This window comes from Brevundimonas sp. Br13, from assembly GCF_055391505.1.
The window spans coordinates 1,294,495-1,409,837 of the sequence record NZ_AP044008.1; the positions used below are offsets into that span (position 1 = coordinate 1,294,495).

Genomic DNA, 115,343 nt, shown 5'->3' on the forward strand with positions numbered 1-115,343 from the left:
GAAAAGGATTGGTGCTCCTAGCGCGCGTCGCCCTGCCATGGCGTTCTCGTCCGCAGCACCGCTGATCACGCCGAAGGCGGCTGACCGGTACGATTGGGGGGTCTGCGTGAACGCCGCCAAATCGACATGCCGCTCCTCGCCGGCCGCGGAGAGGACATCCGCAAACCTGTAGTTGCGGATCAGTGCGTCCGCCGCATAGCCGAGCTTGCGGAGCTCGCTCTCGATCGTCTGCAAGGCGCTCACGACTGGGCCCTCCTGATCGAGCGAACCGCTTCGTCGGTCGGATCGGCGCTCCGGATCGGGACGGCAGGAAACAGCGGCAGCTGAGACACTGGATCGGGGAGGCCGAAGCCTTGGGACAAGACCTCTAAATGCCGGTTTAGGCGCAGTAGGACCGCATCCTCCTCGGTAACAACGACGGTGCGCAACGGCAAAATCTCACAGCGCCGAAAGTCATAGATCGCCAGCGTCGTCCCCCATAGCGCCGGGAAGGAGGCCCCGTCGAACAGCTCGCGAGCTCCCATCAATAGCTCACGGTGCGCTTGGAGCTCGACATGGAAGCGCGTACGCAGGACAACGGCAAGGCGAAGCAAGAGGACGGTCTGCCAAGAAAACTTGGCCTCGCTGCCGCGCTTCTGGGCTGGCACGTCGGGTTGAATCAGGGCGCGCCGGACGGTCCACTCGCGTAGTTGATCCGCCGTGAGCCCAGTGAGTTGAAGGACTTCTCTCGGCCTAACCAGACGCACGGCATCTCCCCAGAATGGGGCCTACGCCCATTCTCGAGAACGGGTATCACACCCGACCTCTTCGATCCAGCTTTCATCGCTTGGTGACCGAGAAGGAAAAAGCGGGTGCGCCTCCAAGTTGAACGGTCTTCCTGGTATCCGCGAAGAGTTCAGCGCCGCGTGACGCTGCTAGCATTGAGCCAGCGGGCCAAAAGCGGGTCTATTCAACGTCAGCTATGAGTCAACTTCCACCCCCATCCCCGCTTGAACCCCGCCCCGCCTGCCTCTAAGCCTTGGGGAAACAGGAGGATCACCATGCTGGCTCTCGGCATCATCTTCGGCTTCATCGCCGTCATGGCCCTGATGAACCTGGTCGAGTTCGGTCGGCTTGACTGAAGTCCCGGCGGCTTCGGGCGCTTCTGCGGCGCGGGGCGTCGCCCTGGTCACGGGCGGGGCGCGGCGGATCGGGCGGGCCATATGTCTGACCCTGGCCAGGGCCGGGTTCGATGTGGCGATCCATCATCACGCCTCGGGCGAGGCGGCGCGGGATTTGGCCGAGGCGATCGGCGGCCTGGGGCGGCGCGCCTGTCTGTTGCAGGCCGATCTGACGGACGAGGCGCGGGTGCGGGCCCTGGTGCCGGCGGCGGCCGAGGCCCTGGGACCGGTCACGGTGCTGGTCAACAACGCCTCGGTGTTCGAGGACGACCGGATCGGCGGCCTGACGCGCGACAGCTGGGACAAGCATCTGGAGACCAATCTGCGGGCGCCGATCGTTCTGGCCGAGGCCTTCGCCGCCCAGACGGTGGAAGGGGCGATCGTCAATCTGCTGGACCAGAAGGTGCTGAAGCCCGACCCGCGCTTCTTCTCCTACAGCCTGTCGCGAAACGGCCTGTGGTGGGCGACCCAGACCCTGGCCCAGGCCCTGGCGCCGGGCATTCGGGTCAACGGCGTGGGGCCGGGGCCGACCCTGCCGTCCATCCACCAGACGCCCGAAGAATTCGCCGCCGAGGCGCGCGCCACCCTGTTGCAGACGCCCGGCAGCCCGGAAGCGGTGGCCGAGGCCGTGCTGTGGCTCATTGACGCGCGAATGGTGACGGGCCAGATGATCGCCGTCGATGGGGGCCAGCATCTGGCCTGGCGCACCCCGGACATCCAGGAGTAGCCGCGTGGTCCAGTCGTCTTCGGTGTCGCCGTTTCCGGCGGACGAGCCGCTGCGCTGCGAGGGGCTGAGCGTCTTCGTGCGCGGGCTGGAGGTTCAGGCGGGGATCGGGGTCTATGACCACGAACAGGGGCGGCTGCAGACCCTGGTCATCGACGTGACCCTGGAGCTGGAGCCCCGGCCGATCGAGCGGCTGGCTGACACCATCAACTATGAGACCGTCGCCGAGGCCGCTCGCGCCATCGCCGCCGAGGGCCATGTGGGACTGGTGGAGACCTTCGCCGATCGGCTGGCGCGGGCCTGTCTGGAGGATCGGCGGGTGATGCGGGCCAGGGTGCGGATCGAAAAGCCCGGCGCCCTGTCGGCCGTGATCGCGCCCGGATGCGAGATCGTGCTGGCGCGATAGGTTGCGTCCGCCCGCCTGGGCGGCCATTGTCCTTAACAGTCCAGCCGTCTCGGCGGCGCGAGAGAAGCGTATCCTGTCCATGGCCGAACCCGGCGATCCGCAAGGCTCAGAGTCCGCACAGCCCCAGGCCGCGTCCGACGATCAGGATCACGACGCCCTGGTCGGCTTCGTCTCGGCGGCTTCGCTGGCGGGGCGGCGCCGAGAGCCGGAGGCGACGCCCGCTGCGCCGGTCGCCGCGCCGACCAGGGCCGAGCCCGTGACGCCGGCCCCTGAGCGCGAAGCCGATCTGTTCGATCCGCCCGAGCCCCAGCCCGTTCCGGCGCCCGCCCCCGCCCAGCCGGGACCGTTTGACCGGTCCGTGCGGCCCGGCCCGGTGGACGCCCTGCGCGACAGCCTGGGGCGCCGAAAGGAACAGCCGCCCGCGCCGATGAGCCTTTACGCCGTCTATGTGCTGATCCTGTTGGCCGTGCCGACCCTGGGGGTTTCGGCGCTTCTGGCCCTGGTGGCCGTGACCGGGCGCGAAGGCCCGCAGGAGCGTCTGGCCGCCAGCCACTTCCTGTATCAGAGGCGCACCCTGTGGATCGCCGCCGTCGCGGTGGTGCTGGGCGGCCTGCTGGTGATCGTCAATATCGGGGTCTTCGTCCTGTTCCTGTCGGCCCTGTGGATCTTGGCGCGCGGCGTCTTCGGCGTGATGCGTCTGAAGGCCGGGCGGCCGATCGACAATCCGCGCAGCTGGCTGTTCTGAAAGGACGACCATGACGACCGAACCCAATTTCACCCCCGGCCAGGAGCCGGAAGGCAAGGTCGGCGCCCTGATCGCCTGGGCCCTGTTCATCCTGTCCATCCCCAGCGCCAATGTGCTGGTCCTGGTCGGGCTGGTGGTGGCCTATGTGACGCGCGGCACGGCGGCGGGCGTGGCCCGGCAACATATCGACGCCCAAATCCGCCTGTTCTGGTCGGTCTTCTGGTGGACCATCGCCGCCTGGGTCGGCATCTTCGTCAGCGCCCTGGCCTCGGTGGTGCTGATCGGCATTCCCTTCCTGCTGCTGTTCCTGCTGATCTGGTTCCTGCTCAGTGTCTGGTTCACGGTGAAGAGCGTGCTGGGCCTGATCAATCTGTTGCAGGACAAGCCGATCTGAGGCGTCGGCGCCGATGGAACGTCCCGTCTCCCAGGCTGTTGAAGCGTAAAGGGAGTTGAGCATGGGACCGTTCACCGACGCCAGGGACGACAACCGCTTTGAACAGATGTTCGACGGCGAGGGCGGCGAGGGACGGGTCTGGGCCGACTACGCCGTGCGCGGCGGGGCGCGGATGATCCTGCACGTCGAGGCGGACCAGAGCCTGCGCGGCTCGGGCGCCGCCGGGCGCTTCATGCAGGCGATGGCCGAACATGCACGCGAACACGGGCTGAAACTGTTCCCGCAATGCAGCTACGCCGTGGCCTGGCACAAGCGACACCCGGACTATGACGACGTCCTGGCCTGAGGGCCGGACCCCCTGGGGTCAGCCCAGGCGGCCCACGATCGTGCGTATGGTCTCGGCCCGGGTCGGCAGGTCGGCGGCCAGGCGCGTGGCGATCTCGCGAACGCCGACCGGATAGGCGTCGCCGCCCGAGGCGATGTCCTTGGCCTTTTGCGCGGCCTGGCTCAGCAGTTTCTCGAACTGGTCGATCTCTTCCAGGGCCAGGGCGTGCGCCTCCATCTGAAGGCGTTTGACCCGCTCAGCCGTCGTCTCGGGCGCTCGCATCAGGTCATAGACGGCCGCCTCGGTCCCGACGATGCGGAGTTCGGGCTTGGAATCGGCGCTGGTCTTCTTGGTCATGGAATCGGTCCTCAGCAGAGCTGATGACTGAAGATGATCAAGACCGGGCCCTGCGTCGAGCGGGGCTGTAGCGGTTGTGACGGTTCTGTGGCCGTCCTGCATCGGTCGGCGGATAGAGCGGGGCTTAGAGCTCCGGCGCGCGAGCCGGGACCATGGCCGGGGCTGCGACCGGGGCCAGGACGCCGCCGGCGACCGCGCGCAGGGGCGAACGGGGCGTGTGCAGCACGGCCGGATTGACGCTGACGCCGTCCTGGGCCGGGGTGACCAGGAAGCCCTTCCGGGCCAGGGCGTCGCCCGAACGGACGCGCGAGGTCCAGACCGCGATCGGGGCGGCCAGCAGCAGGGGCAGGACGATGGGAGCGAACCAGGTGGCCAGGTCGGGACGGACGCACAGGGGCGCGATGAAGCCCACGCCGGCGACCATCTGCCAGCGCATGGCGCGGAAGGCGTCGGACCAGGCCAGGCCGTCGGCCTCACGCTGCTGGGTGGTCCAGCCGGTGTCGTGGCCGGACAGGATCTGGATGAAGGCCTTGGTGTTGGCCACCATCAGGATGGGGGCCAGGATGGCCGACAGGGCGATCTCGGCCGCCATGCCCTTGGCGATGGCGCGGCGTCCGCCGAAGGCGCGCCGCTCGGCCGGGCGGCTGAGCACCAGGGCGGCGCCCATGAACTTGGGCCCGATCAGCAGGACGCCGGACAGGAAGGAGGCCAGCATGAAGGGGGTGAACTGCGGGTTCAGGACGTAGAAGAAGCTGGTCCAGTCGACCGGATAGAACATCTGGATGAACAGGCCGACCATCAGGGACGCCATCCACAGGGGCGAGGACAGATAGGCCATGCAGCCCATGGCCAGCTGCAGTCGGCTCATCGGCGACAGGCCCTTGGCGCCGATCAGGCCCAGGTGCTGCAGATTGCCCTGGAACCAGCGGTGATCGCGGCGGATGAAGTCGGTGATCGACGGCGGGGTCTCTTCCCACGACCCTTCCAGGGCGGCGCTGACGTGGACGGCCCAGCCGGCGCGCCGCATCAGGGCGGCCTCGACCACGTCGTGGCTCATGACATGGCCGCCGAAGGGCTTGCGACCCTTCAGGTGCGGCAGACCGCAGCAGGCGGCGAAGGCGCGCGTGCGGATGATGGCGTTGTGGCCCCAGTAGCTGGATTCCGAACCGGTCCAGTAGGCCAGGCCGGCAGCGGCGACGCGGCCGTACAGGCGCACCGAATACTGCGACACCCGGGCGAAGATGGTGCGGGCCTTGATGATGACGGGGGCGGTCTGGATCAGGCCGACGCCGGGGTTGCGCTCCATGGCGTCGACCATGCGCAGCAGGGTCTCGCCGGCCATGGTGCTGTCGGCGTCCAGAACGATCATGGTCTCATAGGCGCCGCCGAAACGACGGACCCATTCGGCCAGATTGCCGGCCTTGCGCTCGGTGTTCTCGGTGCGGCGACGATAGAAGGTCTTGCAGCCGGCGGTCTGGCGGAAGGCCTGGAAGACCGAACGCTCATCGGCGGCGGCCTCTTCCTTGGTCGAGTCGCTCAGCACGAAGATGTCGAAGGCCGAGGCGGCGCCCAGGCGGGTCAGCGAGGCGTCGATCATCGCCAGGCGGGCGAAGGAGGCGCGGGCGTCCTCATTGTACAGCGGCATCAGCAGGGCCGTGCGGGTGCGGGGCAGGGCCGGATGGGGGGCGAAGGCCAGGTCGGCCTGATCCTTGCCGCGCAGCATGACGAACAGGCCCATCAGGCCGCTGACGAACCAGCAGGAGATGGCGGTGATCAGCACCATGAAGATGCCGAAGGCCAGGATCTCGGTCCCGTCCCAGCCCTTGCGGGCGTAGAGATAGAAGGGAGCGATGGCGGACAGGCCGGTCAGGACCAGGGTGCCGGCCAGCAGCATCAGCCGGCGCAGGCCGACCGTGCGCGGGGAGGTGGCGGGAACGGCCTCGGCGACGGCCTCGGGCGCGCTCAGGGACTGAACCGGCATGGCCAGCGGCGCCTCGTCGGGCAGCCAGGACCAGGCCGGGCCCTGCGGCGCCGGGTTCAGGGTCTCGATTTCAGCCTGTTCGACAGGCCGGATCGCCAGCTTGTTCATGCCGCTCTGGACGCCCCCGTGTTGACCATCCGCGCTTCCGAAGGCAGGAAGGCGGTGCGCGCTGCATCGCAGCACGACCCCTATAGTCGATCACATTCGCGCGATTTTCAATCACGCAATGTTGATAGGGGCGAAAAATTCGGGGTTTTTTTACTCCCCCGCCGCCGCGACCTGGGCGACGGACCCGCCAGACGGGGATTTTCCCGCTTCCTGCAACAACTTGCGATCCAGCAGCCAGGCGGCGACGCCGACCCAGCCGACCAGCACCAGGGCATAGGCCCGCTCCCACCAGCCGACGTTGGCGTCGTTGACCGTGCCGGGAAAGATCATGTGTTTTGTAACAACGGTCAGACACGCCATGATGACAAAGATGGCGGTCAGGAAGATTTTGAGCCGGGGCAGATCCCGGCGCGACGCAAGACCCCAGAGCAGCAGCACCGGCGCCAGCTGAATGCCCAGGGCCAGGTTGATGATCATGTGGCGCGGGTCCGGCCAGGGGTAGAGGGTCGAGGCCGACATGCCCGCCCCGGCCAGGACGAAGACCGCCGCGATCACGGCGCCCGCGATCCGCTTCTCCGTCAGGGCGTAGACGGCCAGGCCGAAGCCGATCCCCGCCACGCCCGCCATTATGCCGGCGATGAAGACGCCGCCGTTGAAGATGATCGGGGCCTGGGCCGTCGAACCGCCCAGCTCGCTCAGATACTGGGTGGCGTTGTCGAAGCCGGGATAGGCGGCGATGGCGGCCGCCACCACCGTCAGGGCCAGGAGCGGCGCGGCGATCCCGACGGCCAGCAGGCGACGACGGCGGTGATAACGGGCGGCGGGACGTCGCAAGGCCTCCAGATCCAGCGGCCAGGGCCGTCCGCCGGCGGGCTTCAGACCCCACAGAGGACGGATGGCGGGGATGCGCTTTACGACCTCATAGACGGCGAAACTGCCCAGGAAGGTGATCAGGAGCAGGGACAGGGCCTCCAGCCCTGCCGGCAGATGGGCAGGACGAATGATCCAGACCGCCGCCACCAGGATGGTCTGGTGCGCCAGATAGAGGGGGAAGGTGGCCTCGGTCAGATAGGTCAGAACCGGCCCGCCGCGTGACCGCAGATGCCGGCTGCCGAAACCCAGGATGGCGACGATCGTCGCCCACTGGTCCAGGCCGTAGACCATGGCCTTGGGCACGCCCCAGAAGGCCCGGCCGCCGGGGTGCCAGACCTGGGCCATCATGATCGGCAGGGCGAGCGCCGCCAGGCTAAGGGCGACCCAGCGATACCGCTCCATGTCGCGCCAGATGCTCTCTCGCCCCACGATGCTGAAGCCGAAGATGAAGGCCGCCAGGGAAAGGGCGTGATTGTACCAGTCCCAGTGCAGGACATTGGTCACCCCGAACCAGGGGAACAGCAGGATGCGGATGGCGATCAGATAGAGGATCGGCAGGATCAGGAGGCGCGGCCCGACCAGAGACTTCTCCAGCCACGCGCCGATCCGGTCGATCAGGCCCGGCCGTCGCCACAGCAGTATGGTGACGACGCTGTAGGCGGCGATATAGACGATGAACCACAGATGGTTGACCGGCACGCCGTCGGCCAGGCCGCTGAAGCTGAACTCGCGCACCATCCAGGCGGCGTAGCCGGCAAGGCCATTGGGCCAGCCGGCCTTGTCCATGGCCTCGATCCAGGACTGGATCGGCACCAGGACCACGGCCCCGAACAGCAGGGGCGGAACCAGGCGTTCGAACCGCGCCCGGGCCACCTGGCGCGGCGTGCGCCGGAAGGTCATGAACCGCAGGGCCGCGCCCGACACCAGAAACAGCAGGGTCAGCCGCCACGGATTGGTGATCAATATGGCTTCGCGCATCCACTCGAAGGTGTGGACGCTGTGCACGTGCCAGCCGTAGACCCCGTAGACTAGGCCCACGTGATAGACGATCAGCAGGCCGAACGCCCCCACCCGGATCCAGTCCAGATCATAACGGCGCGCGGACGAGGGGGCGGAGGGGGGCACGGCCGCGTCTATGATCCGGCGCGGGGCGTCAGGCAATACGGCGGATGGTCTCGGATCTCCTCAGACCACGGCCTCGGTCAGACCCAAGGCCTTCAACGTCTCGCTGATCGAGGCTTCCTGCTCCGCCTGATACAGGGCCATCTCATCCAGCACGGCCCGGCCCAGGGCCCGTTCGAAATCGGCCTTGGCCGGATCGACGGCATAGGCTTCGCGCACCTCGGCGCCCAGGTTGGACTGGAAGATTCCGGCCGCGCTGACGGGCAGGAAATCCTCATAGGTGATCGGCTCCGCGACGACGTGACCCAGGGCGATCAGGGCCTCCAGATCGGTCGTCTCGGCGCGCCCGGCCAGGCCCTGCGGCGTCGCGCGATAGCGGAACCAGGCCAGGCCGTTCCGGCGCAGGGCCGACCAGTCGTCGGGCAGGGCCGAAAAGTCCTTGCTGGCCAGGGCCGCGTCGTACAGGGCGCGTCCCGTCGGGGTCAGGGCGCAGCCGCGCTGCTCGATCTCGCCGAAGCGGGCGGTGTGCACCCCCTGGACGGCCCCGTCCGCGCCGGGGAAGGCGATGGCCTCCTGCAGGGCCTTGAAACTGGTCTGGCGCAGAAGGATCGGGCAGGCGCGGGCGGGCGGCCCCTCGATCGTCTCCTTGGGCGTGATGCCCCGTTCGGGCATGGCGGCCTGGGCCGCGTCTATGTCCAGGGTGCGCGGCGTCAGATGGTTGATGTGCGGCCCCTTGAAGCTGACCACGTCCGCGATCAGCCGGTGGGCCGCGACCAGCCGCTCATAGACGGAGGCGCTGACCGTCGCCTCGGCGTGCCAGCGGAAGGTCTCCAGCAGTTCGGACACGAAACGGTCGGCCTGGTCCTCGTCCAGGCCGCCGGCGGTCTCGGCCGCCTCGATCAGCGCCCGCGCGCCCGGGGTGAAGATGTCGCGCCGGGCCAGGGCCGCGGCCGCCTCCTGACGCAGGTCCTGATCCTCGATCAGCTCCAGCCGCAGCAGGGAGCAGAAGACCCGGAAGGGATTGCGCGCCAGGGCCGCCGGATCGACCGGGCGGAAGGCGGTCGAATGGACCGGCACCCCCGCGGGGGCCAGATTGTAATAGCTGACCGGCGCCATGCCCATGACGGCGAAGGCGCGGGCGATAGTGGCCAGTTCGTCCGCCGTGCCGACGCGGATGGCGCCGTGCCGTTCCTCAGACAGCCGCGCCAGTTCGCCGGCTGCGGCCAGCCGGTCCGCCCCCGCCGGATCGGCCTTCAAGGCCTCGGCGTTGACCTCGGCCACCAGGGTCAGCAGCTCCCCGTACTGAGGCACCTCCGCTCGGTACATGGCCGACAACGCGGCCGAGAAACGGCTGCGGATCTCATCGGGATGGACGAAGGCGGACATGGCGGCTCTCCCTTGGGCGTTTTCGGCTTCCCTACGCCTGTCCGCCGCCGACGCCTAGCCGGAGGCGGACAGGACATTTCGCCCGACCGTCATCCAAGGACGTCGGTCAGGCCCTCACGCCGATCCCGATCGGACAGACCACGCCGGTGCCGCCGATGCCGCAATAGCCGGCCGGATTCTTGGCCAGATAGCCCTGGTGATAACCCTCGGCGTAATAGTATTCGCCGGCAGGCTGAATCTCGGTGGTGATGGCGCCGCGCCCGGCCGCGGTCAGGGCCGCCTGATAGGCGTCACGCGACGCCTCGGCCTCGCGCTGCTGATCGTCGTTCAGAGTGTAGATGGCGGACCGATAGGTGGTGCCGACGTCATTCCCCTGGCGCATGCCCTGGGTCGGGTCGTGGTTTTCCCAGAAAGCCTTAAGCAGGTCGCCGTAGGTTATGACCGACGGGTCAAACACCACCTTGACCACCTCGGCATGCCCGGTCCGGCCGGTGCAGGTCTCCTCATAGGTCGGATTGGGCGTGATTCCGCCCGAATAGCCGGCCGACGTCACCCAGACGCCCGGCAGGGACCAGAAGACCCGCTCCACGCCCCAGAAACAGCCCATGCCGAAGATCGCCGTTTCAAAACCCTCGGGATAGGGCCCCTTCAGCGGATGGCCGCTGACGAAATGGGTTTCGTCCGTCGCCAGGGGCTCGGCGCGTCCGGGCAGGGCGGTCTCGGCGGTGGGCAGTTCGGCGGTCTTGGTCAGCAGCATGGGGTTCCCCAATAAGGAAAATGTCGTCCGCCCCCATATGGGGACGTCACAGGCGCTTGCCGAGGGGGCCATGGTGTTCTATCAGGCCCGCCTCCCGCCGGATCGACCTCCGGCGGCGCGCACGAGCTGGTGTGAAACGGACAGGTGGCGGAGTGGTCGATCGCGCACGCTTGGAAAGCGTGTGTAGGTGAAAGCCTACCGAGGGTTCGAATCCCTCTCTGTCCGCCAGCGCCTGGTGTTACGGGCTCTCTTCGGCTCGCTTTCGCCTCCTAACGCCCTGGTTCCGGCGCAGAAGGGAGAGGCGCCTGCAGCCGAACTGAAAGTCCGGGGTTCAGCGGGACCAGATCCAGCGTTCCGCCGATCCGGTCCGCGCGGCGGTTCATGTTGGGCAGGCCCTTGCCGCCTTCACGCAGCGACTGGGGCAGTCCGATGCCGTTGTCCGAGACCGAGATAACGACGGCGTCGCGTTCCATCTTCAAGCGAATATCGACTCTGGACGCCTTGGCGTGTTTCACGGCGTTGGTGATCGCCTCCTGAAGAATGCGGTAGATATTGATCCGGGCCTCCGGGCCGAAACCCTCGACGGGCGCGCCCGGCTCGGCCGACCAAGTCAGCTCAATCCCCGCCAGACGCAGGCGGGGCGCCATGCGTTCGTGGAAGATGGCGATGGCCACCTCCAGCGAGTCATCCACGCCGTCCATCGAATCGATGATCAGCCGCAGATCGTCGATGGCGATCCGCACGCCCTCGCGCAGGGTTTCGACATCGGGCGCGCCGCCTCTCAACTGGGCCAGCAGCGAGACCAGATGGCCGCCGACTCCGTCGTGCATGTCGCGCACCAGGCGCTGGCGCTCCTCGTTGATGGCGATCATCCGCTCCTGCTCTCTGAGGCGCAGATAGGTGGAGCGGATCTCGGCCTCCTTGAGCTGCACCTGTTCCGCCAGGCTGTCGCGCGCCATGGCGGCGCCGCGATACAGATCTATGCCCCTGATGATGATCTCCCAGGCGATGGCGCCGATCAGGACGAAGGGGAAATAGAGCCCCGCCATGGTCCATCGGGGCAGGCCGAAAAGGGCGATGATCAGATCATGTATCGTCGCCGTCAGGGCGACGGACAGGAAGGCGAAGGTGCGCGCCGCCACGGCCCGCCGGGCTTTGGCCAGACAGGTCATCCGCCAGATGAAATAAAGGCCGCACAGCACGATGCCGCCCGTTTCGGTGATCTGCGGGACCCAGACGACCTTGGCTGCCCAGCCGCACCAGAGGCCGATGATGCAGGCCAGGCACCAGCCGTAGACGAAGACCAGATGGCGCGCCGGGGCCTGGGTCCAGCGGTTCAGGAAGAAGGCGGCGTTCGCCATGGCCGTCGCCGAGATCGAATAGGCCGCCACGTCCCTCAGGGCGCGGTCGATGTCGGCGTCGTACCAGATGAAGGTCCAGCCCCGGACGGCCAGCGAGATCATGAAGGCGGCCAGGCTGAAGAAGACGCCGCTGTAACCGCTGAGCGGCAGCAGGAACACGGCGGTCAGGGCCAGGGTCGAGGAGGCGATCACCGTGATGAAGGGCAGGACGGTTTTCGTCAGTCTTTCCTGCTGCTGAAGGCGCCGCAGGACGTTTTCCGGCCCGACATAGATCCGGCCGAAATTCGGATGGCAACCGTTGGCGACGGCGACGATGTCGAGCCGGTTCTTGCCCGGTTGGATCAGTTCGGGCGTCAGCCCCAGGGTCAGGGGCTCGTTGCCTTCCCGGGTCGGCTGGGATGAAAAGCGTCCGCGCGGCGTGGCGACCATTCGACCGTTCAGCCAGACGGCGTAATTGTCGCGGATCCCGCTGACATGGACGCCGTAGACCACGTCGGGATCGGGAAGGCTGACGTCCGCGCTCAGCTGATAGGCCGAGAAGCGCGCGCCACGGACGCAGGGAGAGGCGTCGCTCTCGCGCGTGTTGAAGGGCAGGCGTTTCAGCGTGCGGCCCGACCGTTCGATCGGTTCCGGCTCCAGGCCGGGGACCGGCGCCACATAGGCCTTTGAGATTTGAAGGGCGGCGAGTTGGGCCGGCGGCAGGGCCGGCCGGTTGGCCGCGAAGACGAAGGCCCAGAAGAGCGCCTGGATGATGACCGTGAGAATCAGACCGCCGGCGACAGGACGGCGTTCGAGATCCAGGTTGAGCAGGGGCGTGGTCAAAGCTGGATGAGGCCCGTCTGGACCGCCTCGAACACCGCTTCGGACCGCGAATTGACCGCCAGCTTGCGATAGATGGCCTTCACATGGGCGCCCACCGTATGGTGGGAGATCGACAGGGCCGAGGCGACCTCGCGATAGCTCAGCCCGCGCGCCAGCAAATTCAGCAGCTCGACCTCGCGCGGGGTGACGGCGGCGGCGCTCTCGCACGGTTCGGGCTGGGCCGGTTGCGGCGCGCGGCGCATGCGCCGCAGCAGATAGGCCGCCACCGAGGCCGATATGGGGGACCCGCCGTTCAGCGTCTCCAGAATGTCGGCGCACAGGGTCTCGTCGGCGCTGTCCTTCAACAGATAGCCGTCCGCGCCGGCGCCGACCGCCTCGACCACGCTGGTCTCGTCGCCGAAAACGGTCAGCACCAGCAAGCGCGGCGGGGACGGCAGGGCCGCCGCCGTGCGAATGACCTCCAGACCGGAGCCGTCGGGCAGTCCCAGGTCGACGATGATCAGGTCGGCGCCCTTGGCGGCGAGCGCCAGTCCGGCCGAGACGCCGCCGGCCTCGCCCATCAGCTGCAGCTCGGGATGGGCGTCGATCAGGCGGGCCAGGTGGCGACGGACGAAGGGGTCGTCCTCGATGACGGCGATGCGGTGGGGCACGGCCCTCTCCTGATAAACGACCGCAAAGCTTAGCGGGAAGGCGCCGGACCGCATCCCATGATCATGGGAGGCGGCTCGCCCGCCCATGGTATTTCAAGCGCCTCCCCCAACGGTCAAGCTTTCTGTCGAACCCGCCTCCGACCGGCTCCGGTCTCGACGGCGGGCCCATTTGGAAGGACCACGAACTTGAAACTCTGTCTTCTCGCCGCCGCCCTGCTGGCCGCCGCCGCCCCGACCGTCTCGCTCGCCCAGGACGCCAGCCTCACCGCCAACTTCGGCGAGATTTCGCTCAGCTCCGGCTTCACCCCCGACCCCTACCGCGTCAGCGTCCAGGCGGGCGGATCGGTCGACGGAGCGCGTCTGCCGGGCGCCTGCACCGGCATGATCAGCCAGGCCCCCGACTTTGAGCTGACCTATCAGGCGGGCTCCCTGCCGCTGGTGTTCCGCACGGTCTCGTCGGAAGACACGACCCTGATCATCAACGGCCCGGACGGACGCTGGCACTGCGACGACGACTCGTACGGCGACGGCGACGCCATGGTGCGCTTCAACCGGCCGCAGAGCGGAACCTACGACGTCTGGGTCGGCACCTTCGGCGGCGGCACGACCAGCGCCACCCTGCAGATCACCGAAACCCCCTGAAGAAAGAGGCGCGGCCCCGGATCGATCCGGGGCCGCGCCGAACGTTCAGTCCCATGGCTTTTCGATCCATTCTCATCGGCTTCGGCCTGGTCTTCGCAGCCGGTCAGGTCTCGGCCCAGGCCTTTCAGCACAGGCCCGACTTCCAGATTGTCGAGCTCGAATCCGGCTTCCTGCCGGATCCCGAGGTCGTGCAACTCCGCGCCGGCGGCGCCCGGTCGGCCGCGTCCCTGGCGCCCGGATGCGTCGGCATGGTGGCCCGTCGCGCCAATATCGAGCTTCGCTACGAAGCCGGCGCCTCCCCGCTCGTCCTGACCAGCGACAGCCCTGCAGACACCAGCCTGGTCGTCCAGGGACCGGACGGGCGCTGGCGTTGCGACGACGACAGCCTCGACGGCCGCAACGCGCGCATCGTCATTTCCAGCCCCCAGTCCGGGACATACCGCATCTGGCTGGGCGCCTTCGGTCAGCCTCGCCCGATCGGCGAGGTCCGGATTTCGGAAATGCTGGGCGGCGGCCGGTACGGCCCCGAGGCGAGCGACGACGGCCGGGACGCTCCCGATCACGCCGCACCGGCCGCCTATGGCTCGCGCCGGCTTCGCGCGGGCTTTACGCCTGATCCCTTCCGTCGCGCCGTGACCGCTGGAGGGACGGTCGACGCCTCGCGTGTCGAAAACGGCTGTTCCGGCTTTACGGCGATCGCGCCCAGTTTCGAACTGACCTACGACGCGGCCGGCATGCCGCTGGCGATTCGCGCGAACGCCGACCGCGACGTCACCCTGATGGTCAATACGCCGGACGGCGAGTGGCTGTGCGACGACGACGGCGGCGAAGGCACCAACGCAGAGATCCGCCTGAACGCGCCGCGCAGCGGCGTCTACGACATCTGGGTCGGCGTCTTCGGCGGCGGCACGGCGCCGGCTGTCCTGCAAATCACTGAAACCCCGTGAAGCCGGACATGAGCCAAGATCCCCTCGTCGTGACGACCCACGCCTCCTGGCTGCAACGGCTGGGCGGCGCCCTGGCGGGCATGGCGGTCGGCGTCATCCTGGTGCTGGGAGGCCTGACGCTTCTGTTCGGCAACGAAGGCCGCGCGGTGCGTGCGGCCCAGACGCTGGACGAGGGCGGACGTCTGGCGACCTCGGCCTCACCCGACAGGATCGACCCGGCCCAGGAGGGGCGGCCCGTTCACGTCGTCGGCCTGGCCCAGGCCGCCGGACCGCTGAGCGACGAGAGCACAGGTCTCAGAATCTCCGGCCTCAGGCTGGTCCGGAAGGTCGAACTCTATCAGTGGGTTGAGACGGTTCGCACCGAGACGCGCACGCGGTTGGGCGGCGGCGAGGAGACGGTCGCCACCTATGACTACCAGCTGGAATGGTCGTCGCTTCCGGTGGATTCCGACGGGTTCAAGCAGCCGCAGGGACACGTCAATCCCGAACCGATCCTGAAGGATCAGGACTTTTCGACGCCGCAGATCAGGCTGGGGCGGCGGCGCCTCGGGCCAGAGGCGGCCGCGGGGCTGCCGGCGACGGAAACCGTCGTCCTTCTGGCCGGCGACGCCCAGGAGGCGGAACGCCGCCTGGGCCGCAAGGTCGTCGTCAGCGGCGACGCCCTCTATGTGGGCGCAGATCCGGCCCTGCCCGCCGCGGGCGACGCCCGCATCCGCTATGCGGCGGCTCCCTGGGGGCCGATCAGCGTCATCGCCGGCCAGCAGGGCGCCGATCTGGTTCCCTACGCCACGCGCCACGGCCGCCTTTACGAGGTGCGGGCCGGACGGCTCGACGCCGAGACGATGCTGCAGGACGCCAAGGCGGCCAACCAGGTCCTGACCTGGCTTGTGCGGCTCGGCGGCGCGGTCGCGATCATCCTGGGCCTCGCCCTGATCCTCAATCCGGCCAAGGTGGCGGCCGACGTGTTCCCGCCGGCGGGCGCGATCGTCGGGTTCGGCGTCGTCGCCCTCGCCTTCATCTTCGGCGCAATCCTCTCGGCCCTGACGATCGCGACGGCCTGGCTGGTCGTTCGTCCCCTGCTGTCCGTCGTCGTCCTCACCCTCGGCGCGCTCGTCGCCCTGGGGATATGGAGGTTAAAGGCCGCACGCGGAACGCGCTCTGAACCTCGCGTTGTTGGTACTCAGTAAACGAGCGGTATTGGCCCGTAGCTGCTTGAAATGCCCTCGAGCTAGTGCGGCAGCTCTAACCCTCGCTAGCGCAGCCGACGAAGGCAGCTGTCCTAGAAGTAGGCCGGCAACCTTATAGGCTGTTCGCAGTAAGGGGTAATCGACGCAACATTTGCGGTAAATTTTGTGAGTGTTCGCCGCACGCCTTTTTCATCAGGCCGCGAGCTGACGGGATTTGCAGGGCTGCAATGCAATGGACACGCCTCTCGCGGCTAGCGGCGTGCCGACGAGATCCTTCAGTCGGGCGAACGCCGTGGGACTGGTGCAGAGGATGCGCCGTTCATCGGGCTCCCATCTGGCGTGATCCAGGTAGCTTATCGCCGCGCCTTCCCCCGCGATCTGGACGACCGCCTTGCGGATGTCGGTCTCGGCGAACGGGATGAGCCTCGCCGGCGTCCCGGCGCCGCCATCTGGTCGTCGGCTTTCGGCGGCGCGAAATCTTTTAATGGGCTCATAAAGGTATTGTCGGTCACCGGTGACCGGTTTTCGTGTCGCTGATGTCCGGTTTTCCGGCGTTTGAGCGGTCGCTTGTGGCCGCTTTTCGCGGGTTTGATCGGTCGCGGATGACCGGTTTTGCGGCACCTCGGCCGCTTCGCCCGGGATGGTTGCGCGGCAGATGTTGGTGCGGCCCCGCCCCCTCCGGACCTCGACCTCGAGATAGTCGGCGGTCTGCAGTTCCTCGAGCAGGCGTCGCAGCTGTCGGGGGCTGACGCCCAGACTACTGGCCATGCTCTCCTGGCCGCGCCAGGCGCCGCCTTCGCAAGGGTTCAGGTCGTGGAGGATGAAGCCGGCGACGGCCTTGGCCTGAAGGCTGATCTTGGGATCGCTGGCGATCCGCTGATGCCAGGCAAGTTTTTCGGCGACGAAGTTCTCGGGATCGAGGCGGCGGCTCATGGGCGAACCTCCGACGTTGCGGCCGGGTAGGGGAGGGGGTAGAATCCCTGCGGCCTTGAGTGTTGTGCCAAGCCCATTCGAACCCCGCCGAGCGCTGCAACGCTGGCGGGGTTTTTCGTGTCCGAGAGGCGTCCCGAGGGGTTAGCCAAACGGGAAAAATCCCTAGGGATTTCAATATGCCCCTTACACCCCGTTAGACGTGTTAAGGTGTTGTATTCACGAGAAGAAACGACTTCCTCTCTGTCCGCCACGGCTTTCCCTCCGTAACCCCCCCCCTGCGAGCGAGTTGCTTCGGCCCGGCGATGGTCTGGACCTGCGCCGCTGAACCGAATAGCGCATGACAATGCGGAGAAGGCTACGGCTGGCCGCGCAGAACGCGTCGGAATTTTATCCCCTAAAAGACGAAACGCCGCGCCCGTCTTTTGTCCGAAATGTGTTGACGACGGTGCTCGCTCCGGTCGATTGAGTGTTTGAATTGCGCCGTGGGGTTGCAAGCTTAAGCGTTCGGCCGTCGGCCGAAGAGGGGGAAAGAGTGGCTTTCAGTTTCAAAATCGGCCTGATGGCTGCGACGGCGGGCGTGTCGGTCCTGGCGGGCGCGGCGGCGGCGCAGACGACGCCGACCCCGCCGGCCGGCGGCTTCTATATGGCCAATGGGACGCGCACGACCAACTATCAGACGGCCCTGGCCTCGTGGCGGTCGGACGCCCAGTTTTCGGTCGACTATTCCAAGCGTTTCCTGGGGCTGGAACATGCCTACGCCATGGGTTTGACCGGGCGGGGTCAGACGATCGGGGTCAATGACGCCGGCGTCTATATGGACCACCCCCTGTTCGGATCGGCGGGCAAGGTGACGGGGCTGCGAACCCAGGTCGTCGAGGGCTACGGCAATGACGGGCGGATCAATCCGCGTCGTCGATGGGAGGGCCACGGCACCCATGTGGCGGGCACCATCGCCGGCGACCGGGTCGCGGGTCAGCCCATGTTCGGCAACGCCTACGGCGCCAAGCTCTACGCCGCCACCACCAACTTCGCGGCCGGCGACTTCCTGTGGTTCAAGGACGTCTATATCGACGGCGACATCGTCGCGACCTCGAACCAGAACATCGTCGATCTGGCCAATACGGGGCAGGTGCGCATCATCAACAACAGCTGGGGCAGCGGCACGTCCCTGCCGTACAATGCGTCGCTGTCGACCGTTCTGGCGTCGATGAATCGGAACTACGGCGACTACTACAAGCCGGTTCTGGATAATGACGTGCTGGTGGTCTTCTCGGCCGGCAACGGCTATGGCGTCCACGCCAGCATCGACGCCGTGGCGCCCCTGTCGGATCCGCGCCTGCGCTCCAACTGGCTGTCGGTCGCCAACTATTCCAGCTTTGCCGCCGCCGACCCGTCGACCAGCTTCTGCGGTCAGACGGCGACCTGGTGCGTCGCCGGACCGGGTTCGGCCGTCGTCTCGTCCGTGCCCGCCTATACGATGGACCGGGCCGGCATCCTGGCCCTATATCCCCGGGCGAACTATACGGGACTCTATGCTGCGACCACCGTCTCGGCCCTGCAATCTGCGGCCGTGAACCAGTTTCTGGTCGTGCTGAACAACTATCTCGACGCGCGAGAAGCCGGCGGGCCCGGTTATGACGAGGACGCGCAACGGCGCGAAGTGGCTCGGCAAGCGGCGGCCATCACCCTGGTTGCGGGAGCCCGCCTGGGCGATCCCGACAGCTTCACCTCCACCCTGGCGGGCTTGCTGGTCTCGACCAACAACATGGCGATCCTGACCCCGGCCTTCTCCGGCGCCGTGCTCGAATACGCCAACGCCGAACTGCAGCGGGTGCTGAACCAGTACATCCGCTACACCGGCGCCGGCTATGCGGCCTATACCGGCACGTCGATGGCGGCGCCGAACGTGTCGGGCTTCGCCGCCCTCCTGATGGAGAACTTCCCCGAATATTCCACGGCCCTGATTTCGGACATTCTGGTGTCCAGCTCGCGGGATCTGGACACGCCGGGCGTCGATCTGAAGTCCGGCTGGGGCGCGCCCCAGATGAACGTCGCCTTGGGCGGCCCGACCGCTTTGCGGGCGACCCGCGACGTCACCGTGGCGGTCGGCACCGTCGATGTCTGGAGCAACAACATCGGCGACGCCCGCGACCGCTATTCGGCCGAGGTGCGGGCCAACTTCGGCAATGACGTCGGCGGTCTGGTCAAGAAGGGCGGGGGACAGCTGATCCTGACCGGCGCCAATGACTACAGCGGCCTGACCCGCGTCGAGGGCGGTCTTCTGACCGTCAACGGCAGCCTGCTGCGCTCGAACGCCACCGTCGGCGGCGTGGGCATGATCGGCGGCGTCGGTCGTCTGCTGAACCTGACGGCGGAAAGCGGCGGCGTGGTCGCGCCGGGCGACGGGGCCAATCCGTTCGGAACCCTGACCGTCGCCGGCGACGTCAACTTCAAGCCGGGCTCCTTCCTGTGGATCCGCTCCAGCGTCAACGGCGGCGCCTATTCGCGGCTGAACGTCGGCGGGGCGACGCGCCTCGAGGGCGGTCAGGTCGTGCTGAAGGCCGACAGCGGCGAATGGAACCTGCGCTCGCGGATGAACATCATTCAGTCGACGGGCGCAGTCACCGGCGCCTTCACCGGGGCGCAGAGCGATCTGGCCTTCCTGACGCCGGTCCTGACCTATTCGACCAACGGGGTCACGCTGACGGTGCGCCGCAACGACGTGACGGTGGCGTCCCTAGGCGCCAACTCGAACCAGAAGTCGGCGGGCGCAGCCCTGGACGTGATGATCAACGGATCGGCGACCAGCGGAAGCCGCGACCTGTCGCTGGAGAACGCCCTGCTGGACGCCAGCGTGCCCGCGGTTCAGGCCGCCCTGCCCAGCCTGACTGGCGAGGTTCACGCCTCTCTGGCCGGCCTGGCGGTGTCCGACACGCGCGCGATCCGCGAGGCCATGTCGGACCGCGGCCGGGGTCAGGCCGGCGGTCAGACCTATGCGGGCAACGGGGTTTCGGTCTGGGGCAGCGGCGTCTTCGGCGACGGCCGCGGCTCGCGTCATGACGGCCTGGCGGCCTTCCGCAGCGAATCGTCCGGCTATCTGGTCGGGGCCGAAAAGGCGCTGTCGGACGATGTTCACATCGGCTTGGCCTTGGGCGAAAGCCGTTCGGAACTGCGGTCGGCGCGGCTGAACTCGACGGGTCGTGTCAACAGCGAACAGATCGGCGTCTACGGCGGCGGCGCCCTGGGCGACTTCCAGGTCCGTGTCGGCGGATCCTGGGCCAAGGCCGACGTCCGCACCGACCGCACCGCTCAGTTGAACCAGTTCAGCAACGCCTTGGCCGGCGACTATGACGGCGACGTCTGGCAGGTCTATGGCGAACTCGCCTGGAGCCGGGCGGTCGGGGCGACGATGTTCGAACCCTACGGCGCCTTCAGCCATGTCCAATACGACGCCGACGTGGTCGAGGTCGGCGGAGACGCCGCCCTGTCGGGCCAAGTCGAACAGACGGCGGATCTGGTCACGGCCGGCTTCCGCACCCGCACCGTCCTGGCCGGCGGTCAGGGCCGTCCGCGTCTGTCGGCGGTGACCCACCTGGCCTATACCCACGATCTGAACGGCGACGGGCCAGTGTTCGACGCCGCCTTCGCCGATGGACCCGGCTTCGTGATCAGCGGCGCCAATCCGGGGGACGACGTCATCTCCGGCGGCCTGGCCTTCACCGTCCAGGCGACCGAACGGACCGCGCTGGAGATGGGCTACACCGGCCTCTACAAGGACGAGTACCGCGACAACCGCATCTTCGGCCGGTTCAGCGTCAAGTTCTGATTCCCGCCTGAACGCTGACTTTCGCGCCCCTGACGGCTCCGTCAGGGGCGCGATCGTTTCAGGCTCAGTCGAAAGACTTCAGTGGGGACCGGCGGACAGGGCGTCGTCGTCCAGGAAGAAGGGCCGGTCGCGATTGGCCAGGCGATGTTCGATCCAGGCGCCGGGCTGACCGATCCTTTGCTCGACCGCCTGAACCGCGCCCCGCATGAAGGCTTCGGGCGAGACGGCTTCGGACTGCGGCGCGATCGGCGTCTCTGGATCGCCGTGCAGGACGGCGGCGGCGTAGATGTCGAGCTGAAGTCCCTGGCGCGCGCCGTCGCGATAGGGAAAGAGACAGAGGGTGTAGCGGGTCTCGACCGGCCCGACCTGACGCGGGCTGACTTCGGCGCGCCAGGCGGCGCCGTTGCAGACGACCGTGCGGACCGGCCGCAGCCAGCCCGCCGCGGCGCGCGTCGTCGGACCCTCCAGCCCGAAACCCGTCGGCGCGGCCGGGTCCGCCAGGGTAAAACGACCGGGCGTGCGGGGCGGGCCGCCGGAGGCTTGGCGGCGGGTGACGACCAGGAAGCCCTGACGGCGAAGATGGCGCTCCAAGGCTTGGGCGACGCTGCGGCCGTCGTGGCGGGTCTGGAAGTCGATGACGGCGTAGGCCTGATCGACGGTCCAACGCCCCGTCGTCTGCGCAGCCGCAGTCCCAGCCTGTCCCAGGGCCGCCAGCGCCAGGATGGTCGACAGTATCGAGCGCATCGCCATGATCCATCTTGGCTCCGGCTGGGCGGCCGTTGTCAATGCGGCTCCAACAGGGCCGCCGCCGCCGCTGTCTTGACCGTCAGGCCGGGCGCTTCGGCGAAGACGAGGTCGGCGACGCCGAAATATTCGGCCTGATTAGTCGCGCACCAGTCGGTGGTGACGATGTGCACGGGGCCGTCCGTCGGCGCGGCGCCGGCGGCGTAGAGGAAATCGCCGTTGCGCGCGCTGAGCGGCATCGGCCGGTCCTGGTTGGCGCGGGCGAGGAAGGCGTCGAACTGATCACGCGGGACGACGGCGGTCATCAACCGGCCGTCGAAACGCACGACGGCGTCGAAAACGTAGCGGCTGACCGGCCCCGCAGGCAGGCCGGCGCCCAGGGTGGTGTGGCCGATGAAGCCCGCATCGACGCCTGCGGCCTGGGCAAGGCCTGCCGCGACCCGCCGTCCAGTGTCGCCCAGGGACAGGGCGCGGGGGCTGACGCCCAGTATGGCCCGCTCCTCCGCCGTCATCTGGGCGGCCAGGGTCGCCGCGATCCGTTCGGCCAGGGGCTGATCGGCTGCGGCGTCCAGTGCGACCGGGTGAGAGGCGGCCGTGACCGAGCCGTCGGCGCGGAATTCGCCAACCGTATAGGCGCTTGTCCACGAGCCGGTGTGGGCATAGGCGCTGCGGCCCTGTTGATGCTGGAACAGCAGATGGTTGTGGCCGCCGATCATCAGGCTGCCGTCGGGCAGCAGGGGCAGGATGTCGCGATCGGCCGCGACACCCGCATGGCTCAGGATCAGAACCCGATCGGCGCCCGACAATGCGGCTCCAAGTTGGGCCCTTGCCCAGACCGCAGGAGATGGAATGTCCAACTGGTCGCGAGAGACCTTGGGATAGGTGTTCAGGGCGTCGGTCCCTATGCCCACGACGCGCAAGGATCGGGCGCCGAAGGGCAGGGTGGTCGAAGAGGGGGCGTAGCCTTCGCCCGTGCGTCGGTCGCCGATGGTGGTGACGACCTGGACGCCTAGGGTCCGCAGCCGCGCCACGACCTCAGCCAGGTCCGGGGTCAGGTCGTTGTCGTGATTGCCCAGGTTGAACACCGTGGGCGCCAGGCGCGGCAGGGCCTCGACGAACGCCCAGTCGATCACACCGCCGGACCGCACGGCCACGGCGTTGCCGTGTTCGAACAGGTCGCCGTTGACGGCGATCACATGGGGAATCGGATGGGTCCGCACCTCCCTTTCAAAGGCGGCCAGCAGTTGGGCGGTGCGTTCATAGGCCGAATGCATGTCCGAAACCGCCAGCACCCGGCCGATCGTCTTGGTCTGATCCTTCGCTCTCAGGCCGATCAGGCCCGGCGCCAGCGTCGTCGCCCCGGCCAGTTGCAGAAGACGGCGGCGGGAAGGCCTGACGAGAGACATTCGCAATCCAGGATATGGGGAAGGGGCGCGCAGCGGAGGGACGCACCCTTACATCGTCGCACTTCAACCTTGTTCGAACAAGACTGGGGGGCCGCGCGGCGCCCCGCCTGAGGCCGATTGTCACACCACTGTGTCCGCGTCTTCAAAGCTTCAACAAAGCGGCCCGTCTGACGCTGGCGATTCCCTTTTCGAAGCTTTACGGCGTCGCGCGATCGTTCCTCCCCACGACGCCAAGGATAGTTCAGCCATGCTTCGTCCCGCCCTTCTGGCCGCCACCGTCAGCAGCATCGCCCTGCTGAGCGCCGGCTCGGCCCTCGCTCAGGTTCAGACCCAGGCCCAGACCGAGGCCCAGACGCAAACCGCCGCCGAACCGGCCGGCGTCGATGACATCGTCGTCACCGCCCAGCGTCGCAGCGAGAACATCCGCGACGTCCCCTTCGCCGTTTCCGCCCTGACGCCCCAGACCTTGCAGGACATCTCGGCCGGCGGCGCCGACGTTCTGGCTCTGTCGGGCCGGGTGCCCAGCCTTCAGGTCGAAAGCTCGAACGGCCGCTATGCGCCGCGCTTCTACATCCGCGGCCTGGGCAATGTGGACTTCGACTTCACCGCCTCCCAGCCGGTTTCGGTGGTTCTGGACGACGTGGTTCTGGAAAGCGTCTATCTGAAGGGCTTCCCCCTGTTCGACGTGCAGCAGCTGGAAGTGCTGCGCGGACCGCAGGGCACCCTGTTCGGCCGCAACACCCCGGCGGGCGTGATCAAGATCGACAGCGTCAAGCCGTCGGACGAGTTCACCGGTTTCGGCTCCCTGACCTATGGCAACCTGGGTTCGACCCGGGCCGAGGCCGCCGTCACCCTGCCGGCGTCCGAGACGCTCCAGGTGCGCGGGGCCTTCCTGTGGAACCACCGCGACGACTGGGTGAACAACGCCTACAACCCGTCCTTCGCCAATCCGGACAAGGACGACCTGGGCAATTTCGACGACATCGCCGGCCGCGTCCATGTCGCCTGGACCCCGACCGCGCGTCTGTCGACCCTGTTGACCCTTCAGGCTCGCGACTATGAAGGCACGGGCACGATGAACCGCGCCAATGCCCTGACCAAGGGCTCCAACAAGCTGAACGACAACTTCGATCGGGACACCGTCTATTACGACGGCGGCCGCAACAACTTCCAGAAGCAGAAGACCACGTCCCAGTCGCTGCGCGTGGCCTATGACTTCGGCCCCGCCACCCTGACCGGCATCGTCGGCTCCTACCAGGGCTGGTCGCAGGGCGACGGCGACATCGACGGCGGCGTGGCCAGCGCCCCCGCGACGGCCTCCTACAAGACGCCGTTCAACTCCGAGACCGGCACCCTGTCCAGCGACCTGCTGCAGAACACCTACGAGCTGCGCCTGGCCTCGAACGGCGATGCGCGCCTGGGCTGGCAGATCGGCGCCTTCTATTGGGATGAGCGGATCAATCTGGTCTCGGGCACCTTCAACGGCGTGGGCAATCCCCAGCCGACGCGCGTGACCGACATCGTGCAGAAGTCGGACTCCTGGTCCGTGTTCGGTCAGGGCAGCTACAGGCTGACGGAGGCCCTGAAGGTCACGGCGGGTCTGCGCTATACCGATGACAACCGCGACTATTTCGGTCGGATCGTCCTGGGAACCGGCGCCGGCGGGACGGGCGCCGTCTCGGTCGGCGACGAGCAGGTCAGCTGGGACGTCAGCGCCCTGTATGAGGTCAACGACAGCCTCAACCTGTTCGCCCGCGTGGCCAAGGGCTATCGCGGTCCGTCGATCCAGGGCCGCAACCTCCCGGTCCTGACCACGGCCGATTCCGAAACCGTCATGTCCTATGAGACCGGCTTCAAGGCCCGTCTGTTCGACGGCCGCGGCCGTTTGAACGGCACGGCCTACGCCTATGAGGTCAGCGACATGCAGTTCACCGCCATCGGCGGCGCTGACAACACCAACCGCCTGATCAACGCCGACAAGGGCGAGGGTTACGGCCTGGAGCTGGACGGCGACCTGTATCTGGGCGCGGGCTTCAGCCTGGCGGCCGGCGCCGCCTGGAACCACACGGAGATCAAGGACGGCGACCTGCTGGTGGCCATCTGCGGCTCCAACTGCACCGTCACCGACCCGATCGTCACCGTGGGCACGACCCGCCGCGCCAAGGTCGACGGCAACCCCTTCCCGCAGGCGCCGGAATACACCGCCAATCTGACGCTGAACTACGTCCTGCCCCTGGGCGACGACACCGAGTTCTTCGTCTCGACCGACTGGACGATGCAGAAGGATTTCAACCTGTTCCTCTATGAATCGGTCGAGTTCATGCAGGATACCCACTTCGAGGGCGGGCTGCGGGCCGGCTGGCGCGACCTGGGCCGCGGCCTGGAAGCGGCGGCCTATGTCCGCAACCTGACCGACGAAGAGAACGTCATCGGCGCGATCGACTTCAACAACCTGACCGCCTTCGTCAACGAGCCGCGCACCTACGGCGTGCAGCTGACCAAGCGGTTCTGAGGCTCCAGCTTAAAGCGAGAGCATGATTCACGCTTCTGTCGGAACCGCGAAGCGGTTCCGCCCGAAACGATCATGCTCTAGGGCCGGCGAGGCCTTCGCTTCGCAGGCCCTGTCAGTTCGGCCGGGCAAGGCGCGCGCGCCAGGCGGGATAGTCCCGCTCCAGCAGCGTCTTCGCCCAGTCGCCATAGTAGTTGTAGCCGGCGCGGCGCTCCCGCTCGATGTCCGCCAGGGCCGGGCGCGGGACGCCGTCGCGGCCGGTGAACAGCGGGCGATTGTCCTCGAGCCCGTAGAATCGGGCCCACAGCGGGCCTTCGCCCGGCGCCGGCACGACCCGTCGGTCCGCCTGTCCCTCAGCGTCGGTGAAGGACTCGATGCGGATGTCATAGAGGGCCGTGGCGCGGAACCAGGCCACGGCGCCTTCGACCGCGGCGATCACGTCAGGGCCGGGCTGGTCGATCCCCATCAGGAAGCGCACCAGGCCCACGCTTTCCTGCCCCGACAGAGACGCCGGCTCGAACCGGCGGGCGCCGACGGGCGCCAGGGTGACGGGATCGTGCTGGGCGGACCAGACGGTCAGTCGGCCGTCCTGTCGCACCTGGGATTTCAATAGGGCGTCCACGCCGCGCCGCACGGCCTGGGCCGCCCGCTCGCGCCGCGCGCCGTCGACGAAGCCGTAAGGCGGTTTGGCCTGGGCGACCTCGTCCAGCAGGCGCAGCACCCGCACCATGGCGTCGTCATTATAGGTGACCGCGTCGTGATAGCCGCCCCGCAGCGGAGCGTACTGGGGCCATCCGCCGTTCGGATATTGGGCGGCCAGCAGATAGTCGAGACCGCTGTCGAAGGCGGCGCGCGGCGTCGAATCGCCGGCCTCGATGACCCGCGCTAGAAAGGCGAGGGGCAGGGTGGTGGCGTTGTTGTCGATCGTGTTGGTCAGGGCCGGATCCGCATCCGGCGCGGGCGGTGCGAACAGATCCGTGTTCTTGGGCCAGCCGCCTTGGGGCGACTGATGCGCGATGACCTGAAGCGCCAGGCGACGCGCCTCGTCCGAGCCGTACCAGCCCGCCGGACGGCTGACGGCGGACGTCCCCCAGACCATGGATGAGGCCGCTGCAACCCGTTGGGACCCGGGCGGCGGGGTCTGGGCGCAGGCGACGCCCGCGATCGCCGTCAGGCTTAGGATCAGGGTGGCTCTCAGCATGGCGCTGTCCTGGATCGAAGGGCAAAAAAAGCGGGACGCCGCCGGGGCGACGTCCCTTCAGGGGGCAGGGAGCGTCGGTCCGCCTCAGAAGATGAAGCGGGCGCCGACGAAATACTGGCGACCTGTGCTGCCGTAGCTGTTGACCAGCGGATCGGCCTGATAGGCCCAGCGCTCGTCCGGCTGATCCGTCAGATTCAGGGCCTCGGCGGTGATCGTGACGTTGTCGGTCAGTTTGTAGGTGAAGGCGGCGTCCACATTCAGCGTCTCATTGGAGCCGATGAAGTCGTTGATCAGGGGCGAGTCGCACTGGCCCGGATCGCAGCCGCCCGAGGCCAGCGGATAGGTGGTTTGGTAAGCGGCCCGATAGGCGGCCGAAACGCGGGCGCTCCACCGCGGCACCTCATAGAAGACGGTCGCGTTGAAGGATTCCGGCGAGGCACCCAGGAAGGGGGCCGTTCCGGTCAGGTTCCGCGCGGGATCGAGGATGTATTCCAGCTCGGATTCGATGTTGGTGTAGTTGGCCTGAACCCCGAAACCGTCGAACGGCGCCGGCAGGAAGGTGAAGTTCTGCTGATAGGCGACCTCGAAGCCGGACAGGGTCCCGCCCGGCGCGTCATTGTATTGACGCAGGACGAACGGCAGATCGGCGTCGATATAGGCGCGGCGGCTGTCGGAGGCCAGGTCGGTCAGGTCGTCATAGGCGGCCCGAAGATTGGCGATCTGCTCGCTGCTGAAAACCTCGCTCAGCCTGCCCTCACGCAGCACGACCTGCGGGAAGCTTTCGATTTCCTTGTGGAAATAGGCCACGGACAACAAGGCGTCCTTGGCGAAATACCATTCGACATTGAAGTCGAGGTTGGTGGCTCGGAACGGTTTCAGCTTGGTGTTGCCCAGGCTGATCTGGGCGTTTGAGCCATCGAACTCGGCCGCCGCCCCAGCGACGCCCACAGGCACCGTGAAGGAGGTGACGCCGGGCTGCAAGGCCATCATCTGCGGGCGCGCCATCACCTTGGCCGCCGCGAAGCGCAGGATCAGGCTGTCGCTGACCTCCCACGCCAGGTTCAGCGAGGGGAGGGTGTCGTTATAGTCGTTGTCGTTGCTGATGGGGCGGCCGCTGGGCGAACGTCCGCGTGAGTCGACGCTGGTCTCGGCTCTCCGCAGACCGGCGTTGCCGCGCAGGGTTCCGGCGAACAGAGGCAGGTTGAAATCCATCTGGCCGTAGTAGGACAGGCTCTCTTCATCGACCCAGAAGGTGTTGACCCCGCCGTTGCGAAGGTCCGACAGACGCCAGTCGCCCCATTCGTTGATGCAGTCGCAGTCGAAGCCGAAGCGGTTTTGGAAGGCTTGAAGATTGGGGGCGAAGAAGGACGTCGGCATGCCGTCAGGCACGTTCAGACCGTCTCCCCAGCTGACCGTCTGGCCCATGTCAGCCACTGTCGTGGCCTGAGCCAGGCCGCTGCGGACCCCCTCCAGCAGGCTGGGGTTCATGGTGTCGCTGACCAGCCGCTCGAACCGCGTATAGTAGAAGTCGAACTTGCGCTTGCCGATGCCGAAACGCAGGGTGACGTAGTCGTTGTAATCCCAGCGGAAGTCGGCCTTGGCCGTCTGATAGCCGTTTTCGGTGACGGTGCGGAAGGCGCGCAGGGCGGAATAGCCCTTCACGAAGTCCCAGTTGTTGGGATCGGCGACGTCGAAGCCGAAGTCGATGAAGGGCATGTCGCCGCCGGCGCGGTCGTCGTAGACGAAGTAGTCGTTTCCTGCGACGCCCTGGCCGGAGTCCAGCCGGATGAAGTCAGCGAGCAGACCCATGTTTTCATTGGTCGACTCGGAATCGCCGACCAACAGGGACATGCTGAACCGGTCGCTGAACTCATGCTCGATATTGATCGAGTTCTGGCGGAACTTGGTCGTATAGGAGCCCTGATCGACGGCCGAGCGCATGTCGACGTTGCCGAGCACCAGATAGTTGGCGTTGGCCCCGGTCTCGCTGAGGCCGGCGTCGATCAGGCGTACCGAGGGGCGGCCGATGAAGGCGCCGCGCATGGCCAGATACTGCGGATGCGCGACATAGCCGACCGAGCCGGGCTGGTTATAGTAGTCGTAGACGTCGAGGTTGTTCGGATTGAAGCTGCCGACGCCGGCTGCCAGAGTCTGGTTCGTGGCGCCCGGCGCCGTGGTGAAGATCGGCGTATTGCCATAGAGGGACTGCCCGCAGTCGATGGCGTCGCGAAACTCGGTCGCGGTCTGGGCGGTGCAGTTGGCGTACACGCTGCGGCGGTTATTGTAGCTGTTGTTGGAGTTGCTGGCGGTCGTCGCGGTCTGATAGCTGAAGGCCGTAGCTGTGCGGTTGCCGTTCGTGTTGTTGCGGTTCAGGCCGACCGGACCGATCTGATAGTTGGTCGAGGTCTGGGTCATCTCCGAATAGAGATTGTCGAAGTTGATCGTGGTCCGCTCCGTCGGCCGCCATTGGCCGGACAGGGTGACCCCTAGGCGATCCTGATCCACCTCCCGGTGATTCAGGGTGGCCAGGGCCGGGATGCGAACCAGAGAGCCGCGGTTCCCCGTTCCGTTGATCAGGGCATAGGCGGCCGGGTTCGAGCCGATCAGATAGTTGCGCGCCTCGGGATTGGTGACGCGCGGCAGGGCCGAGTTGGGCGTGCCGATCGGCAGGGCGAAGCCTTGAGGGTCCCCTGCGGCGTTGGCGCCGGCGTTATTGAACGTCGCGCCGCGATAGGCGTAGTCCATCGAGCCGACCTGGCGGGCGTAGCTGTCGATGACCTGTTTACGCTCATTGTAGGCGACCGAGCCCAAGAGGCCGAACTCGCCGATCTTGCTGGTCCAGCGGTCAGACGCCAACAGGGCCACGCGCGGGCTGTGGTTGCCGCCGTTCTCGTAATAGGCGTCCTGAAGGGTCAGGGCGAGACGGCGTTCGGTGAAGTCGAACGGGCGGCCCGAGATCAGATCGACGGTCGCGCCCAGGGAGCCTTCGTCCGTCTGGGCGTCTGCGGACTTCTGGACCTTCAGGGAGTTGAACAGCTCGGAGGCGAAGGTGTTGAACTGGAAGCCGCGGTCGCGCCGCAGGGCTCCGTCGGCGCTGCTGGCGCCGGAAGTGGACAGGGTCTCCAGCCCGTTCAGCCGAACCCGGGTGAAGTCGCCGCCAAGGCCGCGGACAGAGATCGAATTGCCCTCGCCGTTTTCGCGGTCGATCGAGACGCCGGGAATCCGCTGAAGCGACTCCGCCAGGTTGGCGTCGGGGAAGTCGGCGATGTCTTCGGCGTTGATGACGTCGACGATGGTGTTCGACCGACGCTTTTCGCTCAGGGCGCTGGCGAGAGAGGCGCGGATCCCGGTGACGACGATCTCATCGACGGTCGTAGCCTCCTGATCATCGGCCTGTTGAGCCTGGGCCCAAGTGGGCGCCGCCAGCAGCAGGGCGCCGATCAGAAGCGCCGCCGGGGACGCCGCCGCGCGCAGTTGTCCTGTGGTTTGGTTGTGCATCCGTTCCCTCCGTTGCTGTCGCGCTCCGACCTCTGGCGGGCCGGATGCCGACATCCTCTGTCCCCCTCTTGATGAGGGGATCGTCTTGGTCCCCCCGCCGTTGCGAGACAGGACAATGTCACCGGTGTCATATGGCGAAAATGTGGCGAGCGCCAGGGCAAAAATCAGCGTTTGATTGGAATGGGCCGAAAAGGACGGGGCGATCCCCGCCCATCGACGCCGCCCGGGCGGCTTAGGCGCCGAGCGCGCGGAAGAGGAAATTCCTGAACCGCGCTTCACCCTCTCCGGCGGCGTAGAGGCCCGGACGCAATATCATGAAGCCGCCCCTAACATTCTGATTATAGCCGGAAACTTCCATGCCTCTATCGAACCGCCGCCAGGTCACGCCGTCGCCGGAGGTGTCGAAATGGAGGTTCTGATAGGCGTTGGTCAGGCGGATGAACATGCGCCGTCCGTGGGGATTGGCCGGGCGGCCGCGTTCGATTCCGTATTGGTGGGTGACATAGCGCTGAGCGTCGAACCCCAGACCGGCGTAAAGGGCGCGATCATAGAACAGAATCAGCCCCGCCACAGCGCCGGGATCGATCTCGATTTCACATTCAAGTTCATAAGCTTGCTCGCCTTGAACGAAGGTCAGGGGCGAGCAGTCCGCCGGCGCCCTGCCTTTAGCGCGCATATGAAGCACGCCGCTGTCTCGCCGCAGACGGTCCTTTTCGTTCGGCTGCGGATCATAGAAGCTCCACTGAAGGCCGAACTTGTCGGTTGAGAAATCGTCCGACAGGGCCATGCCGTGCGGCACGGCCTGGCCGCCGCGCGGCTTGGCGATCGGCTGCGACAGATCGCCGCCCCTGGCGCGGAACCAGCCGTCGTCGGTCCATTCGATCGGATCCAGCAGGGTCTGGCGGCCCAGGCTCCAATAGGCGTTCTCATAGCCGTGGTAGACCATCCACCAGTCGCCGGCCGGACCTTCGACCAGGGTGGCGTGACCGCGCGACCACCATTTTTCAGCGCCGGAGCGGGTGCGGACGATCGGATTGTGCGGGCAGTCTTCCCACGGGCCATGGATGGACCGGGAACGGGCGGCGATGACCATATGCCCCGTCGGCGGACCCGCCGTGCCGCCGATGGCGGTGATCATGTAAAAATAATCGCCGCGCTTCAGAAGTTTGGGGCCTTCCTGGGCGAAGCCTTCGACGATCCAGTCCTCGGGATAGCGCCAGGCGTCATAGACGCCCTCCTCGACCGGACCATCGACCGCCAGGCCGTCGTCGGTCAGCCGGACTCGGTCCCCGCCGTTCAGGAACAGATAGCGTTTGCCGTCTTCGCCGACGATGTGGCCGGGGTCGATATGGGCCGGCAGCTTCAGGTCGATCGGCGCGCTCCAGGGCCCTTCGATTCGATCGGCCCAGATCACGTAGTTCGACCGATACTCCGGGAAACGGGCGGGGATGTAGCAGTAGAATCGCCCCTCGTGTTTGATCAGCTCGGGCGCCCAGACCGAGCCGATATTGGTGGTGAGGGCCGCAGTGACGGGGCACCAGTTCACCAGGTCGCGCGAATGCCAGATATGGATGCCCGGCACGGATTCGAACGACGAAAAGGTCATGTAATAGTCGTCGCCGTCCTTCAGGATCGAAGGGTCGGGGTGGTCGCCGGACAGGATCGGGTTCAGGAACGTCCCGTCGCCCAAATCCGCCATCCGCTGGTTTTCGATCCCGCGACGCCATTTCATGTTCGCCCATTCGCGGCCGAGCGGCGCGGCCTCTTCCAGCGTCTGGGCCAGGACGCTCCGGACCGGCAGGGCGGAGGCGGCGACCCCGCCCAGAAGGCCGGTCAGTGCGGTGCGACGGTCGATGAACCTCATGGGCGTTTCCCTTGTCCCAGTTTTGCGGACAGCTTGTCAGGTTTGCTACCGGTGTCAATTTGCGACCGGAGCCCGACGCCTTGACACGATGCAGGAACCGGGCAGGCAGGGGTCGGTTACCTCCTGGTCCCATTGGATGGAGGTTCGACATGAACAAGGAACAAGAGGCCGAGGCGGCCCTGCCGCCGGGCGTGGCGCGCGGGCGGTCGCTGAACACCCCGTCCGAGGCGCTGCAGCAACGGGCCGGCGGCGTCGGTCCGGGCGGCCAGATCGGCCCTGATCCCAATACGCTGGCGGTTCAAAAGACGCCGCACGACCAGCGCCCCGAAGGCGACCTGCCCCAGGGACCGATCAGCGGCGACCCGCGCACGCCCGTCCCGACCACCGCCAAGGACGAGGCTGTGGACGATCTGAACGAGGGCTGAGCAGGCCCGCCTACATCGGCGGCTGGGTTCGCAGGAAGGCTGTGGCGCCGACGCCGAAGTAGAGCAGGCCGAAGATCAGGGCCAGGACGAGGAGCAGGATGGCGACGCCGCGCTTGCTCTTCAGGATCGGGGGTTTGGGGGCGCGTCTGGGCATGGGCTGAAAACCGCCTTCGGCGCCGTCCGTTCCGGCCTCGGCCCTCGATCTTCAGCCGTTTTCATACCCGCGCCACCAGGCGGCGAACTTCTCAAGCCCCTCTTTCAGAGGCACCCTTGGCCGATAGCCGATCAGGGCGTTCAGCTTGGAGATGTCCGCATAGGTGGCGGTGACATCGCCCGGCTGCATGGGCCGCATGATCTTTCTGGCCTCCGCGCCGATCGCCTCTTCCAGGGTCGAGATCATCTCCATCAGGCCCACGGGCCGGCTGTCGCCGATGTTGTACACCTCATGACCGCCCGGCGCGGGCGGATGATCCAAGACCCCGACGATCCCGTCCACGATGTCGTCGATATAGGTGAAGTCGCGGGCCATGCGGCCCTCGCCGTAAACTTCGATCGGTTCGCCGCGCGCGATCTTCCGGGTGAAGCTGAAATAGGCCATGTCCGGCCGGCCCCAGGGGCCATAGACGGTGAAGAAGCGCAGACCTGACTGGGGAAAGCCGTACAGTTTGGCGTAGCTCTGGCTCAGCAGTTCGCAGGATCGTTTGGTGGCGGCGTACAGGGAGACCGGCGTCACCGTCGGATCGTCCTCGCGAAAGCCCGAGCCCTCTAGCGGCCGATCGCCATAGACCGAGCTGGACGAGGCGTAGACTAGGTGCTGGACCGCGTTGTGACGCGCTGCCTCCAGGATCGACAGATGCCCCGCCAGGTTCGACCGCTCGTAGGCGAAGGGGTTCTCCAGCGAATAGCGAACTCCCGCCTGGGCGGCGAGATGGACGATCCGCTTGATCCCCTGATCCCGCACCAGGGCCAGCACCTGCTCATGTTCGGCGATGTCGGCCCGAACCAGGCGAAAGCCCTCGCGGGCCTGCAGACGCGCCGCGCGGGCCTCCTTCAGGGCCGGGTCGTAATAGGTGTTGAAGTTGTCGATCCCGACCACCGTCTCGCCCCGCGCCAGCAATCGCTCGGCCGTATGCATGCCGATGAAGCCGGCGGCGCCGGTGACGAGGATCGGCCCTTCGCTCATCCGCGGCCGATCCCGGAGTATTTGAACCCTCGCCGCGCCATGTCGTCGGGACGATAGATGTTTCTCAGATCAATCAGCACCGGCTGTTTCATCAGCAGCTTGATCCGGTCCAGATCCAGGGCGCGGAACGGGTCCCATTCCGTCACGATCACCACCGCGTCGGCGCCCTCGACCGCGTCATAGGCGTTGGCCTTCATCTTCACGTCCGGCAGCAGCTTGGCCGCCTCGGGCATGCCTTCGGGGTCGAAGGCCTGGACCTGGGCCCCGGCGGCGATCAGGGCCTGGGCGATGTCCAGGCTTGGGGCGTCGCGCATGTCGTCAGTGTTCGGCTTGAAGGTCAGACCCAGCAGGGCCACCGTCTTGCCCGCGACGGCGGCGCCGAGGGTGGTTTCAACCCGCCCGGCCATGGCCTTCTTGCGCGCGTCATTGACCTCGACCGTGGTCTCGATCAACCGCACCGGTGATTCATATTGCTGGGCCGTGCGGACCAGGGCCAGGGTGTCCTTGGGGAAGCAGGAGCCGCCGTAGCCGGGCCCGGCGTGCAGAAATTTCGACCCGATGCGCTTGTCCAGGCCGATGCCGCGCGCGACCTGCTGCACGTCGGCGCCCACCGCCTCGCACAGGTCCGCCATTTCGTTGATGAAGGTGATCTTCATCGCCAGGAAGGCGTTGGCGGCGTATTTGATCAGTTCGGACGTGCGCCGGCCGACGAAGAGCAGCGGACTCTCGTTCAGGTTCAGCGGACGGTACAGTTCGCTCATCACCGCCTTGGCGCGGGCGCCGGTCTCGCCCTCGATGTCGTTGACGCCGATCACCACCCGGTCGGGGCGTTTGAAGTCGCCGATGGCGGCGCCCTCACGCAGGAACTCGGGATTGGAGACCACGACGAAGTCCGCGTTCGGATTGGCCTTGCGGATCACCGCTTCGACCTCGTCTCCGGTGCCGACCGGGACCGTGGATTTGGTGACGATCACGGTGAAGCCGTCGATCAGGCCCGCGATCTCCTCGGCCGCCGCATAGACGTAGGACAGGTCCGCATGACCGTCGCCGCGGCGGGTCGGGGTGCCCACGGCGATAAAGACCGCATCGGCCCGGCGGATCGCCTCGGCCCCGTCCAGGGTGAAGAACAGCCGACCTTCCTTGACGTTGGCGGCCACCAGATCATCCAGCCCCGGCTCGAAGATCGGAATCTCACCGCGTTCCAGACGCTCGATCTTGGAGGGATCCTTGTCGATACAGGTCACGACGTGGCCGAAATCGGCGAAACAGGCCCCAGACACCAGGCCCACATAGCCGGTGCCGATCATCGCGACGCGCATCCTAACATCCTCAAACGAACAGGAGAGACGGCCCTATATCATGTGATCCGGGCGCTGCTGGACTTATTAAGGCCTCTACGAAAAGACTGCCGCCTGGTGTCAGCCATCAGACCGGGGCGGGGCGGTCGAGCCGCGAGGCGCAAAGCCGAAGGCCACCCTGCTTTGGGACGGCAGGTCCGTTTCCCCCGCCTTGAACCGGATCAGCAGGTCGGCGGCGACCGCGCTCATCTCGGCGACCGGCTGGATCACCGCCGTCATGTCGGCGAACCGCGCCAGGGGCGTGTTGTCGAAACTGACGACCGACAGATCCGCCGGCGTGGAAAGACCGCGCCGCTGGGCGGTGCGGATCGCCGCCAGGGCCATGCGGTCATTGCTGCAGACGACGGCCGTCGGCGGCGACGGCAGATCGAGCAGGGCGTCCACAGCGGCGACACCCGACTCATAGGAGAAGTCGCCGCGTCCGATCAGGGTCTCGTCCAGCCCATGGGGCGAGGCGATCATGGCGGCGCGATAGCCGGACAGTCGGGCGTCGCTGACTGCGTATTGCGGGCTGCCGGTGACGAAGCCGACGCGCCTATGGCCGAGGGACAGAAGATGATCCGTCGCGTGGGCGGCTGCCTCGGCGTCGTCCATCGATACGGCGAAACCGTCGCCCTCGGCGATCGACGCGATCCGCGCAAAGGGCAGGCCCAACTGGCTGAGCAGGCCGGTGATGGCCGGGTTTTCGCTGTGCGGCGGGGTCAGGATGACGCCGTCGGGGTGAAGAGCGGCCAGGGCGGCGCGCACGGCGCGATCCACATAGTCGGAATGGGTGTCGACCAGTTCGAAGATCATCCGATAGCCGTGCGACTCGCACTTCAGCATGCCGCCCATCAGCATCTGATCGACCCAGTCGGTGCCCTCGCCGGACTTCCAGCCCTCGATGGTCCGGTCCCGGTCGTTCAGCGCCATCAGCAGATAGGAGCGCGAGCCCCCCATCCGTCGCGCCGCCAGACTGGGCACATAGCCCAGCTTGGCCACGGCGGCGCGCACCCGCTCCTGCACCACGGGCCGCACGTTCGGTTCGTTGTTAATGACCCGCGACACCGTCTGCAGGGAAACGCCCGCCTCGGCGGCGACGTGCTTGATGGTGACGGCGCGGCGCAAACTCTGGTTCCTTATCCCCGCCTCATACTGTCAGGCTCGGCGGCGACAAGGCAAGCGCGCCGGCATCAAGCGGGTACGGCGGCCGGGGCGACCGGCGCCAGGTCGACCGGCGGGGCGGGACAGTTGTCCTGCAGAAACTGCTGATGCGACGGCAGGTCCTTGACGAAGGCGTTCAGAATATCGGCCGCCCGGTCCATCTCGGCGGTCAGGCCGGCGAAGTCGATCCGGTCGACCAGCGGCGGATAGGAGCGGGGCGTCACCCCCATGCCGTCCATCACCGCATACCAGCTGACATTGCGGAACAGGGGGTCCAGCGCCTCGACCAGGCTGCCGTTGGCGCGGAAGACGTCCAGCTTGTGCTGCAACCCCTCGGGCAGGGCCATGTCGCGGCATGCCCGCCAGAAGGGCGTGTCGTCCCGCCTCGTCAGGGCGTAGTGCAGGATGATGAAGTCGCGAATCTCCTCGTAGTCCACGGTCATCCGCCGATTGTATTCGGTCGCCAGTTTCGGATCGCAATCCAGGTCCGGCATCAGGCGGAAGAAGAAGTCCATCCCGCGATAGATCAGGTGGATGGCCGTCGATTCCAGCGGCTCGATGAAGCCGCTGGCCAGACCCAGGGACAGGACGTTCCTGTCCCAGATCTTCTCCCGCACCCCGGTCTTGAACGGCACCACCATCGGATTGACCACCGCCCGGCCCTCGACCTGGGCCAGCAGGCGCGCCGTCGCCTCGTCGTCGGACATGTAGCGGCTGCAGAAGACATGGCCGTTGCCGGTCCGGTGCTGCAGCGGGATGCGCCAGCGCCAGCCGCAGTCCTGCGCCTGGGCCAGGGTATAGGGTTTGGGCGCCCCGACATTCTCGGTCTGGACCGCGATGGCCCGGTCGCACATCAGCCATTCGGACCAGTCCGTGTATCCGACGCCCAATGTCTTGCCGATCAGCAGGGCCCGGAAGCCGGTGCAGTCGATGAAGAAGTCCGCCTCGACCGTCTGGCCCGATTTCAGCTTCAGCCCGCTGACGAAGCCGTCGGGCCGCGTCATCACCTCCTCGACGATGCCCTCGGTCCGCTTCACCCCCCGCGCTTCGGCGAAGTCGCGCAGATAGCGGGCCACCCGCTTCGCATCCACATGGACGGCGTAGGAGGCCCCGCCGATAGGGCTGCGCTGGGCTTTGAACGGCAGCATGAACCTTTCGTGGGCCGCCATCCGCGCCGCAGAGGCGAAGTCCATCAGCGGGCGCTGATAGCCGTTCATCCGCGCCTTCAGCCAGACCGGATAGAAGTCGCTGACGTCCACCGGCACGCCGATGGCGCCGAACGGGTGGAAATAGCTTTCGCCCTTCTCGGTCCAGTCGTCGAACTGGATGCCCAGTTTGAAACTGGCCTGGGTCTGTTGGATGAAGTCCTGCTCGTTGATCCCCAGCTTCTTCAGCATTTCCAGGAAGGGGGGCACGGTGGATTCGCCGACCCCGATCGTGCCGATGTCGTCGGACTCGACCAACTCGACCTCGGCCATCCGGCCCTTGAAATGCTCGGCCATCAGGGCGGCGGCGATCCAGCCGGCGGTCCCGCCGCCGACGATGCAGATCTTCTTCAGGGGACGGCGGGGTTGGTCCATCTCGGGTCTCATGCGGCTGAGGCGGCGGGATCGAGACCCGCCAGGAATTGGGCGTGATCGGGGGTCCGAGCGACGAAGTCGGCGATATTGGTCCGCATCTCGGCCAGGCTGCGCGCCAGATAGGCCGGGTCCATGGCGTCGACGGCGGGGTCGTAATGGTCGGGATACAGGCCGAAGCCGTCATAGATGGCCAGCCAGCTGGCCGGGTGGAACATCTCCCACCGATAGCGGACGAACTGGCCCCGCGCGGTCCACAGGGCGAGCTTGCGCTCCAGCGTCTCGGGGACGGCCATATCGCGGCAGTCGCGCCAGAAGTCCGTGTCGGTCCGCCGGTTCAGCTTGTAGTGCAGGATGATGAAGTCCCGCACCCGCTCCATCTCCCGCGCAGTCTGATCATTGAACTCGTCCAGGATCGGCTGGGCGAAGCGGCGGTCGGGGAACAGGGCCTTCAGTCGCTCGATGCCCGTCTCGATCAGGGCGATACTGGTGCTCTCCAGCGGCTCCAGGAAGCCGGACGACAGGCCGATGGCGACGCAGTTCTTGGCCCAGGCCTGCGACCGCCGGCCGGGGCGGAAGGGAATGCGCCGGGGCTCCGTCTGCGGATCGCCCAGCAGATGGGGCATGAGCTCGGCCAGGGCCTGATCGTCGCTCAGATGGGCGCTGGAAAACACCAGGCCGTTGCCGGCCCTGTGGCGCAGCGGAATCCCCCATTGCCATCCGGCCGACCGGGCGGTGACACGGGTGAAGGGGGCGGGGGCGTCGCCGGGGCGGTTCTTGCTCTGCACCGCATAGGCGGCGTCGCAAGGCAGCCAGCGGCCCCAGTCCTCGAACCCGACGCCCAGGGCCTCGCCGATCACCAGCCCCTTGAAGCCCGAGCAATCGACGAACAGATCGCCCTCGACCTCGCGTCCGTCGTCCAGGGTCAGGGCCCGCACGAAACCGTCCTCGGGACGCAGTTCGACCGAGCGGATGCGGGCGTCGATCCGGGCGCAGCCCCCAGCCTCTGCATAGGCGCGCAGATGTTGGGCGAACAGGCCGGCGTCCAGATGAAGCGCCCAGTCGAACACCGACAGCTGCGACGGCGGATTGGGCGAGGGCTGGATGAACTTGCCCCCGGCGGCCAGGGACGCGCCCAAGGAATAGGCCGCCAGCGGCGCGGGGTCGCCCGCGCGCTTCTGCTTCAGCCAGTAATGATGAAAACCGATCCCCTTCACGTCCTGCCCGTACAGGCCGAAGGGATGGATGAAGTCCGAGCCCGGCCCGGACCAGTCGATGAAGCGGATGCCCAGTTTGCAGGTCGCCTGGGTGGCGCGCATCACGTCGTCGTCGCGCAGACCCAGCTGCCCATAGAACCGACGGATGGTGGGAATGGTCGCCTCGCCCACGCCGATCGTGCCGATGTCGGAGGACTCGACCACGGTGATCTTCAGCGGCGTGCTGCGGAAATGCTGGACCAGGGCCGCAGCCGTCATCCAGCCGGCGGTGCCGCCGCCCACGATGACGACGGAACGGATGCGAGGATCGTCGATCTCATCCATGGCCTGATCCCAATACGCGAAAAAAGAGGCCGGCGACACGAATGCCGCCGGCCAGTCTGCTCAGGAAGAGATCAGAAGCGAGCGCGCACGCCGATGGTGTAGCGCGGCTCGAACTCGTTGCGGCTCTGGAACTGTTCCGCACCCGGCTTGAACTCGAGGTAGTACTCCTCGATTTCGCCCAGGACGTTCGATCCGTTGGCGTAAACCGTGACCATGTCGTTGACGTCATAGGTCACGTTCACATCCACGTATTGCGACGTATCCTGATAGATCGGGATGCTGCCGAACGTGCTGTTGAGGCGCGGCGTGCGATAGTTCCAGGCGACCCGCGCCTGAAGCTTGTCGCCCTGGTACCAGACGGCGGCGTTCAGCGAGTGTTTCGAGTTGTCCTGGAACGGCAGTTCGTCCCCGTTCAGGGCCGTCGAGTTGGAGGAGCTGTCCGAGAAGGTGTAGCTGCCGTCGAAGCCGAAATCGGACCAGATGGGCGTGTCGATGAAATCCGACAGACCGATCTTGGCGCCTATTTCGATGCCTTGAAGCTGGCCGCCGTCGCCTTGTACCGGACGGTTGACGTCCACCAGCCTGCGGATGACGCCATCGCCGTCCGCATATGACCCGCTCTGGGGGACGGTGGCGCGGGTGACGAAGCTATCGATGTTCAGGCGGAAGGCCGCGATGTTGAACATCGTCGCCGGGCCGTAATAGTACTCCAGCGCCAGATCGAAGTTATCCGAACGCCAAGGGTCAAGGTCCGGGCTTCCGGACAGGGTGGCCCCGGTCACCCGACGAACGCCGACGGGCGGAGCGGTCGGATCGGCGGGCGTCGGACCTTGGGAGTCCGCCGTGGATATGGTGACGCCGCCGCCGTAGTTGCCCAGATCCAGCGGGATCATGGTTTTGGCGTAGGCGGCCCGCAGACGCAGCTTGTCGCTGAAGTCGTAGGCCAGGTTCACCGACGGCAGCCAGTCCGTGTAGCTGCGGCTCGAAATCGTGTCGCCGACATCGTTGTTCGTGTCGCCATAGGCGCGCACGTCGCCGGTCTGATTTTGACGGACCCGAAGCTCGGTCCGGACCATCCGCACGCCCACGTCGCCGTGCAGGGCGCCGAACTCGACGGCGCCGTTCAGATAGGCGCTGTCCTCATACAGATCGACGTCATAGGAGTTGCCGGGAATGATGACGTCATAGGCGTTGCCGAAGACCCGTTGCTGGAAGGCGCGGGGGTCGTCGAAATCGCGCGGATCAGCCACCCACACCCCCGGAATGCCCGAGGCGACCGAGCCGAAGTCGGTCAGGAAGTAGGTATTGTTGTTTTCGCGCAGCAGCGTGGGGCGGTTGACGGTATAGCCCTGGAAGCAGGTGGGGGCGTTGGCCACCGTGCCGGCCGTACAGCTGCTGGGCGTGGTCGCAACCGCCAAGGCCGGATTGAACCCGGGGTTAGTCACGAACTCGCCAGACTGGCACTGCGGATTGTCCATCACGACGTCGATGGCCTTCCACTGGGCCGAGCAGCCCGCTTGGTTGCCGGCGCCGGCATTGGCGTAGAAGTCCGAGAACAGATGGAAGTTGGTGATCTCCACCTCGCGACCGCTGTGGCGAACCCCGGCGTCGACGCGGGTCAGGAAGCCGAAAGCAGGGCGCTCCTGGAACTCATACGAGCCGTCGAAACGGACAACGGTCAGGTCCGAGTTGTTGCGCTGGTTGCCTTCGGATGAATAGGCCCCGACCGTGTAGGAATCGAGGTTCGACATATATTGGCTCAGCGGCACATTGCCCAAGCCGCCGACGATGTTGTTTTCGAACCCGCTCCAGGCCAGTTTCGAACCGCCGGTATCGATATGCAGTTGCGGGTCCGCCCCATAACCGAAGGGGTTCGGCGTGATGTAGCGACCGCCTTGGCTGCCGACGACGTTGTTGGAATAGCGTGAGGCCGGATACAGGGCGGCGATCGAGGCGGGGTAGAAGGTGCCGCGGGTGCGGTCCGCCGCTTGGCGGAACAGGGTGAAGGCGCGGTCCGATCCGTACTCCCAGTTGGACAGGTCGCCCTGGACCTGACCGTTCATGCTCAGCAGCGAGGCCTCGGCCTTGATCGCCCGCGCATTGAAGGTGAAGGGACCGCCCTTGTCGTAGTCCAGCTCCAGGTTGAAGTTCTTGGACTCATTGTTGGTGACGCGGTTGACGGTGAAGGAGTTCACCCACCAGGCGTCCAGATCATATTCCTCGACGTCGAGCCAACCCAGGCCCGTGTCGGTCGACTCGGTCGGGGTGGTCCACCCCAGCCCGCTCCAGCGGTTGGAGACGTTCAGGCCGGCGGCGCGATTGTACTCGTCCTGTTTGGTGTAGAAGGCCTCGGCCGTCAGACGAATGCCGTCTTCGATGTCAAACTGGAAGGCGGCGTTCAGACCGACCCGTTCGCGCTCGACCACGCGGTTGAACATTTCGTAGCCGTGGGGCGCCAGCCAAGCGTTGCCCGAACCGCCCCAGTCGTTGCTGCCGAACAGGCTGCCGGCGGTGCCCGCGTAGTTATTGCCCAGGTTCGAATTGCTGAGCACGCCCGAGACCATGACGCCCATGCGGTCGCCGCGCCAGTTCAGCAGGCCGTTGATCAGGTAGTCGTCCTGACGAGTGCGTTCGCCCGTCTGGTATTCGGCGGCGCCGGTGACGGTCGTTCCGTAGCTGAAGTCCATCGGACGACGGGTGCGCAGATCGATGGTGCCGGAGATGCCGGACAGGGCGTTCGTCACGTCCTGCGACTTGAATACGACGATCGAGCTCATCAGCTGCGACGGCACGTCGTTCAGGTTCGGCTGGGCGCTGCCCAGGTTGCCGGGGCTCAGATATTGTTCGCCGTTCAGCAGGGTCACAACCTGCGGCAGGCCGCGGATGTTGACGGTGGAGCCCTCACCTGCGGTGCGGCGGATCTGGATGCCGGCGATGCGTTGCAGGGCATCGGCCACGGTGACGTCAGGCAGTTTGCCGATGTCTTCGGCCGAAATCGCATCGACCAAAGCGGTCTCGTTGCGCTTGACGTTGATCGACTGGGTCTGCGACGCGCGGATGCCGGTCACGACGATTTCGCCGACCTCGGTCGGCTCCTGCGTCGCCGCCGGTTCAGCGGTCTGGGTCCCCGTCTGGGCGTAGGCCGGCGCGACCAGCGCCGAACTCGCCAGCAAGGCCGCAACCATGGGCCTCTTGTGGATTCTCATCTCTTTCTCCCTCCTCGGTGGCGCCGCGTTTTGTTGTGCGGCATTGGTTCAAGGTTTGATGGTCGACCCTGAAAGCGTGGTCGTCGCGCTCAACCCCGGCTCGGCGGCGTCGCGGGCGACGGTGATGCGGTAATCGCCCGGCGTGATGCGCCAGCCGGGCAGGGCGGTGTCGTATTCGGCCAGGATGCGGGGCTCGGCCGTCAGGGTGACGCGGCGCGTCTCGCCCGGCGCCAGGTTCACCCGCGCAAAGGCGGCCAGACGGCGGGGCCGATCGCCCGAAGCGACATAGAGTTGCGCAACCTCGGCGCCGGCTCGCGCGCCGGTATTGGTCACATCGACGCTGACGCTGAGCTTGTCTGCGCTGGACGCCGCCAGGTTGGAATAGGCGAAGCTTGTGTAGCTGAGACCATATCCGAACGGGAACAGGGGCGTCTTGCCCTCGCGTTCGTACCAGCGGTAGCCGACGTCCGAGCCTTCCGGATAATCCACCACGAAGCCCTGGATTTCGCCGGCCTGGGGCGCGCCGGGATTGGCGGCGGCTGCGGCCTCGGCGCTCTTCAGCGCCTCGAGGCCCGGCGGCGTCGGGCGCGGCGCCTGATCCGCCGAGGCGGGGAAGGTGATCGGCAGACGGCCCGACGGATTGACCTCGCCGAACAGGATGCGGGCGATGGCCTCGCCGCCGCGCTGGCCGGGATACCAGGCCTGGATCACCGCCGGGGTCTTCTCCAGCCAGGGCATCAGCACCGGCCCGCCGGTCTCCAGCACCACCACGGTCTTGTCGTTGGCGGCCGCGACCGCCTCGATCAGCTCGTCCTGTCCGTCAGGCAGGGACAGGCTCTCGACGTCCTGGGCCTCGGTGGTCCACTGGGTGGCGAAGACCACGGCGACGTCCGCCGCTCGCGCCGCTGCGGCCGCAGCCGCCGGATCCTTGCCGTCGACATAGGTCACGGTCGCGTCCGGGGCGATCGCCCGAATGGCGTTCAGCGGCGACGACGCATGCCAGGTGATCCGCGCGAACGAGGCTGCGGCCCCCGAGGTCAGGGGGATCTCGACCGGCGCCCCGCCCACCGACCGCACCTGGGACGATCCGCCGCCCGACAGCACCCCGACGTCGGCATGGCCGCCGATAAGCACGATCCGCTTCGCTGTCTTGGCCAGGGGCAGAACCCCGCCCTCGTTCTTCAGCAGGACGATCCCCGCTTCGGCCGCACGCTGGGCGACCTCGGCGTTTCGGGCGTAGTCGATCGGCTGTTCGGTCGTGACCACGGGCGCGTCCAGCACCCCGGTCCGGATCAGGCCAACCAGCAGGCGGCGCACCATGTCGTCCAGCCGCGCCTCGGGGATACGTCCGGCCTCAAGGGCCTCGCGGAACGGCGCGTCGAAATAGAGGGCCCGGTCCAGTTCCTGGCCCGAGGCCTGGTCCAGACCCGCCAGGGCCGCCTTCTCGGTCGAATGGACCGCGCCCCAGTCCGACATGACCCAGCCGTCATAGGCCCAGTCGCGCTTCAGCACCTGGTTCAGCAGGAAGTCGTTCTCGCAGGCCCAGTCGCCGTTGACCTTGTTGTAGGCGCACATGACCGAGCCGGGGTTCCCCCGCTCGATGGCGATCTGGAAGGCCAAGAGGTCGCTTTCGCGCAGGGCCGCCTCGTCCAGCCGCGCATCCATGATCATCCGCCCGGTCTCTTGCGCGTTGAAGGCGAAATGCTTGATGGTCGAAACGATCCTGTTCGACTGGACGCCGCGGATATGCTCCCCGGCCATGACCCCGGCCAGCAGAGGATCCTCGCCCAGATATTCGAAATTCCGTCCGGCCCACGGATCGCGCGTCAGGTTCACCCCGCCGGCCAGCAGGATGTTGAACCGCTTGGCCCGCGCCTCCGAGCCGATCATGGCCCCGCCGGCGTAGGCGATCTCGGGATCGAAGGTGGCGGCGGTCGCCAGGCTGGAGGGCAGGGCGGTGGCGACGTCGCCCTTGCGCTGCTCGACCTGGTTGGCGACGCCCAGGCTGGCGTCGCTTTCGCGCAGATTGGGTATGCCCAGGCGGGGAATTCCCGGGATGTGGCCGGCCGAGGGAATCATGTCGGCGACTGGGGCGCCCGGCGTCCGCGCCGCCATGGGCGGGAAATAGCCGTGGATCAGCTGAAGCTTTTCGTCCTGCGTCATTCGCGCCAGCAGGGCGTCGGCGCGCGATTGGGCGGCGGCCGTCTCCGTCTGGGGCGCAGACTGCGCCGGCTGCGCGAGTGCGCCGGCGGGCGTCACGCCCACGGCGAAGGCCAGGGCGAGACGGCTGATCATCAAGGACTTGGAAAACTTCAAGAGACGCCCCGAACCGATTGCGCGACGGCGACCGCCGTCAGGACAAGAGTTGGGATGCGCCGCACAGGATCGATGATGGCGGCGGGCAGCCGACAGCATCGCCTGCTGTCGCAGGCTTTTCGATCCTGTTTGCGGATAGCGTCTTCGACGCCGAGGTTCGACGACCTGGAGAGGCCGTCAACTTTCCGCTCCCTGTGCGGAGACTCTTCGGCCCCTCGCATGAACAGGTAAGCATGGATTGAGAGCGTTCACAACACGAAACGGCCATGATCGAACGTGGTTATGACACCCCCAGTTCACATGTCGTTTCAGGGCCCTTCTGCGGATAGGGCGACGGGCGCGCAAAAAGAGAGGGCCGGCGCACTGGGACGCCGGCCCTCCCTCTACTCAGACCCGCAGGGCGTTCAGAGCACCCCGATCATCGAGGCCACCAGCGGGTGGCGGACGATGTCGCGTTCGGCCAGACGCACCACGGCGATGTTGTCGACCGCCTCCAGCCTGGCGGAAATATCCGCCAAGCCGGACACGCCGGGCAGCAGGTCCGACTGGTGGGGGTCGCCCGTGACCACCATGGTCGAATGCCAGCCGAGGCGCGTCAGCAGCATCTTCAGCTGCACATAGGTGCAGTTCTGGGCTTCATCGACGACGATGAAGGCGTTGTTCAGCGTGCGGCCGCGCATGTAGCCGATGGGGGCGATCTCGATCAGGCCCTCGGCCATCAGGGCCTTGACCCGCTTCATCGACAGCCGGTCCGACAGGGCGTCGTAGAGCGGGCGCAGATAGGGGGCCAGCTTGTCCTCCATGTCACCCGGCAGGAAGCCGATCGATTCGCCGGCCTCGACGGCGGGGCGGCTCAGGACGATGCGGCCGACCTTGCCGGCCTCAAGCGCCTCGACCGCCTTGGCGACGGCGAGATAGGTCTTGCCGGTCCCTGCCGGCCCCAGGGCCATGACCAGATTGTGCGCGTCGATGGCCGCCATCAGTTCGTGCTGACCGTCCGACTTGGGCTTCAGCGTCTTCAGATAGCCCTGCTCGCGGTCGTCGTTGTTGGGATAGGGCGACCAACCTGACCGTTCGTTGTGGGGGGCGTGCAGGCGCCGCACCTTTGATTCCTCCATGAACTCTCGCGAATCCAGGAGTCCGTTTTCACGGGACTGACGCTTCATTGCCGCACGCTTGGTCATGGACGCCTCCAGGGCATGAAAAAAGGCGGACCCACACGGGTTCCGCCTTGGCTGGTCTTGGGGAGGAAGGGGTCGCGGCCTGCGCCGCAGCGACCACCGGGATCAACGGCCGGGCCGTCCAAAACGGGCTGAACCCGTTCCCGAACAACCGAACCAGGATCCCAACGCGCCAAGCGAAAGCCCCGACAACTGACCGGACCGGGCTTGATCCGGCTTCGGATCCGGGGCCGAAATGGCGACCCTCGAATCGCATCAACAGTTAGATGCTATCGTGGTTAGAAATCTGTTAAAGCCCTCAATTTTCGAAGATTAGGCGGCATTCTGATGACCATTTACGCATTGGGCGACAGCAAACCTCAGTTTCCGCCGCAGGGCGAATACTGGGTGGCGCCGAACGCATCCGTGATTGGAAACGTGATTCTGCACGTCAACGCCAGCGTCTGGTTCGGGGCGGTGCTGCGCGGCGACAATGAGCCGATCACCGTGGGCCCCGACACCAATATTCAGGACGGCAGCGTCCTGCACACCGACATGGGCTCGCCCCTGACCCTGGGCCGGGGCGTCACCGTCGGGCATAAGGCCATGCTGCACGGCTGCGAAGTCGGGGACTACAGTCTGGTCGGGATTGGGGCGGTGGTGCTGAACGGGGTGAAGATCGGCCGCAACTGCATCATCGGCGCCAACGCCCTGCTGACCGAGGGCAAGGTCATTCCCGACAACAGTCTGGTGGTGGGCCAGCCGGGCAAGGTGGTGCGCGACCGCGATCCCGCCCAGATCGCCGTGCTGCAGATGTCGGCCGAGCACTATGTGCAGAACTGGAAACGGTTTGCGGCGGAGTTGCGCCCGCTCTAATCTCGCTCATCCCGGCTTTCGCCGTGATGAGTGGACATCAGGAAGCCAGAACCGCCCGCGCCGCCGCCGCATCGGCGTCGATCTGAGCCTTCAATGCTTCCAACCCCTCGAAGCTTTCTTCGCCGCGCAGCCAGGCGATCAGGTCGGTCTCGAGGGTCTGGCCGTAAAGGTCGCCGTCGAAGTCGAACAGCCAGACCTCCAAGAGCGGGGTCTCCAGCGCATACATGGGCCGCACGCCCAGGCTGGCGACGCCGTCAACCAGCCGGCCGTCAGGCAGGCGGCTGCGGGTCGCATAGACGCCGTAGGCCGGACGCATGTAGTCGCCCAAGGCGATATTGGCGGTCGGCACGCCGATGGTGCGCCCGCGCTTGTCGCCGTGGATCACCTCGCCCTGGATGGCGAAGGGGCGGCCCAGTATGGCGGCGGCCCGGTCCATGTCTCCGGCCTTAAGGGCCTCGCGCACGGCGCTGGACGACAGTTTCAGCCCGTCGGCGTCGTCCAGGCGTTCGGCCACCGAGACCGTGAAGCCCAGCCGCTCGCCATAGGCCCGCAGCGCCTCGGGCGAGCCGGACCGCCCCTTGCCGAAGGTGAAGTCGAAGCCGACGGCGGCGTGTCGCACGCCCAGACCCTGGGCCAGCACCTGTTCGGCGAAGTCGGCGTCGCTCATGCCCGCCATCTCGCCGTCGAAAGGGAGCAGATACAGGATGTCGACCCCCAGAGGCGCCAGAGCCCGCGCCATCTGGTCGGCGGTCATCAGGCGAAAGGGCGCGGCCTCGGGCTGGAACCAGCGGCGCGGATGGGGATCGAAACTGACCACGCCCAGCGGGGCGCCCAGCCGTTCGGCGGCGGCCTTGGCCCCTGCAATGACCGCCTGGTGCCCGCGATGCACGCCGTCGAAGGCGCCGACCGCGACCGACGCGCCCCTCAGGGCTTCCGGCAGGTCGCGCCAGTCGCGCCAAATACGCGTACTCCGCATCAGCGCTGGGACGGTTTGCGCCGGCGCGGAACGCGAACCACGGCGATCCCGTCCATGATCATCGTCTCGCCGACGAAGCCTTCGCAGCTCAGCTTGACCCGCGCGCTCTCGGCCTCGACCTCGATCACGGTGATCCGGATACGGACCACATCGTCGATCCGCACCGGCTGATGGAAGGCCAGGGTCTGGGAGATGTAGATCGACCCCGCCCCCGGCAGGATGGTGCCGACCACGGCCGAGCCGAAGGAGGCGCTGAGCAGGCCGTGGGCGATGCGACCGCGGTAGGCGGTCTTGGAGGCGAAGGCCTCGTCCAGATGCACCGGGTTGAAATCGTCGGACGCCTCGGCGAACAGCCGAATCCGGTCCTCCGTCGCCACGACGATTTTTTCGGCCGCCATGCCGATGTGAAGCTCGTCCAGGATGTAGCCGCCGGACGGATGTTGCTGAACCAATTCGACCATGGATCAGGCTTTAGCGGCGGTGCGACAAAATGGCGAGCCTTACCAGGCCAGTTCGAGCGCGGCGTATCGCGCATATGTTGTTTCAGCCTTCAGAAGTTCGCCGGCGCGGGCGGGGTCGAGGCTTCCGTTCTCGCCCCTGGCCTGGTCGCCGTGGATCCCTTGCGCGATGAACAGGCAGTCCAGGCCTTGCGCATTGGCCCCCATGACGTCGGTCACGACCCCGTCGCCGATGCACAGGACGCGCGACCGGTCCACGGGCCGTCCCAGCAGACGTTCCGCCTCTCTCAAGGCCAGGTCGTAGATGGGGCCGAAAGGCTTTCCGGCCATGACGACCCGGCCGCCCAAGGCCTCATAGAGGTCGGCCAAGGCCCCGCCGCAATAGATCAGCTGATCGCCGCGCTGGACCACCCGATCCGGATTGGCGCAGATCAGCTCCAGATCCCGCGCCGCGCCGACAGCCAGTCGTTCACGATAGTCCTCCGGCGTCTCCACCGTGTCGTCGACCGGGCCGGTGACGGAGATGAAGGCGGCGTCCTCGGCGCTGTCGGTCCGGGCCAGGTTCAGACCGGCGTACAGGGGAGCGTCGCGTTCGGGCCCGACGATCCAGGCCGGGCCGGGGGCGCGCTTGGCCAGTTCGGCGCGGGTCGCGTCGCCCGAGGTGACGAAGGCCTTCCACGCCTCACGCGGCACGCCCAGACCGTCCAGCTGGGCGACGACGTCAGAAGCCGGACGCGGCGAGTTGGAGATCAGCACCACATGGCCGCCCTGGGCGTTGAACCGGGTCAGGGCCTCGCACGGACCCGCCCAGCTCTCCCGTCCATTGTGGATCACCCCCCAGACGTCGCACAGCAGGATGTCGTAGTCGCCGGCGACGGCTTCGAGATGGGGCAGGGCGTGGGGGAGGGTCATGGGCGCTGAGTAGCTGCTCCGACGGGCTGACGAAAGTCTCCTCCCCATGAAATGGGGAGGGGGACCGCAAAGCGGTGGAGCGGCTCTTGACACCGCAGAGGCGCCTGGGGTGCGGAAAGAACCCCTCCGTCACGGCGCGGAAGGCGCGCCGCGCCACCTCCCCATGTCATGGGGAGGTGATAGACATGGGGCGATCAGCTGAACCGGCGACGCTGCTCCGCCGTGCGCAGAGTCGAGCGCATGAAGTCGGCCGGAGGGTCGGTCTCGGCCAGCACCTGTTCCTTGATGGCGCGGGGTTCGCCGAACAGATGGCCCTGGCCCATGGCGACATCCAGTTCGAGGATGTCGACGACCTGACGTTCCGCCTCGACCTTTTCAGCGATCACCTCGACGCCGTAGCGGCGGGTCAGGGCGGCGAAGTCCGCCGCCTGAATGTCGGGCATGGAGCGCAAGGGCGCCCCGCCGTCCAGGTCCAGCAGTTGTTCGATCAGCAGATCGGCCGCCACCTTGATGAACTTCACGTCCGAGCGCTGCAGATCGGCGAAGTCCAGGTCCAGGGTCTGGACCTTGTCCAGCGAAAAGCGGAAGCCCAGGTCCGCCAGTTTGGCCATGTTGCGAGCCTCGACCGCGCCGCGCGCGTCGAAGGTCGCCTGACCCAGTTCGAAGATCAGGGCCTGGTTCAGGTCGCGGTTCTCGTTCAGGAAGTCCAGGAAGCGCGGGAAGAAGGTCTCGTCGCCCAGGGACGTCAGGGCGACGTTGCAGAAGACCCCGACCTTGCGGTCATGGCGCGACAACCGGCGCACGATCTGGGCGCAGCGGAACAGCAGCAGATTGTCGATCGCGGGCACCAGGCCCTCGCCCTCCGCCAGGGACAGATACTCCGCCGGCATCATCACCCGATCGGAGGCGTCGCGCAGGCGGGTGAAGCTCTCGTAGAAGAGGGTGCGGCGTTGCGGCAGGGAGACGACGGGCTGGAGATAGAGATCGACCCGCCCCTGGCTAAGCGCCTCGTGGATGGTCCGCAGCAGAACGTTGGACTGGGCCTGGCGGCGGCCTTCAAAGGTCTCGACGCCCAGATTGGGCGCGCTGGCCAGACGCTGGTCGATGCTGTCGCTCATCTGCTGGACCAGGGTCTCCAGCATCCGAACCTCGCCGGTCAGGGCGTCAGTGTCCGACAAGGCGCCGCTTTCGATTGCCTGGGCCAGTTCGGTCAGGGCGCCCTGGGTCGATTCCATCGCATCGGCCAGCAGCCGATGCGCCTCGCGCACCTGGTCGATTTCCTTCTTCAGAGCGCGGCGCGCCGCCATGCCGGTGACGATGCCGTGGAAGGCGCCCAACAGGCCCAGCGCCCCGATCGCCCCCGCCACGCCTGCGCCGGCGCCCAAACCCGCACGCCACAGGAAGGCCCCCACGGTCATGCCGAGGAACAGATAGGCGAAGTAGAGAAAGCCCGTGGTCAGGTTGCGCATCGGCTGGCGGTGGCCACTCCCGGATGGAATCGCCTGAGTATCAGGCTATCAATGGCGTTCGGCTAGAGCCGGGCTGCAAATAGCCCGGCGAAACTCAAGGGAAACGCAATGGAACTGTTCGATCTCACCGGCAAGGTCGCCATCATCACCGGCTCATCGCGCGGCATCGGCAAGGCCATAGCCGAGCGTCTGGCCGAACACGGCGCCCGGGTCGTCATATCCTCGCGCAAGGCCGGACCCTGCGATGAGGCCGCCGCCGAGATCAACGCAAAGTACGGAGCCGGCCGCGCCATCGCGGTTCCGGCCAACATCGCCTCCAAGGAAGACCTGCAACGGCTGGTCGATGAAACCAACGCCGCCTTCGGCCGAATCGACATCCTGGTCTGCAACGCCGCGACCAATCCCTACGCCGGGCCGATGGCCGGGATCGCCGACGAGCAGTTCGAAAAGATCCTTCAGAACAACGTCATCTCCAACCATTGGCTGATCCAGATGGTCGCCCCCCAGATGGTGGAGCGCAAGGACGGCGCCATCCTGGTGATCTCCTCGATCGGAGGCCTGCGCGGCAACGCCCTGATCGGCGCCTACAACATCTCCAAGGCCGCCGACATGCAGCTGGTGCGCAATCTCGCCGTGGAGTGGGGGCCGTCCAATGTGCGCGTCAACTGCATTGCGCCGGGCCTGGTCCAGACCGACTTCGCCAAATATCTGTGGGAGAATCCGGAGCTGCTGAAGACCGTCACTGAGCCGGCGCCGCTGAAAAGGATCGGCCAGCCCGATGAAATCGCGGGCACGGCGGTCTATCTGTGCAGCCCTGCTTCGGCCTATGTGACCGGACAGACCCTGGTGGTGGACGGCGGATTGACGATTGCCTGGTGAAGACACGCGCGCAGACGGCCCAAGGGGCGGTCGCGCCACAGATTGGAAGCAGGACGTCATCTGGCGCCTAGAGGCCGTCGGCTTTCAGGCCCTGTTCGCCTTCCTGCGCCTTTTGGGCGTCGAGCGGGCCTCGGCCCTGGGGGGCTGGTTGCTGAGGACCCTGGGGCCGCTGACCGGTACGCAGAAGACGGTAATGCGAAATCTGCGCATCGCCTTTCCCGAGATGCCGCCGGATCGTCGCGAGGCCCTGGCGCGCGAACAGTGGGACCGCACGGGCCGCACCTTCGCCGAACTGGCGGTGATGGATCAGCTGACCCCGGCCGGTGGGCGGGTCGAGGTGGTGGGGATGGAGCGGCTGCACGCTCTGCGCGACAGCGGGCGCCCCGCAGTCCTGATCTCGGGCCATCTGGCCAATTTCGAAGTCATGGCGGCGGTCATCATGGCCTCGGGCGTGCCGTGCCAAGTCACCTATCGCGCCGCCAACAATCCCTATGTCGACGCCCAGATCCGCAAGAGCCGAGAGCGTTACGGCATCCGGCTGTTCGCGCCCAAGGGGGACGGGACGCGCGATCTGATGGCCGGGATGAAGCGGGGCGATTCCATCGCCCTGCTGGTCGACCAGAAATACAATCAGGGGCCGGAGGTCGAGTTTTTCGGTCAGCCCGTCAACGCCTCGCCGGGCGCGGCGCGGCTGGCCCTGAAGTTCGGAACCGTGATGCAGCCGCTGTCGGTGGTGCGGCTGCCTGGGGCGCGCTTTCGCGTGACCGCCCATGAGCCGATCACAGTGCGTGAAACCGAAGACAAGGCCGCCGCCGTCCTGGCCGGAATCCAGGCCGCCAACCGCTTCGTCGAAGACCGGGTGCGCGAAGTTCCCGAAGACTGGTTCTGGGTCCACAAACGGTGGCCCGACCGGGTTTACGCCGCGTTGGAAGCGGCCGCCCCGTCGGCGGAACGGCGGAACGGGCCGCAGTAGTCGTCGGCCTCGCGGCGACGGCGGCAGGGTCCGAAATAGGTGGCGGTCTTCACGAACGGACGGGGTCGGAAGATGACGGCGTTGATCCGGTCCAGAATGGCCTTGGCCGTGATCGGCTTGACCAGAAACTCGGTGACCCCGGCGTCGCGGGCGGCGTAGACGCGGTGCTTCTCGGCATGGCCGCTCATCATGATGATGGGCAGATAGATGTTGGCGCTGTCGGGGCGGTTCCGGACCCGCCGGGTGAACTCGACCCCGTCCATCGGGAACATGTTGTAATCGACCAGAGCCAGGTCGATGGGCTGACGGCGCAAAACCTCGAAGGCTTCCGCCCCGTCGCCGGCCTCATACACCCGGTGGATGTCGGCGGAATGCAGGACGGCCGCTGCGATGGTGCGCATGTGCTGATTGTCATCGACCAGCAGCACATTCAGCGATTGAAGATGCGGCATTCGGCCTCCCGCCTAGCACGAAGGCGCAATATAAGGGATTTCCCTTAGGCAGGCAAGCGGCCGCGAATCAGGCCAGGCGCTCGGGCGGCCGGGCGCCGATCAGAAGCGAGGGGTCCAGGTTGCGCTCGCGCCATTTCAAGCGCCAGCACAGGTGCGGGCCGGTCGCGCGGCCGCTCATGCCGACCCGCCCCATCGGATCGCCGCGACGAACGGTCTGACCGGCCGCGACGTCGATCTGCGACTGGTGAAGATAGGCGCTGATCAGCCCCTGACCATGATCGATCAGGGTCAGACCGCCCTCGAAATGCATGTCGGGCCGGGTGAAGATCACGCGGCCGTCGGCCGGCGCCCGGATGACGGTTCCGATCGGCGCGGCCAGATCGACGCCGTAATGGGGCCGCGCGGGCGTGCCGTTCAAAACGCGCTGGGCGCCCCAGGCGCTGGAGACGCGATAGGTCTCCAGCGGCCAGACGAAGCCGTCGCGGAAGTCGTCCGTATCAGCCCGGCTGGCGAAGGCCTCGGTCTTGACCAGGACCTCCTGGCGAATGCGCTCCAGCAGGGCCGGATCGCTGGGCTCGACCGTGGCCGGCGGCAGGCCGTCGATCCGTGTCGAGGGGAAGTCATAGGGGGCCACGGCGATGCGGCGTCGGGTGGATTGCGCGCCGTCGCGGGCTTCGATGTCCACCTCTGCGGCGGCGTCTCGGTCAAAGCCCACGATGAACAGGCCGTCGGCGGAGGCGGTGCTCAGGGCCTCTCCATCCACGAAAATCAGGGCGCGCGACGCCGTGCGACCCAGGGCGTAGCCGCCTTGTCGCCAGGCGCCGTTCATCGCCAGGGGCAGGGCGGACGGCGTCTCGCCGCGCGCGGCGGCGCCCAGGCCGCGGGGCGTCGCAACCGCAGCGGCCAGGCCCAGCAGCAGGGGCCGGCGGCCGATCATTCAGGCTGCATCCGGGCGATGAACTCGGCTGGGCCGAAATAGGCTTCCTGCCGGCTGGGGCTCCAGTACCGCAGCACCTCCAGGGGAATGGGCTTCTCCGTCACGGCGCAGCGCACGAAACGGCCGGGCTTCAGCACTGCGAACTCCCCGTCGCCGTAGTGAAGCACCGCCTGGGCTGAAAGGGGCTCGTCCATGGCCGCAGTTAACGACGATCCCGAGCGCCCGCCAAGAGGCGTCGGCTCAGGCGGTGGCCGGATTCGATGCGGCCTTTTCCGCCGCGTGGTCTATCGCCGCCTGTTTGGCCTCGGGCGAGCCGGCGACGGGCGGGCGGGGCCGCCCTCCCATCCGATCCGTCAGCAGGAAGACGAAGGGGTTCAGCGAGATCGACAGCAGGGCCGCCGCCAGGATCAGATCGTGGGTCTCTCGGCTCATGGCCCCCAGATAGACGCCCAAGGCCGCCAGGATGAAGGAGAATTCGCCGATCTGGGCCAGGGAGGCCGCGACGGTCAGGCCGGTCGAGCGATCCAGCCTGAAGCCGTGGGTGATGACCAGGGCCGCCAGCGACTTGCCGACGATGACGATGGCCAGGACGCCCAGAACCGCCAGCGGATCGCGCACCAGGATCATCGGGTCAAACAGCATGCCCACCGAGACGAAGAACAGGACGGCGAAGGCGTCCCGCAGGGGCAGGGACCGTTCGGCCGCATTATGCCCAAGGGGAGAGGCGTTCATGACCAGCCCGGCGAGGAAGGCGCCGAGGGCGAACGAATGGAACAGATAATAGGCCAGCCAGGCGATGCCCAGAGCGATCGCCAGGACGCCCAGGGTGAAGAGTTCGCGCGACCGGGTATGGGCGATCCGCACCAGGAGCCAGGGGATCAGACGCCCGCCGACCACCAGCATGCCGGCGACGAACAGGCCTACCTTCAACAGGGTCCAGCCGATGTTCATGCCCAGGGCGCCCAGGTCGGCCTGGGTTCCGGCCGGGACGAGGATCATCGGCAGCATGACCAGGGCGATGACGATCACCATGTCCTCGACGATCAGCCAGCCGACGGCGATCCGCCCGATTTCGCCCTTGACCTGTTTGCGCTCTTCCAGCGCCCGCAGCAGAACGACGGTGGAGGCGACCGAAAGGGAGAAGCCCATCAGCAGGGCCTCGACGTCGCCGAGGCCCAACAAGGTCCGGCCCAGGACCCAGCCCAGGGCGGTGGCGGCGGCGATCTGGACTAGGGCGCCGGGCACGGCGACCTTGCGCACCTGCATCAAATCCTTGGGCGAAAAATGCAGACCGACTCCAAACATCAGCAGGATCACGCCGATCTCGGCCAACTGGGGCGCCAGTTCCAGATCGGCGACGAACCCCGCCGTATAGGGACCGACGACGATCCCCGCGACCAGATAGCCGACCAGAGGCGACAGTTTCAGACGATTGGCCAACATGCCGAACACGAAGGCGAGGACGAAGCCTCCGACCAGGGTGAGAATCAGGCTGTCGGCATGCGTCATCGGGGCTCCTGCGAAGGGGAAGGGCGCGCTGTTCGGAGACGTCGCAGTTGGTGGCCGCAGGCCGCTTTTTCAAGATGACGCAGTGTCGCGTTCAGACCTTCCCCCGCTTGCGGGGGGAGCAGCAGGTCGAGGCGCACAGCAATACGCTTGACGATGGGGGAGGTCTTCCTTCAGGCGACACCTCCCCCTCCGAGCCTGGTCCGCTGCGCGGACGCCGGCCCACCTCCTCCGCAGGCGGGGGAGGGTCTTGAGGTCAGCGTCGCGTCTGGTCCCAGTACCGGACCGCATCGGCGTCGCGCGCCGACAGGTCGGGGTAGTCGGGGTCGGAGCCGACGTCGGGGACGCGCCGCCAGGAGCGGGCGCATTTGGGATAGTCGGCCAGGTTCACGGTCACGGCCAGGGCCTCGCCTTCGACCAGTTCAGCGCCAGAGGTGCGGAAAATCTCGGCCGCGTCCAGGCCGTCGAACGGGGCGAAGGTCCCGGCCGGGGCCGTTACGGTGGGCCAGGCGTCCAGCGCCCCGCCGATCCGCTTGTCGCGACGGGCGGCCTCCAGGGATTCGTTGACGACTTCCAGGACGGTGTTGATCTTCGCCCACCGAGCCGCCTCGGCCGCATTCTCCCACTCCGCCGGCGTTTCCGGCATCACCCGCAGGCAGTTGCTTCCACCTTCCGGGAACCGCGTGGTCCAGGCCTCTTCCATCGTGAAGGGCGTCAGCGGCGAGAGCCAGGCGGTCAGGCGGGCGAACACCTCGACCATCACCGTGCGGGCGGCCCGGCGGCGCAGGGCGTCGGGGCGGTCGCAGTACAGGCTGTCCTTCCTGATGTCGAAATACAGGGCCGACAGGTCGTTGGAGCAGAACTCCAGCACGGGGCGCACCACGTCCTGGAATCGGTATTCGGCGTAGGCCTGGCGCACATGGGCGTCCAGCTCCCACAGGCGGTGCAGGATGAACGTCTCCAGCGGCGGGAACTGGTCGTAGTCGGTCAGCCGCTCGGCCTCGTCGAAGTCGGCCAAGGCGCCCAGCAGATAGCGGACCGTGTTCCTCAGCTTGCGATAGGCGTCGACCGTGGTCTGCAGGATCTGTTTGCCGATCCGCTGATCCTCGGAATAGTCGACCAGAGCCACCCACAGGCGCAGGATGTCGGCGCCGCTCTCCTTGATGATGGTCAGGGGATCGGTCGTATTGCCCTTGGACTTGGACATCTTCTCCCCCTTCTCGTCGAGGGTGAAGCCGTGGGTCAGGACCGCCTTGAACGGGGCGCGGCCACGGGTGCCGCAACCTTCCAGCAGCGACGACTGGAACCAGCCGCGGTGCTGGTCCGACCCTTCCAGATAGAGGTCGGCCGGCCAATGCGCCGGGCGGTCGCCCGTATAGCCGTGCTCGGGCAGGCGCGGATCCAGGGTGAAGGCGTGGGTCGAACCGGAGTCGAACCAGACGTCCAGAATGTCCTCGACCTTTTCGTAGCGGGCCGGGTCGTGAGCGCCCAGGAAGTCGCTGTCCGGCGCGGTGAACCAGATGTCGGCGCCGTGTTCGGCCACGGCCGCGACGATGCGGGCGTCGACCTCGGGATCATGCAGGGGCTGGCCGGTCTGTTTGTCGATGAACATGGCGAGCGGCGTGCCCCAGGCGCGCTGGCGGCTGACCAGCCAGTCGGGACGCCCCTCGACCATCGACCGGATGCGGTTCTTGCCCGCCGCCGGGTGGAAGGCGGTGTCGTCGATGGCGTTCAACGCCGTTTCGCGCAGGGTGTCGCCGCTCTTCAAGGGCTGGTCCATGCGGATGAACCACTGCGGCGTATTGCGGAAGATGATCGGCGCCTTGGACCGCCAAGAGTGCGGATAGGAATGCTCCAGCCGCCCGCGCGCCAAGAGATTGCCGGCCTCGATCAGCTTCTCCATCACCGCCCCGTTGGCGGGACCGAACTTGCCGGTCTTCTTGCCCTCGGTCTCCAGAACCTTCAGCCCGGCGAACAGGGGGACGTGAGGGTAATAGGCGCCGTCCGGATCGACCGTATCCGGCACCTCGTGATGACCGTGGGCCTTCCACACCTCGAAGTCGTCGGCGCCGTGGCCCGGCGCCGTGTGGACAAAGCCCGTACCGGCGTCGTCGGTCACATGGTCGCCGGCCAGCAGGGGCACGGAGAAGCCGTAGCCGCTGTCGAGCGCGGCCAGCGGGTGGGCGCATTCCAGGCCCGATGGATTGATGTCGTAGACGCGGGTCCAGGCGGCGATCTTGGCGGCCTTGAACACGTCTTCCGCCAGCTTGTCGGCGACGATCAGACGGTCGCCCGGCTTGGCCCAGGGCGCGAACTCCAGACCCTCTTCCATGGCCGTGACCTCGTACAGGCCGTAGGCGATCTCGGGGCCGTAGCTGATCGCGCGGTTGGCCGGGATGGTCCAGGGGGTGGTGGTCCAGATCACGACCGAGGGCGTGCCGCTGCGGAAGGACAGCAGATCGTCGGGGTGGTCGTCGGATGCGCCCGTGACCGGGAACTTGACCCAGATCGTCGGCGACACATGGTCGTGGTACTCGATCTCGGCGTCGGCAAGCGCCGTGCGCTCGACCGGCGACCACATGACGGGCTTGGATCCGCGATACAGCTGGCCCGAGTTCTTGAACTTGTGGAACTCGGCGACGATAGCCGCTTCCGACTTGAAGTCCATGGTGGCGTAGCGGTTGGCGAAGTCGCCGACGGCGCCCAGGCGCAGGAACTGCTCCTTCTGCAGGTCGATGTATTTGCCGGCGTAGTCGCGGCAGGCGGCGCGGAACTCGTCCTTGGACACCTCGTCCTTGCGGCGGCCCTTGGCGCGGAACTGTTCCTCGATCTTCCACTCGATCGGCAGGCCGTGGCAGTCCCAGCCGGGGACGTAGTCGACGTCATAGCCCAGCAGGAAACGGCTGCGGACCACGAAATCCTTCAGCGTCTTGTTCAGCGCATGGCCGATGTGGATGTCGCCGTTGGCGTAGGGCGGGCCGTCGTGCAGGACGAACAGGGGCGCGTTCTGCTTCTGCCGCTCGGCGCGCAGGGCGCCGTACAGGTCGCCCCACTGCTCCAGGATCGCCGGCTCCTTCTGCGGCAGGCCGCCCCGCATGGGGAAGGGCGTTTCGGGCAGGAAGACGGTGTCGCGATAGTCGCGGCCGGAGGGGGTGTCGGTGGTGTCGGTGGCGTCGGCCATGGGTCGTCTCGGCGTCGTGGGGTGAGCGTTCGCTGTCTTCGTTCGCCCTATCGCGCTGCTGAGGGCGGTCGTTCCCGGCGTGCACGGGGCCAAGGGCCCAGAGGCGCTACGCCGGGCGGCTAATCGAAATCAGGCGAATGAGGACGCGGACGGTCATTGTGGAGGCGGTCTAGCAGACGGATGCGGCATTGCGCCATCCCGAACACCGCCGCGTCTCAACGGAAACGAAAGGCTTTTGCCGTCTTGGTTAAGTTTGGATCGTCCGGAAGTCTGTTCGGGCGAGATGAGAATTCGTTCGGGAGTCCCGCCGATGCGGCAGCGGATCAGGAATTGGATGCTGGGTCTGGCGGCCGGCGCGGCCATGCTGGGCGTCGCCGGCGCGGCTGCCGCCCAGAGCTGCGGCCAACCGGCCTGCGAGCCGCCGCCGCCGCCCTGCTGCGAGCCGCCGCCGCCCCCGCCCCCGCCCTCTTGCGGAGACGGCGGTTCCTGCGGCGAGGGCGGGGGCCACTGGTCGTCCAACACCAATGTCAATGTGAACGTCAATGTGAACGCCGGTGCGTCCGCCAACGCCGGCGCCAACGCAAACGCTGGCGCGCGGGCCTATATCAACGCGCGAGCCGGCGGGTTCGCGGGCGGCTATGGCTACGGGGGGGGCGGCGGTGCGGCTTATGTGACCGTGGACCAACCCTATCCGACCACCATTCAGGGCCTGGCCGTCGAGGGTCTGGCCCAGACGGTGCGGACGCCCTTCACCGCCTATCGCCGGATGATGAAGCGCGTGGTGATCCAGGCCGTCTGTATCGACGATCGCCAGGTGCCGCATCCCGCCTCTCAGGTGAAGCCGGACCGCGAGATCGCCGACGGCTATGAGGGCGAAATCTACCGCTGCCTGGCCGGCACCTGGCTTCAGGCGACGATCGCCGACTATGAGGGTGAGATCAAATTCGACCACGGCGCGACCCTGACCTGCAACAAGCACGAGGCCCTGTGGTTCGGCGGCGAAGGTCGGCTGGAATGCCGCCCCGAAAAGCCCGAGCGCGACTGCAACGAGCGCTCCCTGCTGCGTCGCTACGGCGCCGGGGTGAAGATCCTGACCATGTATCGCGAGGAAGAATACACCGAATACCGCGAAGAGGTGCAGAGCGCGACGGTCGTCACCGGCGCCATCACCCTGGACGGCGGCGTCGGCGGCCGGGTCTTCTGAACCGGAGCTGACACGCCCCGTTCAGCCTCGGCTCAGACGCCGCGTGCGAGATATGGGGGCGTCGACGTCTCCGTCGATGATCCTGAAAACTGCCCTGAAAAGGGTTCGGCCCCGGCTCTTTGGAACCGGGGCCGTTTTTCTTACTGGGCCAGCTTGTCCGACACGACCTCGGCGCGCCAGGCCGTGTCCGGCTTCAGATACTGCTGCGCCAGCCGTTGCAGGTCGGCTGCCGTGACGGCTTCCAGTACCGCGATATTGTTGCGGGTCTGGTCCAGCGAGGCGGGGTCCGACTGGGCCTCGGACAGCTGGGTCAGCCAATAGCCGTTGTCGGCCATGCTGCGGCGCAAACGCTCCAGCGCCGGGCGGCGGGCGCGGTTCAGTTCGTCCTCACCGATCGGATTGTCGCGCAGATCGGCGGCGATGGCGTCCACGGCGGTGAACAGTTTCGGCAGGGACGCCGGCGCCGTCTCGGCCGCTACGACCATATAGCCGTAGCCGGGGAAGACATCGGAGGTGCTGGAGCCGGCGTTGGGCGAATAGGCCAGACCCTGCTTCTCGCGGATGTCTTCGTTGAGCCGCAGCTGCAGCACCGCCGACAGCAGGGACAGCCGGCGCGAGGTGGTGCGGTCGCCGATCTGGTCGGTCGTCGGCCAGGCCACGACGCCCAGGGCCTGTTCGGCCTGGCCGGTGTGGGTCAGCCGGACCGGGGTCGCCGTCGGCGCGGGGAAGCGCCGTTCGGCCGAACCGGCCGGCGGCGTCGGCGCCGCCCCGCGGGCGGGCAGGGCGCCGAAGGTCGAGCCCACGGCCGCGATCACCGCATCCACGTCCACATCGCCGACGACGGTGATCTCGACCGGGCCGGAGGCCAGGGCGGCCTTGATCTGCTCGCGCAGCGGCTCGATCTGAACCGACTGGAACTCCTCGACCGTCGGCGTGGCGGCGCGCTTGTCGCCCCCGGCAAGGATCGCGCCGCCCTTCACCGCAAAGGCGCCGCCGGGGGTGGCCGTCAGCTGCTCCAGGGTTTGGGGATAGGCCGCCTGGGCGCGCTGCAGCGGGGCGGGGCGCAGGCCCGGATCGGTCAGGAAGGCGGTCAGCACCTGAAGCTCCAGCGCCAGATCTTCAGGCCGGGTCGAGCCGCTGAAGACATAGCCGTCTTCGCCCTGGCTGACCGAGGTGTTGATCACATGACCCGCCAGGACCCGATCCGCCTCATCCACCGTCAGCTTGCCCAGGCCGCCGGCGTTCAGCACCGTATCGGCCAGGGACAGGGGCGAGAAGCGGTCTGTCGGCAGCCCCAGGGAGCCGATGCCGGTCTTGGCCCTGATCAGAATCTGATCGTCGCGGAAGTCGGTCTTCTTGATGTTCAGCAGCGTGCCGTTGGGGAAGCGCACCAGCACGGCCCCCAGGTCCGACACCTCGGTGCGCGAAGACGGGGCCGCCGCCGCGCCGAAGTCGGCGTAGGGCCATTCCAGGGCCGCCTGATCGGCCGGAGCCGCCACAGGCACCTGACGCGACGCCTCCAGGGCGGCCGTGACGGCGGCCTCGCCGCCCTCGACCGGGACCGGGCTGGTGAAGAGCACCAGCGGCCCCTGGCCTTCGAATACCGGGCGGACGGCGGCGTCTACCTGTTCAGGCGTCAGGTCGGCCACGATCCGTTCGAACTGGTCCAGGCTCTGCTGGGGCGCGGTGAAGACCGTGTCGCTGTTGACGGCGTTCAGCAGGGCGCCGGCCAGGGCGGGGGTGGAGCGGGTCGCTGCGGTGGCGACGGCGTTCTGAAGCGAGGTGCGGTATTCGGTGATCTCGCGCTGAAGTTCAGGCGCGGTCACCCCGTATTGGGTCAGGCGGCGCGCCTCCTGTTCGACGGTCTCCAGGGCGCGCTTCCACTGGCCCGGGGTGAAGCTGACCGACAGGACGCCGGCGTCCAGGCTGTCGAACAGCGACTGATAGCCGGCGCCGGCGCCGAGGAAGGGCGGATTGTCGGCCCGCGCCATCTCGCCCAGCCGTCGGTTCAGCACGGCTAAGCCCAGGCTGCGGCGAATGTCCTCGGCCCGCTCGTTGAAGCTGTCGGGGTCCAGGACCGGCGCCTTGATCCAGTTGATTTGGATCGACGACTGCACGCCCGGCTCCACAATGATGCTGGTCTGGGGCTGGCGCGGCTGCACCTGGCCCAGGTCGGGCTCGGGCCCGTCCGCCGCCTTGGGCGTCCAGTCGGCGAAGGCGCCGCGCACCTTGGCCTCCATGGCGTCCAGGTCGAAGTCGCCCACGGCGATGAAGGTCGCCCGCGACGGGCGATAGTAGGCCTCATAGAAGTCCACGAAGCGCTCGCGCGGCGCGGTGCGGATCACCTCCAGGTCGCCGATCGGCAGGCGTTGCGACAGGCGCTGACCCGGCGCCAGGAGGGCCAGCTGGGTCTTCAGCACCCGCATCTGCGGGCTGTTGCGGCTGCGTTCCTCGCCCTCGATCACGCCGCGCTCGGCGTCGATGGAGTCCGACGCCATCAGGGCGTCGCCCATCATCTGCCGCATGACCCGCAGCGACGTATCCACCGTCTCGTCCTGGGTGTTGGGCAGCTCCAACATATAGGCGGTCTGGTCGAAGCTGGTGAAGGCGTTGGTGTCGGCGCCGAAGGCCAGGCCCAGTCGCTCCAGGATCCGCAGCATCTCATTCTCGGGGATGTCCTTGGTCCCGTTGAAGGCCATATGCTCCATGAAGTGGGCCAGCCCCTTCTGGTCGTCGCGCTCCATCAGGGAGCCCGCGTCGATCCGCAGCCGGAACGACGCCTGGCCGGGCGGGGTAGCGTTGTGCATCAGGGCGTAGCGCATTCCGTTCGGCAACAGGCCGTAGCGCACCGCCGGATCGGCCGGAACGTCGCTGGCGGACTGGGCCCAAGGATCGGACGGCGCGACCTGTCCTTCCACCTGAACGGCGGCGGGGGAAGCCGCCAGAGCCAGGGCGGGAACACTGAAGGCCCCCGCAGACAGAGCCAACCCGGAGGCTGCCAGCAGCAGCAGACGACGCGCAGAACGCATGAACTCACTCCCAACGCCGCAACCCCCGACGGAGCGGCTTTTGTCCGCAGTAGGGGAGCGTGGGGGCGAGGGCAAGGCGACCTTTTGCACCGCCCGACGCCCCCTCCGGGGTCGAAGGCGCTTTGCAAGCGGTGAATTTGAAGAGGGAATCCGTTCGAGGACTAGCGCCAGCCTTCGTCGCGGGCGCGCGCCTCAGTGACGGCGTCGGCGGAGGGACCGGCGATCAGGGCATCGACCGCGCTAAGGACGGCGGCGGGGGTGTCGGACGAGGCCGTGCGGACTTCGCCGGTTGGACTCGACAGGGGCGCCAGGGCCTGGACGGTCCAGCCGTCCGACCGGCGACAGGCCAGGCCCGCCAGCCCGTCGTCTCGAGCCTGGAACGTGCGGCACCAGCGGCCCTCGCCGTCCTGGAAGGTCAGACCGACGGCCCGACCGGCGTTGTCCGCCCCCTCTGACGCGAGGCGGCGATCCAAGACCTTGACCAGATCCCTGTCGGCAAGGACGCCGTCCTCGGCGACACGGATGCCGGAGCCGCTGTTCAGGCCCGGCCCTATCAGCACCCCGGCGACGAAGGCCGCCGCAGCCAGACCGCCCCAGATCGGCGCCTGGCGCGGCGCGAGGGCTTGGGACAACCAGGCTTTCAAACCCGCCAACGGCGCTGCGCGGACGTGGCCGCCATTGGCGATCAGGCGCGACAGATCACGGTCGCGGGGATCGACCTGGACCAGAAAGGCCGCCTGCGTCGCCGCGCGCAACCGTCGCGCCGTCGCCATCCGTTCGGCCAGGGCGGAGTCGGTCCGGGCCGCCGCTTCCAGCCGTGCGACCGCATCGGGCGCCAGTTCGCCGTCGGTCCAACGCATCAGGGTTTCATCGTCGATGTTCATCCCGTCACTCCCTGCTCGGCCAACGTCTGCATCAAGGTCTGACGGCCGCGCACCAGACGGCTGGTCAGGGTGCCGGCGGGCACGCCCAAAACCTGGGCCGCCTCGGCGTAGGACAGGCCCTCGACCAGGACGAGGGCGACCGCATGTTTCTGATCCTCGGGCAGGGCGTGGATGGCGTCGCGCACCAGCCGGGCGTCGGCGCGCAGACCTTCGTCCGCCTGGGCGGCGTCGGGCACACGGGCCGTGGCCTCGTCCTCGGGCGTCAGGACCCGGCCCCAGCGCTGGCGTGCGCGACCGTCGTCTATGGCGATCCGTCTCATGATGGTGAAGGTCCAACTGTCCAGCCGCGTGCCGGTCTTGAAACCGCGCCGCGACGCCAGGGCGCGTTCCACCGTCTGTTGCACCAAATCCTGCGCGTCTGCGTCGTGGGGGCGGAGGATGCGGGCGAATCGGCGCAGGCGCGGCAGAAGCTCCACCAGCCCCGTCTGAAAATCGTCCACGTGTCGTCCTTTTCCATGCGGGATGAAACGAACGAGCCCAGGCGTTTCATCCATGGCATATCGAGAACGGAACGCCGCCCGACGCAAGGACGAAGTGGCGCGGGGCCGGAAGGAGTGGATGATGCGGTGGAAACGGACCTTGGCGTTGATCGGCCTGGCGGCGCTGGGGCTGACGCCGCTGATCACCGCTGCACCGGCCCAGGCCCAGATCGGATCTTTGCCGGTTCCCACAATTCCGGGCGTGGGGCAAAGTCTGCCGGATCGTCTGCCTGACCGTCTGACGGAGCGGCTGCCGGGTCTGGACGAGGTTGATCGCCTGGGACGCCAGGGGATCGATCAAGCCCTGAGGGCGCCGGCGCGTCTGACGCAACTCGTGCGGCGTTCCAACGGGGCGCTGGAGGCAGACCCCCAGGGCTGGCCCGTGGTGCGTGGCGAGATCGTGGCCCTGGACCTGTCGCCCGCCGCCCGCGCTCTGGCGACGAGCGCAGGTTTCACCGTTCTGCGGGAGGAGCGGCTTGAGGCTCTTGAACTGACCAGCCTGGTCCTTTCCCCGCCGCGCGGCCTGTCCCTTGCGCGGGCTGTCGCGCGTTTGAAGAGATTGGACCCACAGGCTGACGTGACCTTCAACCATATCCACGACACGGCCGGCGCCGTGTCATCGGAGGAGGGCGGGCTCGCGAAGCAATCCTCAAGCGCTGGTGGAGACGCCGGCCCTAAGCTGGGTCTGATCGACACCGGCGTCGAGGCGACCCATCCGGCTCTCGTCGGATCGCAGGTCGTGCAGCGGGGTTTCGCCGGGCCGCCGCGCATGGGCGCGCATGGCTTGGCCGTCGCCTCCTTGATGGTCGGGCGCAGCGGCCCGTTCGCTGGCGGCGCGCCGGGCGCCGATCTGCGCGTCGCCGACATCTATGGCGGCCAAGCGGAGGGCGGCTCATCGACCGCCCTGGCCCAGGCCCTGGCCTGGATGATCGAACAGAGGGTCGGGGTGGTGAACGTCAGCCTGGTCGGCCCGCGCAACGCCTTGGTCGAACGCGCGATCCAGCGGGCCCAGGCGCGGGGTCTGACGGTGGTGGCGGCGGTGGGCAATGACGGCCCGGCCGCCCCGCCGCTTTATCCCGCCGCCTATGACGGGGTGATCGGCGTCACGGCCGTGAACGCCCGCGACCAGGTTCTGCCGGAGGCGGCGCGCGGCCCCCAGGTCGCCTTCGCCGCTCCGGGCGCCGACATGGCCGCCGCGGCGCCCGCCGGCCGCTGGACCAGCGTGCGGGGAACCTCCTTCGCCGCCCCCATCGTGGCTGGACTTGTAGCGCGCCAGGGTCAGGCCGCCTTGGCGCGCAGCGCCGCCGACTTGGGGGCGCGCGGCCGCGACGCCGTCTACGGCCAGGGCTTGGTGGGCGTCGGATCTCGCGCGGCGCCGCAGACGATGGGTGCGCGCGGACGGCTGGCTCGATAAAATATCGAAGGGTCGGGATGAAATCTCGACGGCCGGTCGTTGGACACTGCGAGGGCGAGATGCCCGAGACATGCAGGAGATTGACGATGAAGAAGACCCTGATGACCGCGACCGTCGCTTTCGGCCTGGCTCTGGCCGGCGCATCGCAAGCTCAGGTCCTGGGCGGTTCCGGCGGCCTGACCGGTGGTTTGGCCGGCGGCCTGGGCGGCCAGGTCGGAAGCATGACCGGCGGCCAGATCGGTGGCGCCGGCTCTCTGACCGGAGGCGTGTCGGGCGCGATCGACGGTTCGCGCATTCGTGACGGCGTCGCCTCGACCACCAATCAGACCCTGACCCGCGCCGAGCGCCGCGCTCAGCAGGCTCAGGCCCGCGCCGCCGCAACCGCCGAACGCAACCGCGCCAGGGCTGAGAATGCTGCGGTGAACACCCGTGACCGCGTCGCTTCGACCGCCGCCTCCACCCAGGGGCGGGCCCAAGGCGCGCTGAACGGAACCGTCAACGGCGTCGCCAACGCTGCGAGCCCCGCCCAAGGCGAAGGCCAAGCTCAGGGTTCGGCCCTGTTGAACAGCGCCCTGTCCAGCAGCGGCGGCTCCGCCTCGGGCTCGGGGCAAGGCCAGGCCCAGACCCAAACACCCACGCGCCGCGCCTCAGCTGACGCTGACGCCAATGGGTCGGCGTCTGCGAACCGCAACGGCGCCTCGGCCTCGGTCGGCGTTTCGGCTGGCGGCAGCGTTCGTCCGAACTGAGTTGACGACCGATAGATGTTAAGAAGGGCCCCGTCGGTTCAGCCGGCGGGGCCCTTTTGGCGAGAAGCCTGATCTCGGACCTTATGCGCTCAACCGCCCGGTCGGCTGACGTAGAAGGTCGCGCTGTTGCCCACGGCGGTGGCGCCGACGACGGCGGCGCGGCCGGCGCCGATCGTCGCACTGGTCGTGGCGGTGACATTGGCGTCATTGGTCTGGCTGTTCGTCACGTGAACCTCGCCGCCGCACTGGGAACAGGCGTACCCCGTCACGCTGTTGCCGACGGCTTCGGCGCCGACATAGGCGTCATAGCCGCTGACGCCCGTATAGGTCGCGGTCGCCTCGACCCCGCCGGTGTTCAGCTGGGTGTTGTCCAGCTCCAGATATATGTCCTGGTTGCCGGCGACGGTCTCGTTGGCCACTGCGCGGGCGGCGACGGTGGTCTGACCTTGTAGATTGGTCTGGGCCTGGGCGACGGCGCGGATCCGGCCTTGGTTGGTCTGGTCGGTCGTTGCGACCAAGGAGCCGCCGGCGTTCGACAGGACGATCCGGTTGCCCCCGGCGCCGGCCCGGGCGGCCAGGTTCCAGGCGTTGTCGACATAGACGTCGGTACGGGCCTCGATGGTCGACGGGGCGTTGGCCTGGCGCACCGTCAAATCCTGGTGCGAGGCGCCGTCGGTCGAGGCCTGGACCAGGTTGGCTGCCGCATGGGCAGAAAATTCGGCGGGGGCGGGGATGTATTGAACATCGGCGACGGTCTCGGCCAGGACGGGGGTTTGAGCTGACTGGTCTAGGGCGCCGGTGATCGAGGCGGACGATCCGCTGAGCGCGATATGATTGGCCGCCGCCGTGGTGGCGACGGCGGCGCCGTCTTCGATATGGGCGGTCGGCGCCCGCACGGCGGTGCGGGCCGTGACGGACGGACCCGTCATGGTCTGGCGCGCGGTCAGGTCGGCGGCCGCCTGATCGACGCCTCCGACCAGAAGATTGCCCGCAACGTCATTGGTCACCTGAAGCTGGCCCACGGCCACGTCCAGGTTCACCGCGCCGGTGACCTCGCCGGTCATCGTCTGGGTGCTGGTGCAGGTGGAGCCGGTCTGGGCGTCGCAGACCGGCGCTTGCTGGGCCCTCGTCTCAGTAGCGAGAGCGGCGAACGTCGCCGTCGCGGCGATCATGCCAGCGAGACGGATCGGCGCGAGTCTGGCCATTGTTCGTCTCCGTAGTGGGATAGGCCGGGTAATAGCCGCCGGTGGGACCGACGGTGGAATCGCCGAGCGGGTCGTTGGCGGCGTTGAGGCAGATTTCGGGGCCGGGGGCGCCGTAAAGATTGGCCATGAACTCGACCGTGGCCCGTTCGACCAGGGCGCGGACGGCCAGTTGCACCGGCTCCATCCCGCCGGACCCGGCCGAGATGTCGAAGACATTGCCGTTCAGGAAGTCGAACACGCCCGCCGAGATCTCGCGGCCGATGATTTGCTTTTGATAGGAGACCACGTCCACGACCTCCAGGGTCGTGGTCTGAACCAGCCGCAGATCCATGGCGATGTTCATCACATAGGTGCGGTGGGTGGCGATGCCGGAACCGGGCCGGTCGCTGTCCACCTCGCCCACGGCGGCGTCGAATCCGCCCGAGCGGATGTTGTAGTTTACCTCGGTGATGCCGCCGACGATGTAGAAGTCCGAACCCGGCACCTGGCCGGCCAGGATGCGGCGGTACTGGGTGTCTTCCGGCCCCTGGGCTTCGGGCGTGGCGTCGCCGATCAGCTTGTTGTTGGCGTAGCGCAGCTCAAGCTCCGACACCGAGGTGTCGTAACGTTCGACGATCCGCGCGCCGGCCTTGGCGAGGGCCGAGTTGGCCATCAGCGAGGCGCCGCCGGTGATCTGGCGCCCGCCGTCGGAGGAGACGGTGCCCGTATAGTCGCTGATCCGCCCCACGGCCATGCGCGGCGAGGGCAGATTATAGCGGCGGGCGTAGTCGGCCAGGCAGTAGAGGGCGGTCGAATAGGGGGTTGGGTTGGCGGTGACCGGCGCATTGCCGATCGGCGTCGCATACTGGCCCGACGGCCCTGCGACCGGACTGACGCAGCCGGCCAGCAGCAGGGCGGCCGCAATCGACGCAGCGCCGGTGCGAATGAAGACAGGTCGGCTCATGGCAGGGTGAGGCTTCCGTTCAGAGCCGTGCCGGCGGTGACGTCGCCGTTGTTGGTCTGTTTCGAATTGACGATGACGGTGTTGTGGCTGCCCTGAACCACCACGTTCAGTTGATTGCCGACGGCGGTCGAGCCGCCGATGGCCGCGCCCCCGCTGCTCGATGCGCCGGCGCCGGCATAGGCCGAGGCTACGCCGCCGGATTGGCTGGAATAGGAGGAGGCGCCGGACTGGATCAGACCGTTGACGATGATGCGGTTGCCGTTGGCGTCGCGTGTCGAGCCGGTCGCTGCAGCCTGGGTGGCGCTTCGCGCCGCCCCATAGCCTTGTTGAAAGCGCGCCACGCCGGCCGAGCCCGTGGTCTGGGCGGCCGCCAGCGTCGGGACCGCCAGGACGACCGCAAGCGCCATCGTCAGGGGGGCGATCGGCCTCTGGACCGGCATGGGGACTCCTTGCGCGTCGACGAACCAAGGGATCGAACCGCGATCCACCCGCTAAACTGGGTTAAGGTTATTAAGAAGCGCTTGAGATCGGCGAAATCGTCACCCATTGAAAACCATGTCCGAACCTGACGATCGATTCGACGGCCCCTCGCATTCAGATCCGCCCAAATCAGAGGCTGTATTCAACGCGCCCCTGTCGGTGGTCGTGGTCGCCCTGTCCATGCCGGTGCTGTTCTTCTTTCAGCGCCAATTGCCCGACATGGGCGCCAGCATGGCCTTTGCGCCGATCGACCTGCAGAACGGCCGTTGGGGCGGGCTGTTCACCGCCATGCTGCTGCACGGTGGATGGGCCCACGCCCTGATGAATGCGGTCGGCGCCCTGGCCTTCGGCGCGCCGGTCGCGCGGCTTTTTGGCGAACGCTTCGGATCGAGCGTCTTTCTGCTCTTCTATATAGGGTGTGGCGTCATCGCGGCCCTGGGCTACGGGCTGGTGCATTGGGGATCTTCCGATCCGATGGTGGGAGCGTCGGGCGCCGTCTTTGGGCTGATCGGCGGGGCGACCCGACTGATGGGAGCGCCACAGGGCTGGAGGGGCGGCAGAGTCCTCAGCCTGTTGGACCGGCGTGTGATCGCGGCTTCCATCGCCTGGATGGCGGTCAACGCCGTGACCGGCCTGATCGGCTATGCCCCCGGCGCCGACGGCGCGCGAATCGCCTGGGAGGCCCATGCCTTCGGCTTCTTCGCCGGCCTTTTGGCGATCGGACCCCTGGGACGCGCTTTCGGAACGACGTCGCACGCGGGACGCTCAGGCGGCGCCGATTCGGCCATTTGATTCCCCGGCGTCCCTGAGCGATCATCGGTCCGAGCGGCCCTGTCGCCATCCCGGCCCTGCGGTCGTCTCCTAACAGAGAGAAGGAGCCGCGATGTTCGTCGCCGAGATCCTCAAGACCAAGGGAAACGCCGTCTATTCCATTACCGCCGATGTGACGGTGGCCCGGGCGTGTCAGGCGCTGGACGCCAAACGCGTAGGCGCTCTGGTGGTCCAGAACGGAGACGCCGTCGTGGGCGTCTTTTCGGAACGGGATGTGGTCAAGGCCGTGGCGGCCGACGGCCCAAACGCCCTCGCCCGACCCGTTCAGGACTATATGACCGCCAAGGTCATCTTCACCCAGCCGCGCGAAAGTTTGTCGGTCGTCATGAGCCGGATGACGGACCGACGGATTCGCCATCTGCCGGTCTTGGACGGAGAGACCCTGGTCGGCGTCGTCTCGATCGGCGACCTCGTCAAACGCCAGATCGAAGAACACGCCCGCGAGGCCGAAAGCCTCAAGACCTATATAGCGGCGGGCTGAGCGGCGGGGCTGCGGCTCGACCGACCGAGAGTCGGTGAGAATCTTTCCTCCGCCTTCAGAATCTGGTTGCGGGTTAGGAGGGTGGCCCGTATAGGGCTGCCTCGCTCGGAGACGGGCCGGCCTTTGAGGCTTTTGGGACTTTGGTTTCGGGAGTTTTGGGGGAGTTGAGGGGTTGAAAAACTTCTTGCTTTCCTGGGTTGGTTTCAATAGGTTCCGCGCTCCAATCGAATCGCCGAACGGTTAAGAGGAAGGCCTCTTGGTTTTCCTTGCGGTGGTTTTTTGTGGTTTTGAGGCCTTGGTCTTGGATCTGCAAAATCTCTGAAAAGAGCGGTTGACATGAGGTTCGGCGGTCTCTAAATCGCCGCCTCCGCCGACGACGAGGCGCTAAACAAGTCGGGCCGCTTTGGCGGTTCTGGTCTTTGACATTGTTGATATGGAAAGAGAAACGCAGGCGGCGGTGTCCTTGCGATAGTCCTAGGGGCTATCATACGACACTGACTATCTGCGGTCTTTTTGAAAAGATACCATGCGTCGGTCTTAGGATCGACGGGTGGGAACTCGTCAAACAAATACGTAGAACTAACGCCAAGACGTCCTTTGGGATGGTCTTAGTGCTTTAGGTCAGAAGTCAACTCAACCTGAGAGTTTGATCCTGGCTCAGAGCGAACGCTGGCGGCAGGCCTAACACATGCAAGTCGAACGAAGTCTTCGGACTTAGTGGCGGACGGGTGAGTAACACGTGGGAACGTGCCTTTAGGTTCGGAATAACTCAGGGAAACTTGTGCTAATACCGAATGTGCCCTTCGGGGGAAAGATTTATCGCCTTTAGAGCGGCCCGCGTCTGATTAGCTAGTTGGTGAGGTAAAGGCTCACCAAGGCGACGATCAGTAGCTGGTCTGAGAGGATGATCAGCCACATTGGGACTGAGACACGGCCCAAACTCCTACGGGAGGCAGCAGTGGGGAATCTTGCGCAATGGGCGAAAGCCTGACGCAGCCATGCCGCGTGAATGATGAAGGTCTTAGGATTGTAAAATTCTTTCACCGGGGACGATAATGACGGTACCCGGAGAAGAAGCTCCGGCTAACTTCGTGCCAGCAGCCGCGGTAATACGAAGGGGGCTAGCGTTGCTCGGAATTACTGGGCGTAAAGGGAGCGTAGGCGGACATTTAAGTCAGGGGTGAAATCCCGGGGCTCAACCTCGGAATTGCCTTTGATACTGGGTGTCTTGAGTGTGAGAGAGGTATGTGGAACTCCGAGTGTAGAGGTGAAATTCGTAGATATTCGGAAGAACACCAGTGGCGAAGGCGACATACTGGCTCATTACTGACGCTGAGGCTCGAAAGCGTGGGGAGCAAACAGGATTAGATACCCTGGTAGTCCACGCCGTAAACGATGATTGCTAGTTGTCGGGATGCATGCATTTCGGTGACGCAGCTAACGCATTAAGCAATCCGCCTGGGGAGTACGGTCGCAAGATTAAAACTCAAAGGAATTGACGGGGGCCCGCACAAGCGGTGGAGCATGTGGTTTAATTCGAAGCAACGCGCAGAACCTTACCACCTTTTGACATGCCCGGACCGCCACAGAGATGTGGCTTTCTCTTCGGAGACTGGGACACAGGTGCTGCATGGCTGTCGTCAGCTCGTGTCGTGAGATGTTGGGTTAAGTCCCGCAACGAGCGCAACCCTCGCCATTAGTTGCCATCATTCAGTTGGGAACTCTAATGGGACTGCCGGTGCTAAGCCGGAGGAAGGTGGGGATGACGTCAAGTCCTCATGGCCCTTACAGGGTGGGCTACACACGTGCTACAATGGCGACTACAGAGGGTTAATCCTTAAAAGTCGTCTCAGTTCGGATTGTCCTCTGCAACTCGAGGGCATGAAGTTGGAATCGCTAGTAATCGCGGATCAGCATGCCGCGGTGAATACGTTCCCGGGCCTTGTACACACCGCCCGTCACACCATGGGAGTTGGTTCTACCCGAAGGCGCTGCGCTGACCGCAAGGAGGCAGGCGACCACGGTAGGGTCAGCGACTGGGGTGAAGTCGTAACAAGGTAGCCGTAGGGGAACCTGCGGCTGGATCACCTCCTTTCTAAGGATGCTTCTCCAGTCTCTCACGAGACTATTGAGGCTCCGCATAGCGATGCGCTCAAGCAGCAATGCGGTAGCGCAAAGCAAAACGGCAGGATGCCGCCGTCTCCGTTTCTCTTTCCACTTTCGTCATCGACGCCTCGGCTATACGGGTCGCGGGGTTGGTGACGCGATCGCGAGCCCGGAACTCCTGGCTGTCGCGCTGCCCTAGGCCCGTAGCTCAGGTGGTTAGAGCGTACGCCTGATAAGCGTAAGGTCGGCAGTTCGAGTCTGCCCGGGCCTACCAGCTCTCTAGGATCCATCTGGACGGTTCGTCGACAGCTCTCCTGGCTTGACCCTGAGAAGGGGCCATAGCTCAGTTGGTAGAGCGCCTGCTTTGCAAGCAGGATGTCGTCGGTTCGACTCCGTCTGGCTCCACCACTCGCCGAGCGGCGAGAGGCGAATGACCAGAGGCGCGCATCGCATACAAGTTTGCCGTTACCTGAATGGGTGATGTGCATTGATATTGTGAAGGAAGAATGAGGCCGGCTCCCCTGAGCTTTTAGGTCTGGTTCGATAAGAAGACATTGTCTGACAAAAATCAGGCTTGGTCCCCCGGCGCCTTTCCAGTCGGGCGGAATAGACCAAGCATGAGTTTTGCTGAGAAACGATCAAACGTTGAAGGGCTTCTGACGGATGCCTTGGCGTAGAGAGGCGATGAAGGACGTGGCAAGCTGCGATAAGAACCGGGGAGGCGCTAGCACCCTTTGATCCGGTTATTTCCGAATGGGGGAACCCACCTTTACAGTCTTCCAACTCTGTTCCGGCTTCGGCCGGGTCAGCGATTGGCGGATTGTTGAAAGGTATAATGAGCTGAATACATAGGCTTCATTAAGCGAACGCGGGGAACTGAAACATCTCAGTACCCGTAGGAAAGGACATCAACCGAGACTCCCGTAGTAGTGGCGAGCGAACCGGGACCAGGCCAGTGCTCTTGTGAAATAAAGACGAACGATCTGGAAAGGTCGGCCATAGTGGGTGAAAGCCCCGTAGTCATCAAACAGCAAGAGACTCGAGTAGGGCGGGACACGTGAAATCCTGTCTGAACATGGGGGGACCACCCTCCAAGCCTAAGTACTCCTCTACGACCGATAGTGAACAAGTACCGTGAGGGAAAGGTGAAAAGCACCCCGACAAGGGGAGTGAAACAGATCCTGAAATCGGAAGCCTACAAGCAGTCGGAGCCCCCAAGCGGGGTGACGGCGTACCTTTTGTATAATGGGTCAGCGACTTCATGTGTCGAGCAAGCTTAAGCCGTTAGGTGTAGGCGCAGCGAAAGCGAGTCTGAATAGGGCGCTAAGTTCGACGTATGACGACCCGAAACCAAGTGATCTATCCATGAGCAGGTTGAAGGTTGGGTAACACCAACTGGAGGACCGAACCGGTGAATGTTGAAAAATTCTCGGATGACTTGTGGATAGGGGTGAAAGGCCAATCAAACTTGGACATAGCTGGTTCTCCGCGAAATCTATTTAGGTAGAGCGTCCGACGAATTCCTTAGGGGGTAGAGCACTGGATGGTTGCGGGCTGCGCGAGCGGTACCAATACTAACCAAACTCCGAATACCTAAGAGAACTATCGGGCAGACACACGGCGGGTGCTAACGTCCGTCGTGAAAAGGGAAACAACCCTAACCATCATCTAAGGCCCCCAAGTACTGGCTAAGTGGGAAACGATGTGGGATTGCTTTGACAATCAGGAGGTTGGCTTAGAAGCAGCCATCCTTTAAAGAAAGCGTAACAGCTCACTGATCAAGCGATCCTGCGCGGAAAATGTAACGGGGCTCAAGCCAGTCGCCGAAGATATGGGTTTGCACTTTGTGCAAGCGGTAGCGGAGCGTTCCGTAAGCCGGTGAAGGTCAGGCGTGAGCCTGGCTGGAGGTATCGGAAGTGAGAATGCTGACATGAGTAACGATAAGAGTGTGAGAGACACTCTCGCCGAAAGACCAAGGGTTCCTGCGTAAAGCTAATCTGCGCAGGGTTAGTCGGCCCCTAAGGCGAGGCTGAAAAGCGTAGTCGATGGGAAGCAGGTAAATATTCCTGCACCAGCTGGAAGTGACGGATGGCATAACTCGTACCCACTTATTGGATTGTGTGTGCGGGGGCGTCGTCCCAGGAAATAACTCCAGCAGAGACCGTACCCGAAACCGACACAGGTGGTCAGGTAGAGCATACCAAGGCGTTTGAGAGAACTGTGCTGAAGGAACTCGGCAAATTGCACGCGTAACTTCGGAATAAGCGTGACTCACCCTGGGCAACCAGGACTGAGTGGCACAAGCCAGGGGGTAGCGACTGTTTAGCAAAAACACAGGGCTCTGCGAAGCAGCAATGCGACGTATAGGGTCTGACGCCTGCCCGGTGCCTGAAGGTTAAAGGGAGGAGTGAAAGCTCCGAACTGAAGCCCAGGTAAACGGCGGCCGTAACTATAACGGTCCTAAGGTAGCGAAATTCCTTGTCGGGTAAGTTCCGACCTGCACGAATGGCGTAACGACTTCCCCACTGTCTCCAGCACAGGCTCAGTGAAATTGAATTCCCCGTGAAGATGCGGGGTTCCCGCGGTCAGACGGAAAGACCCTATGAACCTTTACTATAGCTTCGCCTTGGCGTTAGCGACCGTATGTGTAGGATAGGTGGGAGACTATGAAACCGGGGCGCCAGCTCTGGTGGAGTCGTCCTTGAAATACCACCCTTACTGTCGTTGACGTCTAACCGAGGACCGTTATCCGGTCCCGGGACATGGCGTGGTGGGTAGTTTGACTGGGGCGGTCGCCTCCCAAAGTGTAACGGAGGCGCGCGATGGTGAGCTCAGAGCGGTCGGAAATCGCTCGTCGAGTGCAATGGCATAAGCTCGCCTGACTGCGAGACTGACAAGTCGAGCAGAGACGAAAGTCGGCCATAGTGATCCGGTGGTCCCGAGTGGAAGGGCCATCGCTCAACGGATAAAAGGTACTCTAGGGATAACAGGCTGATTTTGCCCAAGAGTCCATATCGACGGCAAAGTTTGGCACCTCGATGTCGGCTCATCACATCCTGGGGCTGGAGCAGGTCCCAAGGGTATGGCTGTTCGCCATTTAAAGTGGTACGTGAGCTGGGTTCAGAACGTCGTGAGACAGTTTGGTCCCTATCTGCCGTGGGTGTTCGAAGCTTGAGAGGATCTGTCCCTAGTACGAGAGGACCGGGATGGACATACCTCTGGTGTACCTGTCATGGCGCCAGCTGTGCAGCAGGGTAGCTAAGTATGGAATAGATAACCGCTGAAAGCATCTAAGCGGGAAACTAACCTCAAAACAAGGCTTCGCTGAGGATCGTGGAAGACTACCACGTTGATAGGCCAGGTGTGGAAGCGCGGCGACGCGTGAAGCTTACTGGTACTAATAATCCGATCGGTTTGATCGTTTCTCAGCAAAACTCATTCGATGATCATCAATCACCCGATGATCGTCACGACAATGTCTTCTCATCATCCGCTGTCCGCCTCGTTGACCTGGTGGCTATGTCGGAGGTTCCCCACCCGATCCCATTCCGAACTCGGTCGTTAAGCCCTCCAGAGCCAATGGTACTTCGTCTCAAGGCGCGGGAGAGTAGGTCGCCGCCGGGTCTACCAGGCGGACAGCCGATGATGAAAAATCCTTGTCGAACCCCTTCTTCCTCCACAAACCACCCCTGCCGCGGGATGGAGCAGCCCGGTAGCTCGTCAGGCTCATAACCTGAAGGTCGCAGGTTCAAATCCTGCTCCCGCACCCAAGTTTTAAACCCGTTAGATCAACGATCTAGCGGGTTTTTGCTGTCTGAACCTACAGGCACGCCCCGCCCCATCTCGGACCCGAACGCCCAGCGTCCCAGCAGCTGAAGTGAGGTTGTTCTCGAGCGAACCGGCTCGACGGTCCTGGATGACGTGACCCCCGTTTCTCATCCAGCCATAACGAGAGTCCTGGGTTGATCTGAGCTGGGGTTGGCGTGGTTGGCAAGAGGCCGGTCTGCGCAGCCATCAACCCGCGCAGCAGGCCGGCCGATGTGTCCGGTGAGCGCCTTTGCGTAGGCCTCGGGCGTCAGCCATCCCAGCTTCGAGTGCGGCCGGGTTTCATTGTAGTCGCGCCGCCAGGTTTCGAGCACGAGCCGGGCGTGCGGGAGGGACCGGAACAGCGTCTCGTTCAGCAGCTCGTCGCGCAGACGACCGTTGAAGCTCTCATTGAAGCCGTTCTGCTGCGGCTTGCCCGGCGCGATGTAGTGCCAGCCCACCCCCGTCTCGTCGGCCCAGGATAGGATCGCGTTCGAGGTCAGCTCGGTGCCGTTGTCGCTGACGATCGTCTCGGGACGACCCCGACGGACGATGATGGCATCCAGCTCGCGCACGACCCGCCGGCCCGACAGCGAGGTGTCGGCCACGAGCGCCAGGCACTCGCGGGTGCAGTTGTCGATCACCGTCAGGATGCGGAAGCGCCGCCCGTCAGTCATCTGGTCGGAGACGAAGTCCAACGACCAGCGCTGGTTGGCGACCAGCGGCTCATCCAGCGGCCGACGGGTGCCCATGGCGCGCTTGCGCCCGCCGCGCCGTCGGACCGTCAGCTTCTCCTCGCGATAGAGCCGCTGAACCCGCTTCCTGTTCACCACATGACCCTCGCGCCGGAGCATAACGTGCAGCCGGCGATAGCCGAACCGACGTCGCTCCTGGGCCAGGGTCCTCAGTCGATCTCGTAAAGCGCCATCGTCAGGGCGCGTCGCCCGATAGCGCACGCTGGTCCGATCCACGCCCAGCACCCGGCACGCCCGCCGCTCGCTCATCTCGTGGACCGACCGCAGGTGCGCCACAGCCTCTCGATGCGCAGCGGGCGTCACCACTTTTTTCCCAGCAGATCCTTCAGCGCGACGTTGTCCAGCATCGCGTCCGCCAGCATCCGCTTCAGCTTGGCGTTCTCGTCCTCCAGCGCCTTCAGACGCCGGGCCTCCGACACGTCCATGCCGCCGAACTTGGCCTTCCACTTGTAGAAGGTCGGCGAGCTTAGCCCGTGTGTCCTGCAAAGGTCCGCCACCGGAACACCGGCCTCCTGCTCGCGCAGGATCCCGATGATCTGCTCTTCCGTGAACCGTGATCGCTTCATTCCGTCCGTCCTTTCGAGGGGCGGATTCTAGCTATTCCTGGAGGAGCTTCAGGGGGTCACGTCATGGACTCAGCCCCGGTCTGGACTCAACGCTGGCTTCGGCGCGCTCGATCGCTGCGGGCGGCCTTGCAGTCAGCGCCGCCATGAGCCATCCAGACAGGATGCGGACACCGGAGCATGGGCGGGCGCCCAAGAAGCCCACAATCGATGATGTGGCGCGGCTGTCGGGCGTTGCGCGGACCACGGTGTCGCGCGTTCTCAACGGCGGCCCGAATGTTCGCGATCCGGTGCGACGCAAGGTGCTGGAGGCGGTGAAGGCCCTGGATTACCGCGTCAATCCTCAGGCGCGGTCGCTGGCCGGCGGCGCCAGCGGCGTTCTGGCCCTGATCCTGGCCTCGGACCTGGATGCGGAGCCCAACTCCTTCTACGCCTCTGCGCTGGAGCTTGGCGCGATACGGGAATGCCTGCTGGCGGGCTTTCAACTGATCACCCGCCACGTGCCGCAGGACGATCCTGCGGCGGTCCAGCAGTTGTTGGAGATCGCGACCAGTCAGAGGTGCCAGGGGGTGATCTTGACGCCGCCCTTTTGCGACAACGTCGATCTGATCCGGCAACTCAGGACCAGAGGCGTTCATCTAGCCGCCGTGTCGCCCGGCGGCGACGGACGGGGGCTGATCGACGCCGTCGGCATCGACGACGAGGCGGGAGGACGTGACATCGCCCGCCATCTGATCGATCTGGGGCATCGACGGCTCGCTTATCTCAGTGGGATACCGGGCCATCTGTCCGCCAAGAGCCGTTTGGACGGCGTAAGGCGCGCGATGCGAGAAGCGGGGCTGGATGAGGCGGCCTTGGTGGTGGAGCCGGGCGACTTCACCTTTCGATCGGGCGGGCTAATCGCTTCGCGCCTCCTTTCGCTCAGCCCTCGCCCCACCGCTCTGATCTGCGCCAATGACGATATGGCCGCAGGCGCCCTGTCGGTGGCCCATGCGCGCGGCCTTCAGGTGCCGGGTGATCTGTCGATTTCCGGCTTTGACGACACGCCCGTCTCGGGCATCGTCTGGCCGCCGCTCACGACGGTGCACCAACCGCTGAAGGAGATGGGCGGAGAGGCGGTCCGGCTGCTCTCGGGTCGGATCGCAGGAAGAGACGCCGGCGATTGGACCTTCCGCACCCTGCCGCACGCCGTGGTCGCGCGGGAGTCGGTGGGAAGCTGGGCGGGATAGAAGGCAGGAGGCCTTGACGCGCGCAGCCGCACCGTCATTATGGAAGCGCTTCCAATAAATCGACAGGCGCGTCAGACGTCTGCAGGGAGGAAGGCATGAAAGCTCACACGGCCGCGATTTGCGGCTTGTTTTTGGCTGCTTCAGGCGCGGCAGGATGCGCCTCGGCGCCGGATGGCGGCTGGATCACGACCGGGGACCAGTCCCGCCTCATGCAACACGAACCGCTGATGATGAGGCGGGCGGCTGTTCAGGCGACGGGCCAGGCGGTGCTTCTTGACCCGCAGACGCCGCTTCAAACCATGGTCGGCTTCGGCGCCGCCATAACGGATGCGTCGGCGTATCTTATCCAGAGCCGGATGACGCCCGCTCAACGCGACGCCCTGATGCGCGACCTGTTCGGCCGGGCGGACGGCGGGCTGGGGTTCGACTTCACGCGCGTGACGATCGGCGCGTCCGACTTTTCGCGGAGCCACTACAGCCTCGCAGATCAAGCCGATCCCTCGCTGGCGGGGTTTTCGGTCGCCCCCATGGCTGCGGAGGTGTTCCCCACGGTTCGCCAGGCCCTGGCGATCAATCCTCAGCTCAAGATCATGGCCACGCCGTGGAGCGCGCCGGGCTGGATGAAGACGACGGGCTCCTTGATCCAGGGAGAGTTGAAGCCCCAATACTATTCGACCTATGCCGAGTATCTGACGCGCTATATTGCAGAGGCTGCGGCAGAGGGCGTGCCGACCCACTATATCAGCATTCAGAACGAGCCTGACTTCGAGCCCGACTCCTATCCCGGCATGCGGTGGGGACCACAGGGGCGCGCGACGTTCATCGGGCGGGACTTGGGACCCCGACTGGAGCGGTCGGGGGTGGAGACGAAGATCCTCGACTGGGATCACAACTGGGACAAGCCGGAGCAGCCCTTGGGCGTATTGGCCGACCCTGAGGCCCGGGCCTATGTCTCCGGCGTCGCCTGGCATTGCTATGCAGGCGACGTCTCGGCCCAGTCGAAAGTGTTCGACGCCTATCCCGACAAGGACGTCTTCTTCACGGAATGCTCCGGCGGCGAGTGGGCCCCCGCCTTCAAGGACAGCTTCGTCTGGACCATGAAGAGCCTGATCATCGGCGCAGTGGAAAACCATGCGCGCGGCGTTCTGATGTGGAACATCGCCCTGGACGAAAACCATGGTCCGCACGCGGGCGGATGCAGTGACTGCCGCGGCGTGGTGACGATCGACAGCCGAACCGGCGCCGTTCAGAAGAACCAAGAATACTACGCCTTTGGGCACGCCAGCCGATTTGTACGCCAAGGCGCCAGGCGCGTGGCGGTGGCGAAACCGGAGGGGCTTGAGGCGGTCGGTTTCGTCAATCCGGATGGGCGACGGGTGCTGGTGGTCCTGAATCCGGCGGACGTTCAGGCGCGCTTCGATGTCGGCGAAGCGGGCCGGCGGGCCCAGGTCCTCCTGCCGGCCTCCAGCGCCGCCACCTACGTATGGAGCAGCCCGCGCTAAGGCCTATCTTGTCAAAAATGCAAAAGGTGGTAGCGTGTTGGAAGCGCTTCCAATGAGCGCCAACAAAGAAGGACGCAGGCCCAAGGGGCGCTGCGCCGAGGAAACGTGAGGGGAGATCAAATGCGCAGCGCATTCGCTGGGGGCAGTTCCATTCGTTCAAACCAGGGTCGCCGTCGCCTCCGCGTCACGGCTTCGGCCTTGGCGCTGGCTTCCGTCCTGCCGACGGTCGCCGTCGCCCAAACCCAGACGCCGCCGTCGGGCGCCGACGCCGCTCCGACGGAGGTCGAGGAGATCGTCGTCACCGGTCTTCGGCGAGGACTGGCGGATTCGATTTCCATCAAACGGCGGGAAACTTCGATCGTCGAAGCGGTCTCGGCGGAGGATATCGGCAAGCTGCCCGATGTCTCCATCGCGGAATCCATCGCCCGTCTGCCTGGGTTGGCGGCTCAGCGCGTCAACGGCCGCGCCCAGGTGATTTCGATTCGGGGCCTGGCGCCGGATTTCACCACCACCCTGCTGAACGGGCGTCAACAGGCCAGTTCGGGCGACAACCGGGCGGTGGAATTCGACCAATACCCGTCCGAACTGCTGTCCGGCGTCGTCATCTATAAGACGCCGGACGCCGAGGTCTCGGGCATGGGGCTGTCCGGCACGGCGGATCTGCGGACCGTGCGGCCATTGACGTTCGGCGACCGCGCCGTGGCGGTCAACCTTCGCGGCGAGATGACCGAAGGCGACGCCCTCAACGATGATATCCGCAACTATGGCGGACGTTTCTCGGTCAGCTATATCGACCAGCTGGCGGACGGGACGCTTGGCATTGCGCTCGGATACGCCCACCTGGATTCCCCGTCGCAGAACAAACACTACAAGGCCTATGGTTATGAGTCGTTCGGCGGGGTCTGCGAACCCAGCGCGCCCGGATCGACCTGCACTGTCGATTCCGTCCAACCGGACAGCGCCGACACGGCCCTGCTGCTGAACGGACAGGAAATCTTCTCGACGTCACGCCTGAATCAGCGCGACGCGGTCATCGGCATTGTCGAATGGCGTCCGAACGAGCGGGTCCATTCGATCCTCGATCTCTACTATTCGAAATTCGAGCAGGAAGAGACCACGCGGGGCGCGCAGTGGTTTTCGAACGCCTGGGCTGACGACGCCTATTTTACGGGGGTCGTGACCGAGGATCGCGGCGGCTCGTCGTTCGGCCGCAGCGGCACGATCCACAACGCCGTTCCCATCATCCGCAACGACCGCAACACCCGCGAAGACGAGATTTTCTCGGTCGGCTTCAACACCCAGTACGAGCTGAACGACCGGACCCGCCTCGTCGCCGACCTGTCCTATTCGAACAATCGTCGCCGCGAGACCATTCTGGAAACCTACGCCGGCTATGGACGGGGGACGGGCGGCGTGACGCCATCGACGCCGAACGTCGGCCGCACCCTGGACGTCATTGACTTCACGGTGAACGACGACGGCTATCCGACCTATGCCGAAGGTCTGGACTATGCGGACGCCTCGCAGGTGTCGCTGGGTGACCGGGCGCCTTGGGGCGGCTGGGGCCACGACGGAGCCATTCGCTTCCCCGACGTCGAGGAGACCATCCAGTCCGCCGATCTGAAGATCGAGCGCGACATGGAGGGCTTCTTCAACACCTTCACGGCCGGCGTAAACTACGCCAAGCGCGAGAAGTCCAAGAGGGTCGATGATTATGACCTGTTCCTGAAGAATGGCCGGCAGCAGGTCTATGTTGACGCTCAGTATCTGGAAACGCCGGTGTCGCTGGACTGGGCCGGTTTCGGCAATGTCCTGGCCGTCGATCTGAGCCGTGCGCTTGACGTGTACTACGATCGCGCGCCGATCCTCGACGCCAACTATTTCGACAAGAACTGGGATATCGAAGAACAGGTCACCACGGCCTTCGTGAAGCTGGACTTCATGGGTGGTCGCTGGAGCGGCAATGTCGGCATGCAGGCCGTCGTCCAGAACCAGGAATCGACCGGCGTCGTGATCAACGGCACCGAGCCCGGCGCGCCGATCACGCCGATTTCCGTCACCAAGGGGGCGGACTATCTGGACATCCTGCCGAGCCTGAACCTGATCTATGATCTGGGCGGCGGGCATCGTCTCCGTTTCGCTGCGTCACGCACCATGGCGCGGCCGCGCATGGACGAGATGCGGGCCAATGTGACGCCGGGCTTCAACGCCCTGGTCTGCACGGGCCAGACCTGTCCGCCGGGTTCGACCGTCAATCCCTGGTCCGCCTCGGGCGGCAATCCGAACCTGGAGCCCTGGCGAGCGAACGCCTTCGACCTAGCCTATGAATGGTACGTCGACGCCACCACCTATCTGTCGATCGCCGGATTCTACAAGGATCTGGAGACCTACATCTATGTCCAGAACGGCACCTTCGACTTCACCGGCATACCCCTGCCGTCGACGGCGTCCTCTATTCCGGCGGGTGTGAACATCAGCCCGATCGGACAGATCAGCCTGCCGGCCAACGGCAATGGTGGAACGGTTCAGGGGCTTGAGGTCAGCGGCGCCTTGAACTTCGGTACGGTGTGGGCGCCGCTGGATGGACTGGGCTTGTTGGGCAGCATCTCCTTCACGGAGTCGGATCTGAATCCGGCTCCGGATGGACAGACGGTTCGCATCCCCGGCCTGTCCGGCACGGTCTACAACGTCACCGCCTACTACGAACGCGGCGGCTTCCAGGCGCGGATCAGCAAGCGGTTCCGCGAAGCCTTCAAGGGCGAGGTGGTGCAGCTGTTCGCGACGCGCGGCTACACCGAAATCCTGGACGACGAGCAGATCGACGCCCAGATCGGCTACACCTTCGAGGAAGGCCCTCTGGAGGGACTGGGCGTCCTGTTCCAGGTCAACAACCTGACCAACTCGCCCTATCGGACCCGCCTGGGTCTGGACAGCGGCGGCACGACGACAGCAGACGGCGGGGCCCTGCCTGAGACCTACGAGGAGTACGGTCGCCAGTTCCTGTTCGGCGTCAACTACCGGTTCTAGGGCGCCCCTCCCACGGCCCTGGATCCTGGGCGGGGCGGCTTGGCCGTCCCGCCCTCTCTATTCGCTCATTCGGCCTCTGTAGCATCGAGAAACGGCGCATGACCCTTCGCAAGACCAAGCTTCTATCCCTGCTGTTGCTGGCCGGATGCGCCCTTGCGCCGATGAGCGCCGTCGCCGATCAGAGCGCCGCCGCGCAAAGTTTCACGGACTGGCCGACTCTGACGCCGGCCCGTGCGCCCGACGCCGCCATGGAGGCGCGGATCGCCCGGATCGTGGCGAGCATGACCCTGGCGCAGAAGATCGGTCAGATGACCCAGCCGGACGTCCGCTACATCTCGCCCGAAGAGGTGACCCAGTATTACATCGGCTCGGTGCTGAACGGCGGCGGCGCCTGGCCCGCCATGAACAAGCACGCGACCGTCGCCGAATGGGCGGCCCTGTCGGACCGCTATCACGACGCCGCCCTCGCCACCGACATGGCGGTGAAGATCCCGCTTATCTGGGGTACGGACGCGGTGCACGGCCACAACAACGTCTCCGGCGCCACGCTTTTCCCCCACAATATCGGCCTGGGCGCCGCCCACGACTCCGATCTGATCGAGCGGATCGGCCGCGCCACCGCGCGCCAGGTGCGCGCCACCGGCATCACCTGGGTCTTCGCCCCCACCCTGGCGGTCGGCGAGAACCGCCGTTGGGGCCGCACCTATGAGAGCTATTCCAGCGATCCTCAGCAGGTCGCCGAATATGGCGAGGCCCTGGTCCGCGGGCTTCAGGGCGACCTGACCGGCGACGGCGACGTGGTCGCCACGGCCAAACACTATATGGGCGACGGCGGCACCTATAACGGTCAGGACCAGGGCGAGACCCGCGCCACCCGCGCGGAAATGATCAATCGCCACGCCGCCGGCTATTATTCGGCCATAGAGGCGGGCGTGCAGACGGTCATGGCCTCCTACAGCAGTTGGAATGACGTCGCCGCCGGCCACGACTACGGCAAGATGCACGGCAGCCGCGAGATGCTGACCGATGTGCTGAAGGACCGGCTGGGCTTCGACGGCCTGGTGGTGTCTGACTGGAACGGGATCGAACAGGTGCCCGGCTGCGCCAAGGCCGAGTGCGCCCAGGCCATCAACGCCGGCATCGACATGGTCATGGTCCCCGAAGACTGGAAGGCCTTCATCCAGAACACCATCGCCGATGTGGAGGCTGGGCGCATTCCAATGTCGCGCATCGACGACGCCGTGACGCGGATCCTGCGGGTCAAGATGCGGTCGGGCCTGTTCGAGCACGCCCCGTCGGAAAGCCGCTACAACGGCCGGGCGGAGGCCGTCGCCGCCGCAGACCTGGCGCGCGAGGCGGTGCGCAAGTCGGTCGTCCTTCTGAAGAATAACGAGTCCGCCCTGCCTCTGGTCCCGGGCGAGAAGATCCTGGTCGTGGGCGACAGCGCCGACAGCCTGTCCAACCAGACCGGCGGCTGGTCCCTGACCTGGCAGGGGACAGAAAACACAAATGCCGACTTCGCCACCGGCGCCACCCTGTTGCAGGCCCTGACGGCCCAGTTCGGCGCCGAGAATATCGTCTATTCCCGCGACGCGGTCGGGGTAGACGTGACCCGGTTCGCCAAGGTGGTGGTCGTCCTGGGCGAGACCCCCTATGCCGAGTACCACGGCGACGTCCGCTTCCCCGCGCCCGTCCAGTACAGCCATCGCCGCCCGAACGACCTGGCCCTGTTGCACGCCGTCTCGGGCAAGGGGGTTCCAGTGGTGTCGGTGCTCTATTCGGGCCGTCCCGCCTATGTGAACGACCTGATCAACCTGTCTGACGCCTTCGTCGCCGCCTTCCTGCCCGGCACGGAGGGGGCGGGGCTGGCCGACGTCCTGTCCGGCGGGGCCTATGACTTCACCGGTCGTCTGTCCTTCGCTTGGCCGGGGTCGGCTTGCAGCACCGGGGAGCATGAGGGCGAAGTGGTGCAGTTCGCCCGCGGCTATGGCCTCAGCTATGCGCGTCCGTCCCACATGAACCCTCTGCCCCTGCCGCCGACGCCTAACGTCTGCGACCCCATCGGATGATCGCCGCCCAGTAAGCCTGCGACCTGCGGCGGGGCCTCAATGGCGCGTCAGCCGAACAAGGTCGCAGGGCCGCCTGCGGAGACGCCAACCAGGCGGCTACTTCAGCTGGCAGAGATCCAGCTTGTCCATATCGGCATAGTCCAGGTTCTCGCCGCCCATGCCCCAGATGAAGGTGTAGTTGGAGGTGCCTGCGCCCATGTGGATGGACCACGGCGGGCTGATCACCGCTTCGCCGTCCTGGACGATGATGTGGCGCGTCTTGTCGGGCTGGCCCATGAAGTGGAACACTCGGTCTGTTTCGCTCAGGCCGAAATAGAGATAGGCCTCCGATCGGCGGTCATGCAGATGGGGCGGCATGGTGTTCCACACCGAACCGGTCTTCAGCACCGTAACGCCGAGCAGCAGTTGGCACGACTTGACCTTGCCCGGCACGATATACTGGTAGATCGTGCGTTCGTTGGAGGTCTCCAGCGCGCCCATCTCCAGCGGCGTCGCCGCCTCGATGGGGATCCTGACCAGGTCGTAGCGGGCGTGGGCGGGGGTTGAGACCAGATAGAACCGCGCCGGATCAGCCGCGTCGTCGGAGCCGAGGATCACCTCGGCCGCGCCCATCGGTACATAGAGGCCGTCACGGAAGCCCAGTCGCACGGTCTCGCCGTCGATGATCGCCGAGCCTGCGCCCCCGATGTTGACGACGCCCAGTTCCCGGGCGTGCAGGAACGGCTTGCCGGCCAGGGAGGCCGGCTCTGAGTGGCGGGGCAGGGCCAGCGGCGCGTCGGTCGGAACGGCGCCGCCGATGATCAGCCGCTCATGATGCGAATAGTTGAGGCTGATCCGGCCGGGCTGGAACAGGCCGGACACCAGATAGCGGTCGCGCAGCTGCTCATTGGTGGCGCCGTCCACCATGTCCGGATGAGTGGCCTGATAAACCTTGTCGTACATCTTGTCGTACATGTCGCTCTGCCTCGGTTCGGGGGTGGGATTTGCCGCGTTCAGGGCGCCGGACGGAAGTCGAAGGCCTGGTCGGCGACGAAGGCCTCCCATGACCGGCGGTCGGGGAAGTCGAGGCCGCGGGACCAGGCCGAGCCCATATAATAGACGAAGGGCCGGCCCGGCGTGACCCGCACCAGCATCAGATAGTTGTCCGCATCCTCGGCGAAGCCTTCGACCATGGACGGGTCGGCGACGACGGCTATGCCCAGGCTGCCGTGCTCGGGATCTTCCGGCTCCCAGAACATGATCCGTCCGTTTGCGGCGTCGCGGGTGACGAAGCCGGCGCCGTTGGCGTTCCGTCGCTTTGAGATGCCGATGCCGACGATCAGCGGGGCGTCGGAGTTCGAGCTCAGCGTCGAGGTCATCCGGGTGAAGTTCGACCCCAGCGGCAGGCTGAACTCCCGTGTCTCCCAGACGTTGCGGACCACATCGACCGGCCAGGGGCGGTAGGTCACGCTGAACCGGGCCTCATCGCCGCCGGTGCGGGTGATGGCGTGGGTGGAGAAGTTGCGGCTGGTCCACAGCTTGTTGTCGTACCAGACGCCCAGGCCTCCTGCGCCGCGGCCGCGGCCGACGTCATAATAGTCCAGCCCTTCACCCCGATCGACGTGGTAGTTCGGGAACTTCAGCTGACGGTCCATGAAGGGATAGCGGACCCGCTTGGCCCAGACGTCGATGCCAGACCCGGACGGCGGTTCACGCTCCTCCAGGGCCGGTCCATAGATGCGATGGGCGACCCGGTCGTTCTCCCACAACAGATCGTCCAGCCGATCGGGCGCGAAGCGTGCGACGGCGCGCGGCGTCTGCAGATCCGCCGGCGGCGGGGTGAGCGGCGCGATCGTCGAGGGGCGGCCCAGTACGGCGGGATCATAGGACAGGGCGGCGGTGGCCCGCATCTCGGCCTCGCGGCGGCGGGTCTCTTCCGGTCCCCTCACGGTGACCGGAGCGGGCGGCGCCGGCGTGGTGGCGGCGATCACCTCAGCGGTGTCCCGCGCGGGCTCCGGCTCGGGCAGGGATTGAGCCGGTCCGTTCAGATCAGCGATCTCCAGCCCTGCCAGGATGTAGGTTCCGGTGGCGTAGAGGCCGGTGTCGTCCGCCGCCGTCGAGACCGGCTGGTCCCCTGTCTTCTGGGCGGCGCCCAACAGGCCGCTGGGCAGGACATGACGGTTCAGTGCGGCCCAGCCCTTCAGCACGTGGGGCAGATAGGCCTCTCGGTCCAGCAGGCCGTGATTGACGCCCCAGGCCAGGGCGTAGACGTAGAAGACCGAGCCGGAGGTTTCAGCCTCCGGATAGGCCCCCGGGTCCAGAAGGCTGGCGCGCCAAAGCCCGTCGTCTTGCTGCAGCTCGGCGATCCGTCCCGCCATCGTCTGAAACAGATCGACGTAGAAGGGGCGGCTCGGCAGGTCGGCCGGGACCGATTCCAGCCAGCGCGCCAACCCGCCCATGACCCAGCCGTTGGCCCGCGACCAATAGATGCGGTCGCCGTCGGCGTCGCGGTGGTCCTGGTCCTTGAATCGTTCGTCGCGCAGGAACAGGCGCTCCTCTGGGACCCAAAGCCGATCGGCCGTGCGCCGCCACTCCTTGTCGGCGGCGTTCAGATATTTGGGGTCGCCTGTGATGGCCGACATGCGCGCCAGAACCGGCGGCGCCATATAGAGGGCGTCGGCCCACCACCAAACGAGGGCGGGCGTCTCCTCCGCCCGCGCCAGATGGGGAACCTGCCAGTCCAGCCTCTGACGCAGAGGCATCAGAACGCCTTCCTCGCCGCGTCGCGCGTAAAGCTCTTCGTACAGATCGCCGATGGCGATGTCGTCGGCGTTCAGCAGGGTCTTGCCGGACCGGCCCCCCCGCAGGCTGTAGTTATAGTGGTCGGCGACGGCGCTGAGGAACCGCAGCGTCTTCGGATCTTCCGTCACCCGCGCCAGGCGCGCCGCCCCCACATAGAAGGTCGCAGCCACCCAGTTGGACGACATCTGCGTCAGATTGCTGCCGGTCGACAGAGCGATCGGCTCGGCGGCCATGGCGGCGATCTGGGACGAGGCGACATAGTCCACCGCCGCCATCGTATCGCGGCGGGAGGGCAGGCCGGCGGCTTCCGTATAGAGGGTCGGCCGGGGCCGCGGGCTCAGCCAGTCCGCCTCGACGCCGGGCGGCAGTGCGGCTGCGCTCGAGGCGATGGCCTCAGACGCGGCCGGGGTCGGGGGCGGGGTTTGGGACGCCGTCTGGGCCAGGGCCGGGCCGGTGAGGACGAGGGCGGTGGTCAGGCCGGTGGTCAGGGCGGTCGTCAGCGCCAGACGGGTGCGCGAGGGCAGGGGCATTGGCTTTCCTCCGGCGGCGCGTGAAGGCGTCGCTCTCTCTTCGTTGTCGTTTGCGCCGGCGCGCGTGGTAACCGGTGTCTTTCCTGTGCGGCGCACGGCCGCACGCGCCGCTTCGGCTTGCCAGGACCATACCGTCCGCTATCGTGAGACGAAAGAGCAGAATATGGGAAGCGGCTTTCTGCGGTCAAATGGCCGCGCCCGGCTCCTCCCTTTGCACAGTGCGAAAAGGCCCGCCATGAATCGTCGATCCCTGCTTCACCTCGGCCTGACCGGCGCTCTGACCTCGGCGGCGCCCGCCCTTCTGCCCGCCGTCGCCCGAGCGCAAGGCGGAAAAATTCATGATGCAGCGGACTTCGGCGCCGTCGGAGACGGCCAGACGATCAATACGCGCCCGATCCAGGCGGCCATCGACGCTGCGGCGGCCGAGGGCGGCGGCACGGTGGTGATCAGGCCCGGCCTCTACCTGTCGGGTTCGCTGTTCGTAAAGTCGGGCGTGACCCTGATGATCGGGCGAGGGGCGACGATCCGGGGCCTCAAGGACATCGCCGCCTATCCGATGATCCGGACCCGCGTGGCGGGGATCGAGATGGATTGGCCGGCCGCGCTGCTCAACATCTATCGTCAGCAGAATGCGAAGATCACCGGCGAGGGGCTGGTGGACGGCGACGGCCAGGTCTTTTGGGACAGCTATTGGGCGTTGCGGCGCGACTATGATCCGCGCGATCTGCGCTGGGCCGCCGATTATGACTGCCGCCGCCCGCGTCTGATCCATCTTTATGAGGCGGATCAGGCGGAGGTCTCGGGCCTCAATCTGGCGCGGTCGGGCTTCTGGACCGTCCACGTCTGCTATTCGCGCGACGTCACCGTTTCGGACCTGATCATCCGCAACAACATCGGCGGGCGCGGCCCGTCCACCGACGGGGTGGATATCGATTCCTCGGAACGCGTGCTGGTCGAGCGGTGCGACATCGCCGTCAATGACGACGCCCTGTGCATCAAGGCCGGGCGCGACTGGGACGGGCTGCGCGTGGCCCGGCCCTGCCGTCAGGTGCGGGTGAAGGACTGTGTCGTGCGCGACGCCTTGGCCGGCATGACCTTCGGCAGCGAAACCTCCGGCGGGTTCGAGGACATCGAGGTCTCGGGCCTCAGGATCGAATATCCGGTGCCGCTGGGGATCTTCTTCAAATCGGGCCACACGCGCGGCGGCGTCATCTCCAATATTCGCCTGCGCGACATCCATCTGCAGGACGTGCGCACCCTGTTCCGGGTGAACCTGAACTGGTACCCCAACTACAGCTACGCCCGGATTCCGCCGGGCGTCGCGGACGTCCCGGACTATTGGCGGGCGCTGGCGACGCCGGTGCCCCGCGACCGAGGCGTGCCGCGCATCCACGACGTCCGCCTGTCCGACATCAAGGCCGCGGGGGGCAAGGTTGGATTCGAGGCCGCCGCCTATCCCGAGGCGCCGCTGAAGGACTTCCTGTTCGAGCGCCTGGACTGGGACGTCCACGACGCCGGGACCATCGCCAACGCCCAGGGCTGGCGCTTCGTCGACTGCAACATCGACACCCTAGACGGCAAGGCGCCGCGTGTGACGGATTCGGTGCGCGTCACGGGTCTGCGTGACAGGGCCTGAACCCAGCCTCCCACGGCCAGGCCAGGCGACAAAAAAGCGGGCCCGGAGCATTGCGCTCCGGGCCCAGTCAATTGCGCTGAAGAGGTCAGAGAGGGAAGGTCAGTACTTCCAGCGCAATCCCACGGCGATCTCTCGGCCGGTGTGACGGTAGTCGGACACGCGGTCCGCCACATCGACATAGCGATCGTTGTATTCGTCGGTCAGGTTGATCCCTTCCAGGGAGAAGGTCAGGTTGGGCGTGATGTCGTAGGACATCGAGGCGTCCAGATAGACCGTGTCGTTCATGCCCTCCTCGGAGTTGCCGTTGCTGCCTGGGAAGGACATCAGATAGCTGCTGCGATAGGCGGCCGAGGTGCGCGCCTGGAAGGGGCCCTTCTCGTAATAGAGGGTGGCGTTGACCGTATTCTTGGACTGGCCCGTGAGGCGGTTCTTGCCGGCGGCGCCGTAGTCGACCTCGGAGTCCACATAGGTGAAGTTGCCGATGAAACCGAAATTCGACCAGAAGCCAGGCAGGAAGGTGAAAGGCTGCTGATACTGAATCTCCAGCCCGTGCAGCGTGCCGCCCTGGCCGTTCAGCTTGCGCGTGACCTGGAAGACGTCCGTCGGGCGCGCCGCCCCCTGCAGCAGTTCGTCCGGCAGGCCCAGGTCGCTCCACACGATCGATTCCGTCACCGAGGTGATGAAGCTGTCGATGTCCTTGTAGAAGACGGCGGCGGCCAGCAGGCCCTCGTTCTGGAAGTACCACTCGACCGACATGTCGTAGTTGGTCGCGCGGAATGGATCGAGCAGCGGATTGCCGTAGGAGACGGTGCGGGTGGTGGGCGAAACGCCGCCGCCGGGGGTCAGATCGCCCAGCGAAGGCCGCGACATCACCTTGGCCGCGCCCAGCCGGATCACCAAGTCTTCGCGCGGCTCGATCGCCAGGTTGAACGACGGCAGAACGTCGTCATAGTCATTGTTGGCGGTGACGTATTCATAGGTCGGACCGGCCGGGGTGGTGATGGTCTGCCAGCCCTTGGATTCGACCTCGGTCCGGGCATAGCGGACCCCGACGTTGCCCCGCACCGTCACGGCGCCCAGCTGGGTGTTGAAGTCGGTCTGAACGAAGACGCCCTGATCGGTTTCGTCCACTTCCCGCTCGCTGCGGTTGGGGGTCAATGGGTCGTCATAGACGCTCAGGAAGTCGGCGATCTTGCCGATGTCAGGCACGATGAAGTTGAGGCTGGAACCCGCCGGCACGCCGATCTTGCCGTCGATGCTGACGATCTTGCCGATGGAGTCGACCCCGGTCAGACGGTCCGCGCCGACGGTCGCGGTGTTGGCCCGCGAAACACCGAAGTTGCTGAAACCATAGGTGCGGTATTCGCCCCCGAATTTGAAGGTGACCGCGTCGGACCAGTCGTATTCCAGCGCGCCGGCCGCGACCTGGTTGTCGAAGTCGCCGCCGCTGGTGCTGCGGGTCGCCTGGATCAGGGTGAAGTCTTCGCCCGAGGTGGTGTCGAAGCCGTAGTTGATCAGCGGCAGACGGTCGTCGCCCCGGAAGTCGATGGTGTAGCCGTCCACATCCGACTGCTCGAAGGCGTAGGCGACGTTCAGCGGGGTGCGGGCCTCCGACTTGTTGGCGCCCAGCTTCAGATTGCCGCGGAACCGGTCGGTGAAGTCGTGGCGGACGTTCAGCGAGGCCTGGGCGAAGGTGCTTTCATTTCGCGTGAAGCCGTTTTCCGACCGCACCAGGACATTGTCGAACACGCCGTAGGAGAAGGCGTTCTTGGAGGCGTCGATCGCATAGTCGCGCACGACGACGCTGTTCACCGCCGCGCGGCTGAAAGACCAGGCCTCCAGGTTCGGGCTTTCGAGTTCGGAGTTCAGGCGCGACCACAAAAGGTCCAGCGCCACCTCGGTGCGGGCGCTGGGCCGCCATTGAAGGGCGGCGGTCACGCCCAGGCGGTCCTCCTGGGTGTTGCCGAAGGTGTAGCGCGGAATGCGCGGATAAAAGGCGTTCAGCACCTCGGTGCGTTGGGCCGCCGTGGTGCAAGGGATGCAGCCGCCGAGGTTCTGACCCACGCCGTAGGGCCGGCTCGCGTCGCCCTGCTGCCAGCGGGTGGTGTTGAAGCTTTCCAGGATCGGCGACCGCTCGGAATAGGCGGCTGAGATCAGGGCGCCGAAGGTGCGGTCTTCATTGGTCCAACTCAACAGACCGGCCAGGCGCGGCACCGTCTTTTCGGACAGGTCGTTATAGGAGCCCTGGACCGACAGGGCCGAGTTGAGGCCGCTGCCGCCGAAATCCATCGGCCGGCCGGTTTGCAGATCGACCGTGGCGCCCAGGGAGCCCTCTTCGATCTCAGCCGACTGAGTCTTGCGGACCTTGATGCTGTTGAACAGCTCCGAGGCGAACATGGAGAAGTCGAAGCTGCGGTTGCGACTGCCGCCGGACGCCGCCTGGGCTTCCAGGCCGTTGATGCGGGTGCGGGTGAAGTCCGAGCTCAGGCCCCGGACCGAAATGGTCGTGCCCTGGCCGTTGACCCGGTCGATGGTCACGCCGGGCAGCCGCTGGATGGCTTCGGCCAGGTTTTGATCCGGAAAATCGGCGATGTCCTCGGCCAGGATGGCGTCCACGGCGCCGGCCTCGCTGCGCTTGATGTTCAGCGCCTGCTGAAGGCTGGAGCGGAAGCCGGTGACGACAATGTCCTCGACCTGGGCTGCTGGCTGATCGGCGACCCCTGTCGGCACGGGCTCCTGCGGCGCCGTTTGCGCGACGGCCGGCAGCGCCAAAGACAGCGCCGCCAGGGATACGCCGACGGCGCACGAATTGCGGAGGTTGATCCGTTGCATCCTGTTCTCTCCCCATCCGGCGTCTGTGGCACCGGTGTCATTTCTTGGTATGGCGTCGCACATGATCGGACGCGCAACGTACCGTTTTGTGCAACAGCTTCTCGTATTTTGCAATACGTGGCGGATTTAGCCGGGCAAGGCTCGTTTGCGCCCTGTCAGTTTCGGGCGACAGAGGCCGCATAGACGTGATTGCGACCGTGCATGTTGGAGACGAACAGCACCCACCGTCCGTCCGGCGTGAAGGTGACGTTGGGCTCCAGCCGATAGTCGTGGCGGCCCATGTCCACCAGCCGCTCGGTCCGCAGATATTCGACCGAGATCAGGTCGTCCTGATCGCTTTCTGGGTCATGATCGACCACCGGTTCCGGGCGCAGAAGCACCAGCCATTTGCCGTCCGGCGCATGGGCGACCATGTCCGCGTCGCCGCCGTCGCCGGCGAAGAAGCTCCCGTCGGGCGAGCTGTTGAAGTGCACCGACCAGCTGTTCTGCTCCAGGCGGCGATAGACGCGCTTTCCGGTTTGAAGGTCCACGGACGCCACCCAGAAGACCTGACCCCGCGGCGTCTGCAGATCGTACAGGACCTGGCGTCCGTCAGGACTGAACCACTCGTGGCCGAAGATTTCGAAATTCATCGTCCGCTGGTGCAGTTTGCGCAGGTCCGTGCCGTTCGTCTTGATCGTCCACATGCGATCGACGCGGTGCCAGGGCCCTTCGTGCGAGAAGATGATGCGCTCAGGGTCTGTGGGCGAGAACTGCGGATGGTTCAGCCAGTCTCTGGCCGCATGGACGACGCGGCGTTCACCGGTGCGCAGATCAATGACGAACAACTCCATCGGCACGCGCGCGGCCCACCGCTGAAGCATCCGCACGCCCTTGGCCTTGGCGAAGTTCAGCGGGCGGCCGTCGGGGCCGACGGCGGCGTACTCGGCCTGTCCTGCGCGACGATTGCGCGGATCGGCGGCGTCGGGCTGGAGCGGCGCGTCGCCATAGGCCACCGTCCCGACCGCCAGGGTCTCGTCGGCGTTGATCGAACTGAACTGGCCCTGTTCGATCCGGGCCAGACGTCGGGTGCGGCCCGTGTCGATATCGACGGCGAACAGGGTGCGCGGCCGATCGGTGGGCTGGCCTTCGCCGGCATCAGAGACAGTATAGTAGGCGGTCCGCGTCCTGCGGCCCGTGACCATCAGGTCCGCGTCCGGGTCGGCCACCAGCACAGAGCGTCGAAAGCCGTTGTCGAGCTCGACCTTGATGATGCCCTGGGGCGAGGAGAAGAGCAGAACATCACCCTGGGGCGTGAAGCTGTTGCGGTAGAAGTAGAGCTTGCTCCCGCCCTCGTCTCCCGACAGGCGCACAATGCGATGGCCGGTCTTGGGGTCGATCCAGTCGGTCGGAACCGGCCCCTCCCAGGTCGGCCAGGGCGGCGGCGCCTCGCTGGCCTGATGGATGGGCGGGGCGGTGTTGGGCGCTGGGAAGACCGGCGCGCCGGCCGGCCCGGCCTGGGGCGGCCCTGCCTGGGTCGTCGCGGCCTGGGCCTGGCCGGCAAGCACGCCGGCGGCGGGGGCGGCCAACAGGGCCTTCAGGGCGGAGCGTCTGGAGGTCGTCATGGGGGCGATCCTGTCTTTCGGGTTCAGGGGGCAGGCGTCAGGCCTTCGACCCGCACGGTCCAGCCCTCCTTGGGGAAGCCGGGCGCGTGGCCGCTGGACCCGTCCCATCCGGCGGCCATCAGGCCGACAGCCATGAGTAAGGAGCCGTTGGACGGGAAGTAGGCTTCCGCCGCGCGACGATAGCCGGGGCCGTCGGGATTGACCGCCATCTGGACTCCCCCGGCTCCCGCCGAGACGGGCACCAGCTCGTCGGCGTGCTCGTCCAGATGGACGCGCGGCGTCATGCCGGTGACGCCCCACTGATTGTTCTTCAGGTCCGCGAACAGCCAGTCCACGGCCTTGTCGGGTTCACCGAGGCGGGCGGCGGTCATGGCCATCATGGGGAAGTCCCATCCCCAGGTCTGGCGCACGTCCCAGTTCCGCTCCACCGCTTCGAAGGTGCGGCGCATGGCGGCCGGGTCGATGCGAGCGCCTGGGATGAAGCCGTACGCCATCAGGAAGGAGGGGTGATCGCGGTTCTTGCATTGAGCCGCCGCAGCGTGTCTGCGGCAGGCGTCGGACATGGCGGTCTCCCAGAAGTCCGGCACGTTTTCGACCGGCAGATAGAGGCCGTCCTTGATCGGCGGCGGCGCCATCTCGGCCAGGGCCTGATCCCAGTCGGCGCGACGGGCCTGGCCCTTGCGTTCGCGCCAGGACTGCGCGGTTTCCAGCCCCCAACGGAAATACTCGACCTCGAAGGCGGGGTTCACCGTGGTCAGGGGATCATAGTTTTCCTGCGCCGGAATCATCGGCGGTCCCAGGTTCAGCCGGCCGTCGCGTTCGATGGGCCAGGAGGCCAAGAGGTCGGCGGTGGCCTCGACCAACTCGCCGTATCGATCCAGTACGGCGGGATCCCTCTCAGATCGCCACACCAGCTCGGCCAGCAGGATCGGATGCGGCTGCTGCCACATGATGAAGGGCGAGACGAGGCTGGGGCTGTTGCGGCCCTCGGGTCCGACCATCTTGGGCCACCAGGCGCCCTTGACCCGGTGGCGGGCGGCCTCGGCGCGGGCCTGGTCCAGATGGCCGACATACCAGGGCAGACTCCGCTCCAGCATGTCGGCATGCCCCCACATGGCCTGCCAGCCGGCGTGCCAGGGGTGCATTTCCAAGTGGAACTTGCCGTACCAGCTGTTGGAGAACAGGCCCTCTTCCTGGGGCGGCAGTTCGCCGGCGCCGTTCAGGGCCGAGAGGTATTGCGACAGGACCACGCGGCGCTCCAACTCGGATGCGCGGGGATCGGTGGAACCGCTGAAATCCACGGCGCCGCCCTGGGTCCAGAAACCGTTCCAGTGGGCGGCCGTCGCCTGGACGCCGGCGCTGTAGGCCGGTGTCGCGGGCGCTCGCTCCTGCCGATCGAAGCGGACCATGACGGTCAGCCGGTCGCGACCGGCGGCGATCGCTCGAAAGGCGTCGGCGCCGGTTTGCTCGATCTCACCGGAAGCGGTGATGCCCGAATAATAGCGGGTGTCGTCCAGGGTGCGGCGAATGCGGACGTCGCCCGCGTCTTGGGCGACGACGGTCAGGCTTTGGGCTCCCGAGGCGTCAAACGACGTCGGATCGGGATTGATGGCGGGGGCGACGCTTGGATAGCGGACCTGGACGCCCAGGCCTCGCGTGGAGACCAAGGGGGAGACGATCTCGACCATCACCATGTCCAGGCTCGGGTGGACGCGGGTGACGACCTCGACCGGCTGGCCGTCATAGGTGAAGCGGCTGGTCAGGGCCCCGGACCACAGGTCCAGCGTCTGGCGGGTGTGAGCGACCTTGGCGAAGTCCAGCGGCCTGTCGTCGGCGAAGGTCAGGCCGATGCGACTGAGAGAGAACCGATGCGGATTGGCCCGCAGCCAGGTGTAGGCGGGCTGGGTCTCGGCCACCGCCCACGACTTCATCCAGGCATAGGGTTGGTCCCCCCGTCCCGGAACGGGCACGTCGATCAGGCCGTCCTGTTCGGTATAGCCGTTCGGATTGGGAAAGCTGTGCCAGGCCCACTGCGCCATGGTCAGCAGGGGGGACAGTTCCGAATACTGTTCCGGGAAGGTCTGCAACCCCGTGATGTCGGCGGTGAAGCCCAGGTTCCCATTGCCCAGCATGATCGGCGCATGAGGGTCTATCGAGGTCAGCGTCACATTATGGCGCGTGACCAGGGCGTGTCGGTCGATCGGCGCGACGGGCGCGACGGCGACGGGCGCGACCGTCTGGGCGCAGGCTGCGGTGGGGCCGGCCAGCAGGGTGAAGGCGAGAAGGGCGGTGCGGAAACCCATTACTTCGCCTCCGCCTTCAGCCCCAAGCCCGCGCCCTTCCATCCGTACCAGGCGACGACCGCGAAACAGACCGCAGGCATCAGGAAGGCGACGTTGGCGCCGTAGAGGTCGGCGATCCTGCCCATCGGCCACGGCAGCAGCACGCCGCCGCCGATCGCCATGACCATCAGGGACGAGGCGCGCTTGGTGGCGGCGCCCAGCCCGGTCGTGCCCAATGCGAAGATGGTCGCGAACATGGTCGACATGAAGAAGAAGACGGCGATCAGGGCGACCGGCGAGACGATATTGATCCCGGCCGCCACGACCAGGGTCAGGACGACATTGATCAGGCCATAGGCCGTCAGCAGGGCGCGCGGCCTCATCTTCAGCAGCAGGGCGGTGGCGAAGAAGCGGCCGACCAGATAGCCGATCGCGGCCAGGGACAGCATGAAGGCGCCCTGTTGCGACGTCAGGCCCTGCCAGTTGTGGGTCACCAGATTGATGAAATAGGCGCCGATGCCGACCTGGGCGCCGATATAGAGGGCCTGGGTGATCACGCCGGCGACGAAGTGCGGCTGTTTCGACAGGGGCAGGGCGGGAACGTCGCCCTCGGCTGCGCCATGGTCCGACAGGCCGGTCTCCGGCAGGCGGGCGCGCCAGACGGCCAGGGCGAACATGATCACCCCGACGGCGATCAGGCCGTAGACGATCTGGATCGAGCGGGTCGCCCCGCCCAGGGCCTGGGTCGTCGTCGGGCTGAAGAAGACGGCGCCGCCGATCAGCGGCCCGAAGAAGACGCCCAGGGCGTTAAACGATTGGGCCAGGTTCAGGCGCTGAGACGCCTTGGCCGGATCGCCCAGGACGTTGACGTAGGTGTCGGCGCTGGTTTCCAGAATGCACAGGCCGGCGGCCAGAACGAACATGGAGCCGACGAAGGGCAGGAAGGCCCCTGCGCCCGCCGCCGGGATGAACAGCAGGGCGCCGATCGCGGTGACGGCCAGGCCCGACACGATGCCGAACTTGTAGCCCCGGGCGTGCAGCAGCATGCCCGCCGGAATCGACAGCAGCAGATAGGCCCCGAAATAGGCGATCTGCAGCCAGGCGCTGTCGGCCTGGCTGATGCTGAGCGTCTCCTGGAAATGCTTGTTCAGCACGTCCAGCAGGCCATAGGCCAGGCCCCAGATCAGGAAGCAGGCGATGGCGAAGGCCAGCGGGCCCTTCAAGGAACCGGCAGGCCCCGAAACTGAGGGCTGGGCCAGACCTCCGGGGGTGTGGGCGGCGTCGGTCTCGATGACCATTGGGGCTCTCCTGGTGTTTCTCGCGGGCCTGGCCGTCTTTTCGCGGCCTCGGCGGGTGGGTGTCAGATGCGGTAGATCGCCTCGGCGTTGGCGGCGAACAGGCGGTCGCGCTCTTCGGCCGAGAAGTCGGCCGTGATCGCGTCGAAGGCGGAATAGAAGGCGTCGAAGGTTCCGTGGACCCGCTCGACCGGGAAGTCGGAGGCGAACATGGCCCGCTCGGTCCCGAAGGCGTCGATACACTCCAGGACGACGGGGCGAATGCTGTCGGGGGTCCAGGCGCGGTCGGTGATGCCGAGGCCGGAAATCTTGATCGAGACCTGGGGTTGGGCGGCCAGCAGGCGCAGACCCCGCTTCCAGCGCTCCATTCCCGCCGCGTCGCGGTCGGTCGGCAGTCCGGCGTGATTGACGATCATCGAAATGTCGGGGTGACGCGCGGCGATGATGGCGGCGGTCGCCATCTGCGACGGATAGAGCTGGAGGTCGAACGACAGGCCGTGCCGCGCCAGTTTCGCGAAGCCTGCCACCCACTGCGGATCTCGCAACAGGTCTCGGTCGGTATAGGTTTTCAGCGGATCCTCGTGCCAGCAGACGATCTGGCGCACGCCGCGTACGTTCGCGCGGGCGGCGTGAGCCTCCAGCAGGGCGTCCAGGTGTGGGTCAAGCATGTCGGCGCCGGCGACGATCGCGTGTGGATAACCGGTGTCATCGGCGAGCGATTGTAGCCAGTCTGTTTCGGCCAGTTGCCGGCCTACCGGCTGGCCGGCCTCGACGTGAACGATCTTTTCCACACGCCAGCCGGCCGTATCGGCCAGATAGTCGTCCAGCAGATAGTTCGCGTTGGCGATGGACGACATGTCCCCGGCTGGATTGTTCGGCAGGGGATCGTCCTGAAGCCAGCCGTAGCGCGCCCGTGACAGGTCCCACAGATGGACGTGGGAATCGACGATGCGGAGATCCGAGCCCACCGCGTACACTCAGTAGGTCGTGCGCCCGCCAGACGTATCGAACGTCGAGGCGGTGGTGAAGCTGCACTCTTCGGAGGCCATGAAGCAGACCATGGCGGCGCTCTCCTCGACTTCGCCCAGGCGCCCCATGGGGATTTTGGAGCGCATATAGTCGACCTGGCTCTGGGGCAGTTGCTCCAGGATCGGGCTTTCGAAGGTGGCGGGGGTCAGGCTGTTGGCGATGACGCCCTGGCCGGCCAGTTCCTTGCCCAGAGACTTGGTGAAGCCGATCACCCCCGCCTTTGACGCCGAATAGGCGCTGGCGTTGGGATTGCCTTCCTTGCCCGCGACCGAGGCGACGTTGACGATCCGGCCGTAGCCGTTCCGAAGCATGAAGGGCACGACGGCGCGGCAGCAGTAGAAGACGCCGTTCAGATTGATGTCCACGACCCGCTTCCAGCTGTCGATCGGAAACTCTTGCACCGGCGCGGTGGCGCCCGTGACGCCGGCGGAGGCGACCAGGATGTCGATGCGGCCGCCCAGCGCCGCGTTCGAGGTCTCGGCGGCCGATGCGACCGCCTCGGGATCGGCCACGTCCAGAGCCACGGTCGTCACGGCGCCGACCTCAGCCGCGGCGGCCTTAAGCGTGTCCGCGTTCAGATCCCACAGCACCACCCGGCCGCCCTCGGCGACGATGCGGGCGGCGGCGGCCTTGCCCAGGCCCGAGGCGCCGCCGGTCACGACGGCGGCCCGGCCCGCAAAACGTCCTTCATAGGCGCTCATGCGACCAGATCCCTGGACCAGGCGACCACGGCCTGACGCTGGCTGCCCAGCTTGTCGATGCCCAGCTCCATCACGTCGCCGGCCTTGAGGTAGAAGGGTTCGGGCTTCTGGCCCAGGCCCACGCCGGGCGGGGTGCCGGTGGTGATCAGATCCCCCGGCTCCAGCGTCATGAACTGGCTGACGTAGGATACGATCTCGGCGACGCCGAAGATCATGGTCCGGGTGTTGCCGGTCTGCATCCGCTTGCCGTTCAGGTCCAGCCACATGTCCAGGTTCTGGACGTCGCCGACCTCGTCGGGGGTGACGATCCAGGGGCCGACCGGACCGAAGGTGTCGCACCCCTTGCCCTTGTCCCAGGTGCCGCCGCGCTCGGTCTGGAAGGCGCGCTCGGACACGTCGTTGATCAGCACATAGCCGGCCACATGATCCAGGGCGTCGGCCTGTTCGACGTAGGAGGCCCGCCTGCCGATGACGATGCCCAGCTCGACCTCCCAGTCGGTCTTCTCGGAGCCGCGCGGGATGACGACCGTGTCGTTCGGTCCCTGAAGGCAGGACACCGCCTTGGCGAAGACGACCGGCTCAGACGGAATGGGCAGGTTCGATTCCTCGGCATGGTCGGCGAAGTTCAGCCCGATGGCGATGAATTTGCGCACGCCGTTCACCGGCACGCCGTAGCGCGGCTGGCCTTCGACCAGCGGCAGGCGCTCGGGATCTATCGCCTTCAGCGCAGCCAGGCCTTCGCCCCACAGTTGGTCGGGCGTGATGTCGGCGACCACGCCGGACAGGTCGCGGATGCGGCCGTTCGCATCCAGCAGGCCGGGCTTTTCCTGGCCCCTGGGGCCGTAGCGAAGCAGTTTCATGAGACGGGGGGACTCTCGACTAGCGGGCGTAGGGGCGGTGCAGGGCGATGTCGCGGTTCAGCTCCACGCCGAAGCCTGGCGTGTCGGGAACCTTGAGCCTGCCGTTGACCGGCACGGGTTCGCCGATCAGCTGCGGATGGAACATGGGCACGACTTCGTCGGCGCCGGGGGCCATCATCAGGAACTCGGCGAAGGGGCTGTTATGGCGCGTGATGACGAAGTGGTAGGAATAGACGCTGGACCCGTGCGGGATCATCAGCACGCCCTTGGCGTCGGCCAGGGCGGAGATCTTCTGCAGTTCGGTGACGCCGCCGCACCAGCCGACGTCCGGCTGGATGATGTCGCAGCATTCCATTTCCAGCAGCATGCGGAAGCCCCAGCGGGTCGCCTCATGTTCGCCGGTGGTCACCAGCATCCCCTTGGGGGCGTTCTTCTTCAGCGCCTGATAGCCCCAGTAGTCGTCGGGGCTCAGCGCCTCCTCGATCCACTTCAGACCCAGTTTGTGCGCCTCATGGGCCAGGCGGGTGGCGTAGTTCAGGTCCAGCGCCATCCAGCAGTCGAACATCAGCCAGAAGTCGTCGCCGCAGGCGTTCCGCATGGCCTCCAGCTCGGCGAGGTTCTTCTTGAGGCCCTCCTCGCCCTCGGCAGGGCCGTGGTGCAGGGGCATCTTGCCGCCGATGAAACCCAGTTCCTTGGCTTTGTCGGGCCGGGCGCCGGTGGCGTAGAAGGTCAGTTCGTCGCGCACGGCCCCGCCCAGCATGGCGAAGACCGGTTCCTGGCGCAGACGGCCCAACAGGTCCCACACGGCCAGATCGACGCCCGAGATGGCGTTCACCACCAGACCCTTGCGGCCGTAATACTGGGTCGAGAAATACATCTGGTCCCAGATCTTCTCGACCTCGGACGGATCGCGGCCTTCCAGGAAGCGGGCCAGGTGTTTTTCGACGATATAGGCGGCGGGTTCGCCCCCGGTCGTGACCGCGAAACCGACGACGCCGTTCTCGGCCTCGATCTCGACGACCAGCGTGCCCAGCACATTGATGCCGAAGCTGCGGCGGCTCTGACGATACTCGGGATATTTCGCCATGGGCGTGGCGATATGGTCGTCGATCCAGTGGCCGTCGCCCTGATCGTGATAGTCGGCGCCGCCGCCGGTCCCGTCGTTTTTAACGACGAAGGCGCGGACATGCTTGATCCGGGGCAGGCGGCTCATTGAGAACCCGCCAAAAAGCGGCGATCCGCTCCCATATTTCGGGATTTCACTGGCTTTCCTCCCTGCGACACGCCAAGGTTCCCTGCATAGCTTTGGACGACTTGCGCGTTTTGCTACATTCTGAGAATGAGGATTACGAAATGGGACGAACGGCGTCAATCAAGACCATGCAGGTCGCAGGTGAAGAAGAGGCGGGGGCCAAGGCGTCCGGCAGCCAGACCCTGCTGCGCGGTCTGGACGTCATCGACGCCTTGATCGAAGGCTCCCTGCCGCTGGCCGAACTGTCGGAAAAACTGGATCTGACCCGCAGCACCACCCACCGCCTGGCCTCGGCCCTGGTCGAGCGTCGTCTGCTGTCGTTCCGGCCGCGCGAGGGCTATTCCCTGGGGCCGAAACTGCTGGAGCTGGGGCACGCCGCCAGCCAGCAGATGCATCTGCCGCGCGTCGCCCGACCCTGGCTGGAGCAGCTGTCGGCCGCCACGGACGACACGGTGCATCTGGGCGTGCTGGACGGCCGCCATGCCCTCTATCTGGACAAGGTGGCCGGACGTCGCCGCATCAACATCGGTTCGCGCCTGGGCGAACGTCACCCCATCGCCTCGACCGGCCTGGGCAAGGCGCTGATCCTGGACAAGACCGAGGCGGAGTGGATCGATTTCTACGCCGAGCCGGACGCCAAGTTCGACTCGGCCGCCCGCGCCGTCTGGCTGGAGCGGATGCGCGGCTACGCCCAGAAGGGCTACGCCTTCGATCTTGAGGAGAACGAAGACCAGATCCGCTGCGTCGCTGCTCCGATCCGCTCGGTCGACGGCCGAATCGTCGCGGCCCTCAGCGTCTCCTCGGCCGCTCAATACATGTCCGACGCGCGAATGAGCGAACTGACCAAGACCGTGACGGAGGCCGCTGACGCCATCAGCGCCGACCTCGGCTGGTCGCCCAAAACCTGATCCAAACCCACAGAACCGCTGGAGCCCCCATGCTGCTTGAGAACAAGGTCGTCCTGATCACCGGGGCGTCGCGAGGCATCGGACGGGCGACCGCGATCGAGGCCGCGCGCCAGGGCGCAGACGTGGCGATCAACACCTTTCGCGACGCCGAGGCCGCCGCAGATGTCGTCGCCGAGATCGAGCGGCTGGGCCGCCGGGCCGTCGCCGTCGACGGCGATGTGGCCTTGCCGGACAGCGCCGCCGACTTCATCGACCGGTCGGTTCAGGCCCTGGGTCGGGTGGACGTCTTCGTCTCCAATGCCGGCATCTGTCCCTTCCACGCCTTCCTGGACATGCCGGTCGAGACCCTGCGCCGGACCATGGAGGTCAATCTGCACGGGGCCTATTTCATGACCCAGGCCGCCGCCAACCAGATGGTGAACCAGGGCGACGGCGGGGCCATCGTGGCGATCAGCTCCATCTCGGCCCTGGTCGGCGGCGAGATGCAGACCCACTACACCCCGACCAAGGCCGGGGTTCACAGCCTGATGCAGTCCTGCGCCGTGGCCCTGGGCCAATACGGCATTCGCTGCAACTCGGTCCTGCCCGGCACCATCGCCACCGACATCAATAAGGACGACCTGTCCGATCCCGCCAAGCGGACCTATATGGAAGGGCGGATTCCGCTGGGGCGGCTGGGTCGGCCCGAGGACGTCGCCTCGGTGGTCGCCTTCCTGGCTTCGGACATGGCGGGCTACATGTCCGGCGCCGCCCTGCTGGTCGACGGCGGGGCCTTCGCCAACTTCCAGTAAGACCGGCCCATGATCATCTCGTCGCCCAGCGATTACCGCGAGGCCGCGCGGCGCAAGCTGCCGCCCTTCCTGTTTCACTATATCGACGGCGGCGCCTATGCCGAACACACCCTGCGCCGCAACGTCGAGGACTGGCGCGACGTCGCCCTGCGCCAGCGGGTGTTGCAGGACATGTCCAGCCTCAGCCTGGAGACGCCACTGTTCGACGAGACCCTGCGTCTGCCGATCGTCCTGGCGCCGGTCGGCCTGACGGGCATGTACGCCCGGCGCGGCGAGGTGCAGGCGGCCCGGGCGGCGGCGTCGCGCGGCGTGCCCTTCACCCTGTCCACCGTCTCGGTCTGCCCCATCGAAGAGGTGGCGCCCGCCATCGACCGGCCGATGTGGTTCCAGCTGTATGTGCTGCGTGATCGGGGCTTCATGAAGAACGCCCTGGAAAGGGCGAAGGCGGCGGGGGTGAAGACCCTGGTCTTCACCGTCGACATGCCTACCCCCGGCGCCCGCTATCGCGACGCCCATTCCGGCATGAGCGGGCCCCACGCCGAGATGCGCCGCATGATCCAGGCCATGACCCATCCCGCCTGGGCCTGGGACGTCGGGGTGAGGGGGCGGCCGCACGACCTGGGCAACGTTTCCCGATATCTGGGCAAGGCGACGGGTCTGGCCGACTATATCGGCTGGCTGGGCGCCAATTTCGATCCGTCGATCTCGTGGAAGGATCTTCAGTGGATCCGCGACGCCTGGGACGGTCCCATGATCATCAAGGGCGTCCTGGATCCCCAGGATGCGCGTGACGCCGTGGCCTTCGGCGCCGACGGGATCGTTGTGTCGAACCATGGCGGGCGTCAGCTGGACGGCGTTCTCTCCTCGGCGCGGGCCTTGCCGGCCATCGCCGACGCGGTTCAGGGCGACCTGAAGATCCTCGTGGATTCCGGCATCCGCAACGGCCTAGACGTGGTGCGGGCCCTGGCGCTCGGCGCGGACGCCGTGATGTTAGGGCGCGCCTTCATCTACGCCCTGGCGGCGCGGGGGCAGGCGGGCGTGGGCGACCTTCTCGATCTGTTCGAAAAGGAGATGCGCGTGGCCATGACCCTGACGGGAGCCAAGTCCGTCTCCGCCCTTGATCGCACTCTGATCGTGGAGTGACGGCGCAGGGGCCGCCCAACGGCGGGCGGTTGCGTCTCATGTTTCATTATGTAGAAGTGTTTCCCAAAATATTGGGAGTACGCTCGTGAGTTCTGTCTTTACCCGATCCTTCACCGCCCTGGGGGCTCTGACCCTGGTCGCCATGGCCGGAGCGCCGGCTGAGGCCGAGGTTCTTCGCCTGAACACCCCGGCCGTCGGTCTGACCATTGATCGGATCGGCGCCCTGCCGGATGGGGAGCGCGGCGCCTGGGTCGAGTATCTGGCTCGTTCCCAGGCCCAGCACCTGGCGGACCGGGCGGCTCTGGCCGCCGAACTGCCGCCTGGCGCGACTCCGCCGCCGCCGCCTCAGGCCGTGGGGCCCAGCCAGTACAACATGCCTCTGGACCGGGCGTCGGATTGGTACGGATCGGCGCAGGCTCGCCGGATCGCCGACGCCATCGTCAGCTTCCAGACGCCGGCCGGCGGGTGGAGCAAGAACCAGGATCGGACGATCGCCCGTCTGCCCGGTCAGCGGTTCTCGAACGACGCCGAGACCATGGAGCAGAATCCCGCCAATTTCGACGCCCCCGCGGACCGGTTCTGGACCTTCGTCGGCACCCTCGACAATGAGGCGACCTGGACGGAGATGCGCTTCCTGGCCAAGGTCGCGGCCCACGCCCCGGGCGCCCAGGGCGACGCCTGGCGCGCCAGTATCGAGCGCGGCGTGCGCTATCTGTTGAACGCCCAATATCCGAACGGCGGCTGGCCGCAGATCTGGCCTCTGGAAGGCGGCTTCCACGATTCCATCACCTTCAACGACAACGCTGTCGCCAACGCCGCCATGCTGCTGCGGGACGTGTCGCAGGGACGCGAGGGCTTCGACTTCGTTTCGAACGATTTGAAGTCCCGTGCAGGGGAGGCGACGCACAAGGCGGTCGAAGTCATTTTGGCGGCCCAGGTGCGTCAGGGCGATCGCCTGCTGGGCTGGCCTCAGCAGGTGGAGCCGATGCGCCTGGTTCCGACCAGCGCCCGCAACTATGAGCCTCGCTCCATCGCCAGCGGCGAAACCACCGACATCCTGATCTTCCTGATGCGCGAGCCGAACCCTTCCGCCGAGGTCAAGGCGGCCGTGCGCGGCGCGGCGGCTTGGCTGGAGGCGGTCCGGGTCTACGACAAGTCGTTCGAAATGACGGATCAGGGCCGCAAACTGATCGACAAGCCCGGCGCCGGTCCGATCTGGTCGCGCAACTATGATCTGGTGACCGGACGGCCGATCTTCGGCGACAAGGACCAGACCATCCACGACGACGTGAACGAGATTTCGATCGGGCGGCGCAACGGCTATTCCTGGTGGATCACCTCGCCGCAACGGGCGCTTGATCTGTACGCCGTCTGGTCGGCGGAGAACGGCTGATCGGGGGCCTTCGGCCGTCGAACTTTTTTTCCCTCGTTCGGCGGCCTTTGACGGAAACGGTCGCGCCGCTCATCGTCATCAGATGGAGGGGCCTGTGGCGACCAGACTGAGCATTCCAAGCGACGAGGCCGTGCGCTGGCTGGCGCGCGAGGTTCTGCCGCATGAGGCGGACGTCCGCCGCTGGCTTGCCCAGTCCTTGGTCGCCGCCTCCGAAACGGACGATGTGATCCAGGAGGCCTATTGCCGACTGGTCGATCTGGACGATCCAGGCCGCATCCGCAGCCCCCGCGCCTACTTCTTCCAGACCGCCCGGTCGATCGTTCTCGAACAGCTGCGTCGGCAACGCGTCGTTCGGTTCGAAACCGTGACGGAAATCGACGGTCTGAACATCGAGTGGGACGAACCGTCTCCGGAGCGTATTGCGGCCGGGCGCAAGGAACTTGAACGCGTGATGCAGATCATCAGCCGTCTGCCCGACCGATGCCGGCGCATCTTCGAGATGCGGCGCATTCTGGGTCTGTCGCAGCGGGAGATCGCACGCCGACTGGGTGTCAGCGAGAACGTGGTCGAGAACGAAGCCGCGCGTGGGCTGAAGGCGATTCTGGCCGCCCTGGCCGCGGACGAGGCGCCGGGCATGACGAGGCGCAAGGCATGAGCGCTTCCGACCTGAATCCGATCGATGCGGAAGCGGCCGCCTGGGCGGTGAAGCTGGATCGCCCGCTGCCGGACGTCGAACGCGCGGCCTTGGAGACCTGGCTGACCCAGGATCGGCGTCACCGCGGAGCGCTGGCGCGAGCGCAGGCCGCCTATTGTCTAGCCGCCGCGCCCGCCCAGGCGGCTGAACCCGGGGCGACGACAGGTCGGCCGGCCCGGCGCTGGGTCCTGGCGGGGGCGGCCGGCTTGGCCGCCTCGCTGACGGCCGGCGGTGTTTTCGTCTCGGCCCTGCAACGCCAGCGACTGTCCACTCGTCTGGGCGAGATCCGCCGGGTGCCCCTGGAGGATGGCTCTCTGGCCGCGATCAACACCGATACGGTGGTCGAGGTCAGCCTGAAGCCGCGCCGCCGCGAGGTCGCGATCGAGCGCGGCGAGGCCTGGTTCCAGGTCGCCAAGGACGCCGCCCGCCCCTTCGTCGTCGAGGCCGGCGCGGTGCGGGTGCAGGCGGTCGGCACCGCCTTTTCCGTGCGCCGCAAGAGCATCGGCGCCCAGGTCATGGTGACCGAAGGCGTCGTCGAGGTCTGGAGCGTCGACGACCCCGGCGGCGCACGGCGGCGCGTCAAGGCGGGCGAACAGGTCTTCATTGGCGACAAGGCCGGCGCGGCGCGTCCCGTCAGCCGGCCCCTGGAGGCGGAGCGCGCCCTGGCCTGGCGCGACGGTCAGGTGGTGCTTGACGGCGACACGGTCGCCGCCGCCGCCGCCGAGTTCAATCGCTACAACAGCCGCAAGATCATCATCAGCGACCCGGCCCTGGAGGGGCGCCGTGTGGTGGGCTGGTTCCGCACGAACGAGCCCGACAGCTTCGCACGGGCGGTCGCCGTCGCGCACGGCGCATCGGTCCAGGTTGCCGACACCGTCATCGTCTTGGGCGGCTGAAGAAGAAAAATGACGGGCGCGTGACGGAAAGTCCGCGCCTGAGCATCGCTTGAATGGAACCCTCGTCAGAAGGGTCCGGGAACAGGAAACAGATAAGGGAGGGCCTGCGCATGCCATTCGCGCCACAATTCGACGCTCGCGCGTCGCTCATGATCGCCGTCAGCACCATCGCCCTGGCTTCGGCCGGAGCCGCCCACGCCCAGACGCGGCAGTTCAACGTGCCGGCCCAGCCCGCCGCGACCGGCGTGCCGGCCTTCGCCCGGCAGGCGGATCTCCAGCTCCTGGCGTCCTCTGACGCCGTGGCGGGGCAGCAGACCGGCGCGGTTCAGGGGGTCCTTACCGTGCAGCAGGGCCTGGACCGACTGCTCGCCGGCACCAACCTCGTCGTCGCGTCCAACGACGGACGGACCGCCGTCCTCGCCCGCGACACCCGCGTCGCCCAGGGGGATGAGACGCAGGATCCGGTCTCTGAAGTCGACTCGATTGTGGTAACCGGTTTCCGCGCCTCGCTCAGCAGCGCCCTGACGACCAAGCGCCGCGCCAACGGCGTCGTGGACGTCATCAAGGCCGAGGACATGGCCGACTTCCCGGACGCAAACCTGGCGGAGTCCATCCAGCGGGTGCCGGGCGTCTCCATCGCCCGCGACGCCGGCGAGGGCCGACAGATCACCGTGCGCGGCCTGGGACCGCAGTTCACCCGTGTGCGCATCAACGGCGTGGAGGGTCAGAGCACGGCCTCGGGCACCGACAGCTCGGGCGGCGCCAACCGCAACCGCGCCTTCGATTTCAACGTCTTCGCCTCGGAACTCTTCAACAGCATCACCGTGCGCAAGACGGCCTCGGCCGAGACGGAGGAGGGCTCGCTCGGGGCGACGGTGGATCTGCAGACCGGCCGGCCCTTCGACTACGCCGGCGCCAACCTGGTCCTGTCGGGTCAATACGGCTACAATGATCTGTCGCAGGAATGGGACCCCCGGTTCGCCGCCCTGGCCAGCAACACCTGGATGGACGGCCGCCTGGGCGCCCTGGTCTCGGTCGCCTACACCAAGCGGCGTCTGCTGGAGGAAGGCCACGGGTCCGGCGGCTGGCTGAACGGAACCGAGGCGGGCGGATACAATCCGGCTTCACCCTTCGCCGATGCGCGCCGGGCGGACGTCTATTCGCCGCGCTTTCCCCGCTACGGCCGTCTGACCCATGATCAGGAGCGGCTGGGCCTGACGGGTTCGCTGCAGTTCCGCCCGCAGGAACAGACGCTGATCAACCTTGATCTCCTCTATTCCGATTTCAAGGCGACGCGTCAGGAGAACTGGCTGGAAGCCCTGTCCTTCGCCCGCAACGCTTCCCAGGGCGGCCGGCCCGAAATCATCGTTCGCGACGGCGTCATCGATGCGAACGGCGACATGGTCTATGGGCTGTTCGACGACGTCGATGTGGAGACCGAAACCCGCTTTGACGAGTTGGACACAAAATACACTCAGGCGACGCTGAGCCTGGAGCACGACTTCAGCGACCGCTTCCGGGTGAAGGGTCTGGTCGGCTACTCCAAGTCGGACTTCGACAATCCGATCCAGACCACGGTCATCCTGAACCGCGAGAATTCGGATAACTATTTCTACGACTACCGTGAGAACCGGAACGCGCCGCTGATCGGCTTCGGCTATGACGTCACCGATCCGCTGGCCTATAATTTCGGCGCCGCCCGCTCGGAAATCCGTCTGCGGCCTCAGGGCGTGACCAACACCATCAAGACAGCCCAGTTTGACGCCGGCTATGATTTCAATCCGTCCCTGACCCTGAAGGCCGGCGTCAACTACAAGGAATATGAGTTCGATTCCTGGGCCTTGGCGCGGGTCAATGAAGGCGTGGTGCCCCAGTTGCCGGCCGGGGTGACCCTGGCCAGCCTGACCGAACTGGTCAGCGGCTTCGGCCGGAACCTGGACGCGCCGGCCGGAACGGTCACCAGCTGGATCGCGCCGAACCTTCAGGCCTTCGCGGACCTGTTCGACATCTACAGCAACACGGGCCTGTTCGAGCTGAGCGGGGCGTCCAACAGCAATGCGCGCGGCAATATCCGCAGCGTGACGGAGAAGGATTCGGCCGCCTATCTGCAACTGGACTTCACCACCGAACTGGCCGGCGTGCCGATCCGCGGCGACGTGGGGGTGCGCTATGTGAAGACGGAACAGAGCTCGACCGGCTATCAGCTGGTCGCCGGAGCGGCGCAGCAGACGACGGTGGACCGCGACTATGACGACGTCCTGCCCGCCCTGAACGTCACTGCTGAAGTGACGCCGGACTTCCTGGTCCGCTTCGGCGCGGCCAAGGTCATGACCCGTCCGAACCTGGGCAGTGTCACGCCCGGGGGCAGCCTCAGCACCGTGGGCGTCTTCAGCGTCAGCTCGGGCAACCCCTATCTGGACCCCATCCGGGCCACCACCTACGACCTTTCGGCCGAGTGGTATTTCGCGCCGGAAGCCCTGCTGTCGGTCGGTCTGTTCTACAAGGACATCGACAGTTACATTCAGACGTCCAGGACCTCGCGCCCGTTCAATGAGTCGGGTCTGCCGCTCGAACTGCTGAACGGCCTGGGGGTCTCGCCCAGCGACGTCTTCCTGTTCAGCCAGCCGGTCAACACCGAGGGCGGTCCGCTGAAGGGGATCGAAGTCAGCTATCAGCAGCCGTTCAGCTTCCTGCCCGGCCCCTTCGACAACCTGGGCGCCATCTTCAACGTCACCCTGGTCGATTCCAAGATCAGCTACATCTCGTCGCGGTCCCCGACCGGCTTTGTCGAGAACGACCTGATCGGCCTGTCGAAGACCGCCTATAACGCCACCCTCTATTATGAGGACGATCGGTTCAGCGCCCGCGTCTCGGCCGCCTATCGCGACCGCTATCTGACGGCCGTGCCCAGCGGGACCAGCACCAACGACATCGACGGGGTGCGCGACATCGTCACGGTGGACGCCTCGGCCTCCTACGCCCTGAACGACCGCATCAAGCTGACGTTCGAAGGGCTGAACCTGACCGACGCCTTCAACGAGCAATATACGGACAGCCGTCGCGACAGCATCTACGTCTATTCGCACACCGGCCGGCAGTACAACTTCGGCGTCCGCTACAGCTTCTAGTCATCCTCTCCCCTCCCGAGGATGGGCGTCGGCCGGTTCGCCGGTCGGCGCCCGCTTTTCATTCGGAGACGCCATGAAACCGCTGCTTCATCGTCGTTCTGTCCTGGCCGTCGGCGCCGCCTTGCCGCTCGCGGCGGTCGGTCCGCCCGCCTGGTCGGCGGCGCGGGCCTATGATGCGGTGGTCGCGAAACCCGCCTCGGGGCGCAACTTCGCCGCCCCGGCCTATCCCAGCCTGTCGGCCGCCATCGCCGCCGCCCCGGCGAATGGGACGCGGCCGTTCCGCATCCTGATCACGCGCGGGATCTGGACCGAACAGGTGGTGGTGGACAAGCCCTTCGTTCATCTGATCGGTGAAGACCGCAGCGGTTCAGTGATCAACCACCTAGCCGCCTCCGGACTGGCGGCGCCGGACGGGCGGCCCTGGGGCACCTTCCGCACCGCGACTCTGTTCGTCCGCGCTCCGGATTTTCACGCCGAGACCCTGACGATCAACAACGCCTTCGACGGCCTGGCGGAGATGACCAAGTCGAACGGCCTGCACTCTCACAACGGCGCCGGTCCTCAGGCGGTCGCCCTGATGATGGACAAGGGCTCCGACCGGGCGGTGGTGCGCGCCTGCGACATCCTCAGCTACCAGGACACCCTGTTCCCCGATGCGGGATCGACCCTGTTCGACCGTTGTCTGATCACGGGCAGCTATGACTTCATCTTCGGCGGCGGGCGCGCCTGGTTCGAAGGCTGCGAAATCCGATCGCGCACACGTCCGGCCGATCCGATCGAGGGTTACGTCACCGCGCCCAGCACCCCGATCGATCAGCCGTTCGGCTTCGTCTTCAAAGACTGCCGGTTGACCAAGGACGCCGATGTTCGTCCGGGCTCCGTCTTCTTGGGCCGACCCTGGCGGCCGTCCAGCGCCTTTCCCGATGGGCGATACGGCGATCCCCGTTACGTCGGCGCGGCCGCCTTTGTGGACTGCTGGATGGACGACCACATCGCCCGGGAGGGCTGGACGGAGATGTGGTACACGGGGCGCGACGGCAATCCGCGCACCATGCTTCAGCCGGAGGAGGCGCGCTTCGCGACCTTCGGCTCGACCGGACCGGGCGCCGCCGACTTCGGGAGGGGGCGCCGCCTGTCTGCAGACGAGGCCGGGCGCATCACGCGATCAGTCGTGCTGGGCTGATCGCCGCATCCTGCGGTCTGGCCGGCGCATAGCGGGCGGTCATCTCGGCGCAGAAGTCTGCGAACTCTTCGGCGACCTGCGGCGGGCTGGTGTGGTGGGGCTCCAGACCGCGATGCTCGGGCGTGAAGCAGAAGGTCACGGTCACGTCGAAGTCGGCTAAGGTCTCCATCTGCCGGTCGAACCAGTCCAGGGCGCCGTCGCGATAACGGTCCGCCCAGGACAGGCCGGTGCGCAGCCGACGTACGCCCAGGTCCTTCAGCCATCGGACCGCATTGTCCAGCCTGTGATCCTGGAAGTGAAACCACTGGCAGACCCCCATGTAGGCCGCATAGGGCCGGAAGGCCTCCAGCGCGGCCTTGGGCGAGCCGTCCTCTCGCAACAGGCCCATGTGGAAGTGCCGGTAGTAGGACGACCCCTCAGCCTCCCGATGCCGTGTCGTGGCCTCCCATGTGCGGGGCAGGTCGTACAGGCTGTACCAGTGGATGCGGGGCGCCTTGCCGATCAGCAGTTCGGCGGTCTTTTTCACACCCCAAGCCTGGACCTCTTCGGAGCCGAAGGCGGAGACCCCGACCTCCGTCACCCAGACCGGCTTGTCGGTGACCGCCTTGATCTCGTCGATTCGCGCGGGCCATTCGTCGATGGGCCACAGGTTCCAGTCCAGGGGAAAACCATGGACGGCGACCACGTCGATCGCCTCCATCACCCCCATCTCCTCCAGTCGCCGAACGAAGGAAGGGTCGATGGGAGACATCCCGCCCAGGACACGGGTCACCGTGGGATTCTCGGCCCGGACAGCGGCCCCGGCCAGCCGCGTCATTTCCGCGAAACGCGCCCATTCGGGGTCCAGCAGGGGGTCCCAGTGGGACTTGTTGTTCGGTTCGTTCCAGATCTTGACGGCCTCGATCATCGGCGCGGCTCCTTGGTCTTGTCATGGCCGTTGAGGGGCGAGCGGGCGGGATAGACGGCGCCGGCCTCGGTCGGTCGTTCTGTGCGGCGACACAGGAAGACTTCCTCCTCCGGTCGATCCAGCACCTGGAACCCCGCGCTGCGCAGCATGGCCGCGCTGGCCGAGGCGTTGGGCGCCCACCAGTTGGTCCAGTCCCCGGCGTAGCGGTGCTCGATGAAGTGCAGCTTCGGATAGTCGGGGCGGTCGAAATGGGCCGTCTGGCTGAAGTCGTAGTCGATTTCGGGTTCAAAGATGTCGTTCGCGCCGCGTTGCATCGACTGGAACAGAAGCAGGTCGTCGGCCACGTGCTCGTGGATCAGGTCCAGCGCCAGCAGCGGGTGGCGCAGGTGGTAGAGGACGCCCATGAAGATGACGAGGTCGAACCGTTCGCCGAGTTTGGCCAAGTCGTAGACGGACAGTTTGCGGAACTCGATATCCGCGTCTTCGACCTCGGCGGCGAGCCGCGCCTGGTCCAGATAGCGGTCGTCGAAATCGACGCCCAGCACCCGGTCCGCCCCCCGCCGCTTCATCTCCAGCGAGTAGAAGCCGGCGTTGCAGCCGATATCGAGCACGCTGCGGCCGCTCAGATCATCGGGGATCACATGGGCGAAGCGGGCGAACTTGTTGGCGGGATAGTCGTGGAGGAAGTGATCCGGCGCGGTGCGAACCCCCTTCAGCTCCATATTGTGAAACCAGGGGCCGAGTTCGGCCACCCGAGCGCGAACCTGCGCGGCGCTGAGTTCAGCCATGAGGAACCTCATTCAGGCGAAGAAGGGACAGGTGTTCCGGCGTCGCCGAGACGGTGGTGATCGAGCCCGGCGCGATCTCGAACCGATCGTGGTGTCGCAGCGAAAGCCCCAGAGTCAGGGCTACGACCGACTTGATCACGTCGGCGTGGCTGACCGCCGCCACGGCTCCGGCGTCGGCGGCCGCCATCGTCTCCAGCCAGCGGGACAGGCGGCCTTGGACCTCCAGCATCGACTCGCCGTTCGGCGCCCGCCCCTGGTCTCGAGCGGCGTTCCACCGGCGCCATTCGGGCAGGGCGTCCAGTTGGGCGAAATCCCGGCCGGTCCAGTCCCCGAAATCAATCTCGTTCAAGGCGGTTTCCTCTTCGAGCCGCCCAGAGTGGGCGGCGGCTATCACGGCGGCGGTCTCTCTCGTCCGGTCCAACGGGCTGGTCAGCACCCGATCAAGTCGGGGGAGGGCGCGCGCCAAAGCCTCGGCTTGACGTCTTCCCGTGTCGCTCAGACCCACGCCAGGAGTGCGTCCGCAAAGCCGTCGGGACACAAGGTCGTGGGCTCCGTGTCGGATCAGGTGGATGATCGTCACGAGACCAGGCGAGCGGCGCGCGGGGCAGGGGCGGGCTCGTCGCCGCGGATAAAACGCAGCGTCCGTTCGCGCGCCTCCTCGTCCGTGAACTGTTCCGGGGGGGATTTCATGAACCAGCTGGACGGCCCGATCAGAGGCCCGGATACGCCGCGATCCATCGCCACCTTGGCGCACCGGACGGCGTCGATGACGACGCCTGCGCTGTTGGGACTGTCCCAGACCTCCAGCTTGACCTCCATGCTGATCGGCACGTCGCCGAAGGTGGTGCCCTCCAGACGGATGTGCGCCCATTTGCGGTCGGTCAGCCACGGGACGAAATCACTGGGGCCCACATGGACGTCGTCGTCGGCCAGCGGCGTCTCGAACTGGCTGGTGACCGCCTGGGTCTTGGAGATCTTCTTCGACGTCAGTCTTTCGCGCTCCAGCATGTTCTTGAAGTCGGAGTTGCCGCCGAAGTTGAGCTGATAGGTGCGATCCACGCGCACGCCCCGCTCACGCATCAGATTGGCCAGAACTCGGTGAACGATGGTGGCGCCGACCTGGCTCTTTATGTCGTCGCCGACGAGGGGCAGTCCGGCGTCGCTGAAGCGCTTCGCCCAGGCTGGGTCCGAAGCGATGAAGACCGGAATGCAGTTGACGAAGGCGCAGCCGGCCCGCAGCGCCTGTTCAGCGTAATATTCGGTGGCCTTTTGCGATCCCACGGGCAGGTAGGAAACCAGCACCTGGGTTCCGCTGTCCCGTAAGGCTTGGGCCACATCGACGGGGGGAGCAGCGCTCTCTTCCAGGTCGTCGATCATGTATCGGCCGATCCCGTCCAACGTCGGTCCGCGCTGGACGGTGACGCCCGAGGGGCCGGGGGAGGC

86 protein-coding genes, 4 tRNA genes and 3 rRNA genes (2 of these 93 only partly in view) are annotated in these 115,343 nt (G+C 66.4%); 39 read left to right on the forward strand and 54 right to left on the reverse strand.

The features are described from left to right. Positions 1–243 carry the 5' end (the start) of an N-6 DNA methylase gene (locus tag ACZ5M6_RS06375; RefSeq protein WP_464159945.1) on the reverse strand. It extends 2,253 nt beyond the left edge of the window, so 243 of the gene's 2,496 nt are visible here — the first part of the coding sequence; the start codon lies at positions 241–243; its stop codon lies off the left edge, out of view. Beyond that, positions 240–647 (reverse strand): hypothetical protein, encoded by a 408-nt coding sequence (locus tag ACZ5M6_RS06380; RefSeq protein ID WP_464159946.1) that lies wholly within the window; start codon positions 645–647, stop codon positions 240–242. Before ACZ5M6_RS06380 ends, ACZ5M6_RS06375 begins: the two co-directional genes overlap by 4 nt. A 466-nt stretch (positions 648–1,113) precedes the next feature. Between ACZ5M6_RS06380 and ACZ5M6_RS06385 the strand changes: the two genes are divergently transcribed. The 5 genes from ACZ5M6_RS06385 (at position 1,114) to ACZ5M6_RS06405 (ending at position 3,775) form a co-directional block, all read left to right on the forward strand. Continuing rightward, positions 1,114–1,887: an SDR family oxidoreductase gene (locus tag ACZ5M6_RS06385; protein ID WP_464159947.1), complete on the forward strand. Its 774-nt coding sequence runs from the start codon at positions 1,114–1,116 to the stop codon at positions 1,885–1,887. 4 nt (positions 1,888–1,891) lie between these two features. Beyond that, on the forward strand, positions 1,892–2,290 hold the full coding sequence (gene folB, locus ACZ5M6_RS06390) for a dihydroneopterin aldolase (RefSeq protein ID WP_191555273.1): 399 nt from the start codon (positions 1,892–1,894) through the stop codon (positions 2,288–2,290). A 79-nt stretch (positions 2,291–2,369) separates the two neighbouring features. Further along, complete coding sequence (locus tag ACZ5M6_RS06395) at positions 2,370–3,035, forward strand: DUF4870 family protein (protein WP_464159948.1); 666 nt, start codon at positions 2,370–2,372, stop codon at positions 3,033–3,035. Positions 3,036–3,045: 10 nt separating this feature from the next. Continuing rightward, a complete protein-coding gene (locus tag ACZ5M6_RS06400; RefSeq protein WP_464159949.1) occupies positions 3,046–3,429 on the forward strand; it encodes a hypothetical protein in 384 nt (127 codons plus the stop codon). A 61-nt stretch (positions 3,430–3,490) separates the two neighbouring features. After that, the gene (locus ACZ5M6_RS06405; protein ID WP_182713973.1) at positions 3,491–3,775 is read left to right on the forward strand and encodes a GNAT family N-acetyltransferase; all 285 of its coding nucleotides are present in this window, start codon (positions 3,491–3,493) and stop codon (positions 3,773–3,775) included. A gap of 18 nt (positions 3,776–3,793) precedes the next feature. Here the strand turns inward: ACZ5M6_RS06405 and ACZ5M6_RS06410 are convergent, their stop codons facing one another. The 5 genes from ACZ5M6_RS06410 to msrA all read right to left on the reverse strand — a co-directional run bounded on the left by ACZ5M6_RS06410 (position 3,794) and on the right by msrA (position 10,338). Beyond that, complete coding sequence (locus ACZ5M6_RS06410; RefSeq protein WP_182713972.1) at positions 3,794–4,111, reverse strand: hypothetical protein; 318 nt, start codon at positions 4,109–4,111, stop codon at positions 3,794–3,796. Positions 4,112–4,235: 124 nt separating this feature from the next. Then, positions 4,236–6,200: a glucans biosynthesis glucosyltransferase MdoH gene (mdoH, locus tag ACZ5M6_RS06415; protein ID WP_464159950.1), complete on the reverse strand. Its 1,965-nt coding sequence runs from the start codon at positions 6,198–6,200 to the stop codon at positions 4,236–4,238. Positions 6,201–6,350: 150 nt separating this feature from the next. Then, positions 6,351–8,198 carry an acyltransferase family protein gene (locus tag ACZ5M6_RS06420; protein WP_464159951.1) on the reverse strand — a complete coding sequence of 616 codons (1,848 nt, stop codon included), beginning with the start codon at positions 8,196–8,198 and terminating at the stop codon, positions 6,351–6,353. Positions 8,199–8,258: 60 nt separating this feature from the next. Further along, positions 8,259–9,581 carry a VOC family protein gene (locus tag ACZ5M6_RS06425; protein ID WP_395941880.1) on the reverse strand — a complete coding sequence of 441 codons (1,323 nt, stop codon included), beginning with the start codon at positions 9,579–9,581 and terminating at the stop codon, positions 8,259–8,261. 106 nt (positions 9,582–9,687) lie between these two features. Next, positions 9,688–10,338, reverse strand: a complete 651-nt coding sequence (gene msrA / locus ACZ5M6_RS06430) for a peptide-methionine (S)-S-oxide reductase MsrA (RefSeq protein WP_054764969.1) — start codon at positions 10,336–10,338, stop codon at positions 9,688–9,690. A 138-nt stretch (positions 10,339–10,476) separates the two neighbouring features. Here msrA and ACZ5M6_RS06435 point away from each other — a divergent pair. Beyond that, positions 10,477–10,566, forward strand: a tRNA-Ser gene (locus tag ACZ5M6_RS06435). A 41-nt stretch (positions 10,567–10,607) separates the two neighbouring features. Here ACZ5M6_RS06435 and ACZ5M6_RS06440 read toward each other — a convergent pair. Both ACZ5M6_RS06440 and ACZ5M6_RS06445 read right to left on the reverse strand, forming a co-directional pair. Continuing rightward, a complete protein-coding gene (locus ACZ5M6_RS06440; RefSeq protein ID WP_464159952.1) occupies positions 10,608–12,521 on the reverse strand; it encodes a sensor histidine kinase in 1,914 nt (637 codons plus the stop codon). Next, on the reverse strand, positions 12,518–13,171 hold the full coding sequence (locus ACZ5M6_RS06445; protein WP_227976062.1) for a response regulator: 654 nt from the start codon (positions 13,169–13,171) through the stop codon (positions 12,518–12,520). The genes ACZ5M6_RS06440 and ACZ5M6_RS06445 overlap by 4 nt, the downstream gene beginning before the upstream one ends. Positions 13,172–13,357: 186 nt before the next feature. Here ACZ5M6_RS06445 and ACZ5M6_RS06450 point away from each other — a divergent pair, with 186 nt between their 5' ends. The 3 genes from ACZ5M6_RS06450 to ACZ5M6_RS06460 are packed head-to-tail and all read left to right on the forward strand — an operon-like array spanning position 13,358 to position 15,947. Continuing rightward, on the forward strand, positions 13,358–13,813 hold the full coding sequence (locus tag ACZ5M6_RS06450) for a hypothetical protein (protein WP_054764971.1): 456 nt from the start codon (positions 13,358–13,360) through the stop codon (positions 13,811–13,813). Between the two features lie 53 nt (positions 13,814–13,866). Continuing rightward, on the forward strand, positions 13,867–14,760 hold the full coding sequence (locus ACZ5M6_RS06455; protein WP_054764972.1) for a hypothetical protein: 894 nt from the start codon (positions 13,867–13,869) through the stop codon (positions 14,758–14,760). A gap of 8 nt (positions 14,761–14,768) precedes the next feature. Next, the gene (locus tag ACZ5M6_RS06460; RefSeq protein WP_464159953.1) at positions 14,769–15,947 is read left to right on the forward strand and encodes a TMEM43 family protein; all 1,179 of its coding nucleotides are present in this window, start codon (positions 14,769–14,771) and stop codon (positions 15,945–15,947) included. Between the two features lie 192 nt (positions 15,948–16,139). On the opposite strand, the gene ACZ5M6_RS06465 is transcribed toward ACZ5M6_RS06460, so the two are convergent. Further along, positions 16,140–16,880, reverse strand: a complete 741-nt coding sequence (locus tag ACZ5M6_RS06465) for a hypothetical protein (protein WP_464159954.1) — start codon at positions 16,878–16,880, stop codon at positions 16,140–16,142. A 532-nt stretch (positions 16,881–17,412) separates the two neighbouring features. On the opposite strand from ACZ5M6_RS06465, the gene ACZ5M6_RS06470 reads away from it, so the two are divergent. Beyond that, the gene (locus tag ACZ5M6_RS06470; RefSeq protein ID WP_464159955.1) at positions 17,413–20,706 is read left to right on the forward strand and encodes a S8 family serine peptidase; all 3,294 of its coding nucleotides are present in this window, start codon (positions 17,413–17,415) and stop codon (positions 20,704–20,706) included. Positions 20,707–20,784: 78 nt separating this feature from the next. Here ACZ5M6_RS06470 and ACZ5M6_RS06475 read toward each other — a convergent pair whose 3' ends face one another. Together ACZ5M6_RS06475 and ACZ5M6_RS06480 are read right to left on the reverse strand one after the other, a co-directional pair. Further along, on the reverse strand, positions 20,785–21,456 hold the full coding sequence (locus ACZ5M6_RS06475; RefSeq protein ID WP_287395032.1) for a hypothetical protein: 672 nt from the start codon (positions 21,454–21,456) through the stop codon (positions 20,785–20,787). A gap of 32 nt (positions 21,457–21,488) precedes the next feature. Beyond that, on the reverse strand, positions 21,489–22,856 hold the full coding sequence (locus ACZ5M6_RS06480) for a metallophosphoesterase (protein ID WP_464159956.1): 1,368 nt from the start codon (positions 22,854–22,856) through the stop codon (positions 21,489–21,491). 247 nt (positions 22,857–23,103) lie between these two features. On the opposite strand from ACZ5M6_RS06480, the gene ACZ5M6_RS06485 reads away from it, so the two are divergent. Next, positions 23,104–25,368, forward strand: coding sequence for a TonB-dependent receptor (locus tag ACZ5M6_RS06485; RefSeq protein WP_464159957.1), 2,265 nt, complete (start codon positions 23,104–23,106; stop codon positions 25,366–25,368). Between the two features lie 112 nt (positions 25,369–25,480). Here ACZ5M6_RS06485 and pelA (ACZ5M6_RS06490) read toward each other — a convergent pair whose 3' ends face one another. The 3 genes from pelA (ACZ5M6_RS06490) to ACZ5M6_RS06500 all read right to left on the reverse strand — a co-directional run bounded on the left by pelA (ACZ5M6_RS06490) (position 25,481) and on the right by ACZ5M6_RS06500 (position 31,928). Next, positions 25,481–26,566 (reverse strand): pectate lyase, encoded by a 1,086-nt coding sequence (gene pelA, locus ACZ5M6_RS06490; RefSeq protein WP_464159958.1) that lies wholly within the window; start codon positions 26,564–26,566, stop codon positions 25,481–25,483. An 84-nt stretch (positions 26,567–26,650) separates the two neighbouring features. After that, a complete protein-coding gene (locus ACZ5M6_RS06495; protein ID WP_464159959.1) occupies positions 26,651–30,064 on the reverse strand; it encodes a TonB-dependent receptor domain-containing protein in 3,414 nt (1,137 codons plus the stop codon). A gap of 232 nt (positions 30,065–30,296) precedes the next feature. Then, on the reverse strand, positions 30,297–31,928 hold the full coding sequence (locus ACZ5M6_RS06500; RefSeq protein ID WP_464159960.1) for a family 43 glycosylhydrolase: 1,632 nt from the start codon (positions 31,926–31,928) through the stop codon (positions 30,297–30,299). Between the two features lie 149 nt (positions 31,929–32,077). On the opposite strand from ACZ5M6_RS06500, the gene ACZ5M6_RS06505 reads away from it, so the two are divergent. Further along, positions 32,078–32,353: a hypothetical protein gene (locus ACZ5M6_RS06505; RefSeq protein ID WP_464159961.1), complete on the forward strand. Its 276-nt coding sequence runs from the start codon at positions 32,078–32,080 to the stop codon at positions 32,351–32,353. A gap of 10 nt (positions 32,354–32,363) precedes the next feature. Here ACZ5M6_RS06505 and ACZ5M6_RS06510 read toward each other — a convergent pair whose 3' ends face one another. The 9 genes from ACZ5M6_RS06510 to ACZ5M6_RS06550 all read right to left on the reverse strand — a co-directional run bounded on the left by ACZ5M6_RS06510 (position 32,364) and on the right by ACZ5M6_RS06550 (position 45,873). Continuing rightward, positions 32,364–32,507, reverse strand: a complete 144-nt coding sequence (locus ACZ5M6_RS06510; protein WP_156314160.1) for a hypothetical protein — start codon at positions 32,505–32,507, stop codon at positions 32,364–32,366. Between the two features lie 51 nt (positions 32,508–32,558). Continuing rightward, complete coding sequence (locus ACZ5M6_RS06515; RefSeq protein WP_287105153.1) at positions 32,559–33,536, reverse strand: NAD-dependent epimerase/dehydratase family protein; 978 nt, start codon at positions 33,534–33,536, stop codon at positions 32,559–32,561. After that, the gene (locus tag ACZ5M6_RS06520) at positions 33,533–34,855 is read right to left on the reverse strand and encodes a UDP-glucose dehydrogenase family protein (RefSeq protein ID WP_201464170.1); all 1,323 of its coding nucleotides are present in this window, start codon (positions 34,853–34,855) and stop codon (positions 33,533–33,535) included. The genes ACZ5M6_RS06515 and ACZ5M6_RS06520 overlap by 4 nt, the downstream gene beginning before the upstream one ends. 99 nt (positions 34,856–34,954) lie before the next feature. Next, the gene (locus ACZ5M6_RS06525) at positions 34,955–36,001 is read right to left on the reverse strand and encodes a LacI family DNA-binding transcriptional regulator (protein WP_464159962.1); all 1,047 of its coding nucleotides are present in this window, start codon (positions 35,999–36,001) and stop codon (positions 34,955–34,957) included. Positions 36,002–36,066: 65 nt separating this feature from the next. Continuing rightward, on the reverse strand, positions 36,067–37,617 hold the full coding sequence (locus ACZ5M6_RS06530) for a tryptophan halogenase family protein (protein ID WP_464159963.1): 1,551 nt from the start codon (positions 37,615–37,617) through the stop codon (positions 36,067–36,069). Between the two features lie 8 nt (positions 37,618–37,625). After that, positions 37,626–39,155: a tryptophan halogenase family protein gene (locus tag ACZ5M6_RS06535; RefSeq protein ID WP_464159964.1), complete on the reverse strand. Its 1,530-nt coding sequence runs from the start codon at positions 39,153–39,155 to the stop codon at positions 37,626–37,628. A gap of 71 nt (positions 39,156–39,226) precedes the next feature. After that, positions 39,227–42,361, reverse strand: coding sequence for a TonB-dependent receptor (locus ACZ5M6_RS06540; protein WP_287395050.1), 3,135 nt, complete (start codon positions 42,359–42,361; stop codon positions 39,227–39,229). A gap of 48 nt (positions 42,362–42,409) precedes the next feature. Beyond that, the gene (locus ACZ5M6_RS06545) at positions 42,410–44,656 is read right to left on the reverse strand and encodes a beta-glucosidase (protein WP_464160104.1); all 2,247 of its coding nucleotides are present in this window, start codon (positions 44,654–44,656) and stop codon (positions 42,410–42,412) included. 425 nt (positions 44,657–45,081) lie between these two features. Next, a complete protein-coding gene (locus ACZ5M6_RS06550; protein WP_228186548.1) occupies positions 45,082–45,873 on the reverse strand; it encodes a PhoH family protein in 792 nt (263 codons plus the stop codon). Positions 45,874–46,185: 312 nt separating this feature from the next. Between ACZ5M6_RS06550 and ACZ5M6_RS06555 the strand changes: the two genes are divergently transcribed. Then, entirely contained in the window at positions 46,186–46,713 is a 528-nt protein-coding gene (locus tag ACZ5M6_RS06555; RefSeq protein ID WP_336970330.1) for a gamma carbonic anhydrase family protein, read from the forward strand. Between the two features lie 37 nt (positions 46,714–46,750). Here ACZ5M6_RS06555 and ACZ5M6_RS06560 read toward each other — a convergent pair whose 3' ends face one another. From ACZ5M6_RS06560 to tipF, 4 genes are all read right to left on the reverse strand, one after another. After that, the gene (locus ACZ5M6_RS06560; RefSeq protein ID WP_333896189.1) at positions 46,751–47,689 is read right to left on the reverse strand and encodes a bifunctional riboflavin kinase/FAD synthetase; all 939 of its coding nucleotides are present in this window, start codon (positions 47,687–47,689) and stop codon (positions 46,751–46,753) included. Then, positions 47,689–48,150 carry a MaoC family dehydratase gene (locus ACZ5M6_RS06565; protein ID WP_152949699.1) on the reverse strand — a complete coding sequence of 154 codons (462 nt, stop codon included), beginning with the start codon at positions 48,148–48,150 and terminating at the stop codon, positions 47,689–47,691. The genes ACZ5M6_RS06560 and ACZ5M6_RS06565 overlap by 1 nt, the downstream gene beginning before the upstream one ends. Positions 48,151–48,189: 39 nt before the next feature. Further along, a complete protein-coding gene (locus ACZ5M6_RS06570) occupies positions 48,190–49,059 on the reverse strand; it encodes a TIGR01459 family HAD-type hydrolase (protein ID WP_395941933.1) in 870 nt (289 codons plus the stop codon). A gap of 194 nt (positions 49,060–49,253) precedes the next feature. Beyond that, positions 49,254–50,528 (reverse strand): flagella assembly cyclic-di-GMP phosphodiesterase TipF, encoded by a 1,275-nt coding sequence (tipF, locus tag ACZ5M6_RS06575; RefSeq protein ID WP_464159965.1) that lies wholly within the window; start codon positions 50,526–50,528, stop codon positions 49,254–49,256. A 108-nt stretch (positions 50,529–50,636) separates the two neighbouring features. Between tipF and ACZ5M6_RS06580 the strand changes: the two genes are divergently transcribed. Continuing rightward, entirely contained in the window at positions 50,637–51,407 is a 771-nt protein-coding gene (locus ACZ5M6_RS06580) for an SDR family NAD(P)-dependent oxidoreductase (RefSeq protein WP_183216963.1), read from the forward strand. After that, positions 51,397–52,380, forward strand: a complete 984-nt coding sequence (locus tag ACZ5M6_RS06585; RefSeq protein WP_054764995.1) for a lysophospholipid acyltransferase family protein — start codon at positions 51,397–51,399, stop codon at positions 52,378–52,380. The genes ACZ5M6_RS06580 and ACZ5M6_RS06585 overlap by 11 nt, the downstream gene beginning before the upstream one ends. Here ACZ5M6_RS06585 and ACZ5M6_RS06590 read toward each other — a convergent pair. The 5 genes from ACZ5M6_RS06590 to ileS all read right to left on the reverse strand — a co-directional run bounded on the left by ACZ5M6_RS06590 (position 52,323) and on the right by ileS (position 58,456). After that, positions 52,323–52,832 carry a response regulator gene (locus ACZ5M6_RS06590; RefSeq protein WP_054764996.1) on the reverse strand — a complete coding sequence of 170 codons (510 nt, stop codon included), beginning with the start codon at positions 52,830–52,832 and terminating at the stop codon, positions 52,323–52,325. The genes ACZ5M6_RS06585 and ACZ5M6_RS06590 overlap by 58 nt on opposite strands. Before the next feature lie 67 nt (positions 52,833–52,899). Continuing rightward, positions 52,900–53,769: a M23 family metallopeptidase gene (locus ACZ5M6_RS06595; protein ID WP_464159966.1), complete on the reverse strand. Its 870-nt coding sequence runs from the start codon at positions 53,767–53,769 to the stop codon at positions 52,900–52,902. Further along, positions 53,766–53,963 (reverse strand): DUF2093 domain-containing protein, encoded by a 198-nt coding sequence (locus ACZ5M6_RS06600; RefSeq protein ID WP_152949704.1) that lies wholly within the window; start codon positions 53,961–53,963, stop codon positions 53,766–53,768. Before ACZ5M6_RS06600 ends, ACZ5M6_RS06595 begins: the two co-directional genes overlap by 4 nt. Before the next feature lie 46 nt (positions 53,964–54,009). Next, complete coding sequence (locus ACZ5M6_RS06605; protein ID WP_054764999.1) at positions 54,010–55,278, reverse strand: cation:proton antiporter domain-containing protein; 1,269 nt, start codon at positions 55,276–55,278, stop codon at positions 54,010–54,012. A gap of 253 nt (positions 55,279–55,531) precedes the next feature. Beyond that, the gene (gene ileS, locus ACZ5M6_RS06610; RefSeq protein ID WP_464159967.1) at positions 55,532–58,456 is read right to left on the reverse strand and encodes an isoleucine--tRNA ligase; all 2,925 of its coding nucleotides are present in this window, start codon (positions 58,454–58,456) and stop codon (positions 55,532–55,534) included. A 310-nt stretch (positions 58,457–58,766) separates the two neighbouring features. On the opposite strand from ileS, the gene ACZ5M6_RS06615 reads away from it, so the two are divergent. Further along, positions 58,767–59,660: a hypothetical protein gene (locus tag ACZ5M6_RS06615; protein ID WP_464159968.1), complete on the forward strand. Its 894-nt coding sequence runs from the start codon at positions 58,767–58,769 to the stop codon at positions 59,658–59,660. Positions 59,661–59,800: 140 nt separating this feature from the next. On the opposite strand, the gene ACZ5M6_RS06620 is transcribed toward ACZ5M6_RS06615, so the two are convergent. The 3 genes from ACZ5M6_RS06620 to ACZ5M6_RS06630 form a co-directional block, all read right to left on the reverse strand. Continuing rightward, the gene (locus ACZ5M6_RS06620; RefSeq protein WP_464159969.1) at positions 59,801–62,689 is read right to left on the reverse strand and encodes a M16 family metallopeptidase; all 2,889 of its coding nucleotides are present in this window, start codon (positions 62,687–62,689) and stop codon (positions 59,801–59,803) included. 161 nt (positions 62,690–62,850) lie between these two features. Then, the gene (locus ACZ5M6_RS06625) at positions 62,851–63,573 is read right to left on the reverse strand and encodes an anti-sigma factor family protein (RefSeq protein WP_182715110.1); all 723 of its coding nucleotides are present in this window, start codon (positions 63,571–63,573) and stop codon (positions 62,851–62,853) included. Further along, positions 63,570–64,073, reverse strand: coding sequence for an RNA polymerase sigma factor (locus tag ACZ5M6_RS06630; RefSeq protein ID WP_224764463.1), 504 nt, complete (start codon positions 64,071–64,073; stop codon positions 63,570–63,572). The genes ACZ5M6_RS06625 and ACZ5M6_RS06630 overlap by 4 nt, the downstream gene beginning before the upstream one ends. Before the next feature lie 52 nt (positions 64,074–64,125). Here ACZ5M6_RS06630 and ACZ5M6_RS06635 point away from each other — a divergent pair, with 52 nt between their 5' ends. Next, positions 64,126–65,526 carry a S8 family serine peptidase gene (locus ACZ5M6_RS06635; protein WP_464159970.1) on the forward strand — a complete coding sequence of 467 codons (1,401 nt, stop codon included), beginning with the start codon at positions 64,126–64,128 and terminating at the stop codon, positions 65,524–65,526. Positions 65,527–65,612: 86 nt separating this feature from the next. Then, positions 65,613–66,272, forward strand: a complete 660-nt coding sequence (locus tag ACZ5M6_RS06640; protein WP_182715112.1) for a hypothetical protein — start codon at positions 65,613–65,615, stop codon at positions 66,270–66,272. 89 nt (positions 66,273–66,361) lie between these two features. Here ACZ5M6_RS06640 and hfaD read toward each other — a convergent pair whose 3' ends face one another. From hfaD to hfaA, 3 genes are read right to left on the reverse strand one after another with little or no spacing between them, the layout of a single operon-like run. Continuing rightward, positions 66,362–67,477: a holdfast anchor protein HfaD gene (hfaD, locus tag ACZ5M6_RS06645; RefSeq protein WP_321208175.1), complete on the reverse strand. Its 1,116-nt coding sequence runs from the start codon at positions 67,475–67,477 to the stop codon at positions 66,362–66,364. Next, positions 67,404–68,420: a holdfast anchoring protein HfaB gene (gene hfaB, locus ACZ5M6_RS06650; protein ID WP_182715113.1), complete on the reverse strand. Its 1,017-nt coding sequence runs from the start codon at positions 68,418–68,420 to the stop codon at positions 67,404–67,406. Before hfaB ends, hfaD begins: the two co-directional genes overlap by 74 nt. Then, positions 68,417–68,860, reverse strand: a complete 444-nt coding sequence (hfaA, locus tag ACZ5M6_RS06655; RefSeq protein ID WP_152949709.1) for a holdfast anchoring protein HfaA — start codon at positions 68,858–68,860, stop codon at positions 68,417–68,419. The genes hfaB and hfaA overlap by 4 nt, the downstream gene beginning before the upstream one ends. Before the next feature lie 115 nt (positions 68,861–68,975). On the opposite strand from hfaA, the gene ACZ5M6_RS06660 reads away from it, so the two are divergent. From ACZ5M6_RS06660 to ACZ5M6_RS06695, 8 genes are all read left to right on the forward strand, one after another. Next, on the forward strand, positions 68,976–69,692 hold the full coding sequence (locus tag ACZ5M6_RS06660; RefSeq protein WP_464159971.1) for a rhomboid family intramembrane serine protease: 717 nt from the start codon (positions 68,976–68,978) through the stop codon (positions 69,690–69,692). Between the two features lie 91 nt (positions 69,693–69,783). Continuing rightward, on the forward strand, positions 69,784–70,212 hold the full coding sequence (locus tag ACZ5M6_RS06665) for a CBS domain-containing protein (protein ID WP_183216983.1): 429 nt from the start codon (positions 69,784–69,786) through the stop codon (positions 70,210–70,212). A gap of 634 nt (positions 70,213–70,846) precedes the next feature. Then, positions 70,847–72,307 (forward strand): 16S ribosomal RNA (locus tag ACZ5M6_RS06670). A 208-nt stretch (positions 72,308–72,515) separates the two neighbouring features. Further along, a tRNA-Ile gene (locus ACZ5M6_RS06675) sits at positions 72,516–72,592 on the forward strand. 58 nt (positions 72,593–72,650) lie between these two features. Continuing rightward, positions 72,651–72,726 (forward strand) — tRNA-Ala (locus tag ACZ5M6_RS06680). A 228-nt stretch (positions 72,727–72,954) separates the two neighbouring features. Continuing rightward, positions 72,955–75,740 (forward strand): 23S ribosomal RNA (locus ACZ5M6_RS06685). An 87-nt stretch (positions 75,741–75,827) separates the two neighbouring features. Further along, positions 75,828–75,942 (forward strand): 5S ribosomal RNA (gene rrf / locus ACZ5M6_RS06690). Together the 16S, 23S and 5S rRNA genes with 3 tRNA genes alongside form the textbook arrangement of a ribosomal RNA operon. A gap of 69 nt (positions 75,943–76,011) precedes the next feature. Further along, positions 76,012–76,088 (forward strand) — tRNA-Met (locus tag ACZ5M6_RS06695). A 165-nt stretch (positions 76,089–76,253) separates the two neighbouring features. On the opposite strand, the gene ACZ5M6_RS06700 is transcribed toward ACZ5M6_RS06695, so the two are convergent. Then, a protein-coding gene (locus ACZ5M6_RS06700) for an IS3 family transposase (protein ID WP_464159735.1) occupies positions 76,254–77,443 on the reverse strand; the annotation gives its coding sequence in 2 pieces (ribosomal slippage) (positions 76,254–77,185 and positions 77,185–77,443; 1,191 coding nt in all). A 143-nt stretch (positions 77,444–77,586) separates the two neighbouring features. Here ACZ5M6_RS06700 and ACZ5M6_RS06705 point away from each other — a divergent pair. The 4 genes from ACZ5M6_RS06705 to ACZ5M6_RS06720 all read left to right on the forward strand — a co-directional run bounded on the left by ACZ5M6_RS06705 (position 77,587) and on the right by ACZ5M6_RS06720 (position 85,267). Further along, positions 77,587–78,669: a LacI family DNA-binding transcriptional regulator gene (locus ACZ5M6_RS06705; RefSeq protein ID WP_082382624.1), complete on the forward strand. Its 1,083-nt coding sequence runs from the start codon at positions 77,587–77,589 to the stop codon at positions 78,667–78,669. Positions 78,670–78,878: 209 nt separating this feature from the next. Beyond that, on the forward strand, positions 78,879–80,171 hold the full coding sequence (locus ACZ5M6_RS06710; protein WP_464159972.1) for a glycoside hydrolase family 30 protein: 1,293 nt from the start codon (positions 78,879–78,881) through the stop codon (positions 80,169–80,171). Between the two features lie 198 nt (positions 80,172–80,369). Beyond that, on the forward strand, positions 80,370–83,198 hold the full coding sequence (locus tag ACZ5M6_RS06715; RefSeq protein ID WP_395942184.1) for a TonB-dependent receptor: 2,829 nt from the start codon (positions 80,370–80,372) through the stop codon (positions 83,196–83,198). A 98-nt stretch (positions 83,199–83,296) separates the two neighbouring features. Then, entirely contained in the window at positions 83,297–85,267 is a 1,971-nt protein-coding gene (locus ACZ5M6_RS06720; RefSeq protein ID WP_464159973.1) for a glycoside hydrolase family 3 protein, read from the forward strand. A 96-nt stretch (positions 85,268–85,363) separates the two neighbouring features. Here ACZ5M6_RS06720 and kduI read toward each other — a convergent pair whose 3' ends face one another. Further along, positions 85,364–86,209, reverse strand: coding sequence for a 5-dehydro-4-deoxy-D-glucuronate isomerase (gene kduI, locus ACZ5M6_RS06725; protein ID WP_464160106.1), 846 nt, complete (start codon positions 86,207–86,209; stop codon positions 85,364–85,366). Positions 86,210–86,259: 50 nt separating this feature from the next. Beyond that, entirely contained in the window at positions 86,260–88,578 is a 2,319-nt protein-coding gene (locus ACZ5M6_RS06730) for a glycoside hydrolase family 88 protein (protein WP_464159974.1), read from the reverse strand. Between the two features lie 235 nt (positions 88,579–88,813). Between ACZ5M6_RS06730 and ACZ5M6_RS06735 the strand changes: the two genes are divergently transcribed. Then, the gene (locus ACZ5M6_RS06735) at positions 88,814–90,214 is read left to right on the forward strand and encodes a glycoside hydrolase family 28 protein (protein ID WP_464159975.1); all 1,401 of its coding nucleotides are present in this window, start codon (positions 88,814–88,816) and stop codon (positions 90,212–90,214) included. Between the two features lie 99 nt (positions 90,215–90,313). Here ACZ5M6_RS06735 and ACZ5M6_RS06740 read toward each other — a convergent pair whose 3' ends face one another. The 8 genes from ACZ5M6_RS06740 to rhmD form a co-directional block, all read right to left on the reverse strand. Further along, positions 90,314–93,046, reverse strand: coding sequence for a TonB-dependent receptor (locus tag ACZ5M6_RS06740; RefSeq protein WP_201463798.1), 2,733 nt, complete (start codon positions 93,044–93,046; stop codon positions 90,314–90,316). Between the two features lie 155 nt (positions 93,047–93,201). After that, a complete protein-coding gene (locus ACZ5M6_RS06745) occupies positions 93,202–94,650 on the reverse strand; it encodes an oligogalacturonate lyase family protein (protein ID WP_464159976.1) in 1,449 nt (482 codons plus the stop codon). A gap of 23 nt (positions 94,651–94,673) precedes the next feature. Further along, complete coding sequence (locus tag ACZ5M6_RS06750; RefSeq protein ID WP_464159977.1) at positions 94,674–96,953, reverse strand: hypothetical protein; 2,280 nt, start codon at positions 96,951–96,953, stop codon at positions 94,674–94,676. Further along, entirely contained in the window at positions 96,953–98,230 is a 1,278-nt protein-coding gene (locus tag ACZ5M6_RS06755) for a sugar MFS transporter (protein ID WP_464159978.1), read from the reverse strand. Before ACZ5M6_RS06755 ends, ACZ5M6_RS06750 begins: the two co-directional genes overlap by 1 nt. A 62-nt stretch (positions 98,231–98,292) precedes the next feature. After that, positions 98,293–99,195: an amidohydrolase family protein gene (locus ACZ5M6_RS06760; RefSeq protein ID WP_201464063.1), complete on the reverse strand. Its 903-nt coding sequence runs from the start codon at positions 99,193–99,195 to the stop codon at positions 98,293–98,295. A gap of 9 nt (positions 99,196–99,204) precedes the next feature. Beyond that, positions 99,205–99,957, reverse strand: coding sequence for an SDR family NAD(P)-dependent oxidoreductase (locus ACZ5M6_RS06765; RefSeq protein WP_287103795.1), 753 nt, complete (start codon positions 99,955–99,957; stop codon positions 99,205–99,207). Beyond that, positions 99,954–100,817 carry a 2,4-didehydro-3-deoxy-L-rhamnonate hydrolase gene (locus ACZ5M6_RS06770; RefSeq protein WP_152949723.1) on the reverse strand — a complete coding sequence of 288 codons (864 nt, stop codon included), beginning with the start codon at positions 100,815–100,817 and terminating at the stop codon, positions 99,954–99,956. Before ACZ5M6_RS06770 ends, ACZ5M6_RS06765 begins: the two co-directional genes overlap by 4 nt. 19 nt (positions 100,818–100,836) lie before the next feature. Next, positions 100,837–102,030: an L-rhamnonate dehydratase gene (gene rhmD / locus ACZ5M6_RS06775; RefSeq protein ID WP_464159979.1), complete on the reverse strand. Its 1,194-nt coding sequence runs from the start codon at positions 102,028–102,030 to the stop codon at positions 100,837–100,839. Between the two features lie 167 nt (positions 102,031–102,197). Here rhmD and ACZ5M6_RS06780 point away from each other — a divergent pair, with 167 nt between their 5' ends. The 8 genes from ACZ5M6_RS06780 to ACZ5M6_RS06815 all read left to right on the forward strand — a co-directional run bounded on the left by ACZ5M6_RS06780 (position 102,198) and on the right by ACZ5M6_RS06815 (position 112,205). Beyond that, a complete protein-coding gene (locus ACZ5M6_RS06780) occupies positions 102,198–102,977 on the forward strand; it encodes an IclR family transcriptional regulator (RefSeq protein ID WP_152949725.1) in 780 nt (259 codons plus the stop codon). 29 nt (positions 102,978–103,006) lie between these two features. Continuing rightward, positions 103,007–103,768, forward strand: a complete 762-nt coding sequence (locus ACZ5M6_RS06785) for an SDR family NAD(P)-dependent oxidoreductase (protein WP_464159980.1) — start codon at positions 103,007–103,009, stop codon at positions 103,766–103,768. Positions 103,769–103,777: 9 nt separating this feature from the next. After that, positions 103,778–104,911, forward strand: coding sequence for an FMN-dependent L-lactate dehydrogenase LldD (gene lldD / locus ACZ5M6_RS06790; protein WP_464159981.1), 1,134 nt, complete (start codon positions 103,778–103,780; stop codon positions 104,909–104,911). Positions 104,912–104,996: 85 nt separating this feature from the next. After that, a complete protein-coding gene (gene pelA, locus ACZ5M6_RS06795) occupies positions 104,997–106,304 on the forward strand; it encodes a pectate lyase (protein WP_464159982.1) in 1,308 nt (435 codons plus the stop codon). A gap of 94 nt (positions 106,305–106,398) precedes the next feature. Continuing rightward, the gene (locus ACZ5M6_RS06800) at positions 106,399–106,959 is read left to right on the forward strand and encodes a sigma-70 family RNA polymerase sigma factor (RefSeq protein WP_228186374.1); all 561 of its coding nucleotides are present in this window, start codon (positions 106,399–106,401) and stop codon (positions 106,957–106,959) included. Then, entirely contained in the window at positions 106,956–107,894 is a 939-nt protein-coding gene (locus ACZ5M6_RS06805; RefSeq protein WP_464159983.1) for a FecR family protein, read from the forward strand. The genes ACZ5M6_RS06800 and ACZ5M6_RS06805 overlap by 4 nt, the downstream gene beginning before the upstream one ends. Before the next feature lie 149 nt (positions 107,895–108,043). Beyond that, positions 108,044–111,022, forward strand: a complete 2,979-nt coding sequence (locus tag ACZ5M6_RS06810; RefSeq protein ID WP_336970614.1) for a TonB-dependent receptor — start codon at positions 108,044–108,046, stop codon at positions 111,020–111,022. A gap of 73 nt (positions 111,023–111,095) precedes the next feature. Next, a complete protein-coding gene (locus tag ACZ5M6_RS06815; RefSeq protein ID WP_191555329.1) occupies positions 111,096–112,205 on the forward strand; it encodes a pectinesterase family protein in 1,110 nt (369 codons plus the stop codon). Here ACZ5M6_RS06815 and ACZ5M6_RS06820 read toward each other — a convergent pair. The 4 genes in view from ACZ5M6_RS06820 to ACZ5M6_RS06835 are tightly spaced (each overlapping or abutting the next) and all read right to left on the reverse strand, a layout consistent with a single transcriptional unit that may run on beyond the window. Then, on the reverse strand, positions 112,180–113,112 hold the full coding sequence (locus ACZ5M6_RS06820) for a glycoside hydrolase 5 family protein (RefSeq protein WP_464159984.1): 933 nt from the start codon (positions 113,110–113,112) through the stop codon (positions 112,180–112,182). The two genes, ACZ5M6_RS06815 and ACZ5M6_RS06820, sit on opposite strands and share 26 nt — an antisense overlap. Beyond that, positions 113,109–113,900: a TIGR04290 family methyltransferase gene (locus tag ACZ5M6_RS06825; protein ID WP_464159985.1), complete on the reverse strand. Its 792-nt coding sequence runs from the start codon at positions 113,898–113,900 to the stop codon at positions 113,109–113,111. The genes ACZ5M6_RS06820 and ACZ5M6_RS06825 overlap by 4 nt, the downstream gene beginning before the upstream one ends. Further along, positions 113,893–114,480, reverse strand: a complete 588-nt coding sequence (locus tag ACZ5M6_RS06830; RefSeq protein ID WP_409615882.1) for a histidine phosphatase family protein — start codon at positions 114,478–114,480, stop codon at positions 113,893–113,895. The genes ACZ5M6_RS06825 and ACZ5M6_RS06830 overlap by 8 nt, the downstream gene beginning before the upstream one ends. After that, positions 114,477–115,343 carry the 3' portion of an inositol-3-phosphate synthase gene (locus tag ACZ5M6_RS06835; protein WP_464159986.1) on the reverse strand. The gene runs 249 nt beyond the window's last position, so only the last 867 of its 1,116 coding nucleotides appear in the window; the start codon falls outside the window, past its right edge; the stop codon is at positions 114,477–114,479. Before ACZ5M6_RS06835 ends, ACZ5M6_RS06830 begins: the two co-directional genes overlap by 4 nt.

Bases quoted from the DNA above. Each gene is read 5' to 3' on its own strand.
- ACZ5M6_RS06665 (WP_183216983.1), top strand. From the start codon at position 69,784: ATGTTCGTCGCCGAGATCCTCAAGACCAAGGGAAACGCCGTCTATTCC.
- ACZ5M6_RS06815 (WP_191555329.1), top strand. From the start codon at position 111,096: ATGAAACCGCTGCTTCATCGTCGTTCTGTCCTGGCCGTCGGCGCCGCC.
- ACZ5M6_RS06460 (WP_464159953.1), top strand. From the start codon at position 14,769: ATGAGCCAAGATCCCCTCGTCGTGACGACCCACGCCTCCTGGCTGCAA.
- tipF (WP_464159965.1), bottom strand. From the start codon at position 50,528: ATGCGCAACCTGACCACGGGCTTTCTCTACTTCGCCTATCTGTTCCTC.
- ACZ5M6_RS06820 (WP_464159984.1), bottom strand. From the start codon at position 113,112: ATGATCGAGGCCGTCAAGATCTGGAACGAACCGAACAACAAGTCCCAC.
- ACZ5M6_RS06505 (WP_464159961.1), top strand. From the start codon at position 32,078: ATGAACAAGGAACAAGAGGCCGAGGCGGCCCTGCCGCCGGGCGTGGCG.
- ACZ5M6_RS06755 (WP_464159978.1), bottom strand. From the start codon at position 98,230: ATGGTCATCGAGACCGACGCCGCCCACACCCCCGGAGGTCTGGCCCAG.
- ACZ5M6_RS06515 (WP_287105153.1), bottom strand. From the start codon at position 33,536: ATGAGCGAAGGGCCGATCCTCGTCACCGGCGCCGCCGGCTTCATCGGC.
- lldD (WP_464159981.1), top strand. From the start codon at position 103,778: ATGATCATCTCGTCGCCCAGCGATTACCGCGAGGCCGCGCGGCGCAAG.
- ACZ5M6_RS06710 (WP_464159972.1), top strand. From the start codon at position 78,879: ATGCAACACGAACCGCTGATGATGAGGCGGGCGGCTGTTCAGGCGACG.
- ACZ5M6_RS06635 (WP_464159970.1), top strand. From the start codon at position 64,126: ATGGCATATCGAGAACGGAACGCCGCCCGACGCAAGGACGAAGTGGCG.
- pelA (WP_464159958.1), bottom strand. From the start codon at position 26,566: ATGCTGAGAGCCACCCTGATCCTAAGCCTGACGGCGATCGCGGGCGTC.
- ACZ5M6_RS06520 (WP_201464170.1), bottom strand. From the start codon at position 34,855: ATGCGCGTCGCGATGATCGGCACCGGCTATGTGGGCCTGGTGTCTGGG.
- ileS (WP_464159967.1), bottom strand. From the start codon at position 58,456: ATGGCCGACGCCACCGACACCACCGACACCCCCTCCGGCCGCGACTAT.
- ACZ5M6_RS06770 (WP_152949723.1), bottom strand. From the start codon at position 100,817: ATGAAACTGCTTCGCTACGGCCCCAGGGGCCAGGAAAAGCCCGGCCTG.
- ACZ5M6_RS06740 (WP_201463798.1), bottom strand. From the start codon at position 93,046: ATGCAACGGATCAACCTCCGCAATTCGTGCGCCGTCGGCGTATCCCTG.
- msrA (WP_054764969.1), bottom strand. From the start codon at position 10,338: ATGCTGCTGACCAAGACCGCCGAACTGCCCACCGCCGAGACCGCCCTG.
- ACZ5M6_RS06600 (WP_152949704.1), bottom strand. From the start codon at position 53,963: ATGGACGAGCCCCTTTCAGCCCAGGCGGTGCTTCACTACGGCGACGGG.
- ACZ5M6_RS06750 (WP_464159977.1), bottom strand. From the start codon at position 96,953: ATGGGTTTCCGCACCGCCCTTCTCGCCTTCACCCTGCTGGCCGGCCCC.
- ACZ5M6_RS06570 (WP_395941933.1), bottom strand. From the start codon at position 49,059: ATGACCCTCCCCCACGCCCTGCCCCATCTCGAAGCCGTCGCCGGCGAC.
- ACZ5M6_RS06660 (WP_464159971.1), top strand. From the start codon at position 68,976: ATGTCCGAACCTGACGATCGATTCGACGGCCCCTCGCATTCAGATCCG.
- ACZ5M6_RS06560 (WP_333896189.1), bottom strand. From the start codon at position 47,689: ATGCGGAGTACGCGTATTTGGCGCGACTGGCGCGACCTGCCGGAAGCC.
- ACZ5M6_RS06625 (WP_182715110.1), bottom strand. From the start codon at position 63,573: ATGAACATCGACGATGAAACCCTGATGCGTTGGACCGACGGCGAACTG.
- ACZ5M6_RS06465 (WP_464159954.1), bottom strand. From the start codon at position 16,880: ATGAGCCGCCGCCTCGATCCCGAGAACTTCGTCGCCGAAAAACTTGCC.
- hfaD (WP_321208175.1), bottom strand. From the start codon at position 67,477: ATGGCCAGACTCGCGCCGATCCGTCTCGCTGGCATGATCGCCGCGACG.
- ACZ5M6_RS06620 (WP_464159969.1), bottom strand. From the start codon at position 62,689: ATGCGTTCTGCGCGTCGTCTGCTGCTGCTGGCAGCCTCCGGGTTGGCT.
- ACZ5M6_RS06805 (WP_464159983.1), top strand. From the start codon at position 106,956: ATGAGCGCTTCCGACCTGAATCCGATCGATGCGGAAGCGGCCGCCTGG.
- ACZ5M6_RS06595 (WP_464159966.1), bottom strand. From the start codon at position 53,769: ATGATCGGCCGCCGGCCCCTGCTGCTGGGCCTGGCCGCTGCGGTTGCG.
- ACZ5M6_RS06540 (WP_287395050.1), bottom strand. From the start codon at position 42,361: ATGAGAATCCACAAGAGGCCCATGGTTGCGGCCTTGCTGGCGAGTTCG.
- ACZ5M6_RS06590 (WP_054764996.1), bottom strand. From the start codon at position 52,832: ATGCCGCATCTTCAATCGCTGAATGTGCTGCTGGTCGATGACAATCAG.
- ACZ5M6_RS06495 (WP_464159959.1), bottom strand. From the start codon at position 30,064: ATGCACAACCAAACCACAGGACAACTGCGCGCGGCGGCGTCCCCGGCG.
- ACZ5M6_RS06640 (WP_182715112.1), top strand. From the start codon at position 65,613: ATGAAGAAGACCCTGATGACCGCGACCGTCGCTTTCGGCCTGGCTCTG.
- ACZ5M6_RS06395 (WP_464159948.1), top strand. From the start codon at position 2,370: ATGGCCGAACCCGGCGATCCGCAAGGCTCAGAGTCCGCACAGCCCCAG.
- ACZ5M6_RS06565 (WP_152949699.1), bottom strand. From the start codon at position 48,150: ATGGTCGAATTGGTTCAGCAACATCCGTCCGGCGGCTACATCCTGGAC.
- ACZ5M6_RS06605 (WP_054764999.1), bottom strand. From the start codon at position 55,278: ATGACGCATGCCGACAGCCTGATTCTCACCCTGGTCGGAGGCTTCGTC.
- ACZ5M6_RS06400 (WP_464159949.1), top strand. From the start codon at position 3,046: ATGACGACCGAACCCAATTTCACCCCCGGCCAGGAGCCGGAAGGCAAG.
- hfaA (WP_152949709.1), bottom strand. From the start codon at position 68,860: ATGCCGGTCCAGAGGCCGATCGCCCCCCTGACGATGGCGCTTGCGGTC.
- ACZ5M6_RS06825 (WP_464159985.1), bottom strand. From the start codon at position 113,900: ATGGCTGAACTCAGCGCCGCGCAGGTTCGCGCTCGGGTGGCCGAACTC.
- ACZ5M6_RS06810 (WP_336970614.1), top strand. From the start codon at position 108,044: ATGATCGCCGTCAGCACCATCGCCCTGGCTTCGGCCGGAGCCGCCCAC.
- ACZ5M6_RS06720 (WP_464159973.1), top strand. From the start codon at position 83,297: ATGACCCTTCGCAAGACCAAGCTTCTATCCCTGCTGTTGCTGGCCGGA.
- ACZ5M6_RS06745 (WP_464159976.1), bottom strand. From the start codon at position 94,650: ATGACGACCTCCAGACGCTCCGCCCTGAAGGCCCTGTTGGCCGCCCCC.
- ACZ5M6_RS06500 (WP_464159960.1), bottom strand. From the start codon at position 31,928: ATGAGGTTCATCGACCGTCGCACCGCACTGACCGGCCTTCTGGGCGGG.
- ACZ5M6_RS06765 (WP_287103795.1), bottom strand. From the start codon at position 99,957: ATGAGCGCCTATGAAGGACGTTTTGCGGGCCGGGCCGCCGTCGTGACC.
- rhmD (WP_464159979.1), bottom strand. From the start codon at position 102,030: ATGAGCCGCCTGCCCCGGATCAAGCATGTCCGCGCCTTCGTCGTTAAA.
- ACZ5M6_RS06510 (WP_156314160.1), bottom strand. From the start codon at position 32,507: ATGCCCAGACGCGCCCCCAAACCCCCGATCCTGAAGAGCAAGCGCGGC.
- ACZ5M6_RS06425 (WP_395941880.1), bottom strand. From the start codon at position 9,581: ATGTCCGCCTTCGTCCATCCCGATGAGATCCGCAGCCGTTTCTCGGCC.
- ACZ5M6_RS06410 (WP_182713972.1), bottom strand. From the start codon at position 4,111: ATGACCAAGAAGACCAGCGCCGATTCCAAGCCCGAACTCCGCATCGTC.
- ACZ5M6_RS06555 (WP_336970330.1), top strand. From the start codon at position 46,186: ATGACCATTTACGCATTGGGCGACAGCAAACCTCAGTTTCCGCCGCAG.
- kduI (WP_464160106.1), bottom strand. From the start codon at position 86,209: ATGTACGACAAGGTTTATCAGGCCACTCATCCGGACATGGTGGACGGC.
- ACZ5M6_RS06535 (WP_464159964.1), bottom strand. From the start codon at position 39,155: ATGGATGAGATCGACGATCCTCGCATCCGTTCCGTCGTCATCGTGGGC.
- mdoH (WP_464159950.1), bottom strand. From the start codon at position 6,200: ATGAACAAGCTGGCGATCCGGCCTGTCGAACAGGCTGAAATCGAGACC.
- ACZ5M6_RS06785 (WP_464159980.1), top strand. From the start codon at position 103,007: ATGCTGCTTGAGAACAAGGTCGTCCTGATCACCGGGGCGTCGCGAGGC.
- ACZ5M6_RS06455 (WP_054764972.1), top strand. From the start codon at position 13,867: ATGGCTTTTCGATCCATTCTCATCGGCTTCGGCCTGGTCTTCGCAGCC.
- ACZ5M6_RS06405 (WP_182713973.1), top strand. From the start codon at position 3,491: ATGGGACCGTTCACCGACGCCAGGGACGACAACCGCTTTGAACAGATG.
- ACZ5M6_RS06485 (WP_464159957.1), top strand. From the start codon at position 23,104: ATGCTTCGTCCCGCCCTTCTGGCCGCCACCGTCAGCAGCATCGCCCTG.
- ACZ5M6_RS06735 (WP_464159975.1), top strand. From the start codon at position 88,814: ATGAATCGTCGATCCCTGCTTCACCTCGGCCTGACCGGCGCTCTGACC.
- ACZ5M6_RS06705 (WP_082382624.1), top strand. From the start codon at position 77,587: ATGAGCCATCCAGACAGGATGCGGACACCGGAGCATGGGCGGGCGCCC.
- ACZ5M6_RS06475 (WP_287395032.1), bottom strand. From the start codon at position 21,456: ATGGCGATGCGCTCGATACTGTCGACCATCCTGGCGCTGGCGGCCCTG.
- hfaB (WP_182715113.1), bottom strand. From the start codon at position 68,420: ATGAGCCGACCTGTCTTCATTCGCACCGGCGCTGCGTCGATTGCGGCC.
- ACZ5M6_RS06545 (WP_464160104.1), bottom strand. From the start codon at position 44,656: ATGATCAGCCGTCTCGCCCTGGCCTTCGCCGTGGGCGTGACGCCCGCC.
- ACZ5M6_RS06730 (WP_464159974.1), bottom strand. From the start codon at position 88,578: ATGCCCCTGCCCTCGCGCACCCGTCTGGCGCTGACGACCGCCCTGACC.
- ACZ5M6_RS06480 (WP_464159956.1), bottom strand. From the start codon at position 22,856: ATGTCTCTCGTCAGGCCTTCCCGCCGCCGTCTTCTGCAACTGGCCGGG.
- ACZ5M6_RS06530 (WP_464159963.1), bottom strand. From the start codon at position 37,617: ATGGACCAACCCCGCCGTCCCCTGAAGAAGATCTGCATCGTCGGCGGC.
- ACZ5M6_RS06615 (WP_464159968.1), top strand. From the start codon at position 58,767: ATGCGGCAGCGGATCAGGAATTGGATGCTGGGTCTGGCGGCCGGCGCG.
- ACZ5M6_RS06780 (WP_152949725.1), top strand. From the start codon at position 102,198: ATGCAGGTCGCAGGTGAAGAAGAGGCGGGGGCCAAGGCGTCCGGCAGC.
- ACZ5M6_RS06580 (WP_183216963.1), top strand. From the start codon at position 50,637: ATGGAACTGTTCGATCTCACCGGCAAGGTCGCCATCATCACCGGCTCA.